Annotated in this window: 82 protein-coding genes and 2 pseudogenes (2 of these 84 running past the window's edge); 31 read left to right on the top strand and 53 right to left on the bottom strand. The window is 62.5% G+C overall.

Going from position 1 to position 115,343, the window contains the following annotated elements; translation table 11 throughout:
- From ACP7E3_RS15330 to ACP7E3_RS15215, 24 genes are all read right to left on the bottom strand, one after another.
- Positions 1-528 carry the beginning of an OmpA family protein gene (locus tag ACP7E3_RS15330; protein WP_426123599.1) on the bottom strand. It extends 585 nt beyond the left edge of the window, so only the first 528 of its 1,113 coding nucleotides appear in the window; the start codon lies at positions 526-528; the stop codon falls past the left edge of the window.
- Positions 529-551: 23 nt separating this feature from the next.
- Entirely contained in the window at positions 552-992 is a 441-nt protein-coding gene (tssE, locus tag ACP7E3_RS15325) for a type VI secretion system baseplate subunit TssE (RefSeq protein WP_057004701.1), read from the bottom strand.
- A gap of 3 nt (positions 993-995) precedes the next feature.
- Positions 996-1,532 (bottom strand): type VI secretion system lipoprotein TssJ, encoded by a 537-nt coding sequence (gene tssJ, locus ACP7E3_RS15320; protein ID WP_046383722.1) that lies wholly within the window; start codon positions 1,530-1,532, stop codon positions 996-998.
- Complete coding sequence (tssG, locus tag ACP7E3_RS15315; RefSeq protein ID WP_017846583.1) at positions 1,513-2,610, bottom strand: type VI secretion system baseplate subunit TssG; 1,098 nt, start codon at positions 2,608-2,610, stop codon at positions 1,513-1,515. Before tssG ends, tssJ begins: the two co-directional genes overlap by 20 nt.
- The gene (gene tssF, locus ACP7E3_RS15310) at positions 2,574-4,343 is read right to left on the bottom strand and encodes a type VI secretion system baseplate subunit TssF (RefSeq protein WP_057004703.1); all 1,770 of its coding nucleotides are present in this window, start codon (positions 4,341-4,343) and stop codon (positions 2,574-2,576) included. The genes tssG and tssF overlap by 37 nt, the downstream gene beginning before the upstream one ends.
- 24 nt (positions 4,344-4,367) lie before the next feature.
- Positions 4,368-5,954, bottom strand: coding sequence for a type VI secretion system protein TssA (tssA, locus tag ACP7E3_RS15305; RefSeq protein ID WP_426123596.1), 1,587 nt, complete (start codon positions 5,952-5,954; stop codon positions 4,368-4,370).
- Positions 5,951-6,730, bottom strand: a complete 780-nt coding sequence (locus ACP7E3_RS15300; RefSeq protein ID WP_126589146.1) for a sterol desaturase family protein — start codon at positions 6,728-6,730, stop codon at positions 5,951-5,953. Before ACP7E3_RS15300 ends, tssA begins: the two co-directional genes overlap by 4 nt.
- A gap of 73 nt (positions 6,731-6,803) precedes the next feature.
- The gene (locus tag ACP7E3_RS15295) at positions 6,804-10,142 is read right to left on the bottom strand and encodes an ImcF-related family protein (RefSeq protein WP_426123595.1); all 3,339 of its coding nucleotides are present in this window, start codon (positions 10,140-10,142) and stop codon (positions 6,804-6,806) included.
- A complete protein-coding gene (locus ACP7E3_RS15290) occupies positions 10,139-11,299 on the bottom strand; it encodes a hypothetical protein (protein ID WP_426123594.1) in 1,161 nt (386 codons plus the stop codon). Before ACP7E3_RS15290 ends, ACP7E3_RS15295 begins: the two co-directional genes overlap by 4 nt.
- A 2-nt stretch (positions 11,300-11,301) precedes the next feature.
- The gene (locus ACP7E3_RS15285; protein ID WP_232566534.1) at positions 11,302-11,655 is read right to left on the bottom strand and encodes a PAAR domain-containing protein; all 354 of its coding nucleotides are present in this window, start codon (positions 11,653-11,655) and stop codon (positions 11,302-11,304) included.
- Positions 11,656-11,711: 56 nt separating this feature from the next.
- Positions 11,712-12,077 (bottom strand): YceK/YidQ family lipoprotein, encoded by a 366-nt coding sequence (locus tag ACP7E3_RS15280; RefSeq protein ID WP_158243629.1) that lies wholly within the window; start codon positions 12,075-12,077, stop codon positions 11,712-11,714.
- A gap of 116 nt (positions 12,078-12,193) precedes the next feature.
- Positions 12,194-12,976: a hypothetical protein gene (locus ACP7E3_RS15275; protein ID WP_426123727.1), complete on the bottom strand. Its 783-nt coding sequence runs from the start codon at positions 12,974-12,976 to the stop codon at positions 12,194-12,196.
- Between the two features lie 32 nt (positions 12,977-13,008).
- Positions 13,009-13,788, bottom strand: coding sequence for a hypothetical protein (locus ACP7E3_RS15270; RefSeq protein ID WP_232566533.1), 780 nt, complete (start codon positions 13,786-13,788; stop codon positions 13,009-13,011).
- A gap of 227 nt (positions 13,789-14,015) precedes the next feature.
- Positions 14,016-16,109 (bottom strand): lipase family protein, encoded by a 2,094-nt coding sequence (locus ACP7E3_RS15265; RefSeq protein ID WP_126589742.1) that lies wholly within the window; start codon positions 16,107-16,109, stop codon positions 14,016-14,018.
- On the bottom strand, positions 16,106-16,654 hold the full coding sequence (locus ACP7E3_RS15260) for a hypothetical protein (protein WP_126589741.1): 549 nt from the start codon (positions 16,652-16,654) through the stop codon (positions 16,106-16,108). The genes ACP7E3_RS15265 and ACP7E3_RS15260 overlap by 4 nt, the downstream gene beginning before the upstream one ends.
- Positions 16,655-16,667: 13 nt before the next feature.
- Entirely contained in the window at positions 16,668-20,012 is a 3,345-nt protein-coding gene (locus ACP7E3_RS15255) for a type VI secretion system Vgr family protein (protein ID WP_426123591.1), read from the bottom strand.
- Positions 20,009-22,663 carry a type VI secretion system ATPase TssH gene (gene tssH, locus ACP7E3_RS15250; protein ID WP_426123589.1) on the bottom strand — a complete coding sequence of 885 codons (2,655 nt, stop codon included), beginning with the start codon at positions 22,661-22,663 and terminating at the stop codon, positions 20,009-20,011. The genes ACP7E3_RS15255 and tssH overlap by 4 nt, the downstream gene beginning before the upstream one ends.
- Before the next feature lie 155 nt (positions 22,664-22,818).
- A complete protein-coding gene (locus ACP7E3_RS15245; protein ID WP_046383733.1) occupies positions 22,819-23,310 on the bottom strand; it encodes an Hcp family type VI secretion system effector in 492 nt (163 codons plus the stop codon).
- Between the two features lie 24 nt (positions 23,311-23,334).
- Positions 23,335-25,053 carry an OmpA family protein gene (locus tag ACP7E3_RS15240; RefSeq protein ID WP_426123586.1) on the bottom strand — a complete coding sequence of 573 codons (1,719 nt, stop codon included), beginning with the start codon at positions 25,051-25,053 and terminating at the stop codon, positions 23,335-23,337.
- A gap of 6 nt (positions 25,054-25,059) precedes the next feature.
- On the bottom strand, positions 25,060-25,743 hold the full coding sequence (tssL, locus tag ACP7E3_RS15235) for a type VI secretion system protein TssL, short form (RefSeq protein WP_426123584.1): 684 nt from the start codon (positions 25,741-25,743) through the stop codon (positions 25,060-25,062).
- Positions 25,740-27,095, bottom strand: coding sequence for a type VI secretion system baseplate subunit TssK (gene tssK, locus ACP7E3_RS15230; RefSeq protein WP_057004772.1), 1,356 nt, complete (start codon positions 27,093-27,095; stop codon positions 25,740-25,742). Before tssK ends, tssL begins: the two co-directional genes overlap by 4 nt.
- 23 nt (positions 27,096-27,118) lie before the next feature.
- The gene (gene tssC, locus ACP7E3_RS15225; protein WP_104903369.1) at positions 27,119-28,657 is read right to left on the bottom strand and encodes a type VI secretion system contractile sheath large subunit; all 1,539 of its coding nucleotides are present in this window, start codon (positions 28,655-28,657) and stop codon (positions 27,119-27,121) included.
- 33 nt (positions 28,658-28,690) lie between these two features.
- On the bottom strand, positions 28,691-29,194 hold the full coding sequence (gene tssB, locus ACP7E3_RS15220; protein WP_046383738.1) for a type VI secretion system contractile sheath small subunit: 504 nt from the start codon (positions 29,192-29,194) through the stop codon (positions 28,691-28,693).
- Positions 29,195-29,668: 474 nt separating this feature from the next.
- Positions 29,669-31,297: a twin-arginine translocation signal domain-containing protein gene (locus tag ACP7E3_RS15215; protein WP_426123580.1), complete on the bottom strand. Its 1,629-nt coding sequence runs from the start codon at positions 31,295-31,297 to the stop codon at positions 29,669-29,671.
- A gap of 142 nt (positions 31,298-31,439) precedes the next feature.
- Here ACP7E3_RS15215 and pvdM point away from each other — a divergent pair, with 142 nt between their 5' ends.
- Entirely contained in the window at positions 31,440-32,804 is a 1,365-nt protein-coding gene (gene pvdM, locus ACP7E3_RS15210; protein ID WP_426123578.1) for a pyoverdine-tailoring dipeptidase-like protein PvdM, read from the top strand.
- 76 nt (positions 32,805-32,880) lie between these two features.
- The gene (locus ACP7E3_RS15205) at positions 32,881-33,747 is read left to right on the top strand and encodes a formylglycine-generating enzyme family protein (protein ID WP_186354611.1); all 867 of its coding nucleotides are present in this window, start codon (positions 32,881-32,883) and stop codon (positions 33,745-33,747) included.
- Between the two features lie 235 nt (positions 33,748-33,982).
- On the opposite strand, the gene ACP7E3_RS15200 is transcribed toward ACP7E3_RS15205, so the two are convergent.
- A complete protein-coding gene (locus tag ACP7E3_RS15200; RefSeq protein WP_261754276.1) occupies positions 33,983-34,810 on the bottom strand; it encodes a N(5)-hydroxyornithine transformylase PvdF in 828 nt (275 codons plus the stop codon).
- Between the two features lie 199 nt (positions 34,811-35,009).
- Between ACP7E3_RS15200 and ACP7E3_RS15195 the strand changes: the two genes are divergently transcribed.
- Both ACP7E3_RS15195 and ACP7E3_RS15190 read left to right on the top strand, forming a co-directional pair.
- Positions 35,010-36,662, top strand: a complete 1,653-nt coding sequence (locus tag ACP7E3_RS15195) for a cyclic peptide export ABC transporter (protein WP_426123576.1) — start codon at positions 35,010-35,012, stop codon at positions 36,660-36,662.
- 109 nt (positions 36,663-36,771) lie between these two features.
- Positions 36,772-39,204 carry a TonB-dependent siderophore receptor gene (locus ACP7E3_RS15190; protein WP_199918507.1) on the top strand — a complete coding sequence of 811 codons (2,433 nt, stop codon included), beginning with the start codon at positions 36,772-36,774 and terminating at the stop codon, positions 39,202-39,204.
- 164 nt (positions 39,205-39,368) lie between these two features.
- On the opposite strand, the gene ACP7E3_RS15185 is transcribed toward ACP7E3_RS15190, so the two are convergent.
- Positions 39,369-49,856, bottom strand: a complete 10,488-nt coding sequence (locus ACP7E3_RS15185; RefSeq protein ID WP_426123573.1) for an amino acid adenylation domain-containing protein — start codon at positions 49,854-49,856, stop codon at positions 39,369-39,371.
- Positions 49,857-49,859: 3 nt separating this feature from the next.
- Positions 49,860-63,893, bottom strand: a complete 14,034-nt coding sequence (locus ACP7E3_RS15180; protein WP_426123571.1) for a non-ribosomal peptide synthase/polyketide synthase — start codon at positions 63,891-63,893, stop codon at positions 49,860-49,862.
- Between the two features lie 234 nt (positions 63,894-64,127).
- Here ACP7E3_RS15180 and ACP7E3_RS15175 point away from each other — a divergent pair.
- Positions 64,128-64,295, top strand: a pseudogene (locus ACP7E3_RS15175) (type II toxin-antitoxin system HicB family antitoxin); the annotation flags it as partial.
- A gap of 24 nt (positions 64,296-64,319) precedes the next feature.
- On the opposite strand, the gene ACP7E3_RS15170 reads toward ACP7E3_RS15175, so the two are convergent.
- From ACP7E3_RS15170 to fmdA, 6 genes are all read right to left on the bottom strand, one after another.
- Positions 64,320-65,492, bottom strand: coding sequence for an MFS transporter (locus tag ACP7E3_RS15170; RefSeq protein ID WP_046383747.1), 1,173 nt, complete (start codon positions 65,490-65,492; stop codon positions 64,320-64,322).
- Between the two features lie 40 nt (positions 65,493-65,532).
- Positions 65,533-66,888, bottom strand: coding sequence for an MATE family efflux transporter (locus ACP7E3_RS15165; RefSeq protein ID WP_108526441.1), 1,356 nt, complete (start codon positions 66,886-66,888; stop codon positions 65,533-65,535).
- Between the two features lie 25 nt (positions 66,889-66,913).
- A complete protein-coding gene (locus ACP7E3_RS15160; protein ID WP_057004783.1) occupies positions 66,914-67,486 on the bottom strand; it encodes a DUF2239 family protein in 573 nt (190 codons plus the stop codon).
- Between the two features lie 96 nt (positions 67,487-67,582).
- Positions 67,583-68,626: an aliphatic amidase gene (locus ACP7E3_RS15155; RefSeq protein WP_426123568.1), complete on the bottom strand. Its 1,044-nt coding sequence runs from the start codon at positions 68,624-68,626 to the stop codon at positions 67,583-67,585.
- 15 nt (positions 68,627-68,641) lie between these two features.
- Positions 68,642-68,989 carry an FmdB family zinc ribbon protein gene (locus ACP7E3_RS15150; RefSeq protein WP_046383751.1) on the bottom strand — a complete coding sequence of 116 codons (348 nt, stop codon included), beginning with the start codon at positions 68,987-68,989 and terminating at the stop codon, positions 68,642-68,644.
- 2 nt (positions 68,990-68,991) lie between these two features.
- Positions 68,992-70,221, bottom strand: a complete 1,230-nt coding sequence (gene fmdA, locus ACP7E3_RS15145; RefSeq protein WP_046383752.1) for a formamidase — start codon at positions 70,219-70,221, stop codon at positions 68,992-68,994.
- Between the two features lie 152 nt (positions 70,222-70,373).
- Between fmdA and ACP7E3_RS15140 the strand changes: the two genes are divergently transcribed.
- Positions 70,374-70,601 carry a hypothetical protein gene (locus ACP7E3_RS15140; protein WP_426123565.1) on the top strand — a complete coding sequence of 76 codons (228 nt, stop codon included), beginning with the start codon at positions 70,374-70,376 and terminating at the stop codon, positions 70,599-70,601.
- Positions 70,602-71,369: 768 nt separating this feature from the next.
- Here the strand turns inward: ACP7E3_RS15140 and urtE are convergent.
- The 5 genes from urtE to urtA form a co-directional block, all read right to left on the bottom strand.
- Positions 71,370-72,059 (bottom strand): urea ABC transporter ATP-binding subunit UrtE, encoded by a 690-nt coding sequence (gene urtE / locus ACP7E3_RS15135; RefSeq protein WP_046383753.1) that lies wholly within the window; start codon positions 72,057-72,059, stop codon positions 71,370-71,372.
- Positions 72,060-72,069: 10 nt separating this feature from the next.
- The gene (urtD, locus tag ACP7E3_RS15130) at positions 72,070-72,828 is read right to left on the bottom strand and encodes an urea ABC transporter ATP-binding protein UrtD (RefSeq protein ID WP_046383754.1); all 759 of its coding nucleotides are present in this window, start codon (positions 72,826-72,828) and stop codon (positions 72,070-72,072) included.
- The gene (gene urtC, locus ACP7E3_RS15125) at positions 72,825-73,985 is read right to left on the bottom strand and encodes an urea ABC transporter permease subunit UrtC (protein WP_169865601.1); all 1,161 of its coding nucleotides are present in this window, start codon (positions 73,983-73,985) and stop codon (positions 72,825-72,827) included. Before urtC ends, urtD begins: the two co-directional genes overlap by 4 nt.
- Positions 73,986-73,995: 10 nt before the next feature.
- The gene (gene urtB, locus ACP7E3_RS15120; RefSeq protein ID WP_010564283.1) at positions 73,996-74,913 is read right to left on the bottom strand and encodes an urea ABC transporter permease subunit UrtB; all 918 of its coding nucleotides are present in this window, start codon (positions 74,911-74,913) and stop codon (positions 73,996-73,998) included.
- Positions 74,914-75,082: 169 nt separating this feature from the next.
- Complete coding sequence (urtA, locus tag ACP7E3_RS15115; protein ID WP_024074866.1) at positions 75,083-76,291, bottom strand: urea ABC transporter substrate-binding protein; 1,209 nt, start codon at positions 76,289-76,291, stop codon at positions 75,083-75,085.
- Positions 76,292-76,603: 312 nt separating this feature from the next.
- Here urtA and ACP7E3_RS15110 point away from each other — a divergent pair, with 312 nt between their 5' ends.
- Entirely contained in the window at positions 76,604-79,981 is a 3,378-nt protein-coding gene (locus tag ACP7E3_RS15110) for an ATP-binding protein (RefSeq protein WP_177029931.1), read from the top strand.
- Positions 79,962-80,660, top strand: coding sequence for a response regulator (locus tag ACP7E3_RS15105; RefSeq protein ID WP_079443614.1), 699 nt, complete (start codon positions 79,962-79,964; stop codon positions 80,658-80,660). Before ACP7E3_RS15110 ends, ACP7E3_RS15105 begins: the two co-directional genes overlap by 20 nt.
- On the opposite strand, the gene ACP7E3_RS15100 is transcribed toward ACP7E3_RS15105, so the two are convergent.
- Together ACP7E3_RS15100 and ACP7E3_RS15095 are read right to left on the bottom strand one after the other, a co-directional pair.
- Complete coding sequence (locus tag ACP7E3_RS15100; protein WP_102617898.1) at positions 80,657-81,769, bottom strand: HD domain-containing phosphohydrolase; 1,113 nt, start codon at positions 81,767-81,769, stop codon at positions 80,657-80,659. The two genes, ACP7E3_RS15105 and ACP7E3_RS15100, sit on opposite strands and share 4 nt — an antisense overlap.
- Positions 81,759-84,620: an ATP-binding protein gene (locus ACP7E3_RS15095; RefSeq protein WP_318533472.1), complete on the bottom strand. Its 2,862-nt coding sequence runs from the start codon at positions 84,618-84,620 to the stop codon at positions 81,759-81,761. Before ACP7E3_RS15095 ends, ACP7E3_RS15100 begins: the two co-directional genes overlap by 11 nt.
- Positions 84,621-85,016: 396 nt before the next feature.
- On the opposite strand from ACP7E3_RS15095, the gene ACP7E3_RS15090 reads away from it, so the two are divergent.
- Positions 85,017-85,895, top strand: a complete 879-nt coding sequence (locus ACP7E3_RS15090) for a GGDEF domain-containing protein (RefSeq protein ID WP_046383760.1) — start codon at positions 85,017-85,019, stop codon at positions 85,893-85,895.
- Positions 85,896-86,313: 418 nt separating this feature from the next.
- Here the strand turns inward: ACP7E3_RS15090 and ACP7E3_RS15085 are convergent, their stop codons facing one another.
- Positions 86,314-87,144 carry an IclR family transcriptional regulator gene (locus ACP7E3_RS15085; RefSeq protein WP_046383761.1) on the bottom strand — a complete coding sequence of 277 codons (831 nt, stop codon included), beginning with the start codon at positions 87,142-87,144 and terminating at the stop codon, positions 86,314-86,316.
- 242 nt (positions 87,145-87,386) lie between these two features.
- Here ACP7E3_RS15085 and ACP7E3_RS15080 point away from each other — a divergent pair, with 242 nt between their 5' ends.
- From ACP7E3_RS15080 to ACP7E3_RS15050, 7 genes are read left to right on the top strand one after another with little or no spacing between them, the layout of a single operon-like run.
- Complete coding sequence (locus tag ACP7E3_RS15080) at positions 87,387-88,415, top strand: ABC transporter ATP-binding protein (protein WP_426123560.1); 1,029 nt, start codon at positions 87,387-87,389, stop codon at positions 88,413-88,415.
- Positions 88,412-89,257, top strand: a complete 846-nt coding sequence (locus ACP7E3_RS15075) for an ABC transporter permease (protein ID WP_046383763.1) — start codon at positions 88,412-88,414, stop codon at positions 89,255-89,257. The genes ACP7E3_RS15080 and ACP7E3_RS15075 overlap by 4 nt, the downstream gene beginning before the upstream one ends.
- 4 nt (positions 89,258-89,261) lie before the next feature.
- Entirely contained in the window at positions 89,262-90,056 is a 795-nt protein-coding gene (locus ACP7E3_RS15070; RefSeq protein WP_057004791.1) for an ABC transporter permease, read from the top strand.
- A complete protein-coding gene (locus ACP7E3_RS15065) occupies positions 90,056-90,346 on the top strand; it encodes a (2Fe-2S)-binding protein (RefSeq protein WP_046383765.1) in 291 nt (96 codons plus the stop codon). The genes ACP7E3_RS15070 and ACP7E3_RS15065 overlap by 1 nt, the downstream gene beginning before the upstream one ends.
- Entirely contained in the window at positions 90,343-91,686 is a 1,344-nt protein-coding gene (locus tag ACP7E3_RS15060) for an FAD-dependent oxidoreductase (protein WP_426123557.1), read from the top strand. The genes ACP7E3_RS15065 and ACP7E3_RS15060 overlap by 4 nt, the downstream gene beginning before the upstream one ends.
- On the top strand, positions 91,683-92,780 hold the full coding sequence (locus tag ACP7E3_RS15055; RefSeq protein ID WP_046383767.1) for an NAD(P)/FAD-dependent oxidoreductase: 1,098 nt from the start codon (positions 91,683-91,685) through the stop codon (positions 92,778-92,780). Before ACP7E3_RS15060 ends, ACP7E3_RS15055 begins: the two co-directional genes overlap by 4 nt.
- A gap of 14 nt (positions 92,781-92,794) precedes the next feature.
- A complete protein-coding gene (locus ACP7E3_RS15050; protein ID WP_177029936.1) occupies positions 92,795-93,826 on the top strand; it encodes an ABC transporter substrate-binding protein in 1,032 nt (343 codons plus the stop codon).
- Positions 93,827-93,849: 23 nt separating this feature from the next.
- Here the strand turns inward: ACP7E3_RS15050 and nadE are convergent, their stop codons facing one another.
- The 3 genes from nadE to ACP7E3_RS15035 are packed head-to-tail and all read right to left on the bottom strand — an operon-like array spanning position 93,850 to position 96,543.
- Positions 93,850-94,665, bottom strand: a complete 816-nt coding sequence (gene nadE / locus ACP7E3_RS15045; RefSeq protein ID WP_079443606.1) for an ammonia-dependent NAD(+) synthetase — start codon at positions 94,663-94,665, stop codon at positions 93,850-93,852.
- 1 nt (position 94,666) lies between these two features.
- Positions 94,667-95,884: a nicotinate phosphoribosyltransferase gene (gene pncB, locus ACP7E3_RS15040; protein WP_426123554.1), complete on the bottom strand. Its 1,218-nt coding sequence runs from the start codon at positions 95,882-95,884 to the stop codon at positions 94,667-94,669.
- A gap of 11 nt (positions 95,885-95,895) precedes the next feature.
- Positions 95,896-96,543 (bottom strand): nicotinamidase, encoded by a 648-nt coding sequence (locus ACP7E3_RS15035; RefSeq protein ID WP_426123552.1) that lies wholly within the window; start codon positions 96,541-96,543, stop codon positions 95,896-95,898.
- 145 nt (positions 96,544-96,688) lie between these two features.
- Here ACP7E3_RS15035 and ACP7E3_RS15030 point away from each other — a divergent pair, with 145 nt between their 5' ends.
- Positions 96,689-97,381, top strand: a complete 693-nt coding sequence (locus tag ACP7E3_RS15030) for an NUDIX hydrolase (RefSeq protein WP_104903392.1) — start codon at positions 96,689-96,691, stop codon at positions 97,379-97,381.
- A 95-nt stretch (positions 97,382-97,476) separates the two neighbouring features.
- Here ACP7E3_RS15030 and hemN read toward each other — a convergent pair whose 3' ends face one another.
- The 6 genes from hemN to ACP7E3_RS15000 all read right to left on the bottom strand — a co-directional run bounded on the left by hemN (position 97,477) and on the right by ACP7E3_RS15000 (position 103,330).
- Positions 97,477-98,862, bottom strand: a complete 1,386-nt coding sequence (gene hemN / locus ACP7E3_RS15025) for an oxygen-independent coproporphyrinogen III oxidase (protein ID WP_046383783.1) — start codon at positions 98,860-98,862, stop codon at positions 97,477-97,479.
- The gene (locus ACP7E3_RS15020) at positions 98,859-100,169 is read right to left on the bottom strand and encodes a coproporphyrinogen III oxidase (protein ID WP_046488404.1); all 1,311 of its coding nucleotides are present in this window, start codon (positions 100,167-100,169) and stop codon (positions 98,859-98,861) included. Before ACP7E3_RS15020 ends, hemN begins: the two co-directional genes overlap by 4 nt.
- 90 nt (positions 100,170-100,259) lie before the next feature.
- Positions 100,260-100,703 carry a CopD family copper resistance protein gene (locus tag ACP7E3_RS15015; RefSeq protein WP_046383785.1) on the bottom strand — a complete coding sequence of 148 codons (444 nt, stop codon included), beginning with the start codon at positions 100,701-100,703 and terminating at the stop codon, positions 100,260-100,262.
- A 95-nt stretch (positions 100,704-100,798) separates the two neighbouring features.
- On the bottom strand, positions 100,799-102,115 hold the full coding sequence (locus ACP7E3_RS15010) for an OprD family porin (RefSeq protein WP_108526473.1): 1,317 nt from the start codon (positions 102,113-102,115) through the stop codon (positions 100,799-100,801).
- A gap of 223 nt (positions 102,116-102,338) precedes the next feature.
- On the bottom strand, positions 102,339-102,884 hold the full coding sequence (locus ACP7E3_RS15005; protein ID WP_057004800.1) for a putative natural product biosynthesis protein: 546 nt from the start codon (positions 102,882-102,884) through the stop codon (positions 102,339-102,341).
- A 62-nt stretch (positions 102,885-102,946) separates the two neighbouring features.
- On the bottom strand, positions 102,947-103,330 hold the full coding sequence (locus ACP7E3_RS15000) for a DUF2946 domain-containing protein (protein ID WP_046383788.1): 384 nt from the start codon (positions 103,328-103,330) through the stop codon (positions 102,947-102,949).
- Positions 103,331-103,511: 181 nt separating this feature from the next.
- On the opposite strand from ACP7E3_RS15000, the gene ACP7E3_RS14995 reads away from it, so the two are divergent.
- Positions 103,512-104,117, top strand: coding sequence for an SCO family protein (locus ACP7E3_RS14995; protein ID WP_046383789.1), 606 nt, complete (start codon positions 103,512-103,514; stop codon positions 104,115-104,117).
- On the top strand, positions 104,117-104,584 hold the full coding sequence (locus tag ACP7E3_RS14990) for a copper chaperone PCu(A)C (RefSeq protein ID WP_046383790.1): 468 nt from the start codon (positions 104,117-104,119) through the stop codon (positions 104,582-104,584). Before ACP7E3_RS14995 ends, ACP7E3_RS14990 begins: the two co-directional genes overlap by 1 nt.
- A gap of 15 nt (positions 104,585-104,599) precedes the next feature.
- Here the strand turns inward: ACP7E3_RS14990 and ACP7E3_RS14985 are convergent, their stop codons facing one another.
- Complete coding sequence (locus ACP7E3_RS14985) at positions 104,600-104,929, bottom strand: DHCW motif cupin fold protein (RefSeq protein WP_046383791.1); 330 nt, start codon at positions 104,927-104,929, stop codon at positions 104,600-104,602.
- Between the two features lie 18 nt (positions 104,930-104,947).
- Positions 104,948-105,187, bottom strand: a pseudogene (locus ACP7E3_RS14980) (GNAT family N-acetyltransferase); the annotation flags it as partial.
- An 88-nt stretch (positions 105,188-105,275) separates the two neighbouring features.
- On the opposite strand from ACP7E3_RS14980, the gene ACP7E3_RS14975 reads away from it, so the two are divergent.
- The 5 genes from ACP7E3_RS14975 to ACP7E3_RS14955 all read left to right on the top strand — a co-directional run bounded on the left by ACP7E3_RS14975 (position 105,276) and on the right by ACP7E3_RS14955 (position 109,393).
- A complete protein-coding gene (locus tag ACP7E3_RS14975; protein ID WP_411220350.1) occupies positions 105,276-106,607 on the top strand; it encodes a flavin-containing monooxygenase in 1,332 nt (443 codons plus the stop codon).
- Between the two features lie 22 nt (positions 106,608-106,629).
- Positions 106,630-107,040, top strand: coding sequence for a RidA family protein (locus ACP7E3_RS14970; protein ID WP_046383793.1), 411 nt, complete (start codon positions 106,630-106,632; stop codon positions 107,038-107,040).
- Between the two features lie 10 nt (positions 107,041-107,050).
- Positions 107,051-107,728, top strand: coding sequence for a DUF1028 domain-containing protein (locus ACP7E3_RS14965; RefSeq protein ID WP_046488416.1), 678 nt, complete (start codon positions 107,051-107,053; stop codon positions 107,726-107,728).
- Positions 107,725-108,867 (top strand): acetylornithine deacetylase, encoded by a 1,143-nt coding sequence (argE, locus tag ACP7E3_RS14960; protein WP_126589009.1) that lies wholly within the window; start codon positions 107,725-107,727, stop codon positions 108,865-108,867. Before ACP7E3_RS14965 ends, argE begins: the two co-directional genes overlap by 4 nt.
- A 133-nt stretch (positions 108,868-109,000) precedes the next feature.
- Positions 109,001-109,393 carry a hypothetical protein gene (locus tag ACP7E3_RS14955; protein ID WP_126589010.1) on the top strand — a complete coding sequence of 131 codons (393 nt, stop codon included), beginning with the start codon at positions 109,001-109,003 and terminating at the stop codon, positions 109,391-109,393.
- A gap of 83 nt (positions 109,394-109,476) precedes the next feature.
- Here ACP7E3_RS14955 and ACP7E3_RS14950 read toward each other — a convergent pair whose 3' ends face one another.
- Positions 109,477-110,388: a LysR substrate-binding domain-containing protein gene (locus ACP7E3_RS14950; RefSeq protein WP_046383797.1), complete on the bottom strand. Its 912-nt coding sequence runs from the start codon at positions 110,386-110,388 to the stop codon at positions 109,477-109,479.
- Positions 110,389-110,604: 216 nt separating this feature from the next.
- On the opposite strand from ACP7E3_RS14950, the gene ACP7E3_RS14945 reads away from it, so the two are divergent.
- The 7 genes from ACP7E3_RS14945 to ACP7E3_RS14915 form a co-directional block, all read left to right on the top strand.
- Positions 110,605-112,020 (top strand): purine-cytosine permease family protein, encoded by a 1,416-nt coding sequence (locus tag ACP7E3_RS14945; protein WP_046488423.1) that lies wholly within the window; start codon positions 110,605-110,607, stop codon positions 112,018-112,020.
- 288 nt (positions 112,021-112,308) lie between these two features.
- The gene (locus ACP7E3_RS14940) at positions 112,309-112,602 is read left to right on the top strand and encodes a hypothetical protein (protein ID WP_046383799.1); all 294 of its coding nucleotides are present in this window, start codon (positions 112,309-112,311) and stop codon (positions 112,600-112,602) included.
- 303 nt (positions 112,603-112,905) lie between these two features.
- Positions 112,906-113,397 carry a GNAT family N-acetyltransferase gene (locus ACP7E3_RS14935; protein WP_046383800.1) on the top strand — a complete coding sequence of 164 codons (492 nt, stop codon included), beginning with the start codon at positions 112,906-112,908 and terminating at the stop codon, positions 113,395-113,397.
- Between the two features lie 70 nt (positions 113,398-113,467).
- A complete protein-coding gene (locus ACP7E3_RS14930; protein ID WP_046383801.1) occupies positions 113,468-113,707 on the top strand; it encodes a hypothetical protein in 240 nt (79 codons plus the stop codon).
- Between the two features lie 74 nt (positions 113,708-113,781).
- The gene (locus ACP7E3_RS14925) at positions 113,782-114,207 is read left to right on the top strand and encodes a GNAT family N-acetyltransferase (protein WP_046383802.1); all 426 of its coding nucleotides are present in this window, start codon (positions 113,782-113,784) and stop codon (positions 114,205-114,207) included.
- A gap of 209 nt (positions 114,208-114,416) precedes the next feature.
- The gene (locus ACP7E3_RS14920; protein ID WP_046488431.1) at positions 114,417-114,938 is read left to right on the top strand and encodes a sigma-70 family RNA polymerase sigma factor; all 522 of its coding nucleotides are present in this window, start codon (positions 114,417-114,419) and stop codon (positions 114,936-114,938) included.
- A protein-coding gene (locus ACP7E3_RS14915; RefSeq protein WP_261754266.1) for a FecR domain-containing protein crosses the window boundary here: on the top strand, positions 114,935-115,343 show its 5' end (the start). 542 nt of this gene lie beyond the right edge of the window; only the first 409 of its 951 coding nucleotides appear in the window; it begins with the start codon at positions 114,935-114,937; its stop codon lies off the right edge, out of view. Before ACP7E3_RS14920 ends, ACP7E3_RS14915 begins: the two co-directional genes overlap by 4 nt.

Raw genomic sequence — 115,343 nt, 5'->3', positions numbered from 1 at the left:
CGGCGCGGGGCTTTGCTCCAGGCGCTGGATCAAGCCGCCGACCTGATAGCGCAGGGCGTGCAGCGGTTGTAGAGGGTGGTCTAGATGAGCCCGCAAACGCACCTGCAAACGGGCCAACTCAAGGTCCAATTGAACCAGCGCGGGCACGCCGTGGGCGGTCATCGCCCGGCTGCGCAGCAACAGTTGCAGTTGCTCGAACAACCATCCCAGCAAGTCCACGCGCGCCGACGCCATCGGCGGCCACAGGCGCACCCACTCACCGCCCAGCGCCTCGATCAACGCCACACCTTGGGTGATGCCCTCGACCCCATGACGCTGGCCGCGAGCCAAGGTGTAAAAGCACGCGCTGTGCAACTCTGCGCCGTTTTGCTGGAACAGCGCAAGGCAGCCTTGCTCGACCTTGGCCCAGTCCACATCCGGGCAGGCGGGATGGCTGAGCTTGGCCAATTCCTCGCGCAAAGCGATGAACTCACTGAAGCCGCGCGGATCACCGCCGACTTGAATACGCATCTCAAACAACGCCGTCATCGGGTTTCCCTTGCGTTATCGGTTCAAGGCTTCGACAGGTAATGCTGTCGCTTCAAGTGACGCACCAGCACCCGGCCTTCGGGTGTCAAGCGGGTGCCGAAGGTCACGTGCTGCCCATCCTTCAATTGCATGTCCAGGGCGTACTCCAGATGCCCCGGCAGCACCTGGGGCAGCAGCTCGATGGTGATCGCCGCCAGACGCGGCTCGTACTTGAGCAACGTGTCGGTCATGACGCCGATCAGGCCTTGGGCCGTGGCGGGCAACCCTTGCAGGATCAGGCCCATGTCCGGCAGCCCGTAATCCGGCAGATGGCTGAGCGCGCCCGCTCGGCTGCTGAGGATGCGCTGCAGGTTGTCCAGCACCGAGAGGGTGTGCTGGTCCGCCTCGCAGACCCGCTGCAGGTCCAGTTCACCGGCGAAATTCTGCAACAGGCGTTCGTAGAGCGAAGGGGTGTACTCGGTCATGGCTCAATCCTTCGTCAATGGGCGCAGGATCAAGCGGTTATCGCCCAGTTCGATCACCCGTGCGCGATCCGGGTCGAGGTCGTCACGCGTCAATGTCAGGCGCCAGCTGTTCTGCCGGGTATCGGGGTCGCGAAACAACGCCACCAACGTGACAAACTGCGCGTCCTTGTCCATCGGCACGTTCAGCTGAGCGCCTTCTTCGGGCTTTACCACCACCGAGTGTTTGTCCAGTAACGCACGCGCGAGCAAGCGCTCGTCATCGCCCAGCAGGCCTTCGTAGGTCGCCAGCTCCACCGCCTTGCTGTCGCGCAATTGGTAAACCCGCACCAGGGTCGGCACCGACAACGCACGCATGTCCGTGGCATCGGTGTTCAGCGCCGTGCGCGCGCTGAAATCCAGATGCAGGGTGTTGACCTGCTTGTAGAAGATCGCCTTGGCGGTGGATGCCGTGCCATCCGCCACGGTCTGGGCCAACCCACAACCGCCGAGCGGTAGCGTGAAAGCCGCCAGCAGCACAAGATTAAAAACGGTACGCGACATGCTGTGTCTCCCTGTTGCGCGGGTTAATCGAAAGGCCTTGGTAGCGCCCCAGGTTGATCGTGAGGGTCTCGTGTTCCGTCGTGCGCCAGGCGCTGTCTCCCAAGCCCAGTACACCGGTCATGCCGAGCCGGAGGGTGGCCAGCCCCAACACCGGCGCAGGCAGGCTGTGCAACGGCAGCGACAAGCGCAGTTTCGCCGTGCAACGCCACCCCAGGTAAACGCGCAACAGCACCCGCAGGTCGCGGTGTAGCTGGCCGTCGGGGAGCCAGCCACGGGCTTCCTGCGCGTGCTCGGTATAGAGCGTCAGAGCGAACTGGCTGTTGGCGTCGCGGCCGATACGCCCCAGCGGCGTGCCCTGGGCCAGGCTCACCGGACGTTGCCGGGAGAGGCTGGCCGGCGCCGCCAACGTAATGTTCTGCGGCCAATGCGGAGTCACCTGCACCTGGGTGTCGGGGGCGAGCAATTTGACCAGTGCGACGATGCCTTGTGCATTCCGCGTGGGCAGGCGCATCACGCTGAGCAAGGCCAGAAAACGCGAGACCGGCGTGGCGACCTGTTGCGCGGTGCCGGGAATGCCCAGGCCGATCAGGCCCAGCAGGCATTGCGAGGTGGCATCGGTGCCGCCCGCTTCGAACGTCGCCGGGTAGGAGTACTTGCGCCAGATCCGGTAGAACTGGGTGAAGATCCGGTGATTGAACATATCCAGGAAGGCTTCCAGCGCTTCATGCCCCTCCCGACGCTGCGCGATGTCATCCAGGTACACGGTCGGCATCGGCGAATCGACCCCGTACAACCCAAGCAAGCGCGTGCGTACCGTCGCCGCTCGCTCCGGGTGCGCTTCATCGATTTCAATCGACTTCAACTCGCCGGCCGGAAAGCCCATGCCCGGATCGGGCCGAAAGCGCACGGCGTCATCCGCCGGGTGCGCGGTGCTGCCCAGCGGCGGATGGTCGGGCAAGGCCTGTTCCAGCAACTGGCAAAAACGCTGCAGATTGGCCTCGGCCACCTGCCCCTGTAAGGCATCCAGCAAACCGCTGGCTTTCAGCCGGGAATACGCTGACTGTGATTCTCGTTCCATCGCAGGCACTTTCCAGTAGGTTGCAGGATCAGCGTGAGCTGGGTGTACACATGAATGTCGGCATACAAGGCGAAGAAGCGATTGAGCATCTCGCCGAACAGGCTGATGTCGCCCTCCCCTGAAAAGCCGTTGGCGTCGAGGGTGATCTCGATATCCACGCCGCGTAGCAAAAAGCCTTTCTCGAAACGTTGGACCAAGTGATGACGGACCTCGACGATCGCCGCCAGACGACGACGGTTGAGTTCGCTGCCCGTCCAGTCGTACAAGGCCAATGTGCCGCGCAACACCTCGGCGTTGTCGAGCATCGGCAGGAAGTTCGAGCCCAGGTGGCTCAGCACCCGCCAGTGAAAGCGGTCGCGGTTCGGCGGGTAGCACGGCAAGCTCGGCGCACACAGGTTGCGCACCCGCAAACCGGCCTGGGGGCTTTGCACCAGCGTGTCGAGCACGGTGCTTTGCAGCGCCTTGCGCGGCAATTGGCCGTGGGTGCCGGTCAGTCGCAACGACAGGCTTTCACGCGTGCGCAGGCGGTCGCTGTCGAAGCCCTCGCCGCCGAGGATCAGCCAGGTGTCATGCAAGCCATTGGCGGCGCGCTTGAGGCGCGTATGGAAGTAGCGTTCGGGAGCCTCGTCACGCAGCATGCCGCCTTTGTGGCGAAAGCTGCTGAACGGCACATAGTCCTGGCGCTCGGCGTTTCGCGAGGCGGTCACGCGGTCCACCGAATAGATCTCGGTATGGCCGTCCTGCAAACGCATGGGGCGCAGCAGGTAGTCGCTTTGCAACGGTGCCAGGGTCAGCGGGTCGGCCTCCAGCGCGAACAGGTTGATCACCGGCACCGCATGCAGGCGGATATGCTCGCGGCTCAGGTCGAAATCGGCCGGCCAGGGTTCGCGCAACACCACTTCAAGCTCGAACCAGGCGGCGTCGGGAGCAATCTGCAGGTGCTCCAGGCCACACAGGGTCACGAACATGAATTTTTCGCGGAAACTGAAATACTCCAGCAATAACTGATAACCGCTGAACGCACTGTCGCCCTTGGGCCACAGCCGGTCTTCATCGGCAAACCCCTTGGGTGCAAAATGCCCGGCCACCGGCTGGCGTTCGGTCTGGCCGGGCCAATGCACGAACATCGCCTGCACATTCAGGGTCAGCGCCTGATGCAAAGCACTGGCCAAAGGGCCTTCTGCATTCAGGTACAGCGGCACGCGACTCAGGTCGATCTGGCTCCAGTCGGTCAACGCGCCGCAGGCAAAACGCAGGCGCAACACGGAGCGACCATCCGGGGCGAAGCCGCGCCCGACCGAGGCCAGGGCCAGCGGGCGCAGGGCCAGGTCCTGGGTGGTGGTGTAGCGGCAACGGGTACTTTGGGGCCCGATGGGTTGCGACAGCACTTCAAAGCCCTGCGCGATCAACTCGCTGTGCTTCATCTGCGCCAGTTCCGGCACCAGTTCGACGATCGACAGCGACGGGATGGTGCGCAGGTAGTGTGGCCAGAGCAGGCTGACCAGGCCTTCGGTCAATTCCGGCAGGTCATCGTCGAGTTTTTCCCGCAGGCGGCCCATCAGGAACGCGAAGCCCTCGAACAGGCGCTCCACATAGGGGTCTTGCGCCCCCGGTTTGTCCAGGTTGAGCTGTGCCGCCCGATCCGGGAAGGCCTCCGCGAATTCCTTGCCGGCCTCGCGCAGGTAGCGCATTTCGGCATCGAAATAGCGCAGTGTGAGATTGTCCATGTTCACAGAACGACTCCTGATAGATAAGGGTTAGCCGCACAGCACGGCGGCGCGTACCGGGTCGATGGCGACCAGCGCCGCCAGCAGGGTTTCCATGCGCCGCGCCAGGCTGGGTTTGTCGGCGTCGTTGCGTTGGGCTTTCACGCGCAGCAGCTTGAGCAGGCGCGCCTTGACCTCGAAATGCAGCGCCGGCTCCCAGTCGGCCAGGGCCTGGCGTTGCGCGGTGGCGTCCAGTTCCCCCAGCAGGTGAATGGCCAGGTCGCTCTTGCCATGCTGTTCGGCCACCCGCGCCATCAGCAAGCGCAGCAGCCAGCGCTGGCGCCCGCTGTCGATACCGGGCCGCGTAGCCAGCCACGCCAGCGCGTGATCCACGCCGTCGCTGTCGGCCTGGGCCACGGCCTCACCTTCCAGGGACAAGATGTCCGCATCACTGCTGGCCACGGCCGCCGAGGGTACGGGCAGCCATTGCTGGGGTTGGTTGCCGCTGACGTGCTGGGCAATCCATTCGCGGGTGGTTTCGTCGGCGAACGGGGTGCCGTCACTCCAGCACAGCACCTCCAGGCCCGGCAGGCGCTCGAGGAACATGCCCAGGTCACGTTTGGTGATAGCGGCCCAGCGGTCCTGCGGTGCGGGTTGTTTGCTCAAGGCCTGATACAGGTACCATTGCAGGTCGAGCCAGAAATGGTTCACGCCTTCGGCATACATCCGCTCGACCTGTTCGATCAACTCCGCCCAGTTCTGTTGCAGGTACAAACGCTTGAGCTGTGCCCGATAGTCTGCACGCGGCGGCGCCAGGCGCGTGTTGCCGTTGACCTCCTGAGGCGGCGTCTGATGCACGGTGTCCCAGCGCAAGCTCTTCATCAGTCGGTGAGCGGCCAGCCAGCCCAAGGGTTGCTCGCGCAGGTAGCTCGCCAGGGCCCGGCCGCTGTCCAACAGGTCCCGCCCGGATTTGATCATCGTCGGCGGCGACGCGTTGGCATGCACAGTCGACTCAAGGCTGGCGGTGTGTTGCGGGACCAATGCGTCCATCCCGCCGGACTGCGCCAGTCGCGCCGACAATGCCGCGTACAGCGGCTGCAGATCCGGACGCTGCTCCGGCGCCCACCCACTCAAGCCGCGCTCCAGCCAGGCGAGCGCGGCGGCGGTGCGCTCGGCTTCGGCCTTGACCACTTCCGGGTACAGCGACAGCGTGTCCAACACCTTGCCACTGGCCAACCATTCCAGGGCCATCTTGCGGCTGTTCGGACGGCTGGGCAGCACCGCGTCGGCAAAGCGCTCCACCAGCGCGGCCAACAGACTCAAGCCATCCGCCAAGCCGAGTTCGCCGTCTTTGTGCAAGCGCGCCCACAGGTAGTACGTGGCGACGCGCAAGTCCTTGCAGCGCTGGGTCAGCAGCTTCTGCGCCAGTTGGGCAACCTGCTCGGCATCGGCACCCGACAGTTTGTTGACTTCTTCGCGCATGCGTTGGAAGTCATCGTCGTAGCCGGGGTCGTCGCCGACGGGGGATTCGGTGCTGATGGGGTGTAGCCAGGGTTGCCAGTGGGCGGCGTGTTCGTGTGCGACAGACAGTGCGTCACGCTCCCCAAGGCAGCGGGCGATCAAGGCGCGCAGGCTCATTCGGACCCCTCGCTCACGCCAGCGGGCTGTGTTACACCCTCATGCTTGCCGCGCGTCTGCACACGCTTCTGGAATGGATATAGATGCTGACGCAGAATGCCGTCCGGCAACGGCTCGCCAAACACTCCGTAGCGCGTTGGCCAGTCCTTTGCGGGCAATTTGAATGTTCCAAACACCCTATCGATCAGCGGCAGGTGAATCGCATAGTTTTTGTAGAGGTAGTCTGGATGACGGGCATGGTGCCAATGGTGGTAGCGTGGAAGTACCAATACGTATTCCAGCCAACCACCTTTGATGCACACATTGGCATGAGCCAGCACCGCCCGGACGCCGACCAGCACCACATAGGCATTCAATGCCTGCGCAGAAAAGCCCAGCAACATCAGCGGCATCAGTACGGCGGTGCGCGTCAATAGCACTTCGACAAAGTGGACACGCGAGCCGGCCAGCCAATCCATCGCCGTACTCGAATGGTGTACTGCATGGAAGCGCCATAACCACGGCACCGCATTCTTGGCATACAGCTTTTCCAGCGGAATAAAGACCGCCGCGGAGATGAGGAGCACCAATCCGAGCAGTAGCAGGCTACGCGCCAATTGTTCGTTGTAAACCTTGCGCAGTTCGGTCGTGGTCAGCCACTCGGGAAGCAAAAAACACAACACGGCCAGCAGACTCAACAGCCCGAGCGCAGCGCAGATATAACCGCTGATACGCCCCTCGCCGAATTTGAACGGAGCGTGGCCATGGTCCCGAAGATACGTTTTAATTTTTTGCATTACACATCCTTTGTATCCAATACCTGTTAAGGGTGTTCCTTGGTTACGTCAGCGCGCCGATGGCGGCAGTGATTCACCGGAGTTCGAAACTCCCGTTCTGCGCATAGGGTTCTTCTGCGGCGCCCTCATTGAGAAATATCTGTTGCGGCAACCTGAAATCACGCAGTTTGAGCAACGCCAGCGGCCCCGCATCCAGTTCGGTGCGCAGGTGCCACGTCAGGTTCAGGCCGTCGGGCGCCTTGAGGGCCAGGCGGTAGCGGCTGTTGCCGTCGTCCAATGGCGTGACTTGGGCGTTTTCCAGCAGGCGGATCAGGCCCCAGGTGCCGGGGTAGTCGCCAAATAACCGCTCGCCGGCATGTATGCTGGTCCAGCTGAGGCTCACGCCGGGATAGTCGCTGCGTCCCGGCCAGTTGAAACGCTGCCAGTTTTCTTTCTGGTTGAAGTACTGGTGCCGGTCGCCGTTGAGGATGAAGGTGGTTTGCACCACGTCGCGCACGGGTTTGCCTTGCAGTTCAAAGCTCAGCCCCATGCCGCCGTCGGTGTAGAGCACATCGGCCAGTTCGCTCAGTTGATTGATCGCGCCCAGAAACTGCGGGTTGAAACGCAGGCCCTGGCTGTGGCGCGGATCGGCTACCCAACGGCTACCTTCCTTGCGCAGCACACCGCTCAATTGCTGCTGTAAAAACTGTGCGATGCGCCCGGAGTCCGCGCGGATCATCTGCCCCAACATCGGCAACGACGCATCGCTGGTGGTGGCGGCAAACGGGTAACGGCTGGCGAAGGCGGCGTTCCAATGGCTGACGATCGAGCGCTGCCAGTGGCTGTTGAGGCCCGCGGCGGACGGTTGCAACACGCGTTGCCAGGCCTGTTCCAGCGGCTGCACGAACAGCGTCTGCGCCGCCCCGCCCCACTCCGCGCCCAGGCTGGCGGCCAGCAGGGCACCGTAGGATTGGGTGTCGGTGAGGTCGATGCTGCGGCCTTGAAACACGCTTTGTGCCAGGGCCTGGGTCATTTCCAGCGGGTCGGGCGCGGTGCTGATCTGCTGCAGTTTCAAACGCACCCGTGTCACGCGGGTGAGGAAGGCCGGGAGACTGAGGCCGTCTGTGTTGGACTTGTCCAGCAGCGCCAATAACGGGCCGAAGGTCGCCGCCAGCGGCCCCGTGGCGGCCTGGGCCAACGGCTCGATCGCTGGAGCCTTGTCCGGCCCGATCAACTTTTGCGCAGACTGCACCAGCGAGTCGGCCAGGGCCTGGGGGCGGCTGCCCGCCTGCGTCTGGTAGGCCACGCTGTTCAGCAGCGCGATCAAGGGCGATTGGCGCACGTCGCTCATCAGCGTCAATTGGTCGATTGACTCATCGAGACTCGCGGCCTGCTGCCAGCGCAGGCTGTTGAGCAGATCCTGCCAGGCGCTGGCGTAGTCCTGGAAGTAGCGTTCGGTGAGGCGGGCGCGCAGTTGCTCAGGACTCAGGCGGGTGTCGACATCGGCGGGTTGGTCGCTGAGCACCCAATCGATTTCCTCGCGGCGCGCCTCGGCGATCGCATCGATGGCTTGGCGCACCGAGCCTTCCCAGGCCCGGCGGGTGAACACGCCGGGCACGCTGGCCTCGGTGGTGAACAGGGCCTGGGCGTCGGTGTCGCCGACCAGTTGCGGCAGGCCCAGGGCCGGGTAGTGATGGGCGGCGTCATCGAGCAGTTGTTGGTACAGATTGGCTTCGGCATTGCGTTGACCCAATTGGCCGAGCAGGACCTGCCGGACTTGCGCGACCAGCCGCGCGTCGGTGTCGATGCGCCAAGTGGGATTGGCGGCCAGGTGTTCAGCGTAAAACTGCCACAAAGTGGGGCCCAGGGCTTGCCAGAGGCCCGCGCGGGAAGGCTCGACTTCGCCGAGGGTTTTCACCAGCAGACTGGCGTCGGCTTTTGCCGGACGCGCCATCATCAGGTAGGCCTTGAGCTGGTCGTAGGCAGCACGGGCGCGTTCGGCGCGCTCGGGATTGTCCGGGGCCAGCTTGACCAGGGCCGTGAGCTGCTGGCGTAAAGCGGCGACGGCCGGGTCGCGGATCAGGCGGTTGTTGGCTTCGACGTAGCGCGGCCAAACAGTTTCAAGCAGCGCTGGGTTTTGATTCAGGCCGAAGCGCTGATACCACGGAGCGCCGCCTTGAACGCGATCATCCAGGCGCGCCAATTCGCGGACCAGTTCATGGAGGGCCAGGAGCTGTTCGTCGCCTTGTGATGCGCGTTGCAAGGTCGACAACGAGCTGTGTACCTGGGCGATCTGCGTGCGGTTGCTGATGAATGACAGCAGCAGTCCTGCTCCCCATAACGTCGCCAAACCCAGCACCAGCGCGTAGCCAACTCGCGGCACGCTCCAACCCAGTCGGCGGCCACGGGCGTTATCGCCGAGTACGCCGTGCCACACCGGGGCCACCGACCACGCCTGTTGTTGATCATGCGGCGAGCGCTGTACCGGCAGGCTGAACCACACCCCCCGCAACGGCACGCCACGGGCAAATTCGCCGGCCAGATGCGCCAAGGTGTGACGCCAACGATCAATGCCCTCGCCCTTTAAATCTCGCGACAGACGCAGCAGAAAATCATCCTTCATCACCGCGTTCATCTGCGCCAAACCTGCGCGACGCAAAGGCTCCAGCAAACGATTCAGCGCGGCGTCCAATGCCGCCGCCGAGAAGCGCTCGGGCAACTGACAGCCCACCGGCTGCGCTTTGCGCGTGTCCTGCGCCCATGCACTGCCGCAGACCTGCCAGAGGGATAACGGCAACTGCCAGCGCAAGTCACGGGCAAGGCGCTGCACCTGGCGTACACCTTTGCCCATCGCGACATCGTCGGCGGCCTGGGTTTCGTTCAGCGCCCAGACGACTCCGTCCAACGCACGCCAGCGGCTCAGCCCACGCCAGCGCTCAGGGAATGATTGATCCAGCGCGGCCTGCGCACTACCGCCCCACAGCAGGACGGTGCCTTGGCCTTCGAGCCATTGGTGAGCGGCCAGGGTGGGGGCGATGGCTTCGATTTCGGTGGGTTCGCCGATGATGAGCAGCAGGCGGGTTTTGTGGCGCCAGAAGAGGCCGTAGTGCTCGCGTAGGTGCTCGCGCACTTCTAAGAGGTGAGTAGTCGGTGAGTGAGGCAAAACTATCTGTGAGTCCGCCGGGGGATAGACCTTACCCACACGTCCCTGCTCGCGGTGGTTTTGACGTTTGAGATGCGCTAACCACCGTGGTGCCAGAACACCGCCCATTGCGATGGCGATGATCAGTAGAAAAACCAACAGTTTGTGGTGATTCTCAGCTAGCCCGATCTGATCGCCAAAACGCCAGATCACCCAGCCCAGAGCGGCTACCAGCATAATGACCCAAACTGCTGCCCCCGCACGGCGCCATGAATTACTCCAAACTTTCATGCCAACTCTCCCGTGACAACAGTGCTCATCCAGTGCTGCGATTCTTCTCGTGCCAATACCAACAAAGGCTCGCGCTGATGCCGGACAATTTCTACACACAGCGCAGCTACTAGCCAGTGACCGAACGGGCCAGATAGCCCGCACAGACTTTCCTGAATCCACCGCTGCTCCACGTTGAGCGAAGCACCATGGGCGCCTGCTACAGCAAGCATTTTTCCGGTCAGTGGCTGCCAGTCGGCGGCGTCGGCCAACATGCCGGTTGCCCGGCAAGCGCTCACTTGGGTTTGCAGAAACAACGGTAATTCGCTGTCCAGTACATCGATATCCAATGGCATTGGCCGCAACAAACCAGCGGTGATCGGTAGCTCCAAGGCGATTGCCAGGCTGTCCGGGCATAGCAGCAAGGCGGCAAGCCCGTCGGAGTAAGAGTCTTCACCGTGAACCTGAAGCACCAGGATCAAGTCGATGACTGCGGTGGCGGCCTTCAATGTTTCATTGATCCACCGGTACGACAATTCACTAATCAATGTGACCGTTACGGGTAGCGGCAGCCTCATCGTGATGACCAAGCTCTGCTGCCAGGCATCGCGCAAGGCTTCGTATTCGCGGGGATCGGCATCGCTCAGCAGGGTGACCCGTAGTTCCCGCCCCGTCGGCAACGCATGCAGTGCCGGCACCAATGCCTGAATCAACATCTGCAGTCCGGCTTGAGTACGTTCCGGCCCTACAGGCAAAGCCGCAATACGCCGCGCTTGCCCTGTGCGGGGAAGCAAATCAAAGGAACCCTGAGTTAATACACTCGCAGACACCTGATCAGGCAGCAGCACACAACTGGCAGACACTGCCAAGTAGCGCTGCGCCCAAGCCTGCCAGGAACGCTGCACACTTTGCGCCTCCTCCTCCAGAAACTGGCAATGGCTCAACGCAGTCCCATAGGCATAGGCACGCGCAGCGAACGCCAGGATCCAGACCACCAATGGCGAAGCGGACAATGCCCAAATGTTGAGCGTACTCAGTAACGGCATCCGTTCGGAGGTATGCAGCAAAAACAGCAGCACGCAGACCAGTACCGCTATGAGTGCAGCCAATAGCCAACGACCCGGCACAGGCGGTTTTGGAGCTTCCACTACATGAGGTGCCTGACGATCCCAGCCCATGACTAACCCACCCCGCAATCGAGAGCGCTGGAAATCACCTGGCAATCGCACTCGCAGCGGCAGCCGTTGATCACCATCGCCCGATCCCCCTCAGACCAGTCCGGGCAGCCATCGACAATCCGGTTGACGCCATGCCCCAGCAGCGGGCAACGAACCTCGTCTCCGACCAGTGCTACTCGCTTGCCATTTACGATCATCGTGGATGAGGCTGATATCACTTCTCCACCGTGGGTGGTTTTATCACCCAATAAAACAAATCCCTGGGACATAAATAAAACAATCCAAAACTCGCCCATTGAAAAACAGGCTTCCATAAAAACGATCAGAACATTCGTTAGAGAAATGATCTCGACCAATAAAAACTACTCCCCCCCAAAAACGCACGACCTTTTAGCTGGCCAGCGCCCAAGCGCTACGTAAACTTTCGCGGACAATTCAGCTCACCGCTGTCAGCATCTAATGCATTCCCAAGAGTCAACGTGTCGAGAACAAAAGAAAAAGGTAAGTCGATAATAGCTAACGGAATAATCAGTCCATTACTCCCCTTGATCAGTGTCCAATCAGTCGCCGCATGAAAATCCAGCTGAACGCCTTGATAAGGGCAAGCCGGGCCATTCATAACTGCCGCCCCTATCGCCGCACAGCCCGAATGCAGTCCGGCAAAAAGTCCTAAAACCCCGAACTTTAAGCGCTTCACACAACCACAGCCCAGACTAACCTCGGCAATATTTTTAAAGCGAGACTGGCCAGCACCCGCAATTAAATTCAAATAAATCATCGCAACCACCCAATACAAATACATGACTAGGTTTTATCTAAGACTCACGTCATCCGACATCCGGAATAAAACATTAAGAGTTAACGGTAAGGCCTGAACAGAAGGAAACATGCGATTCATCGAACCTTCTCCGCAGTCAGGCGAATGGATTGCAGCTTCTTGAAGCTTGGGTCACGACCATCAGCCACCACGCTGCCATCGGGGTAGGTGTAGCGGGTATAGTTACCCTCCTTTTTCACCTTCGGCCCCACTGAATAAAGCACGTAGTCGGCATGCAGCACGGGCTCGAACACCACCTGCCGGGCATTTTTGGCGCGGTAATACAAATAAATCTCACCCTCGCCGAATAACCTAGCGAGTTTTTCGTGTCCGCCAAGGAAGTGTTCGCTAACCCTGGGGTAGTAGTCCTTCCTGATCAGCAGATCGCCGCTGACTTCTATCGTCGGCTGAAAAGCAGAACGTCGTTGTGGCAGATGCTGATCGAACATCACGATCACCCCGCCCCCAGGGCCCGCTTTAACATTCTCGCCAAAGTGCGTTGTATTGGCGTAGGTAACGCCAAAAGTCACATTGCTCAGTTGCCACTGGCATCGGCTACCACCATTGATGGGCAACTTGGCCTCATACAGGTCGCTCTGCCCCTGCTGTTGCGGTTGAACCATAGTGGACAAGTAACCATCCTCTTCATAAGTGGTCCAGTCTGGCCCGGAGCGTTTGATCGGGCATTTCTCCGAGCGGTACATCACCTGCATGGGTTCCGCCGCGAGGTTCTGCGGGACCTTCACCACGATGCTGACCTGCTCTCCACCCGGTGGCGGTGCCAAGGTCTGGTTCTGGGCGCAACCGCTGAGGTTGAGCGGCAACAACAAAGCAGCGCTTGTTTGGGTGACGCGCTGCATATGCACGGAGGCATGTCCCATCCATAGCGCTGTCATTGTGATTGCCCCAGACGAATGGATTGCAGCTTCTTGAAGTTTGGGTCACTGCCACCAACCACAACACTGCCGTCAGAATAGGTGAAGATGTTGCGATTACCCTCTTTTTTCACCTTCGGCCCTACCGAATAAACGACGTAGTCAGCATGTAGCAGAGGCTCGAAAACCACCTTTCGCGTTGTTGGAGCTCGATAATACGAATACATTTCACCCTGTCCGACTATCCAAGCGAGCTTTTCATGTCGGCCCAGAAACTGTTCGTTTACCCAAGGGTAGTAATCCTTACGGATCAGCAAGTCGCCACTGACTTCTATCGTCGGCCCAAAAGCAGAACGTTGTTGTGGCAGATGCTGATCGAACATCACGATCACCCCGCCCCCTGGGCCCGCTTTAACATTCTCGCCAAAGTGCGTTGTATTGGCGTAGGTAACGCCAAAAGTCACATTGCTCAGTTGCCACTGGCATCGGCTACCACCATTGATGGGCAACTTGGCCTCATACAGGTCGCTCTGCCCCTGCTGTTGCGGTTGAACCATAGTGGATAAGTAACCATCCTCTTCATAAGTGGTCCAGTCTGGCCCGGAGCGTTTGATCGAGCATTTTTCCGAGCGGTACATCACCTGCATGGGTTCCGCCGCGAGGCTCTGCGGGACCTTCACCACGATGCTGACCTGCTCTCCACCCGGTGGCGGTGCCAAGGTCTGGTTCTGGGCGCAACCGTTTAGGCTGAGCAACAGCAACAAAGCGCCGCTCATGGGGCTTAGGCGAGCATTCATAGGCTGTGTTCCTCCGTGATCGCTGGCAGTGCGTCGGGAAACTCGACGGTTATCGCATCTGGGTAACGGGAGGGAATGGGTTGGCTGTCCCCCCCAATTTCCTCGACTACGTGATAGTTCACGTGTTGCACTGGCCCCTGCGCAGGGTGGATCAGAATGTTCATGGTTTTATGTCTTCCCTTATGGCTAGTGTGTTGGGTGGGCTGTTGCGCCCCGGATGCGTAGATTCAGGCCTGGGTGATCTCGATCATCACGCCAAATTCGCGCTCGCGGCAGAAGCGCTGCAGGGCTTCAGGACCGCCTTCCAGGTCTTGAGTCATGCGCAAGGCCATGGGTAACAACTTCTGCAAGGCAAGGAACTGCTCGTTGCGGTGTTTTTCCGCTTCGGGGACGCCCACCCCATGCATCTGCGTCTCGAACTTCGCCCGTTGCGCCTTGCGCTCCAGTGGCCGGTCGGGATCGCTCAACTCCAGCAACTGGTTGTGCAAGAAGGGTAAGTAGGCAGCGACCATCGAGTGATCCATCGGGTTACTGCGGAGAGTGCTGCGTTCAGGATTGGTGTGTGACGGAAAGAACCGAGTCAGACTTTCCCGGCTCATCGAGCGAATGAGGGTCTTCTGCTCTTCACGGGCGAAGCGGCTGAACTCATCGTTCAGACTGGGCACCAGATAGAGGCGGGTTCGGTGTGGCAAACGCTTAAGAATGGTGGTGTGGTAAGGCGCGCCCAGGCCTTCTCTACTCCGCTCGGCGGGGTTATTTGAGGCCCGTGACTCCACATGCTGGTCGGCACGGTAGAACATGGCGATTTGGCCGTGATGCCAGTAGGGGTCGCCAAAGCGCACCAGTTTGCCGGCCACCAGTTCACCCACGGACCATATATAGCCCAGGTCGTGGCCCAGCGGCCCCAGGGCATCGTAAAGCCAGTTATCCAGTTCCGCCTCGGGTGGCACGCTGGTGATGGTGTCGGCGTCGTTGACATGGCGAAAGTGGGTCACCGTGTCAAGGCGCACCAACGCCTTGGCTGTGAAGGTACGGGGCATGCCGTAGGTGTAGAGCAGAGGATTGCGATCTTTCAGCTCTGCGGAGTGGATCAGTGCCAATGCGCCACCCAAGCTATGGCCGCAAATAAATAACGCCCTCTCCTCCAACGCATCCTTCATGTCATTGAAATCTTTTGGAAATAACTTCTTAGCCACCTCAAATGCGTTCAAAAACCCATAATGCACACTGCCGACATCAGTCAAAGGCGTACACGCAGACTTCAAGTCACAGCCGCTGCCATCGGCCGGCATCGGGCGGTACAGCACATCCGTCAGCCAGTCCTTGGGTTCCTGTGTCCCGCGCCAGGCCACAACCACTTGTGTCTGGTTGATGCAATAGAACAACTGGGTGTTTTCGATGATGAGCCGCGGAATCTCGGAGGCACCCGACGGTCGCTTGGCCTCCAGCGAATCCAGCATAACCGCCGTGGTGTAGCGTTGGTTGAAGGGGACGTCTACCACCAGTGCTGGCAGACGCGTCCCTCCAGAGTCAATCATCACCGGCGTGCGCGACAGGTCCAGGCACTGACGTAAAAAGAACTCCTCCACCGAGCCTGAGACGGTACTGGGATCGGTGCCCGGTCGTTGCTTCAAGATGTTCTGGGCGACAATGCTGTAGGACAGGTTAGCCATCAGCCCAAGGTTATAGGCATTGGCCATGCTGTATTCGGGTTGGTGATGCAGCACCAACGACCAGGCGCGGAAGGGGCAAACTTCCAACACGTGGCGGTGATTCAGCGCTTCGTACTCAACGGTGAAACCGCTGAATGCTGTGTCCGGGAAGTGAAAGGCCGGAGGCCGCTTCGGGTCCTCCAAAGGCGGATCAAGGGTCGGTAATCGGTCGCATAACTGACCGATACGCAGGTAGTGGTAGCGGTGACCTGCCGCGAGTGCCTGCTTCTCGACGGGCGAGAAACCCGAACGCTGCGGGCCATACAATGGGGTGCAGTTGCCGATTACAGGCCGATGCGGTTCGGCACGCAGGGCACGCAAGCGACGGGTTAGCAGCAACTCGGCAAAAGGATCGGCCTGCACCTTCAGGGTGATGGGGATGGGGTGCAGCCCCTCGATACGAATCACGCCCTGAGCATCGCTGAGCCCGGAGCATTCGGGGAAGCACCTCTGTCGGATGGCGTCGTTGATCGCCTGATAAGGCATATTCGCCAGGGGGGCCCCCTGCTCGTCCACCAACTGGAATTCAATCCAATGCTGTTTCTGTTTACCGCCAGTAAACTCCTTGCGCGAATTGAGCGTATCCGTGCGGTGCAAGGAATCATTCATTTATCAACATCTCCTGTGCCATCCTGACTCGATGGATCAGTGTTACGGTTGCCACCGCACGAAGGAATGATCTGGCTTCCATCGGCCAGCCGGATGTACTGAAGATATTCCATGACTCCGGTCGCGGTTTTATTGACACAGAAGACGGCGTCGTAACTATCAGTAGAGCGATATGCATTACGCAGACTGAATATATAAGTTTGATTAACTTCAAGCAGCAGAGGGCGGGCTTTGATTTTGTAGTTGTCGTACTCGTACCCCTCAGGCACGGTGCCTAAAACGATACAGGCACCTGGACTCAGCTCCAATGGTTTAAATCCCGGCAAAAGGGACGCCCCCCAAGTAGGAGGGTTTCGTGTATAGCTTTCTGTTAATGATACGCGGCTCACTGCAAAGACGCCCTTAGCATTGCTAGGCACGCAAATAGCCGGTTTACCATTAACCGAAACCACATCCCCAGCCTCTCTGCGGCCATATGATGCAGCGTAAACACTTTCGACTACTAACCATGGCAAGCTGAGCGTTAAAAACAGTGCAAATTTCATACGACCCTCCTTTTCAACTTGGAAGATGTTTTTTGTCGGCTGGTTTTTTAAGAAACGACTCGAGTGTCGACGCAAGAAGCGCTGGACTTTTGGTGAAGTTGCGCTCATTCCACACACCGTGCGGATTACCCACCACACAAATCAAATAGTAATCCGAGATGATTTCACCTTGCTGCTCCATGTTGTAGTCCGACAAGACGCTCTGTTCTGTCAGAGCATAGCGATAAGCAGGTGCGCCACGACTTGTAACCACCAACCCCATTCGCTTTACCGGATAACCCAACTGGTACTGCCATACATGGGTCATCTCATGTATAAATAGCGCTTTATCTCGATCATCATCAGTAGCGGAAAAATCATTCCTATAGTACCCAGTACTTGAAGGGTAATACATATTACCGTTAGGAGTTGCAGCCGTATTCTGCCGCCCCACGAACCCCCACCACCCAGCGTGATGCACCTCAACTTTTGTGTAATCAATAGCATCCTTAAAGATTGTTCCTGCCATGGCAATTTCCCCAAGCGTCAAAGAGCGCTTCTTGCCTCTAGGTAGAGAAACCTCCTTTATCGAGCTACCTATTGCTACCTCGTTAGTTGATACATCACTTGACGTAAGATCAATGACCATTGGGGTTTTAATGCTTTCCGCAGCGCAGCAGAAAGCCCCGAAATCCTCCGTAAGAAAAAGTTCTATTTGCGTGATCCGTGTCGGCTCCTGAGTTTCGAAGCGCTGGGTAAAACCCTGCGCACCTGTCACCCCCTCAAATACATGTCCATCTGCCAGAGTGACCGAATATTTAAAGTTACTTACAAGCTCGCCATCAGGCCCGATCAAGCGAAGCTGTTCGTCATAGCGTGTTACTGATTCTGGTAATTCAATTTTCAGGTCTCCGGGCAATAAGGTATGAACGCTCATCGTCTGCCCATGCTTATCGGTCACTCCATTGAATACCTCACCTTGTTGGGTGGTTATCCGGTAGCGACTAAATGGCAGTGGTGTCTCCGTGTCGTCTTTCAAGGTATAGCCGCCGGAGTAACCCGCTGGCAACAGTGACGCCGGTGTATTGAGGCTGGCGCTGCCAAACTTTTGCACATGGTTAGCTTTTAGATAAATATTGCCTGGCGCCCCTAGCTCTATATCACCGCCCTTTAAACGGATATAGGCACCGCCACAGTTGAGCACCAGTTCTTGCGGGGCGTTGATTTCTATACGACCTTCCAGGCTTTCGATCTTAACGTCGGTCTTTGCCAAAGCATGGAGGTAACTGCCTTGAGCGTGCAGTTCAACTTTGCCTTGGGCCGCCTTGAATTGCAGGTCAGCACTTTGCGCAAGCACGCTGACGCCACCCTCGGCGGCTGCGGTGATATCGTGTCCGGCGCTGATGTCGGCGTTGTGCGCGGCGATGATACCCACGCTCTCTCCTCCGGAAGACAGACACACGGCTTTAGGACTCATTACGCCGATACCCGCCGGGGCATGCAGCAGTAATCCCGATTGCGCCAACCCTATGAGTGACTGAACCAAATCCAGTTGGCTCTCAATATCGCTAGGCTGCACTCCAACACTACGAGCTGCCTGCGCCAGAGAGCGCGCCAGCGATAGCGCGCTTTTCAGTTGCTCAATGGCAGCCACCATGTCGAGTTGTTCACCCCGAGCCTGGCCTTGGTCATCCGCACTGATAAACAAACCTTTCCCCCCACGAATCGCGCCCCAACTATCCGTGCGCAACTCAAACCCTTCCCCACGCTTTTGTTTCGCGGCATCCACCAAATGCCCCAGGTTCAGCTGGCTCTTACCTCCATACTCAGTACTGACCTTGATATGCTCCCGCCCCCGCGTGTCATCCATCCGCAGCTTGTTGTTCGCCGGGGTACGCAGCACGTTGCGTTTGTAGTTACGCAAGGTCACATGATCGACATGCTGGCTATCGTGCAACGCGTGCGCGATGTAGGGCCGGTCTGGGTCGCCTTGTTCAAAGGCGATGGCCACTTCGGTGCCGGGAATCAACGGCAGGTGCAGGCCGTGGGTATCTCCGGCGTAGGGGCGGGCCAGGCGTAGCCATAGGCTTTCTTCGCCGGGTTTCCAGGTGTCGCGGTCGAACAGGAAGTTGACCTTGTAGCGCCCTTCGAGGTCGATGTGGCCGTAGGGGTCGTTGGCCTGTGGGCTGGTGACGCGGGCCGGGACGGTGCCGGCGATTTGGGGTTTGGGCTGCAGTGCGGGGCGAAAGCACACGGTGTCTGAATAGGGTATGGCCTGGAAGGTCGCGACCAAGCTGCTATCGCGGGCGGCGGTGGTGGTCAGGCCGGTGATCACCGCGCCCGGTGTGAAGGCTTCGGGCGCGCCGCCGGAGATGTGCAGCACCTGCCCCGGCGCCAACGTGGCGCTGCTGGTGATGCCGCTGAGTTGGGTCTGGGCGTTGAGGTAACGCTCGTGGCGCAGGCGTGCGTAGAAGTAGCCGCTTTCACTGAGCAGGTCTTCGTCCTGATCCAGCCGGTCGCCGAGGGTCGTGTAGGGCTCGGCGTAGTGGTAGGCCTCGCCGTAGGTGCCACTGGCGCCGCGGCTCTGGTCGATCTCGCCACTCAGGTGGGCGCCGGCGTCGCGGGGGTGGTAGGCGCGGATATGCACCTGTTGTTCGACCACCCGGTGGTTCGATTGCAGGTGCCACACCGCGTCCTGCCCGCTGCTGCCCAGCCCGGATTGCGGGCGATACGGCAGCGCGATGTCGAACTGGTAGAGGCGCTGATCGTCGCAGAACTCGACCACATCGATACCCAGGCGTTCGTCGCTGGTGAAGCGGTACCAGATGCCGACGTCGGCGAGCAGGCGGTCGATGAAGGCCAGGTCGCTCTCGCCGTATTGCATGACCTGCTCGCGCCTGGGGTAGTCGCGTTTCAGGCTGAACAGAAAGTCCTGGCCTTCAAAGTCGTGGCGGCTGCGCAGGATGCTTTCGACGATCTGCGGCACGGATTGATGCAGGTAGATGCGAAATTGTCTGCCTTGGCCGAGCAGGGCCAGGCGCGGCTGCAGAGTGATTTCATAACGGGCCTGGTCGTTCGAGCCGGATTGGCGCTTGAAGCCGGTGACCACGCCGTGCAGGCTGCGCAGCGGTTTGACCGCGGGCGCGCTGAAGCCTGAGGCCGGTGGTTTTTGCGGGGCGGCGTGCAGGCTGAAACGGGCGTCCTGGCCAAGCAGGGTTTCGGCGGCGAGGTCACGTTCGGTGCTGGTGAATTCCACACGATAGGTGAAGGGTTGACTCAGGTGTTCGTGGCCTTCAAAGGCCAACACGTCGAGACGGGCTTCGATGTTGCGCACACTCAAGGTGTGCCGGCTGTGGTCGAAGAAAGCCTGCACGTTCACACCTCCAGGGCGACGGCCTGCGCCGTGTCTTGAACATCGCTGAAATGCAGACTGATCCCTTCATCCTCGCTATAGCCCAAGCTCACGCCGTGGGTGCGCAGTTGCGCCGCTCGACGCGCCAACAGTTGTTGACTGAGGACCGGCAGGATCTGCTCGTTAAGCAAGCTGTCGATGTTGCGTGCGCCCGAATCCGGTAGCAGGCAGGCAGCAACCAAGGCGTCGTTCAGGGTGTCGTCAATCCGGCAATCCAGGCCGTAATGACGCTGCAGGCGCTTGGCGACCTGGGCCAGCTTGATCGCAACAATGCATTTGAGTGCGTCGGCTCGCAGCGGGCGATAGATCAGGGTTTGAAAGCGCGCCAGCAACGCTGGCTGAAAGTGTTCGCGCAGGATCGGACGCAGTCGTTCATGCAGCACGCTGTCCGGTATCTCCGGGTGTTCCTGCACGCTGGTGTGCAGTAGATCGCTGCCGAGGTTGGAGGTCATCAGAATGACCGTGTTACGGAAGTCGATCTCGCGCCCTTCGCCATCGCGCATAAACCCACGATCGAAGACTTGGTAGAACAGGTTAAGCACATCGCGATGCGCCTTTTCCACCTCGTCGAGCAACACAACGCTGTAGGGCCGCTGGCGCACGGCTTCGGTCAATACACCGCCCCGGCCGTAGCCGACGTAGCCGGGTGGCGAGCCTTTGAGTTGACTGACTGTGTGGGCTTCCTGGTACTCGGAAAAGTTGAGGGTGATCAGTGATTTTTCGCCGCCGAACAGGCTGTCGGCCAAGGCCAGCGCCGTTTCGGTCTTGCCTACGCCGCTGGTGCCGACCAGCAGGAACACGCCCAACGGCGCCTTCTCATCGGTGAGCCCGGTTTTGGCCGCACGCAGGCGCTGAGCCAAGGCACTCAAGGCCGGAGCCTGGCCGATCACGCGCGCTTGCAATTGCTGTTCGAGCAGCAGCAGATTGGCCTGCTCGTCCTTGAGTAAGCTGCCCAGCGGCACGCCGGTCCAGTCGGCGATGACTTGCGCCACGCTACGTGCGTCGACATCCAAAGACAGCAGTGGCTGGCTGCCTTGAATGTCACTCAACTGCCGTTGCAACTGTGCACAGGTATCCCGCTGCGGTGGCTGCGCCTGGCGCGCAGCAATCAGTTGTTGGGCCAGATCGAGTTCTTGGCGGTATTGCTGTTCCAGATCGGCGTGTTGACGTTGCAGATCGGCGTGTTGCGCGGCAATCGTCGCCAGACGCTCATCCACGCTGTGGCCGCCAAGCCGCTGATCCTGCTCCAGCGCTCGGCCCTCCAGTTCCAGGGCCACTTGCAGGGCACTCAGACGGCGCAACGCCTGCGGTTCGCAGTCCAGGCTCATGCACACCCGGGCGCTGGCGGTGTCCAGCAGGTCGACGGCTTTGTCCGGCAACTGGCGCCCCGTCAGGTAGCGCCTCGACAGGCTGACCGCCGCCTGCACTGCCGCATCCTGGATGTGCACACCGTGATGGCTGGCGTAGCGCGCCTTGAGTCCGCGTAACATCAGGCAAGCGTTCGCGTCGTCCGGTTCCTCGACCTTGACCATTTGAAAGCGTCTTTCCAAAGCGGCATCACGCTCGAAATACTGCTTGTATTCACTCCAGGTGGTCGCGGCGATGGTGCGCAACTCGCCACGGGCCAGAGCGGGCTTGAGCAGGTTGGCCGCATCGGCGCCGCCGGCCTGGTTGCCGGCCCCGACCAGGGTATGGGCCTCATCGATAAACAACAGCACCGGTTGTTCGCACTGCTGTACGGCGTCGATCACGTTTTTCAGGCGTTGTTCGAACTCGCCCTTGACGCCAGCGCCGGCTTGCAACAATCCCAGGTCAAGGGTACGCACACTGACTGTTTTGAGACTGTCCGGCACCTTGCCTTGGGCAATGCTCAACGCCAGGCCTTCGACCAGCGCCGTTTTGCCGACACCAGGCTCGCCCACCAGGATCGGATTGTTTTTGCGCCGACGGCTGAGGATGTCAATGACCTGACGGATTTCATCATCGCGGCCGAACACCGGGTCGATCTTCCCTTGCGCGGCCTTGGCGGTCAGGTCCTGGGTGAACCTGTCCAGCAGCGCCGCTAACGCATCGTCTTTCGACACGCTAGCCGGGAGTATGGCGAGTTCACTTGAAGGCCCCACGGTCACTGACGTCTGCACCGCGGGGCGCTCTTCGGAGGTTTGGTCCAGCAGCACCTGCAGCCGCTGCAACTGCGCCTCACTGAGACTGAGCAAAGGCCATACGGCTTCGCACGCCAGCAGGTTGGGCGTCTCCATCAACGCGCTCAGCAGATGTACGGAACGCAGGCTGTCGTTGTGCTCGTCCAATGAGGCACGCAACCAGGCATTTTTGATCAGTTGCTGCAATGGCGCCGACAGCTGCGGCTTGCTCTGCACGCTACGCGGCAGACGATCGATGTGCTCCAGCAAGCCATACCACAACGTCTCCATATTCCACTCATAGCGACGTGCGATCACGGTCAGGTCGCCTTCACCTTGCCCCAGCAACTTGAGTAGCCAGTGTTCGACGGTGATCTGCGCGTGGGCACGGCTTTGGCACAGCGTGGCCGCTGCACTCAACGCCTGGGCGCAGTAAGGGTTGAGACGACGAAGCAAGCGCGTGGAATTCTGGGCCATACGGCTACATCCTTGTTCGGTGATGGTGGTACGTGATCGTTAACACCAGCCACGGGTTGGAAACTCGATGTGTTTGGCTGAACGCCCGCGAACGGACGCTCAACCCAGCACACCGGGAGCCAGCAGGCAAAGACCCACCTGCTGCTCCGGGCGTATCAAGCGCTTTGGCGTTCATTCCACGAATCGGAGTGGATGATGTTGCCGTCCTTGTAGGTCCAGGTGACCTTCTCGTAACGCAACTCCACCTGCTCGAGGTGGTTGTGCTTCTCTTTGCTGGGGTCTTTGACGTCGTGCATTTTCGGCGCGACTTTCACGACCTTGACCTCTTCGAGTTTGGTGATGAAGTACTCGACCTCCTGCCCCGCATCATCGATGCGGTACCACTTGAACTCGGCACTCTTGAGGGTTTGCCCGGTGGTGACCGCCTTGTAGAGATAGGGGCTGGAGGCATCGATTTCCTTGGAAAACAGAAACGGGGTATGAACCCGCGTACCGGTCAATTTCCCGGTGTTGTTGTCGGTGGGGATGTACAGACTGTGATCCTGGGCAACCACCTCGATGCTGCCCTCGCGTTGTTGCACGTTCACCGAACCCTTGATAGTTGCGCCGCCGTCGTCTTGCAGCCAGAGGTAAACGGGAATTGCCATGTGAAGCTCCTTTTTCTCGTAGATTTAAATGTCGCGGAATGCGACCGGGGGTTGCCTGTCCGGGCTTGCAACGGGAAGCGCGCAGGCCCCCGCCTCAGGTACCAGACGGATATCAACGCGGCGGTTGGCTGCACGCCCCGCCTCGGTGTCGTTACCGGCAATCGGCTGGCTGGCGCCGAAACCCTGCACGGCAAAGCAGCTGTCGGGAATGCCGCCCATGCGTTGCATCCAGTCATGCACGGCAGCGGCGCGGGCGCGGGACAGTCGAAGGTTGTTCTCGGGGTCGCCAGTGGCATCGGTATGCCCCGAGATCACGATCAGCCAGCCGGGCTGGGCCTTGATATCGACCAGCGCATTGATCAGGATCTTGGCTGAATCCGCCTTAAGCTGGGCACTGCCGCTGGCGAACAGCGACAGGCTGTCCAACCGCACCGGGCTGGCAGCCCGCGCAGGCGATGCGGCCGGTGGCGGCTCAACGTGAGCAGCCAGTACCGCCAGCAGCGCAGCGCGCAGGCGTTCGCCGCGATACAGGCCCAGGCCGAATGCCGGGGGCGCACCGTGCCGGTAGTACGCGTCCAGACGCTGGGCGTCCTGGCGCAGCACGCCCACGGCACTTTCACGCCAAAGAAACTCGCGCTGATTACGCTGGGTCGGTTGCGGGATCGCCGAATAACGTCGCAGGTCATCACTGACTTGGCGCAGCAACAGGGCGTTCTGCCACGCCGAACTGGCAAGTGCGACAACACCGGCGACAGCGAACAACCACAGCGCAACAACGCTCGCGCGTTGCACCGGGGAACGCAGCGGGCCGAGCGGCAGCAGGTTGAGCAAAGGGTCCGGGAACGGCAACACAGCATCGGCCACAACCGCCCTGTGATCCGCCAGCGCCACTTTGCTGCGTAACCATTGCTGCCACAGGTTCCCCTTCACGGCATGCGCCAATGCCGGCCCCCACGTAACTGCGCAGATCGCCACCAGGCCAGAAGCGCTACGCATGACAAGGTGCGGCAGTACCGCTTCGTGAAGCCAGGCCACAGCGCTGTTCAGTTGAATGCTGGCGTGCATCCGAGCGGCCTGCCTGAGCGAGTCAGCGGGTTGCTGTTGCCAGTCATCCAGGCTGACGCAAGCACCCGCATCACACACACGGACCTCGGCCTGCCCGCTGCCCCAACAGAACCAGGGTGCCTCGTCCTGCAGGGTTTGCAGGTAGCTCACCAGCAACAGCGGCAGCGCAACCCCGCGTTTGCGGGCCAAGGCCAGTTGATGACTGAAGGCGCGCATCTGACCGGCGAGTACCGCCCCATCACTGTGCGCGCCGGGGCTGACGCTGAACATCACGCCCAGTTGCCCGGCCCAGCCAGGACGCAAGGCCAGAAGGTGATCGGTGATAGCCGGCAGTTGCTCAAGGCTCGGTACGCGCACGTAGCACCCTTGCTCGGTCACCCGCAGGGCCAACTGCCCGGCGGCAACCCCGCCGAACAGCCCATCCAGGCCATCACCGCAGACCAGCACCACCGGCTGACGAAACCCCGCAGCGGGCAGCACCATGCCCTCGGCCAACCTCACCGACCCACGCTGCCGCTCGGCGCGCAGGCGCAGCGATACCCAGGCCCACGTCACACAGCACACCGCGATCAGCACGCCGAGCACACGCGCCCACATCGCCAGCGGAATGATGAGCAGCAACGCGAGGACGAGGACACCGGCCCACAGGTAAAGGATGCGATGCAGATTGAAGGTCATCCGCACTTACCCCTGATCAGGCAAGAGCGAGGCAATTGCATCGCTCAGCAGATGATCCAATCCCCACCACGTCGCAACCAGCAACAGGGCCACTGTCAGCAGATGAATCAAGGGCGAGCGCAGCCAGCCAAAACCCGCGCTGAGTTCGCCACCGACCACCTGCGTCGGCATGTGTTGGCTGACCTTGAACGGCGCCACCTGTGCGTTGAGAGCAACCAATAGTTGCTCGCGTCCGGGGTCGCTCAAATCACGATAGCGCCCGCGAAAACCCAACATCAATACGCGCTGAAATACCGTCAACACATGCCGGTCCGGCGCGGGTTCGCTCAACACGTCACGCATGGCCTCGTACAGAAACTCACCGGCCTGATGACGATTGAAGAACTTGGCCTGCAACGGTTCGCTGGCCCAGGCGGCGCGGGCATCTGCGTCGGCGCAGGTCAGCACCGTTTCGTCGAGTAGCGCGCATTGAGCATGACTGATATGGTCGATGTTGCGCTGACTCAGGCCCGCCCGTTCAAGGTGCTGCCGAGCTTGCTCAACCTGTTCGATACAAAGCTGGCCCAACTCCCGACCAGGTTGCACCGAGGCGCCCTGGCGCAACTCGACCACCAATAGGTAGGTGTCCTGTAACAGCGCGTCGATATCCACCGCTGCTGCGGCTTGCTCGTTGGAAGGCGTCGGTTTCATGAGCGCAGCACCGCAAACAGTTCCAGCTTGACGTCGACCAAGCTGCTGGGAACGTAGAAAGCACAGACCCCTTCGTCCAGCACCGCCTGCCCCTTGGAATGCCCGAGATCCAGTGCGAAGTACTGATTTTCCAGGCGCAATGGAATCGCCGCCGGCACATGGCTGAGGGACTGCAACGGCACCCCGTCGAGCGCCGCGTTGATCAGATAATCGACCTCATCCGGCGTACCGATCTTGCACAGGCGCGGGAACTGGTCCTGCACCTGCGCCGCCGGTAGCCGACTGCGCACCGACAGATAGAAATCGGCCCCCTCACGCTCGCGCAAACGCGGGTCATTCAGCGTGACTTGCCAACGATTGGCCCCCTGCACCTCCAGGCTCAAAGCAATGACCCGCGACGGCAGACTGGCCTCCAACAACAGCGACAGGGTGTGCATCAGCGGCGGGAATACCGCCTCCAACGAGGTGTGCCGATAAGCGGGGATTTTGTCTACGTCGTGTTCCAGCGAAAACGTGAGCAGGCCACCGGCGAGCTTGATCAGTTGCTGGTAGACCTGCTCGGGGTGGCGCGCGGGAAACTCCCGAAGATCGGCCAATACCGGCTGGTAGGTATTCAAGGCATTGAGCAGCCAGAACAGCGACACGTCGGCGACGGCAAAGTCGGCCATGCGCTGATTGCTTTCCCGCCGCATGCCCATGAGCCGTTGCCGCTTGGCGGACAATTGCGTCAACAGGTTGTCCAGCTGGTTCAGCAACCCCGGGTGCGCGGCGAAGCTCAGCAACGGCGGCACATAGCCCGGGTCGAGGCTCCAGGCGCCCTGCCCGTCGCGCACCAGGCGCGCGAGCGGACACGTCATGTAGTCCGCATTATCGTCGCGCTGCAGGCGCAGGCTCAGTGCATGCTCCAGCACGCCTATCGACTGCACCTCATCGGCATACATATCCTGTACGTCGCGCCAAGACTGGCGATAGCGTGTGGGCCGATCGGCCCTGCCACCGTCGAACAGGCAGTTGTCGCCATTCGCCTGTTCCAGGGGCAAGGCCAAGTGCAATAACGCGTCCTGATCTTCGTCGGCCAGCAACTGCGCCAGCTCCAAGGCCGGAGGCAGGCGGTCGACCTGCTCGGTGTCGATCCAGGTGCCATCGGGCATGCGGACCCGCAACTGAGTCGCCTTGAGCTTACCCAGCCGTAATGCATCCAGGTCGAACCCTACCGCCTGGACACCCCAGGGGTGCGCCAGGGCCAGGTGCGCGAGTTGTTCGTTGGTCCAAGCCTCCCAGCGCGCCTGTTGCTGGAATTGTTGCGGCGACAGCAACGCCCCGGCGGCCCACAGAGGGCGATCGATATTCATGGCATCGTTTCCCTACGACTGAATCAGGCTTTGGCCTTGGGCATCTGCGAAACCAGTGACAAGTTCACGTCCATACCCTCGACCTGGAAGTGCGGCACGGCATACAACTTGACGCGGAAGAAACCGGGGTTGTCCTCGATGTCTTCCACCGTGACCTTCGCCTCCCGCAGCGGGTGTGAGGCCTGCAAGTCATCGCCCGGATCAGTCATCTCGGTGACCAGCCCGCCGATCCACTTGTTCAACTCCAGCTCCAGCAAACGCCGGTCCTTGGTGGTGCCAATGTTTTCGCGCTGGATCAGCTTCAGATAGTGAGCAATGCGTGACAGCAGAAAAATGTAAGGCAGGCGTGCGTTGATTCGACTGTTCGCGGTGGCGTCGGCTGTGTCGTACAGCGCCGGCTTTTGCGCGGAGTTGGCCGAGAAGAAACACGCATAGTCGCGGTTCTTGTAGTACGAGAGCGGAATGAAACCGAGGTTGGCGAACTCGAACTCACGGGTTTCCGGAATCATCACTTCGGAAGGAATCTTGACCTGATTGCCGGTGCCCAAGTCATACAAATGGATAGGCAGTTCAGTGACCGCACCACCCGACTGCGGCCCACGTATCTGCACGCACCAACCGTTGCTGATGAAGCTTTTGACCATGTTCGCGGCAAAGGCAAACGATGCGTTGGTCCACAGGTACTTGTGGTGATCCGGCCCTTTGACATTCTCGACGTAATTGAAGCTGCGCACAGGAACGGTGTCGGGCCCGTAGGGCAAGCGCCCCAGGACGCGCGGCATGGTCAGGCCGATGTAACGCGCGTCGTCACTGTCACGGAATGACTTCCACTTGATGTATTCGGCACGATCAAAATAGTTGCCGATGTCCTTGATCGCGGCCACCTCCTCCATGGTTTCCTTGCCGAAGAACGCTGGGCCTACAGCCCCCACAAACGGCATGTGGGCGGCGGCGGCGACTTTGGAAATATTGCGCAGCAGCGCGATGTCCTGAGGCCTGCGATCGAATTCGTAGTTTGAAATAGCCGCCGCAATCGGCTCGCCCCCCGGGGTGTCGTACTCCTGCGTGTAGGTATGCAGGTACAAGCCGCTCTGGGCAATTTCAGGCGCGTCCTCGAAGTCTTGCACCAGGTGGTCCTTGCTGACATCCAATAGTTCTATGCGAACGTTCTGACGGAAATCCGTCTGATCAATCAGCGATTTCACACCGCGCCAGGTTGACTCGACGCGCTGGAAGTCCGGATGGTGCATGACCGCATCGAGTTGACGGCCAATCTGCCGGTCCAACGAAGCAATATGCTCATCCAACAGGACTTTATCCAAACGCTCGATTTTTTGCGGCGATTGCTTAAGCAACTTTAAAAACACACTGACCGCTGCCGTCACCCGCTCATCGGCGGACACCTCGGACAGCGCATCCGAGTTCTGAAAGATATCAATACCGACCAATTCAGCAACAGGACTTAAATTAATCTTGTTAAACAGCGCAGCATAAACACCCGCAGACTCTTCAGACAACACTGTGGCGCCGCGCGCTTGCACGTTGGAATGCTCTAAGGACATGATTTAACTTCCCTTTTAAATTACCGCTATGAATTAACGCTCTTCTTCAGGCGCCAAGGCAGCCAACTCAGCGCGCAGTTCGTCACTGAGCGCGTCATCCTTGAGGATGCGCTCCAACTCATGGCGGAAGGTCACGTTGTCCAGCAGATTCGATTTGAGATCACGCAACAGGTTGCGCATCGCCAATAACGCACGCAGTTGTGGAATCTGCCGTGCGACCTGCTCAGGCTCGAAGTCCTTCATGCACCGGAAACTCAGTTCGACAGCGGTGTCGGACGCATCGTCGTCCAAGGTGTTGTCGACAGCCAGCTTCAGACCCGGCGAGAACTCGCCCAGGACGCTGTCAAAGTTGTTCTTATTGATATCAACCTTGCCGCGCTCGGAGAGCGGACGCTGTTCTTTACCGTTACTGTAGTCACCCAGCACCATCAGTTTCAAAGGTAACTCAACCTTTTTCTGCGCACCACCGGTATGCAGGTCGAGCTTGATATTAACCCTGGCCTTGGGCACTTCATTTTGAAAGCTGCTTAGCGTCATCGTTTCATTCCGTGAGTTATCCAACAGCATTGATCTGCGGTCAGATGGAAATTAAAACCGGAATCCAATCAACTTAAATTCCCTTTCCGGAAACCAAAGCGCTACATGGCACATGGCGTCCGCTTGCTCACTAGAATGAAGTATCACTGCCGGAACTTACCAGCCCCCGGATCACGGACGGGAACTTTCCATTGCGCATCAGGGATATTTCCCACAAAGCACAAAGATTATCTTTCTTGCAAAGATTATTGAAGATTTAAACCACAGACAGGGATCCAGCTGTCGGATATTTCTTAACTGCGCCGGCGCCCAATAAAAGATCAGTAGAAATATACAAACCCATATAAATTTCTTTCAATATCCTCCATTATTTATAGTACTAAAACCTATAAAAAACACCCACGTGCCGACCAGAAGATAAACCATCTCCGTCTCAGCTTTACATCATAAACATTGAACTCCAGCAAAAAACGCCTACACCTCGCGCGCCTTGACCTTCAAATGCCGCGCATACCATGGCCGCTTCTGCACCCGTTTGAACAAACCCTGCAGCGCTTCGTCTTGCGCAGCAAACGTAATTCGCAGGGCGAGCTTCATGATCTCTGGGTCCATCTCCATCGAACGCCCCCTCTGCAAGCCTGGCGTGGTGCTGCAGCCATGGGTATCCGGGCCCAGCCACGGGTCGCCGACTTCAACCCACCGCCCCGGCGCGAACCATGCCACGCCATTGACCTCCAGGCGGCTGACCTGGCCGGGATGGAAGCGCTCATGGGCGCGGAACCAGTCTTCGATGCGGTCGTCGATCCAGCCATGGAAGTGCCAGAACACCGGGTTGACGTGGGAGGAAAACGGATCGCCAAGAAAGTCGTTTTCGGGTGCATACCAACGCGCGGCAAAGTCTGCCGGGTCGCGGGCGAAGGGCACGGGGGCGCCGTTGGAGGGGTCGCGGGGCACCGAGGCCCAGCGCATGTGCAGCCAGTCGTGCAGGCCCAGTTCCATTTCGGAGCCGAGCTGGCCCAGGGTCAATTTGGCCAGGTATCGCGGGTCGCGGTATTGGGATTCCCAGACCTGGAAGTTGCTGTGGTAGGTCTCGGCGGCTTTGATATCGCTGACCCATTGGGTGTAGTCGCCGTCGTCCGGCGCCAGCCAAGTGGGTGGCAGGGCAAAGCCGTCATGGTTGTCGAAGTAGCGCAGGAAGCCCAGGCGATCACGTTCCAGGGCCGGTTGCGGTTCGGGGAAGGCGGACCACGACGGCAAGTCTTGCATCGCACGTGCGGTGCCGAGCATATGCCGATGCATGAAGAAGAAGTCGATGCCCGAGCCGTTGCGATCCTTGAGCTTGCCCCGCGCGTCGCGCTCCTTGCCCCGTGGGCCGGGCTGCCAGCCGATGCCACGCAACGCGTCGCGTTTTTCCTCGGAGAGCTTGTGCCATTGGTCGCGCGTGGCGTGCCACAGTTGGTGGAACAGGCGGTGCTCGGGGGAAATCAGCCAGGCCAGCAGCGAAGGGTTGAGACCGATGCGTTGGCGGGCTTCGGGAAACGGCTGTTTGTGGGCAACAAAGCGATTCTCCGGCGCGGTCAGCGCCAGGGGGCGGTCGAGGTCGAGGATCTGCCCGCTGAGGGTGCCGCTGCCGGCGTTGCCGAAGACGCCCCAGACTTCATCGACGGTCATGCTGAATTCATAGGCCGGCGCGCCGTCGGCTGCATCACGGTCGATCAGCCGCCAATAGAGCTCGGTGCCCTCGCCCGTGAGCAAGTCACCCAACACGCGATAACGGGGTTCGCCATCGCCGCGCAGGTGCTCGGCCGTGTCGAGATAACCACGCAGGCCACGCCCACGCGGCGCGACATCGAGCAGCAACGCCAGGCCCTGCGCGGGCAAACCCTTGAGGCCGGCATCGCGGCCTTCAAGGCGCAGGTTCCACACCCCGCGCAATGTGTTCGCCAGGTGCTGGCCGGCGGTATCGGCAAGATCCACCGTGGCTTCGCCGGGGGTGATGGGGAATTCTTCACGCGTCCACTCGCGATGGGCATATAAGGCCGCCGGCAAGGCGGCACCAGTCAGCGCCAGGCCTGCGATGAACCCACGTCGAGAGATCGTCATTGTCTACCTTAGGAAACAGCGTTATCAGAGCTAGAACGTTTACTCGCGCGGGAAATTTACCGCGCCGTCGCCGAGGCCTAAATTTCCGCGCTCATCGCTCGTTCTTCCCAGATAGCAAAGGCCTCAACTGACTGAGACGGCAATGACAAAACCACGTTCGAAAAAGGCGCTGTTTATCGGCCTGCCACTGGCATTGGTCATCGGCGCCGGGGCCGGTTTCCTGGCCTGGGATCACTGGTTCCGAGGCAATGCCGGCTACCCGCTGGCGGTGATCAAGCAGGCCAATGACCTGCAGGAGCGCCTGTTGTCGTTCGACAGCCATATCACCGTGCCGCTGGATTTCGGCACCGCCGGCAATGAGGCCGACCACGACGGCAGCGGCCAGTTCGACCTGGCCAAGGCGCGTCGCGGGCGATTGTCCGGGGCGGCGCTGACGGTTTTCGGCTGGCCGGAAATCTGGAACGGCGCCAATGCTCCCCACAGGCCCAGCGACGGCTTTGTCGAGGAAGCCCGCCACGAGCAGGAAGTGCGCTACAAAATCATCTCCGGCGTGGTGCGCGACTTCCCCAACGAAGTGGGCATCGCCTACACCCCGGATGACTTCCGGCGCCTGCATGGCGAAGGCAAATTCGCAATCTTTATCAGCATGCTCAACGCCTACCCGCTGGGCAGCGACCTGAACCAACTGGACCTGTGGACAGCACGCGGCATGCGTATGTTCGGCTTCAGCTATATCGGCAATAACGCCTGGTCCGACTCGTCGCGGCCACTGCCATTTTTCAATGACTCCACCGACGCTCTCGACGGCCTCTCGGACATCGGCCAGCAAGCGGTACACCGCCTCAATGACCTGGGGGTGATCATCGATGTGTCGCAAATGTCGACCAAGGCCCTGGAACAGGTTGCGCAGTTGAGCCGCACGCCACTGGTGGCCTCCCACTCGGCGCCACGCGCGGCGGTGGATATCCCGCGCAACCTCAGCGACAAGGAACTGCAACTGATCAAGCGCAGCGGCGGCGTGGTACAGATCGTGGCCTTCTCCGCCTACCTTCGCCCGCTGAGCCAGCCGACCCAGGACAAGCTCAACAGCCTGCGCGCCCGCTTCGACCTGCCCCCCCTGCCCAACCTGGCCGTGGCCCTGATGCCGGGCGACGCAATCATCGCCGCCTGGCCCGAGCACACGTTCGGCGAGTACGCCAGCGCGCTGTACGCCATCCTCGATGACGAACCCAAGGCCACCCTCAAGGACCTGGGCGATGCCATCGACTACACCGTGCGCAAGATCGGCATCGACCATGTCGGCCTGGCGTCGGACTTCAACGACGGCGGCGGTATCGACGGCTGGAACAACGTCGGCGAAATCCGCAACGTCACCGCCGAGCTGATCCAGCGCGGCTACTCCGAAGCCGACATCGCCAAGCTGTGGGGCGGCAACTTTCTGCGGGTGTGGGACCAGGTACAAAAAGCCGCCAAGCCCTTGGCCAACCGCTCATCACCCTCGACGTAAGCCCGTGAGCACAACATGACCGTGCTGAGCCAGCGGTGGCGACGCACGCCCTTTGCCCTTTGAACGAGAGGCCCACATGACGCCATCCGCCCCCCTGACCGCTTTGGCCCTCACCGCCCTGTGCGCAGCGCTGCTGCCCAACCTGGCCGAGGCCGCCACGCCGCAACCCGGCAAAGTATTCAAGGACTGCAAGGACTGCCCGGAAATGGTGGTGCTGCCCGCCGGCACTTTCACCATGGGCACGCCCGACGATGAGGTCGGCCGCGAGCCGGACGAAGGCCCGATGCATGCCGTGACCTTCGCCAAGCCGTTCGCCATGAGCCGCTTCCAGATCACCGCTGGCGAGTGGGACAGCTATATCCGCCAGACCGGGGTCAAGATCGCCGACGGCGACACCCGCCCCGGCCGCGAATGCATCGCCAGCAAGCCGCGCTACCCCCAGAGCCCGCGTCAGCCGGCAGTGTGCATGGACATGGACGACATCAAACACTACGTGGCCTGGCTGTCGAAAAAGACCGGGCAGCCGTACCGCATGGTCAGCGAAGCCCAGCGCGAATACGCCGCGCGCGCCGGCTCCAGCGGGCCCTTCCCGTTTCCGTTCGACGAGGGCAAGGGTTACAGCATTGCCGAACATGCCAACACTTACGGTCCGGCGGATGGCTACAGTTTTTCCTCGCCGGCCGGCAGCTACCCGCCGAACGCATTCGGCATGTACGACATGCACGGCAACGTCTACGAGCGCGTGGCCGACTGCGAACACCCCAACTACATCGGCGCACCGACCGACGGCAGCGCCTGGGTGGAACCGAACTGCGAGAGCTACCAGATCCGTGGCAATGACTGGGGCGAAGCGCCAGTGTTCTCGCGCTCGGGCAATCGCAACAACATCTACCCGCAGACACGCGGGGACTGGATCGGCTTTCGGGTAGTGCGCGACCTGTAACAACAAATCCCCTCACTGCACCCACTGCACCCACTGCATCCGCTGCACCCGCTGCACCCACTGCACCTACTGCACCCGCTGCACCCGCTGCACCCGCTGCACCCGCTGCACCCGCTGCACCCACTGTAGGAGCGAGCTTGCTCGCGAAGCCCCCGAGTACGCCGCGTTTATCCAGGATAAACGCGTTATCGTTGGCGATTTTCGCGGGCAAGCCCGCTCCTACAGGGGGCGTGCGTCAGCTTTGCTGAGCCAACCGTTCCAAACCTTCATGCAACGCCGGAAACAGGCTGTTATTGAAGTTGTTCCAGCGCAATTCGAGGATGGTGTCGTCCGGGGAAATCTCGGTCTTGAGCACGTCGTGGAACACTTCACCGGAGTCGATGCCGTTGTCCACGTAGTGGAACGAGGCACCGGTCAGGTACAGCGGCTCGCACGGCTGCGTCTCCTTGGTCGTCCAATCCACCACCGCCTGGCCACGGGCACCGTACAAGGCGTTCCAGGTGGCGTAGGCGCCCCGGCGCTCGTAGGGCGATTCGATACGGGTAATGCCCGGGTGAATGTTCATGATCCGCCGCGCAAATGGCGCACCCGGGCGCACCAGCTCATCGAGGATCACCAACAGGCCGTCCAGCACCACGATATCGGCCTTCAGCTCCACCAGCGTGTCGTGCAGGCGGCGTTCGAAATCCTGCTTGCCGGCGATGTGTTGCGCGCTGCCACGCGGCAGGCGGCGGTAGGTGGACGGCACGCTCAGCAGCAAATCGTTGACCAGACGCCCCTGCACCCGCAGGTCCGCCGGGTACAGCCACTGGCGGCCCGGCGCATAGGCAAAGCCATAGTCGGCGACCAATTGCCGGTCACGCGGGTTTTGCTCGTCGTCGTCATACACCACGCCCACCAGGTTATAGGCCTCGCCCAGCGACGTATCGTTGAGCGAGCCCACCAGAAACTCCAGCACCGACTTCATGTAGCGCTCGTGGTCCTTATAGGCCACTGGCTGCCCGGCCTTGTCGGCGGCGGCATTTCTCAGGGACCACACATACACCAGGTTTTTTTTCGTCATTGGTTCGCTCTCACTGAATAGATCCGGCACGCGACCCTACGCGTGCGCCTACCCAACAAGAACGAACCAGGCAGCGGGCAATTTATCCGCCACCGCCACCGCCGGGCACGCCGCGCTAAATACTCGCGCCGACGCTTCGTTTGTCATGGGTAAGGGTCTGTGTGCCCAGCCCCCTCCATTCACTTTCCGGGAAGTACCTATGACCGACCCCAAGCGCGGCGCCTTCAGCGGTTTGCTCGCATTGCTCAGGCCCTTTCGCGCCATCGTGAGCGTCTCCGTCGCCCTGGGCATGGCCGGTGGCCTGGCCATCACGCTGCTGCTGGCGACTATCAATAATGCGCTGCACTCCTCCGCCGGGATGACCCAAGGGGTGATTCTGACGTTTGCTGCGCTGTGTGTGCTGGCGCTGGTCAGTTCGATCATTTCCGATATCGGCACCAATTACGTCGGCCAACGGATCATTGCCGCCCTGCGCAAGGACCTCGGCGAAAAGGTGCTGTCGGCGCCGATCGGGCAGATCGAGGGTTATCGCTCCCACCGGCTGATCCCGGTACTGACCCACGACGTCGACACCATCAGCGATTTCTCCTTCGCGTTCACACCGCTGGCCATTGCGGCCACAGTGACCCTGGGTTGCCTGGGCTACCTGGCCTACCTGTCGGTACCGATGTTCCTGATGATGGTGGTCGCCATCGTGATCGGCAGTGCCGTGCAGTTCATCGCCGGCGGCAAAGGCATCCAGGGCTTCGACCTGGCGCGCAGCCACGAGGATGAGCTGCAGCGTTACTACAACGCCATTGCCTCCGGCGCCAAGGAACTGCGCATGCACCGGCCCCGGCGCTTTCGCATGAACACCCAGCGCATTCAGGAAACCGCGGACCGCATCGCCGACATCCAGGTGCGTTCCGTTAACATCTACATCCTTGCCAAGACCTTTGGCTCGATGTTGTTCTTCGTGGTGATCGGCTTGGCCCTGGCGATGCAGGCCTATAACCCCAACCCCGACCCTAGCGTGATCACCGGTTTCGTCCTGGTGCTGCTGTACATGAAAGGCCCGCTGGAACACCTGCTCGGCTACCTGCCGGTGGTGGGCAAGGCGAAGATTGCATTTGGTCGTATCAGTGAGCTGTCACAGCGCTTCTCCTCGCCGGAACCGCACCTGCTGATGGATGACAGCGAAGCCCCGCAACCGGTGGTCAACAGCCTGGAATTGCGCGGTGTGCGCTACAGCCCGCCGGCAGTGGCAGGCAGCGAACCGTTCCACCTGGGGCCGATCGACCTGAACATCGCCCAGGGCGATATCGTGTTCATCGTCGGCGAAAACGGCAGCGGCAAGACCACCCTGATCAAGCTGCTGCTGGGGCTATACCCGCCGCAGGCCGGGGAAATCCTGCTCAATGGCAACGCCGTGAGCGACTCCGAGCGCGACGACTATCGCCAGCTGTTCACCACGGTGTTCGCCGATTACTACCTGTTCGACGACCTGGTCCAGGGCAGCGCCGCCCAGTCACTCGACAGCGCGACAAAATACCTGGAACGCCTGGAGATCGCCCACAAGGTCAGCGTCAAGGATGGCGTGTTCAGCACCACCGATCTGTCCACCGGCCAACGCAAGCGCCTGGCGCTGGTCAACGCCTGGCTGGAAGAACGCCCGGTGCTGGTGTTCGACGAGTGGGCCGCCGACCAGGACCCGGCCTTCCGCCGGATCTTCTATACCGAGTTGCTGCCGGACCTCAAGCGCCTGGGCAAGACCATCATCGTGATCAGTCACGACGACCGCTATTTCGATATCGCCGACCAATTGGTGCGCCTGCGCGCCGGCCAGGTCGTGCACGAACTGACGCCGGCGTGAATTTTCTTTTCCGGTTTCCCGGGATAGGAACGTCTCACTAGTGGTAATGAGAACCAGACTCAATAAACACCTATAATTGCCCACTTAAAACATAGAAGAGAAAACACCCATGCCAGCACGACTCGGTCTCAGCCCACTGAGCAAAGCGCTATCCATGCGTCGGGCCCTGAACGTCAACCTCCTGCCGAACGCCCTGGCCCTGGCCATATCACTGCCGGTGGCCGGCTATGTGCAGGCACAAGAGATCGAGTTGGACATTCCCGCGCAGCCGCTGGGGAGCGCGCTGCAGGCCTTCGGTCATCAGGCCAACATGCAGGTGCTCTACAGCCCGACCGACGTGCAAGGCAAGAACAGCACCGCCGTCAAAGGCAAACTGGACCCGCAACAGGCGATCAATACCCTGCTGTCAGGAACGTCGACCACCCACAGCCTCAACGGCAATTCGCTGACCGTCACCGCCGCCGGTACCTCCGCCGGGCTCGAACTGAGCCCGACCCAGGTGACCGCCAACCAACTGGGCAACGTGACCGAAAACACCGGTTCCTATACCCCAGGCTACATCGCCACCTCGACCCGCCTGGTGCTGACGCCCAAGGAGACGCCGCAGTCGGTGACCGTCATCACCCGCCAGCACATGGACGACTTCGGCCTGAACAACGTTGACGACGTGATGCGCCACACGCCGGGCATCACCGTCTCGGCCTTCGATACCGAGCGCAGCAACTACTACGCCCGTGGTTTCTCCATCAACAACTTCCAGTACGACGGCATTCCGTCCACTGCGCGCAACGTGGCCTATTCGGCGGGTAACACCCTGAGCGACATGGCGATCTATGACCGGGTCGAAGTACTCAAGGGCGCCACCGGCCTGCTCACTGGCGCAGGCTCCCTGGGTGCGACCATCAACCTTGTGCGCAAAAAGCCCACCGCAGAGTTCCAGGGCCACGCCAGCGTGGGTGCCGGCTCCTGGGACAACTACCGCAGCGAACTGGATGTGAGCGGCCCGCTGACCGAAACCGGGAATGTCCGGGGTCGGGCGGTGGCGGCTTACCAGGACAAGCATTCCTTCATGGACCGCTATGAGCGCCAAAGCCCGGTCTACTACGGCATCATGGAATTCGACCTGTCCCCGGACACCATGCTGACCGTGGGTGGCGACTACCAGGACAGCCTGCCAAAAGGCTCGTCCTGGTCCGGCAGCTTCCCGCTGATCGACGCCCAGGGTAATCGCAACAACGTGAAGCGCTCGTTCAACAACGCCGCCGACTGGAGCAGTTGGGAGCAGTACACCCGCACCCTATTCGCCATAGTCGAGCACGACCTCGGCGATGGCTGGGTTACCAAGCTGCAACTGGACCACAAGATCAACGGCTACCACGCGAAGATGGGCTCGATCCAGGGCAGCACTCCCAACCTGGACGGCACTTCGCAGCTGACATCGGGCAAGTACACCGGCGAAACCGTCAGCGACTCCGCCGACCTATATGTGAGCGGCCCGTTCAGTCTGGGTGGCCGCGAGCATGAGTTGGTCCTCGGCGGCTCCATCAGTTCTTCCGAGTGGAACGGCAATGGCTACTGGAACCTCGCCCCCAACCTGGTGAACTTCTACAACTGGCACGGCAACGCGACCGAACCGGATTGGGGCACACCGCAGTCGAAGATCGACGACACCGTGCGCCAGACCGGCGCGTACATGACCACCCGCCTGAACCTCGCCGACGACCTCAAGCTGCTGCTCGGCGGCCGCGTGGTCGACTACACCGTCACCGGCAACAACCCGACCTACAAGGAAACCGGACGGTTCGTGCCGTATGCCGGTGTGGTCTACGACCTGAACGACACGTACTCGGTCTACGCCAGCTACACCGATATCTTCATGCCGCAGGAAAGCTACAACCGCGACCGCAACAACAAGCTGGTCGAGCCGGATGAAGGCCAGAACTGGGAACTGGGCGTCAAGGCAGACTTCCTGGACGGTCGTGTAAACGCCAGCGCCGCCTACTTCGAGATCCACGAAACCAACCGTTCCGTGTCCGACGACGAATACAACAACCGCACGCCGACACCGTCGAACTACGCGTTCAAGGGCACCAAGGCCGTGACCAAGGGTTACGAAGTCGAAATGTCGGGCGAACTGGCACCGGGCTGGCAGCTCCAGGGTGGCTATACCCACAAGGTTGTGCGCGACGACAACGACATCAAGATCTCGACCTTCGAGCCGGAAGATCAGGTCAGCGTCTACACCTCGTACAAGTTCAAGGGCAACCTCGACAAGCTGACCGTCGGCGGCGGCGCTCGCTGGCAGAGTGTTGGCTGGCAGGACATCTACAACAGCCCGAAAGGCGGCTACGAGGAGTTTTCCCAGGAATCCTACTGGCTGGTGGACCTGATGACCCGCTACCAGTTCACCAAGAACGTGTCGGCAACGTTGAACGTCAACAACATCTTCGATAAGACCTACTACACCAACATCGGCTTCTATAACTCTGCCGCCTACGGCGAGCCACGCAACTTCATGCTCAGCACCCGCTGGGACTTCTAAGGCCTGCTCGTAGCCGCCCTGGCGGCTACTGAGGGTTCCAACCCTAACGCCCCGTGCATTCATTGCCCGGGGCGTTTTTGCAAGGACCGGTCGTTGAACCCCACCCCACGAAAAAGCCCCCGGTCACCATCAGTGGCCGGGGGCTTGTTCGTTCAGGCCCGGTGTTACGCCATCGCATCGGCGAAGCTGCGCACGAACGCCGCGTTGTCGATCAACCGATCATGACTGGTCTCGATCAGCACCGAACGTTCAATCCGGGACTGGCCGGCGACCTCCAGCATGCTCGCCTCAATCAACCGATGATGCACACCCGTGCGGCTCAAGGTCGCCCACCAGCAACTGATCGGCGCCTTGATCGCCTTGAAATCGGCATCATGCAGGCGCTGGCCCAGCATGCGGTCGACCTCCCACGAGATTTGCGCCTCATGGCCGCTGAGCAACTCTTCCTTGAGTTCATGGAAGCGCTCACCCAGCACATCCCCGGCCCACTGGTTGAACCCGGCCCATTGCTCATCGTCGCCGTCAACCGTGGCCTGCTGGCCCGACCACTTGGCATGGATCTGCGCCGTGAACTCAGGGAACATCGCGCCCAACAACTCCACGCGCCGGTCATTGGCGGATATTTCGCGTTCATCGACCATCACCGCCGTGTCCCAGAAAGGCTTGACCCACTGGGGTGGCGATGCGTCGATCCAGCCCACGCACTCCACTTCCCGCCCAGCCTGCTCCAGGCCATGGGCAACTTCCATCGCCAGGTTGCCGCCCAGGGACCAGCCCGCCAGACGGAAGGCCCCCTCCGGCTGCGCCGTCAACAATTGCGCGGTGTAGTCCTCGACCATCTCGTGCCAGGCCGGCACTTCACTGCCCTCCTCGGCCAACGCCCGGCAGATCACGCCCATTACCGGCCGCTGCTCGCGCAACGCCAGGGCAATGGCCTTGTAGCAATGCACCGAACCATAGCTGGGGTGAAACAGGTACAACGGTGTGCCACGGGTCTGGCTGTTCAACCTGACGATCAACGAGTTGCCGGCCTGACCATTAACACAGGCCACCTGCCCCGCAACCGTCGGGTTGAGCATCAGCTGACTCACCGAAAGCTCGACGCCGGTAGCCTTGCGGATACGCTCCTTGAGCATCAACACCAGCAACGAGTGCCCGCCCAGCTCGAAGAAGTTGTCCTCCACCCCCACCTGTTCAAGGCCCAGGACCTCGCGCCAGGCGAGCACAACGGTGTGCTCCAGCGGGTTGCTCGGCGCAACGAAGTGCCGCTGATGCACGCTGGCGTCCGGTGCCGGCAGGGCCTTGCGGTCTAACTTGCCGTTGGGGCTCAAGGGCATGCGGTCCAGCACGACCCATTGCGCAGGCACCATGTAGTCGGGCAAATGCGCCAGCAAGTGATGACTCAGGGCATCACGCCAGGCGGCGGCCGGGTCGTGCAACACCAGGTAGCCCACCAGATGCTTGCCATCCTGCACTTGCACCGATGCTTCACGCACCTGCGGATGCTCCAGCAGGCGCGCCTCGATTTCGCCCAGCTCGATCCGCAAACCACGCAACTTGACCTGATGATCCAGGCGCCCCAGGTATTCAATCACGCCATCCATGCGCTGACGGACCCGGTCCCCGGTACGATACAACCGCGCGCCAGGCTGGAACGGGCACGGCACAAAGCGCTCGGCGGTCAGGCCGGAACGGCGATGGTAACTGCGCGCCAGCCCGACCCCGCCCAGGTACAACTCACCGGCAACACCCGCGGCAACCGGCTGCAACTGCGCATCCAGCACATGGGTGCGCAGGTTGGCGATCGGCTGGCCAATCGGCACGCTGTCGCGGTTTTCATCGACACACGTCCAATGGGTCACATCGATGGCCGCCTCGGTCGGGCCGTACAGGTTGAACAGCCCGGCCTTGGGCAGTTTGGCGAACACCTGTTGCTGGGCGTCCACCGGCAGGGCTTCGCCGCTGCAAATGATGCGTTGCAGGCCCTGGCAACTGCCGGCCTGCGAGTCCTGGAGGAACGCCTGCAACATCGAGGGCACGAAGTGCAAAGTGGTGACCTGGTGTCGATTGATCAACGTCACCAGGCGCGACGGCTCCCGATGATCACCCGGAGCCGCCATGACCAACCGTGCGCCGCTCATCAACGGCCAGAAGAACTCCCAGACCGACACGTCAAAACTGAACGGCGTCTTTTGCAGCACCGTATCACTGGCATCCAGTGCATACGCTTGCTGCATCCACAGCAATCGGTTGGTCAATGCACAGTGGCGGTTACCGGCGCCCTTCGGCTGCCCGGTGGAACCGGAGGTGTAGATGACATAAGCGAGGTTTTCGGCCTCGACGGCGACCTCGGGATTGAAGGTGGCAAACCCTGCCAGCCAGCTGTCACCCTGCTCCACCACCAGGCACTGTACGCAGTCACCGATGGGCAACGACGCTACCAGATGCGCCTGCGTCAACAGCAGTTGCACCCCACTGTCCCGCAGCATGTAGGCCAGGCGCTCGCGCGGGTATTCCGGGTCCAGCGGCACATAGGCGCCGCCAGCCTTGAGCACGGCCAGAAGCGCCACCACCATCTCCACCGAGCGCTCCATCGCCACGCCCACCAGCAGGTCTGGCCCGACACCGGCCTGTATCAGGCGGTGCGCCAGGCGGTTGGCACGAGCATTCAGTTGGGCGTAAGTGAGCACTTCGCAATCAAACAGCAATGCCTGGGCATCCGGCGTGCGTTCAGCTTGCGCTTCGATCAACTGCTGCACGCTCTGCTGCAACGGGTAATCCTGCGCCGTGTCGTTCCACTGCTCGACCATCACCTGCTGCTCCAGACGCTCCAGCATCGGCAACTGGGTGACCCGCTGATTCGGATCGCCGAGCATGCCCTGCAACAGGTTCTGCCAATGGCGGGCCATGCGCTTGGGTGTCGCGGCGTCGAACAGATCGGTGGCGTAGGTCAGGGTCGCCCACAGCCCTTCGGCGGTCTCCTGGGTGTCCAGGCTCAAGTCGAACTGCGCGGTCTGCGTGCCCCACTCCAACCCTTCAACCCTCAGGTCGGCAAGCTGCTGGCCACTGTTGGCCAGGCGCGCTTCGCTCTGGTGATTGAACATCACCTGGAACAACGGGTTATGGCTCAGGCTGCGCTCGGGTTGCAGCGCCTCGACCAATTGCTCGAAGGGCAGGTCCTGATGGCTCTGGGCATCCAGGGCCCGCCGCTTGGCCTGCTGCAACAATTGGGTGACGGTCAGTTGAGCATCGATATCGGCCTTGAGCACCTGGGTATTGACGAAGAACCCCACCAGCCGCTCGGTTTCGACCCGGCTGCGGTTGGCGATCGGCACACCGACGCGAATATCCTGCTGGCCGCTGTAACGGTGCAACAGGGTCTGGAACGACGCCAGCAGTACCATGAACAACGTGACCCCCTCACGCTGCGCCAGGGCCTTGAGCCCCTTCACCAGCGCCGGGTCCAGGACGACATCCAGGCTCGCCCCGCGATAGCTCTGCACCGAAGGTCGCGGCCGCTCGGCGGGCAGTTCCAGCACCGGCTGTTCACCGCCCAGCAGCGTTTGCCAGTAAGCCAATTGACGCTCGCGCTCGCCGCCCGCCATCCAGTCGCGCTGCCACTGCGCATAGTCGGCGTATTGAATCGGCAGCGCCGGCAGTTGCAGGTCCTGGCCTTGGCTGTAGGCCGCGTACAGTTGCACCAGCTCGTCGACCATCACCTGCATCGACCAGCCATCGGAGACGATGTGATGCTGCACCAGCACCAGCACGTGTTCGTCGTCAGCCAGGCGCAGCAGGGTCACCCGCAGCAGCGGGCCTTGTTGCAGGTCAAACGGTCGCGCGATCTCGGCTTGCACCAGGCGCTGCACATCCGCTTCGTCGGCATCGGCATGCAGGATCTCCACGGCACCCGCATCCCGGATCATTTGCAGAGCGCGGCCTGCGTCCTGGTACACCTGGGTGCGCAGGCTTTCATGGCGCGCCACCAGCGTTTCGAAACTGCGTTGCAGCGCGGCCTGGTCCAGCCAGCCACGCAGGCGCAGGGTGCTGGGGATATGGTACGCGGCGCTCTGGGGGTCCAGTTGCCAGAGGAACCACTGCCGCTCCTGGGCATAAGACAATGCCAACGGCTGCTGGCGGCTGACGGGCAGAATCGCCGGCGCACTGTCCGTCTCGGCTGCCGAACGCTGCAGCGTCTCGACAAAACCCTGCAACCGCGGGTGTTCAAACAGGGTTCTGAGGGGAACTTCCCGGCCCAGCAACTGGCGCAGACGGGAGATGACCTGCATCGCCAGCAACGAGTGCCCCCCAGATTCAAAGAAGTGGTCGGCCAGGCCAACCCGTTCCAGGCCCAGGATTTCACCCCAGATCGCCGCCACGTCCTGCTCCAGCTCGCTCTGTGGCGCCACATACACCTGCTGCATCTGGCTCACATCAGGACGCGGCAGGCCCTTGCGATCGAGCTTGCCATTGGGGGTGAGCGGCATGCGCTCCAGGAACATCAGGTGCGAGGGCACCATGTAGTCCGGCAGGCGGGTTTTCAGGGCGCGGCGCAGGTTTTCACGGCAGGTGGACTGGGCCACCGCATCGTCCATCAGCACCGGATCCAGTGGCACCACATAGGCCACCAACTGCTTACCGTTCGGGCCTTCCTGGGCCACCACCACGGTTTCGCCGACGCTGTCCTGCTCGCGCAGCCGCGCTTCGATCTCGCCCAGCTCGATACGGAAACCACGGATTTTCACCTGGTGGTCGACACGGCCGAGGTAATCCACCACGCCATCCGGGCGGCCACGGGTCAGGTCGCCGCTGCGGTACACGCGGCTGCCGGGTTTGCCGAACGGGTCGGGGACGAAGCGTTCGGCGGTGAGTGCCGGGCGTTCCAGATAACCGCGCGCCACGCCCTCGCCGCCCAGGTACAGCTCGCCAGCGACGCCGATGGGTTGCAGGTTGAGTTGGGCGTCGAGGATGTAGCCGCTGCGGTTGCCCAACAGCGTGCCGATCGGTGCGTACACGGCGCCGCAGGGATCGCCCTTGCGTGCTTTCCACAGCAACGGCGTGACCACAGTTTCGGTCGGGCCGTAGCCGTTGAACAGATAAGTGGGTTTCAGCGCACGCCAGGCCAGGTCGTAGCTCGCTTGCGCCACCGCGTCACCGCCAAAGCAATACACGCGCACCTTCGGCGGATTACCGTCGCGCTCGGCATGCTCGGCCAACTGTTGCAGGTACACCGGTGGGAACACGGCCATGGTCACGTTGTGACGGTGCATTTGCGCGTAGGTGTATTCCGGCAGCCACAGGCTGTCATCGCGGATCAGCACGCTGGCGCCGTTGATCAGCGGGTGCATCCAGCCTTCGTGGGAGCCGTCGAAAGCGAAGGACATGAAGTGCAATTCGCAATCGGCCGGGCCGGTTTCGTAGCGTTCGCCGGTGGCGATGATATGCGCCACCAGCGGACCATGGGCCACCGCCACGCCCTTGGGCATGCCGGTGGAGCCGGAGGTGTAGATCACGTAGGCGAGGTTGTCGCCGTCGAGATCAACCGACGGCGCAGTGTCGCTGAAGCCGCTCCAGGTTTCGGTGCGGTCGATGGCCAGCGTATCCAGGCCTTCGGCAATCGGCAGTTGCCGCTGCACGGCGGTATGGGTCAACAGCAGCTTGGCGCGGCTGTCCTGCATCATGTACAGCAGGCGATCGCGTGGGTATTCGACGTCCAGCGGCACATACACGCCGCCAGCTTTCAGCACCGCAAGGAACGCCACCATGATCTCCGCACTGCGCGGCATGGCAATCGCCACGCGCACTTCCGGGCCGACGCCACGGGCGATCAACGCGTGGGCCAACTGGTTGGCCTGGCGGTCCAGCGCGCCGTAGGTCAGGGTTTGTGCGTCGAACTTGATCGCGATCGCCTGCGGGTTTTCCCGCGCACGCTCGGCGACCAACTCGTGTACCAGGCGCTGGGCCGGGAAGCCGGCGTCGGATTGATTCCACAACTGCAGGATGTGCCGCTGTTCATCCCCGTCCAGCAGGTTCAACTGGCCGAGGGTCTGCTGCGGATCGGCGACCATCGCCTGCAACAGGTTCTGCCAATGCCGCGCCATACGCTGCACGGTCGAGGCTTCGAACAGGTCCTGGGCATACCCCAATGTGGCCCAGATACCTTCGGTGGATTCTTGAATATCCAGGTCCAGATCAAAATGCGCGGTCCGGCTTTCCCACTCCAGTCCTTCTACCCGCAGCGTCGGCAATTGGTGCTGGACCTGGGCCTGGCCGACGTCGGTCTGGTGGTTGAACATCACTTGGAACAACGGGTTGTGGCTCAGGCTGCGCTCGGGCTGCAAGGCCTCCACCAATTGTTCGAACGGCAAGTCCTGGTGGGCCTGCGCCTCCAGCGCCCGTTGCCGGGTCTGCTGCACCACCTGCGCGACGCTCATCTGCCCGTGAATGTCGGCCTTGAGTACCTGGGTGTTGACGAAAAAGCCGATCAGGCGCTCGGTTTCACTGCGGTTGCGGTTGGCGATCGGCACGCCGACGCGGATGTCTTCCTGGCCGCTGTAGCGGTGCAGCAAGGTCTGGAACGAAGCCAGCAACAGCATGAACAGGGTCACGCCCTGTTGCTGGGCCAGGGCCTTGAGGTCGTGGGCGAGCGCGGGCGCCAGTTCGATCGGCAGGCGTGCGCCACGGTGGCTTTGCACCGCCGGGCGCGGGTGGTCGAACGGCAGCTCCAGCACGCTCTGCTCACCGCCGAGCCGGTCGCGCCAGTAGTTCAGTTGGCGATCCTTCTCGCCCGCCTCCATCCAACGGCGCTGCCACACGGCGTAATCGGCGTACTGGAGCGGCAGCGCCGGCAATACCAGGGTCTGACCCTGGCTGTAAGCCGCGTAGTGCTGCACCAGTTCTTCGACCATCAGTTGCATCGACCAGCCATCGGAGACGATGTGATGCTGCACCAGCACCAGCACATGCTCATCGGCGGCCAGGCGCAGCAGGCAGACACGCAGCAACGGCCCTTGTTGCAGGTCGAAGGGCTGGGCGATCTCGGCTTCTACCCGGGCCTTCAGCGCAGCTTCATCGACATCGGCGCACGCGATGGGCAACGACACCTGCGGTTCAATCACTTGAACCGTGCGCTCGAGCTCCTGGCGCAGGGAGGTGCGCAGGCTTTCATGACGGGCCAGCAAGGCGTCGAAACTGCGCTGCAACGCCGCGCGGTCAAGCTGGCCTTTCAGGCGCAGCGCGCTGGGGATGTGGTACGCCGCACTGTGCGGCTCCAACTGCCAGAGAAACCACTGGCGCTCCTGGGCATACGACAGCGGCAACGGCTGGTCGCGCCCGGCCGGCAGCAGGGCCGGGGCTTTCGGGGCGGCGGGATCGGCGGTCGTCAAGGCAGCGACAAAGCCTGCCAGGCGCGGCTGCTCGAACAGCGTCTTGAGCGGGACTTCCAGGTCCAGGGCCTGGCGAATGCGCGAGACCACTTGCATGGCCAGCAGGGAATGCCCGCCCAGTTCAAAGAAATGATGGGCCAGGCCGACACGCTCGACGCCAAGGATATCGGCCCAGATCGCCGCGATCTGTTGCTGCAGCGGCGTGACCGGTGCCAACCATGCCTGCTGTGCCGAGCCGCCGATGGGTGTCGGCAGGGCCTGGCGGTCGAGCTTGCCGTTGGGGTTCAAGGGCATGCGCTCGAGGAAGATCAGGTGCGCCGGCACCATGTAATCGGGCAGTTGCTCGCGCAAGGTGGCCTTGAGCTGTTCGGCGGCGCTCACCTGCTCCGGCTCGGACAATGGCTGCGTCGCCACCAGATAGGCCACCAACTGATTGTCGGCGGCCAGCACGAAGGCCTCACGGACGGCATCCTGGGCCAGCAGCAGCGCCTCGATTTCACCCAGCTCGATACGGAACCCACGGATCTTCACCTGGTGATCGACGCGGCCGACGTATTCGATCACCCCGTCGGCGCGATAACGCGCCACGTCGCCGGTGCGATAAAGACGCTCGCCCAGGCCGCCGAACGGGTCGGCGACAAAGCGCTCGGCGGTCAGGCCCGGGCGTTGCAGGTAAGCACGCGCCAAGCCGCTGGCACTGGCGATGTAGAGTTCGCCCACGGCGCCGACCGGCAACAGGTTGAGGTCGCCGTCCAGCACATACAACGCCCGCCCCGGCAACGCGCGGCCAATCGGGCTGGCGCTGCCGCCGATCACCCCTTCGTCGGCGCTGCAATCGAGCACGCTGGACACCACCGTGGCCTCGGTGGGCCCGTAGGTGTTGAGCAGCCGCACGTGCCCCAGCCCGGCCCGGCGCCACATCGCCGGGCCGTCCAGGGGCATGGCTTCGCCGCCGATATGCACCTGGCGCAAGGCCCCGTAAGACCGTGGGCCCGCCGCCAGGCAATCGTGCAGGAACAGTTTCCAGTAAGCCGTCGGCAAGTCGGCCAGGGTGATGCCATGATCGATGATCTGCCGGTACAGGTCGGCGCCGTCCCACAACTGCGGGCCGCGCAACACCACGGTGGCGCCCAGGGTCAGCGCCGGGTACAGCTGCTCGACGAAGCCGTCGAAGTTCAAGGTGGCGAACTGCAGCACCCGATCCTGTGGGACCAGGCGCGAATAGTCGGCCGCGATGTCGGCGAACTCACTCAGCGCCGCGTGGCTGATGGCAACGCCCTTGGGTTTGCCGGTGGAGCCCGAGGTGTAGATCACGTAGGCCAGGCTCTGCGGCTCGACGTCGAGCGCCGGAGCGTGTTCGGCATACGGCGCCAACGTCGCGTGGGCCAGGTCGATATCCAGGCAGGTCAACGACCCGGCCAGCGGCAGGCGCTCACGCAGGTGAGACTGAGTCAACACCAGGCGCACGCCACTGTCCTCGAGCATATGCACCAGGCGCTCGCGCGGATACTCAGGGTCAAGCGGCACGTAGGCACCGCCCGCCTTGAGCACCGCCAACAGGCTGACCACCATGGCAAAGGAACGCTCGACGGCGATACCGACCAGGCCGTCCGGGCCGATCCCCTGGTCGATCAGGTAGTGCGCCAGACGATTGGCCTGGCGGTTCAGTTCGCCATAGCTGAGCGTCTGGTCATCCAGGGCCAGCGCCTGGCGTTCAGGATGCTGGCGGGCCTGGGCCTCGAACCGGTGGTGTACGGCTTGTGCGACGGCGACGCTGGCCGGCGCGTTCCAATCCTGGAGCATCGTCTGCTGCTGCGCACGGTCGAGCATCGGCAGCGCGCTAAGACGGCTGCGCGGCGCACTCACCAGCGCCTGGAGCAGGTTTTGCCAATGTTGCGCAAAGCGCTCGATGGTCGCCGCCTCGAACAGGTCGGTGGCGTAGGTCAGCGCGGCCCACAGGCCTTCAGCGGATTCATGGGTGTCCAGGCTCAGGTCGAAATGGGTGGTCTGGTTGTCCCAGTCCAGTTCCGTCACGCGCAGGCCGGGCAGGTGCTGGCCGTCACCGCTGGCCTGGGTGTCGGTCTGGTGGTTGAACATCACCTGGAACAACGGGTTGTGGCTCAGGCTGCGTTCGGGCTGCAACGCCACCACCAACTGTTCGAACGGCAGGTCCTGGTGCGCCTGGGCTTCCAGGGAACGATGCTTGGTCTGCTGCAACAGTTCGGCAAACGTCATCTGCCCGTCGAGATCGGCCTTGAGCACCTGGGTGTTGACGAAAAAGCCAATCAGCCGCTCGGTTTCGACGCGGTTGCGGTTGGCATTCGGTACGCCGATGCGAATATCCGCTTGGCCGCTGTAGCGAAACAGCAGGGTCTGGAACGACGCCAGCAGGAGCATGAACGGCGTCACGCCTTCTTGCTGCGCGAGGCGCTTGAGGCCCGCCACCAGGTCCGCCGGCAGCTGCACCTGCAGGCTCGCGCCGCGATGGCTTTGCTGCGCGGGGCGCGGGTGATCGAGGGGCAATTCCAGCACGGGTTGCTCACCGCCCAGCAGGTCCTGCCAGTACGCCAACTGGCGGGCCCTCTCCCCGGCCTCCATCCAGTTGCGTTGCCACAGCGCGTAGTCGGCGTACTGGATCGGCAGGCCCGGCAGGCTAAGGTCCTGGCCCTGACTGTAGGCGGCATACAACTGCACCAGTTCCTGGACCATCACTTGCATCGACCAGCCATCGGAAACGATGTGGTGCTGCACCATCACCAGCACATGCTCATCTTCCGCCAGTTGCAACAGGGTCACGCGCAACAGCGGCCCTTGTTGCAGATCGAACGGGCGGGCGACCTCGGCTTCGACCCGCGCCATCAGTTGCGCCTCGTGAACAACCTCCTGCCGGATCTCGACACGCGCCTCGGGCTCGATGGTTTGCAACAGTTGCTCACCGTCCTGGATCAGCCGGGTGCGCAGGCTTTCGTGGCGCGCCAGCAGGCTGTCGAAGCTGCGCTGCAACGCCGCCAGGTCCAGGCGCCCCTGCAAGCGCAATGCGCCGGGGATGTGGTAGGTGGCGCTGTCCGGGTCCAACTGCCACAGGAACCACTGGCGCTCCTGGGCATAGGACAGCGGCAGGCGTTGGCCATCCTCGCGGATCGAAGCAATCGGCAGTTGGGCGAAGCTCATGCCACGGCTTTGCAGGCGCTGATAAAACTGCTGGCGCTGTTCCAGCGGCAGGCGAAGAAAGCGCGAAACCAGATCGATATTAGGGTTGGAACGCATGGGTCAAATCGCCTCTAGTTCGCTCAAAAAGTCACGAAGGTCGTCGAAATCTTGCGTGCTGCCGGCGCGGAAGGTGGCAGCGGCCTGCACGTAGGCGCGCAGGGTTTCGGTCTGGAACACTTCCACCAGCGGCACTTCCAGGCCCAGTTCGGCCTGGACCCGCGAGGTGATCTGGATCGCCAGCAACGAGTGGCCGCCGACCTCGAAGAAGTTGTCGTTCAGGCCCACGTGCGGCAGGCGCAGCACCTCGGCCCAGATCGCGGCGATCTGCTGTTCCAGCTCGGTTTCGGGGGCGACGTAGGCCTGTTGCATCAGGCTCGCGTCCGGCTCGGGCAGGCCCTTGCGGTCGAGTTTGCCGTTGGGGGTCAGCGGCATTTGCGCCAGGAACATGAAGTGCGCGGGCACCATGTAATCCGGCAGGCGGGTTTTCAGGGCGCGGCGCAGGGTGTCGCGCCACTCGGCGTGGTTGGCCAGGCTGGCATCTGCCGGCACCACGTAGGCCACCAGTTGCTTGCCGGTCGGGCCTTCCTGAGCCACCACCACGGTTTCGCCGACGTTGTCCTGCTCACGCAGCCGCGCTTCGATCTCGCCCAGTTCGATACGGAAACCGCGGATCTTCACCTGGTGGTCGACACGACCGAGGTAATCCACCACGCCATCCGGGCGGCCACGGGTCAGGTCGCCGCTGCGGTACACGCGGCTGCCGGGTTTGCCGAACGGGTCGGGGACGAAGCGTTCGGCGGTGAGTGCCGGGCGTTCCAGATAACCGCGCGCCACGCCCTCGCCGCCCAGGTACAGCTCGCCAGCGACGCCGATGGGTTGCAGGTTGAGTTGGGCGTCGAGGATGTAGCCGCTGCGGTTGCCCAACAGCGTGCCGATCGGTGCGTACACGGCGCCGCAGGGATCGCCCTTGCGTGCTTTCCACAGCAACGGCGTGACCACGGTTTCGGTCGGGCCGTAGCCGTTGAACAGGTAGGTCGGCTTTAGCGCACGCCAGGCCAGGTCATAGCTCGCTTGCGCCACCGCGTCACCGCCAAAGCAATACACGCGCACCTTCGGCGGATTACCGTCGCGCTCGGCATGCTCGGCCAGTTGTTGCAGGTACACCGGCGGGAACACGGCCATGGTCACGTTGTGACGGTGCATTTGCGCGTAGGTGTATTCCGGCAGCCACAGGCTGTCATCGCGGATCAGCACGCTCGCGCCGTTGATCAGCGGGTGCATCCAGCCTTCGTGGGAGCCGTCGAAAGCGAAGGACATGAAGTGCAATTCGCAATCGGCCGGGCCGGTTTCGTAGCGTTCGCCGGTGGCGATGATATGCGCCACCAGCGGACCGTGGGCCACCGCCACGCCCTTGGGCATGCCGGTGGAGCCGGAGGTGTAGATCACGTAGGCGAGGTTGTCGCCGTCGAGATCAACCGACGGCGCAGTGTCGCTGAAGCCGCTCCAGGCTTCGGTGCGGTCGATGGCCAGCGTATCCAGGCCTTCGGCAATCGGCAGTTGCTGCTGCACGGCGGTATGGGTCAACAGCAGCTTGGCGCGGCTGTCCTGCATCATGTACAGCAGGCGATCACGCGGGTATTCGACGTCCAGCGGCACATACACGCCGCCAGCTTTCAGCACCGCAAGGAACGCCACCATGATCTCCGCACTGCGCGGCATGGCAATCGCCACGCGCACTTCCGGGCCGACACCCCGGGCGATCAACGCGTGGGCCAACTGGTTGGCCTGGCGGTCCAGCTCGCCGTAAGTCAGGGTTTGCGTGTCGAACTTGATCGCGATCGCCTGCGGGTTTTCCCGCGCACGCTCGGCGACCAATTCATGTACCAGGCGCTGGGCCGGGAAGCCGGCGTCGGATTGATTCCACAACTGCAGGATGTGCCGCTGTTCATCCCCGTCCAGCAGGTTCAACTGGCCGAGGGTCTGCTGCGGATCGGCGACCATCGCCTGCAACAGGTTCTGCCAGTGGCCGGCCATGCGTGCGATGGTCGCCGGGGCGAACAGGTCGGTGGCGTAGCTCAGGGACGCACGCAACAGCGTCTGGCTTTCCTCGACGTCCAGCGCCAGGTCGAACTGGGCGACGCCTTCATCCCAACTCAGGACCTCGACGTCAAGCTCGGTGAGGCGCTGCCAATGGCTATCGACCGACGTCACGCGGTGGTTGAACAACACCTGGAACAGCGGGCTCAGGCTCAGGCTGCGCTCGGGCTGCAAGGCCTCCACCAACTGCTCGAACGGCAGGTCCTGATGGGCCTGGGCCTCAAGGGAGCGTTGACGCGTCTGGTGCAGCAAGTGCTCGACGCTCATCTGCCCGTGGATATCGGCCTTGAGCACCTGGGTGTTGACGAAGAAGCCGATCAGCCCTTCGGTTTCCAGGCGATTGCGGTTGGCAATCGGCACGCCGACGCGCACGTCCTCCTGACCGCTGTAGCGGTGCAGCAAGGCCTGGTACGACGCCAGCAACACCATCGGCAACGTCACCCCGGTGCGCTGCGCCAGGCTGCGCAAACCGGCGAGCAACGGCGCCGCCAGCTCAATACCCAGGCGCGCGCCACGGTGGCTTTGCAGCGCTGGGCGCGGGTAGTCGACCGGCAATTCCAGCACCGGTTGCACACCGCCCAGTTGCTCACGCCAGTAAGCCAGTTGACGCGCGGTCTCGCCGGCCTCCATCCATTGACGCTGCCACAGGGCGTAGTCGGCGTACTGGATCGGCAAGGCCGGCAGGTGCGGCGTGGTTCCCTGGCTGAACGCGGCGTAGAGCTGCACCAGTTCTTCGACCATCAGTTGCATCGACCAGCCATCCGAGACGATATGGTGCTGCACCAGCACCAGCACGTGGTCATCCTCAGCCAGGCGCAGCAACGTGACCCGCAGCAACGGCCCGCGCAGCAGGTCGAACGGACGCGCGACCTCGGCAGCGACCTGCGCCTTGAGCCCGGCTTCGTCGCTGTCGGCCTGGTCGACGTCGATCAGGCCCGATTCTTCAATCACTTGCCGTGTGCCGCTGGCGTCCTGATACAGATGGGTGCGCAGGCTTTCGTGGCGCGCCAGCAAGGTGTCGAAACTGCGTTGCAGCGCCGCCAGGTCCAGCGTGCCTTTCAGGCGCAGGGCGCTGGGGATGTGGTACGCGGCGCTGTGCGGATCGAGTTGCCAGAGGAACCATTGGCGTTCCTGGGCATAGGACAGTGGCAACGGTTGGGTGCGGTCGGCCTTGAGCATCGCCGGTGCGACCACGCCCTCCTCGCCCAGCGCCGCGACGAAGTCACCCAGCGCCGGGTGTTCGAACAGGGTCTTGAGCGCCACTTCCAGCGCCAGCGCCTGGCGGACCCGCGACACCACGCGGGTGGCCAGCAGCGAATGCCCGCCCAGCTCGAAGAAGTGGTCGTCAAGGCCGACCTGAGGTACGCCCAGCACCTCGGCCCAGATCGCCGCCACCTGCTGTTGGCGCAGTGTGACGGGGGCGACATGGCCTTTGAGCAACAGGCTGGCGTCCACGCTGGGCAGAGCCTTGCGGTCGAGCTTGCCGTTGGGGGTCAAGGGCAGGCTGTCGAGGCACATCAGGTACGCCGGCACCATGTAGTCCGGCAAACGCTCGCGCAAGGCAGCTTGGTAGACCTGCGGCGTCTGTGGGGCGGAGGTCACCAGATAGGCAATCAAGCGGTCGTTGTCGGCCAGCACCACGGCTTCGCGCACGCCGGGGTGTTCGCGCAGGCAGGCTTCGATTTCGCCCAGTTCGATACGGAAACCGCGCACCTTGACCTGCTGATCGACCCGGCCGATGTACTCCACCACGCCGTGGTCGCGGTAGCGCGCCAGGTCACCGGTACGGTACAGGCGTTCGCCCGGTGCGCCATAAGGGTTGGGCACGAAGCGTTCGGCGGTGAGCGCCGGCCGTGCGTGGTAACCGCGCGCCAGGCCGACACCGCCGATCAGCAGCTCACCGGCCGCGCCCAACGGGCATGGGCTGAGCCCGGCGTTGAGGATGAACAACGCGGTATTGGCAATCGGCCGCCCGACAAAAGGCTGCGGCGCCAACAGGCGATGGGCCGCCGACCAGATGGTGGTTTCCGTGGGGCCATACAGGTTCCACACCGGGCCTTGCAGATCGAGCAGACGCTGGGCCAGGTCGGCCGGCAGCGCTTCGCCGCCGCACAGTGCCTTGATGCCATGCAGCCGCTCGGCACGCGGGCTGTCCAGCAGCATGCGCCAGGTTGACGGCGTGGCTTGCAGCACGTTGGCGCGCTGGTGGTGCGCCAGGTCGATAATCGCCTCCGGGTCGAGGGCCAGGGCCTGGTCGCTCAGCAGCACCGTGGCGCCAACCGTCAGCGGCACGTACAGCTCCAGGGCGAAGATGTCGAACGAGAACGTGGTCAGCGACAGCACTCGCGCCTCCCGGCCGATGTCCAGGCTGGCGGCCATGCCGCAGGTGAAACTGCACAGCCCGCGGTGGCGCACCATCACGCCCTTGGGCTGGCCGGTGGAGCCGGAGGTGTAGATCACGTAGGCCAGGTGTTCCGGACTGACGTCCACTTGCGGGTTGTGTTCGCCAGCGTCGCTGTCATCGACCAGCAGCACGTGCAGACCTTGCGGTTGCGCCAGTCGGCCGATCAGCGCTGGCTGGGTCAGCAGCACCCGGGCGCGGCTGTCTTCGAGCATGAACGCCAGGCGCTCCGCCGGGAACTGCGGGTCGAGCGGCACATAGGCGCCACCGGCCTTGAGGGTCGCCAGCAGGCCGACCGCCATGTCCAGGGAACGCTCCACATGCACCGCCACCAGCACGTCCGGGCCGACACCCGCCGCGATCAGGCGATGGGCCAGGCGATTGGCGCGGCGGTTGAGTTCGGCATAACTCAAGGCGTCGTCGTTGAATTGCACAGCGATGGCGTCGGGCTGGGCCAGGGCCTGCGCTTCGAACAGCTGATGCACACAGCGCTCGCGGGGGTAATCAAAGGCCGTGTGGTTCCACGCTTCGAGCATCTGCCGCCACTGCGATGCGCTGAGCAGCGCCAGCTCATCCAGGGGTTGGGAGGCATCGCGCACCACGGCGCGCAGCAGGTTCTGCCAATGCTCGGCCAAGCGCTCGACGGTCGCCGGTTCGAACAGGTCGGTGGCGTAGGTCAACGCAGCCCAGAGGCCATCGGCCGACTCCTCGGTTTCCAGGTTGAGGTCGAACTGGGTGCTGTGGCCGGTCCAATCCACCGGTTGCAGGTCCAGGCCAGGCAACTGCAACGGGCGGGCGCGCAGGTTGTCCTGATGATTGAACATCACTTGGAACAACGGGTTATGGCTGAGGCTGCGCTCCGGTTGCAGCGCTTCCACCAGTTGTTCGAAGGGCAAGTCCTGATGGGCCTGGGCCTCCACCGCACGTTGCTTGACCTGGGCCAGCAAGCGGTCGAAGCCCATCTGCCCATGCAACTCGGCCTGCAGTACCTGGGTGTTGACGAAGAAGCCGATCAGCCGCTCGGTTTCCAGGCGATTGCGGTTGGCGATCGGCACCCCGACACGGATCGCGGACTGGCCGCTGTAGCGAAACAGCAAGGTCTGGAACGCGGCGAGCAGCAGCATGAACAGGGTCACGTCCTGACGCTGGGCGAGGGCCTTGAGTTCGGCGACCAGCGCGGCGTCCAGATGCAGTTGTCGGCGCGCGCCGCGATGGCTTTGCAGCGCCGGACGCGGGTGGTCCAGGGGCAGCTCCAGCAGCGGATGTTCGCTGCCCAGGCGGGCGCACCAATAATCGAGTTGGCGCTGTTTCTCCCCGGCGGCCATCCACTCGCGTTGCCACAGGGCATAGTCGGCATAGTGCAGCGGCAACGCCGGCAACGGCGCCTGGCCCTGATACAGGGCCAGCAGTTCGTCGACCATCACCTGCATCGACCCACCATCGGAGATGATGTGGTGCTGGGTGATTACCAGCACGTGGTGCTCCGCTTCGACGTGCAGCAACGTGACGCGCATCAGCGGGCCGTTGACCAGGTCTAACGGGCGCTGGATCTCCTGCGCCACCGTTGCTTCGATCGCGGCTGCAGCGATGTGCTGATGCGCCAGTGCAATCGCCAGGTGGGGGTGGATCACCTGCCAGGTCTGCTCGCCCTCCTCCACGAAGGTGGTGCGCAGCGGTTCATGGCGCTGCACCAGGGCGTGGAAAGCGTGTTCCAGCGCAGCGATATCCAACGGGCCGCGCAGGTGCAGTGCGGCGGGGACGTGATAGGCGGCGCTGGTCGGGTCCAGTTGCCAGAGGAACCATTGGCGCTCCTGGGCGAACGACAACGCCAACGGCCGGTCACGCCCCGCCGCCTGCAGCGTCGGTGCCGTGTCGCCCTGCACGCCGGCGCACGCGGCCGCGAAGGCCTCCAGCGTCGGCTGCTCGAACAGCGCGCGCAACGGCACTTCCAGCTTGAGGTCATGGCGCACGCGGGAGATCACCTGGGTGGCCAGCAACGAATGGCCGCCGCGCTCGAAGAAATGGTCATCGAGCCCCACGCGCTCGACCTGCAACACCGCTTGCCAGATCGCTGCCAACCGGATCGCCAGCGGGCTGTGCGGGGCGCGGTGGGCCTGTCGGGGCTGGTTCAGGTCCGGTGCCGGCAGTGCGCGGCGGTCCAGCTTGCCGTTGTTGTTCAACGGCAAGGCATCGAGCACCACCCACTGCGCCGGCACCATGTAGTCGGGCAACGCACGGTGCAAGGTCGCCGCCAGCGCCTGGGTGTCCAGGCGCTGGCCCTGGGTCGGCACCACGTAGGCCACCAATTGCGCACCCACGGCGCCCGGCTGCGCGATGACTGCCGCCTCACGCACCTGCGGCAAGCCTTGCAGGCTGGCCTCGATTTCGCCGATTTCGATACGGAAACCGCGAATCTTCACCTGATGATCGATGCGCCCGACGTACTCCAACGCACCGGCCTGGTTGTAACGGGCCAGGTCGCCACTGCGGTAGAGCCGCGCCCCCGGCACGGCGGAAAACGGGTCCGGCAGGAAGCGCTCGGCCGTCAGCGCCGGGCGGTCGAAATAACGCTGGGCCAGGCCGTACTCGGCACCGATGCACAGCTCGCCGACGCCCTCGGTGGCCAACAGCTCGAACGCACTGTCGAGCACATACAGCGAACGGCCTTCGATGGCCTGGCCGATGGGCACGCCGAACGCGTCACTGGCATCCAGCAACTGGCAGTCATGCACGCTGGACACCACCGTGGCCTCGGTCGGCCCATAGGTGTTGACCAGCCGCACGTGGCCCAGGCCGGCGGCGTGCCAGGCGCGCAGGCCTTCCACCGACATGGCTTCGCCGCCCACATGCACCTGGCGCAAATTGCCCAGGGCGCGGTGTTCGACCGCACATTCCTTGGCCAGCAGGTACCAGTACGCCGCCGGCAAGTCAGCGAGGGTCACGCCCTGCTCGACGATTTCCCGCGCCAGTTGCCCGGCGTCCCACAGTTCATCGCCACGCATGATCAACGCAGCGCCTATACACAGCGGCGGGTAGCACTGCTCGACAAAGCCGTCGAAGCTGAACGTGGCGAACTGCAGTACACGGTCCGCTGCACACAGCCGGCTGTAGACCGCGGCGCTGTCGCAGAACTGGCCGAGGGCGGCGTGATCGATGGCCACGCCCTTGGGTTGGCCGGTGGAGCCGGAGGTGTAGATCACGTAGGCCAGGTCGGCGGCGCCCACGTGGCTGGGCGGATTGGCGCGCGGGTAAGCGGCCAACTCAGCGCCGGATGCGCTGAAGTCCACACGGATCAGACCTTGCGGCAGCGGCAGGTCGGCGAGCAGCCCGGTTTCGCTGAGCAGCAGGTCCACACGACTGTCCGCCAGCATGTAGGCCAGGCGTTCGTTGGGGTATTTCGGGTCCAGCGGCACATAGGCGGCGCCGCTTTTAAGTACCGCCAGCAGACTGACGATCAACTGCGGGCCACGTCGGCAGGCCAGGCCCACGCGCTGCCCAGGCCCCACGCCCAGCGCCAGCAGGCGATGGGCCAGGCGGTTGGCGTGGTCGTTGAGCTGGGCATAGCTCAAGCGCGCTTCGCCGGCCTGCACCGCCAGCGCATCCGGGGTGGCGGTGGCCTGGGCGGCAATGCGTTGATGCACGTGCAGCTCACGTAGGGCCGCGCCGGGTGCCCGGCCCAGGGCGAGCATGTCGCGCTGCGTGGTGGGGTCGAGCAGGCGCAAGTTGCCGAGCGGCGCCTGCGCATCGACGAGCAGTTGCACCAGCAGGTGCTGCAGGTTGGCGCTCAATCGCGCGACCTGATCGGCACTGAAACGCGCGCGGTCGTAGCTCCATTCCAGGCGCAGGTTCGCCCCCAGCTCAATCCCCAGGGTCAGCGGGTAGTGGGTGCGTTCATGGTTGTGCAGGCGGCCAAAGGTCAGGCCTGCGGGCGCGCCCTGTTTCAGGGCTTCGGCCACCGGGAAGTTTTCGAACACCAGCAAGGTGTCGAACAACGCGCCCTGCTGGCCCGCCCAGCCCTGGATGTCGTAGAGCGGCACATGTTCGTGATCGCGCAGGCTCAGGTTCAGCGCTTGCAGCTCGCTGAGCCAGCACGCGGCCGATTGGGCCGGCGCGGCCAGGCTGACGAGCGGCAAGGTGTTGATAAACAGGCCCAGTTGCTGCTCGATCCCCGGCAGCGGCGCCGAACGCCCGGCGACGGTGGCACCGAACGCCACGCAATCCTGGCCGGTGTAGCGCTGCAGCAACAGGCTCCACGCCCCTTGCAGCAAGGTGTTGAGGGTGATTTTCTGGCGGCGGGCAAACTCGCCGAGCGCTTGGGTGAAGTCGCTGTCGAGCACCACCTGATGGTCGGCCATCCCTGTGGCGTGGGCCGGCACGCGCAGCGCCTCCGCCAGCAAGGTGGGCGCTTGCAACGGCGCCAGCGTGGCTTTCCAGAAGGCTTCGCCCGACCCTTGTTGTTGCAGCCAACCCAGATAATCGCGGAACTGTCCCTGCGGTGCCGGCACGGTATGGCCGGCATAGTGGGCGATGACTTCGCCCAGCAATTGGGCGTTGCTCCAGCCATCCATCAGGATGTGGTGGCTGGTGAAAATCAACTGCCAGGTCGCGCCGGCACCGCGTACCAGCAACAGGCGAAACAGCGGCGCCGCGTCGAGCGCGAAGCCCTTGTCGCGCTCGGCTGCGGCGAGGGCCTCGACGTCGGCATCGGGGTCTTCGATGACTTGCAACGGCAAGTCGACCTGCCGCTGGATCAACTGATGGGCACTGTCCAGGCCCAGCCAGTGGAAGCTGCTGCGCAGGATGTCATGCCGCTGCAGCGCGGCCTGCCAGGCGCGACCGAACGCCAAAAGATCGAGGCCGCCGATGTCCAGGCGCAACTGGTTGATATAGGCCTGGGCCTCGGGCTCGTACAGGCTGTGGAACAGCATGCCCTGCTGCATCGGCGACAGCGGGTAGAGATCGGCAATGGCCGGTCCCGCGACGGGCAGCCCATCCAACTGGCGCTGGGTCAGACGCGCCAACGGGAAGTCCGACGGGGTGACCTGCCCTGCCGGCGTGGCACAACAATGCACGATCAGGGCCTTGAGTTCCGCCGCATAGTCATCCGCCAGGCGCTGGATCGTCGACGCCTCGAACATCTCACGGCTGAAGCCCCACTGCAGGGTCAATTCCCCACCGTACACCTGCCCTTCCAGCGTCAACCAGTTGGCCAGCGGCGCTTCGGGGTCCTGGGCCTGGCCGCTGCCGCCAGTGGCGGGTACGAACAGTGCCGATTCGTTGAACTGGCGATCGAACTGGCCCAGGTAGTTGAAGGTAATGCGCGGCGCGGCAAGGCTTGATAGGGCTTCGCGGGCGTCCGGTGTGCCGAGGTAACGCAACAGGCCGTAGCCGATGCCTTTATCGGGCACGCCCCGCAGTTGCTCCTTGACCGACTTGATCGCATCCGCCAACCCGCCCTCGGCCTGCAGGCGCAGCGGGAACAGGCTGGTGAACCAACCGACGGTACGGCTCAGGTCGACATTGTCGAACAGGTCTTCACGGCCATGGCCTTCCAGCTGGATCAGCGCAGCCGTCTGGCCGCTCCACCGGCAGATCACCCGCACCAATGCGCTCAGCAGCAGGTCGTTGACCTGGGTGCGATAGGCGGCCGGGGCGTCTTGCAGCAGTTGACGGGTGTGTTCGGCGTCAAGGCGGATTTCCAGCTTGGCGCCCAGGCGATTTTGCAGGCCGCCTTGCGGGTTGTCGCAAGGCAAATCGGCGTCGGCCGTCTGCGCCTGCCAGTACGCCAGTTGCGCGTTGAGGGTCTGTGCATGGGCCTGCAACTGCCGGGCCCACACTTGGTAGGCGCAGGTCTTGGCCGGCAGCGGCGCAGCGCCGTAGGCCTGTTGCAGGTCTTCGAGCAGGATGCGCCAGGACACGCCGTCCACCACCAGGTGATGGACCACCAGCAACAGGCGCTGGGTGCCGTCGGCCATGCTCACCAGAACGGCGCGCAGCAGCGGGCCTTGTTCAAGATCGAGGCTGCGCTGGGCCGCCTCGCAGAGTGCGGCCAGTTCTGTGTCGTCGCTGGCGTGGGATTGCCACAATCCGGGCGCGGCGATCGGCGCGGCATGGGTTTGCTGCCAGCCTTCGGCCTGCTCGACAAAACGCAGGCGCAAAGCGTCGTGATGATTGATCACCTGGGTCAAGGCCGCGTCGAGACGCGCAGGCTCCAGGGCTTCACGCGGGATCAACAGCAACGACTGGTTCCAATGTTCGCGCACCGGGATGGCCTGGGCGAAGAAGCTCTGCTGCACCGGGGTCAGCATCACCTCACCGCTGACCGGGCCCTGGTCGATGCTCGCGGCCTGCTCGAAGGTCGCCACCAACGCCAGGCTGCGCACGCTCTGGTACTGGAACAGGTCGCGCGGGCTGAGGCGAATGCCTGCCTGGCGCGCGCGGCTGACCACTTGGATGGAGATGATCGAATCGCCGCCCAGCTCGAAAAAATTGTCGTCCAGGCCGACCTGCGGGATGCCGAGCACATCGCCCCAGATTGCGGCCAGCGCCTGCTGCACGGGGCTTTGCGGGGCGCTATAGGCCTGCTGCGCGGCGGCGTCCGGCACTGGCAGCGCTTTGCGATCCAGCTTGCCATTGGCGGTCACCGGCAATTGATCCAGGTGCAGCATATGGGTCGGCACCATGTACTCCGGCAGGCTGCCGAGCAGCCACGCCTTGAGGTCGGTGGGCGCTTCGCCTTCCAACACCAGGTAGGCCACCAAGTGCTTGCCGCCCTGCACCAGCACCACCGCCTCACGCACGCCGGGATGCTGCAGCAGGCGCGTCTCGATTTCGCCCAGTTCGATGCGCAGACCGCGCAGTTTGACCTGATGATCGAGACGGCCGAGGTACTCGATCACGCCGTCGGCCCGCTGGCGCACGCGGTCGCCAGTGCGGTACACACGTGCGCCGTCAGCGAACGGGCTGGGCACGAAACGCTCGGCGGTCAGGGCCGCACGCCGGTGGTAACTGCGCGCCAGGCCGCTGCCGCCCAGGTAGAGCTCGCCGGAGACGCCGGCCGGCACCGGGTTGAGCTGGGCGTCGAGCACGTAGGTGTGGAGGTTGGCGATCGGGCGGCCGATGGGCACGCTGTCGGCGCCTTCATCGACACAGCTCCAGTGGGTCACGTCGATGGCCGCTTCGGTCGGGCCATAGAGGTTGAACAGAGCGGCCCGTGGCAGTTTGGCGAACACTTGGCTCTGCGCATCCAACGGCAAGGCCTCGCCGCTGCAGACGATGCGCTTGAGGCCAGTGCAGGCCTGCACGCCCGGCTCATGGATAAACGCCTGGAGCATCGACGGCACGAAATGCACGGTGGTGATTGCGTGTCGGCCAATGGTCGCAATCAGGCGCGCCGGCTCGCGGTGTTCGCCAGGGGCCGCGACCACCAGGCGCGCACCAGTCATCAACGGCCAGAAGAACTCCCACACCGACACGTCGAAGCTGAACGGGGTTTTCTGCAGCACCGCATCGCTGGCCTCCAGCGTGTAGGCCTGTTGCATCCAGCACAGGCGGTTGACCAGCGCACGATGGCTGTTGCCGGCGCCCTTGGGTTGGCCGGTGGAGCCGGAGGTGTAGATCACATACGCGAGGTTCAGCCCGTGAATCGCCACGGCGGGCGCTTCGCAGCTGTAGCCGTCGAGCCACAGCGCGGGCGCGTCCAGGGCAATCACCTGGACAGCCACGACCGGCAGCGACGGCAGCAGGCTTTGCTGGCTGAGCAGCAGCTGGATGCCGCTGTCTTCGATCATGTAGGCCAGGCGTTCCGGAGGATATTCGGGGTCGAGCGGGACATAGGCAGCGCCGGCTTTGAGAATCCCCAGCAGGCCGACCACCATTTCGATCGAGCGCTCAATGCAAAGACCCACCAAGGCATCGGGGCCAACCCCCTGCTCGCGCAAGGCATGGGCCAACTGGTTGACGCGGGCGTCGAGCTGGGCGTAGGTCAGCGTGGTCGCACCGAACACCAGCGCCGGCGCCTCCGGCGTGGCGCGCACCTGGTCTTCGATCAACTGATGAATGCCGCGCTCGCTCGGATAGGCCTGCGCGGTCTGGTTCCAGGCGCTCACCAGGACCTGCTGCTCATCGGCGGCGAGCATCGGCAACTCACCGACGCGCTGCTCGCCATCGGCGACCATGGCCTGCAACAGGCTGATCCAGTGCCGTGCCATGCGTGCGATGGATGGCGCGTCGAACAGGTCGTTGGCGTAGGTCAGCGCGGCATGCAGGGTGCCGGACTGTTCGTAGGTGTCGAGGGTCAGGTCGAACTGGGTGGTGCGGCCCTGCCACTCCACCGCGGCCAGTTCCAGGCCGGAGGCCGTGCGGATCGAGGCGATGTCGGCCACCACCGGCTGGTGGTTGTACATCACCTGGAACAACGGCGTATGGCTCAGGCTGCGCTCGACGTTCAGCGCTTCCACCAGGCGTTCGAAGGGCAAGTCCTGATGGGCCTGGGCGCCCAGGGCATGCTCCTTGATGGCATGCAGCAGCTCGCTGACGCGGGTTTGCCCGGTCAGTTCGGTGCGCAGCACTTGGGTGTTGACGAAGAAACCGATCAGCCCTTCGACTTCGGTCCGGTTGCGGTTGGCGATCGGCACGCCGACGCGGATGTCGCCCTGGCCGGTGTAGCGATGCAGCAGCACATTGAACGCACCGAGCAGCAGCATGAACAGCGTGACGTTGTGTGTTTGCGCACAGCTGCGCAGTTGCGCGGCCAGATCCGGATCGATCGCGAAGGTGTGGCGCGTGCCCCTGTAGCTGGGCATGGCCGGGCGTGGGCGGTCGCTGGGCAACTCCAGAACCGGATGCTCATCACCCAGCCGCGCTTGCCAGTATTCCAGCTGACGCGCCTGCTCCCCCGCTTCCAGCCAGCGGCGTTGCCACAGGGCATAGTCGCTGTACTGGATCGGCAGCGCCGGCAGTTGCGGCGCCTCGTTGCGCTCATGCGCGTCGTAGAAACGGATGAACTCGTCGATCAAGACGTTCATCGACCAGCCATCGGAGACGATGTGGTGCAGGGTCAGCAGCAGCACGTGTTCCTGCTCGTCGAGTTTCAACAGCTGCACGCGCAGCAGCGGACCGTGCTCCAGATCGAACGGCAGCAGGGACTGGCGGGTGGCCGCGGCGTTGACGGCCTGCTCGCGTTCGGCGGGGGCCAGGTCGCTCAGGTCGTGCTGCTCGATCGCCAGCGCCGGCTGTGCCGCCACCTGCGCCAGGCGCTCGTCGGCCTGGCGCTGGAACACCGTGCGCAGGGTTTCATGACGCTCGACCAGGCTGGCGAACGCCTGCTGCATCGCGCCAAGGTTCAGCGCGCCCTTGAGCCGCACGGCGCCCGGCAGGTTGTAGGCGCCGCTGGCCGGGTCCAACTGCCAGAGAAACCACATGCGTTGCTGTGCGTAGGACAGCGCATCGCGGTCCTCCACATCCACCCCGGCAGGAATCGGAAACCGCGAAAAATCCACCCCTTCCTTCTGCAACGCCTGGAGGAACAGCTGGCGTTTTTCCAGGGGCAACCCGATAAACCGGCGAGCAAGTTTCAAGGAGTCTTCAGCATTCATTTCTTGGAGTCCGGAGCAATAGGCGGGAAGCACAAAGGCACGTCGTCCCTATAAAACGAACCGGAGAGGGAAAAATTAGCGGGGGGATGAGAGGCTGTTGACTGCGAGGAATGCGGGCTGCCGGGAAATGCCCTACACGAAACCCGTATGCAACTGATACTTCTTGAAGCGCTTCGGGCCTAGGTTAAACGGCGCCAGATCCTAAGAACCATTACGCACAGGAGCAGCGGCTCAATGAATCGCCGACTTAAATACAAAGGTCATACCGGCTCAATAGAAACCAGCGTCGAAGACAACTGCCTGTTTGGGAGGCTTTTGAACATCGACTCACTGGTCAGTTATGAAGGGCAAACCGAAGCGGAACTGGAGGCCGCCTTTCGCCAGGCGGTGGATGACCTCCTCAGCGGTGAGTGCACCGCTCATCCGTCACCCTAACCGCCGATACCCCAACACCGCCGAACCCAACACCACCGCCCCCGCCGCCAGCGCCACCCAGAACCCGCTGGCCGCGCCGAAGTGGTCGATCATCCAGCCGGAGCTGGCGGCGCCGATGGCCACGCCGATGCTCAGGCCGGTGATCAGCCAGGTCATGCCTTCGGTCAAGCGGCTCGGTGGCACGATCCGCTCCACCAGGGCCATGGACACGATCAGGGTCGGGGCGAAGAACAGCCCGGAAATGAAGATCGCCACGGCCAGGCCGGGGATGTTGGTGACCAGCAGCAACGGCAAGGTGGTCAGCGCCGTGGCGACACCACAGCACAGGAACTGCCGGGGCAACGGCGCCTTGAGTTTCAACGTACCGAACGCCAACCCCGCCAGGCACGAACCGATGGCATACACCGACAACACAATGCTCGCCGCCGCCGGTTGGCCCTGGTGCTGGGCGAAAGCGACGCTGACCACATCCACCACCCCGACAATCACGCCCATGGCCAGCAGCAGGATCATCAGGATCAACACCGAGGGCGAAGCGATCAGCCAGCGCCCGTGATGATCATGGCGCTCATGCACGGGCGGCTCGGTCTGGCGTTGCATCACGAACACCGTGACACCGACCGCCAACAGCAACGCCGCCAGCAAAGGCCCGGCCTCGGGAAACAGCACCACGCACAACCCCACCGAAATCGGCGGGCCGATGATAAAGCACACCTCATCGAGCACCGACTCCAGGGCAAACGCGGTCTGGAGCTTGGGCTGGCCGCGGTACAGCTCGGTCCAGCGCGCCCGGACCATGGCTGACATGTTGGGCATGCAACCGGCCAGCGCGGCGAACACGAACAACGCCCAGTTCGGCGCCTGCAAACGCGTACACAGCAACAGCAACAACAACGCACCGCCGCCGATCAGCGCGGCGATCGGCAGTACCCTGCCCTGGCTGTAGCGGTCAACCAGCCGCGATACCTGCGGCGCGCAAAATGCCGTAGCCAAGGCAAACACCGCCGCCACCGAGCCGGCCAGGCCGTAGCCGCCATGCACCTGCGAGAGCATGGTGATCAAGCCGATGCCGGTCATGGAGATGGGCATGCGCGCGAGCATACCGGCCAGTACGAACGCCCGGGCGCCGGGCGCCTGGAACAACTCGGCGTAGGGGTTTGCCATGATTGAAACGCCTTCTTTCCTTGATTTTCGCAACCTTTTATCACACCAACCGTGTGATCGGCTTGTGCCGCCACACCATCCGGTAGTACGCCGTCTGCAACGCCAGCATCGCCAGGTATGTCACCGGAAATGCCATCCACACCCCTTCCAGGCCGTACCGCGCATTGAGCAGGTAGGCCACCGGCAATTCCACGCCGAGCACACAGAAGATCGAAATCGCCACCGGGATCAGCACCACGCCGCTGGCGCGCATGATCCCGCCTATCACGGCCTGGAAGCCGAACACCAGGATGCTCCACAGCATGATATGCAGCAGGTGTTCGGCCTTGATCCGCGCGGCGTCGTCGGTGATGAACAGGCCGAGCAACCAGGGCGACAACAGGTAGCCGAGCAGGATCAGGCCGCCGGTCAGGCAGGTATTGATCAGCAACCCGGTGCGCAGGATCGGCCCGATCCGTTCCAGGCGCCCGGCACCGATGGCCTGGGCGCCGAGGATCGACGCGGTGATGGCAATCGACAGTGCCGGAAACTGCACGTAGTTGACGATCTGCGTCACCGCGCCATAGGCCGCCGTTGCCTGGGAACCGTGGTGGTTGACCAAGGCCAGGATGACCAATTCGGATAATGACAGCACCACCATCTGTAGCCCGGTGGGCAGCCCGATGCGCAGGACTTTGCCGAGAATCACCCGGTCCAGCCGCAAGGCCGCGAGCAATGCGCGGTCCGGCGCCATCACGTGGTTTTTATGCCGCAGGCGCAGCACCAGAAACAGCATCGCCGCGGCGTTGCCCACCAGGCCGGCATACACCGCACTCTGAATGCCCATGGGCGGCAGGCCGATCCAGCCGCGGATCAGCGCCGGCGTCAGCAGCAGACCGACGAATGTCGAGACCATCAGCGCCAGCAGCGGCGAAATCGTGTCGCTGACGCCGCGCAGCAACTGGGTATAGAGGATAAACACCAACAACAGCGGCATGATCAGCATCATCACCTGGGCATAACCTACCGCGTCATCCAGCACATCCAGCGGCGTGCCCAGCGCCAGTAACGCCGGACGCGCAAACAGGCTGCCAAGCACCGCTGCCACCAAACCCACCAGCGCGCCAAGGGTCAGGGTGGCGCCGGTGATCGCCTTGACCATCGAGGTTTCCCGGGCTCCCCAGGCCTGGCCGATCAACACCGAGGCCCCCGCCCCCAGGCCGATCACCAGGGCGATAAAGAAAAACACGATGGGGAACATCCCCGACACCGCCGCCAACGCCTGGGTACCGAGCATTTGCCCGACATAGATGCCATTGAGCGTGCCGGAAAAGCTCTGCAGAAAGTTCGACAGCACCATCGGTGCGAGGAAGATCAGGTAGATCTGCCACAGCGGGCGTTGTTGGGTCACTTCCATGGTAGTTCGAGTCCCTGGATGATGATCAGGCAGTGAAAGCGTTGCGCGACAGCCAGGCCAGGTACGTCTGCACGTCCACCGGCCAGAGCGCGATCTTGTTGGAAAAGTCTGCGGCGTTGTGGGCAAACAGCGCCCGCGAAGCCTCTTCGAAACCCGGCAGGTCACCGCCGATGGCGCTCATGAAGCGATAGCTGGCCTCTTTGGCCTGGCGCATTTGATCACGACTGGCATGGGCATTGCGCGCTTCATCCACCAAGCGCCGCAACGCGGCCGACGCACCGCCACGCTGCTGGCTCAACCACTCCCAATGGCGCGGTAGCAAAGTCACTTCGCGGGCGACCACGCCCAGCTTGGGGCGCCCGACCGCAGGGGACGTCGGCGGCTCATCTGGTGCCTCTGCGGGCGCGGGCAGCTCGGGTGCATAACCCGGGGGCCAAGGGTAATCGACCTGGGTGCCGGTGGCATCGTCGAATACCAGGAAGCTGCCGGCCGGCAGATCAAGGTCTGCCAACGCCTGGGCAACGTGGGCATAGGGACCGTCCGCCACACGTCGGTGGTGAACGAAAGCGGTGCAACGAGGGGGATGTTGAGAATCCATGATTTATACCCGGGTAGTATTTGTTTTACCCGGGTTATATTAGAGGGGAATTTTCAGACTGCAAGTCTTATTGCGCAGAACTACCCAGCGTATGCGTTACCTCGCGGTTTTTCGGTGGCCGTCATGGGGCAATTGCCCGACCGGGCAGGCGGCGACGCCCACGGTGCCGCGGGTGATTTTCTCCACGTTCTCCTGGGCTTTTTGCGCATCGAGCACCCAGGTGCGGTAGAACTCGAACGGGCAATCGGCCACGCCTTTGTCGCCATCGCCCGAAGCATGCATACCGGTGTAGCCGCGGTGCAGCAGCTTGAACAGGTGGTTCTGCGACTGGTCATTGGCGCGCGCATCGCGGATCTGCGACACCGATAGCTGGGCGTACTGGATGCCCATCTCCTCTTCGCCGCATTCGCCTAGCGTGCGCCCGTCAAAACCGATGATCGCCGAGTGACCGAAGTACGAATACACGCCATCGAACCCGGCGGCGTTGGCCACCGCCACGTAGCAGTTATTGGCCCAGGCCATGCTCTTGGACATCAGCACCTGCTGCTCCTTGGCCGGGTACATATAGCCCTGGCAGCGCACGATCAACTCGGCGCCCTTCATCGCGCAATCGCGCCAGATCTCCGGATAGTTGCCGTCATCGCAGATGATCAGGCTGATCTGCATGCCTTTGGGCCCATCGCAGACGTAGGTGCGGTCGCCCGGGTACCAGCCTTCGATGGGGCACCAGGGAATGCACTTGCGATAACGCTGCACGATCTCGCCGAGGTTATTGATCAGCACCAGGGTGTTATAGGGCGCCTTGTGCGGATGCTCTTCGTGGCGTTCGCCGGTCAGGGAAAACACGCCCCAGGTGTTGGCCTGGCGACACGCGGCGGAGAAGATCGCGGTTTCTTCGCCGGGGATGCTTGCGGCGGTGGCCATCATCTCGTCGTGGTCGTACATGATGCCCATGGTGCTGTATTCCGGGAACACCACCAGGTCCATGCCCGGCAGGCCCTGCTTCATGCCGAGGATCATCTCGGCAATCTTCTTCGCGTTCTCGATGACCTCGGCCTTGTTGTGCAGGCGCGGCATCTTGTAGTTCACCACCGCGACACCGACGGTGTCCGGGCTGCTGGAAATATCGCCATGACGCATTGCAATGCTCCTGGTCTAGTGACTGATCATCCACGGCCGTGGACCGGTCTTGGTCTTGAGGCCCAGCGGGTTGGCCTTGCTCGGCAGCACCTTTTTGCTGGTGCCGCAGCAACTGCAACCGGCCGGATGGCGACGGTTTTCCTGGTACTCGCCGACCGTTTGCGGTGCGTTGGCGCTGCGCTCGTTGCCGGCGATGGCCTTGCGCTGGTTGGTCGACAGCAACTGCAAGGCCGGGGCCGACACCTGCAACGGCCCTCCCGGCCCGGCGCAGTACGGGCACTGGCTGGGTTCGTTGCGCTGGGCGATCGGCCGCAACATCGTGAACGTGCCGCACGCCTCGCAGGCGTATTCGTAGGTCGGCATGGCTACAGGTCCGGTGCGATGGGCAGGTCGACGCTGCCGTCGAGGAACTTGGTGGGGCCGTTGGCGTTGGGGTTGATGTCGAACTCGAAGATTTCCGTAGGCAGCCACAAGGTCGCGCACGCATTCGGAATATCCACCACACCGCTGATATGCCCTTGTACCGGTGCCGAGCCGAGCAGCGCATAGCCCTGGGCCGGTGAGTAGCCGAACTTGGTCAGGTAGTTGATCGCATTCAGGCACGCCTGGCGGTAGGCGATGTTGACGTCCAGGTAGTGCTGCTGGCCCTGCTCGTCGACCGAGATGCCTTCGAAGATCAGGTAATTCTTGTAGTTCGGCGTGATCGGGCTCGGCTTGAACACCGGGTTCTTGATCCCGTACTTGGCCATGCCGCCCTTGATCAGCTCGACCTTCATATGCACCCAGCCGGCCATTTCGATGGCGCCGCAAAAGGTGATTTCGCCGTCGCCCTGGCTGAAGTGCAAGTCGCCCACCGACAGCCCGGCGCCCTTGACATAGACCGGGAAGAAGATCTTCGAGCCGCGGGACAAATCCTTGATATCGCAGTTACCGCCATGCTCACGCGGCGGCACGGTGCGCGCGCCGGTGGCGGCGGCATCGTCGCGGGCCTGGCCCTTGAGCTTGCCCATGTGCGCGGTGGCGGCCAGCGGCGCGTTGGCCAGTGGCGGGACACGGGTCGGGTTGGTGTCGATCAGTTCCTGTTCGCGACGGTTCCAGTCGGCGAGCATCACCGGGTCCGGCAGGCAGCCGATCAGGCCAGGGTGGATCAGGCCGGCGAAGTTCACCCCTGGAATGTGCCGCGAGCTGGTGAACATGCCCTTGAAATCCCAGATCGCCTTTTGCGCACTGGGGAAGTGATCGGTGAGAAAGCCACCGCCGTTCTGCCGCGAGAAAAAGCCGTTGAAGCCCCACTGCGAATCGGCCTTGGCGCCGATGTCGAGCAGGTCCACCACCAGCAAATCGCCCGGCTCGGCGCCGTGTACACCCACCGGGCCGGACAGGTAATGCACGGTGGACAGGTCCACATCGCGCACGTCGCTGGCGTCGTCGTTGTTCTTGATCGCGCCGGCGGTCCAGTCGTAGGTTTCGAGGATGAAGTCATCGCCCGGCTTGACCCAGCAGGCCATCGGGATATCCGGGTGCCAACGGTTGTGGATCTGCTCGTTTTCGGTGACGGGTTGGTTGAGGTCGACTTTGATCAGCGTTTCGGTCATGGACTGGCTCCTGGACGGATGGCTTGTGGCGTTGAAACCAGTCTCGTGGAGCGAGGTAAAACGGGAAATACGTTGGATGACGTATGGCTCTGCCAGAGAGTGAAACCCAAACAAAAATGTAGGAGCTGGCTTGCCCGCGAAGGTCGCTAACGATGACGCGCGTCGCCAGGATGAACGCGGTGCCTGAACGTTTTTCGCCGGCAGGTTCGCAGGTGCGCTTTTCTGTAGGAGCTGGCTTGCCAGCGAAGGTCGTTAACGATGACGCGCATCGCCAGGATGAACGCGGCGCCTGGACATTTTTCGCCGGCAAGCCGGCTCCTACAGGTGGGTTCGCAGCCTTGCTTTTCTGTAGGAGCTGGCTTGCCAGCGAAGGTCGTTAACGATGACGCGCATCGCCAGGATGAACCCGGCGCCTGGGCGTTTTTCGCCGGCAAGCCGGCTCCTACAGGTGGGTTCGCAGCTGTGCGTTTCTGTAGGAGCTGGCTTGCCAGCGAAGGTCGTTAACGATGACGCGCATCGCCAGGATGAACCCGGCGCCTGGGCGTTTTTCGCCGGCAGGTTCGCAGGTGTGCTTTTCTGTAGGAGCTGGCTTGCCAGCGAAGGTCGTTAACGATGACGCACGTCGCCAGGATGAACGCGGCGCCTGGGCGTTTTTCGCCGGCAAGCCGGCTCCTACAGGTGGGTTCGCAGCCCTGCGTTTCTGTAGGAGCTGGCTTGCCAGCGAAGGTCGTTAACGATGACGCGCATCGCCAGGATGAACGCGGCGCCTGGACATTTTTCGCCGGCAGGTTCGCAGGTGTGCTTTTCTGTAGGAGCTGGCTTGCCAGCGAAGGTCGTTAACAATGACGCGCATCGCCAGGATGAACCCGGCGCCTGGGCGTTTTTCGCCGGCAAGCCGGCTCCTACAGGTGGATTCGCAGGTGTGCTTTTCTGTAGGAGCTGGCTTGCCAGCGAAGGTCGTTAACGATGACGCGCGGCGCCAGAATGAACGCAGCGCCTGGGCGTTTTTCGCCGGCAGGTTCGCAGATGCGCTTTTCTGTAGGAGCTGGCTTGCCAGCGAAGGTCGTTAACAATGACGCGCGTCGCCAGGATGAACGCGGCGCCTGGACGTTTTTCGCCGGCAAGCCGGCTCCTACAATCGGTCGCGGCTAGACGGACAAGTAGCGGCTGATGGTTGCCTCGTCCACCCGGTCCCGGGTTTCTTCGATCACGAAGCGGCCCTTTTCGATCACCAAAAAGCGGTCGGCGATTTCCAGGGTGAACGACAGCACCTGCTCCGAGACCACGATGGTCAGGTCCCTTAAGTTGCGAATCTCCTTCAGCGTGCGTGCGATGTCCTTGATGATCGACGGCTGGATGCCCTCCGTCGGTTCATCCAGCAGCAGCACCTTGGGGTTGGTCGCCAGCGCCCGCGCAATCGCCAACTGTTGCTGTTGCCCGCCGGACAGGTTGCCGCCCTTGCGCGACTGCATGTCGTAGAGCACCGGGAACAGCGCGTACAAGTCCTCCGGCACCTTGCCCCGCGCCGAGGCCGGCAGGCCGGTCTGGATGTTTTCCAGCACCGTCATGCTCGGAAAGATCATACGGCCCTGGGGGACGTAGGCAATCCCGCGCTCAACCCGCTCATGGGTTTCCAGCGCGGACACATCGTGCCCGTCCACGCTGACCTGGCCTTTCCACTGCGGCAGGATGCCCATCAAGCTCTTGAACAACGTGGTCTTGCCCATGCCGTTGCGGCCCATCACCGCGACGATCTCGCGCTTGGCCACGTTCAGGTCCAGGTCGTGGAGGATCTGGCTCTGCCCGTAGCCGCAGGACAACTGGTCGATCTTGAACATGCCGGACTCCTCAGTGGCCCAAATACACTTCGATGACTTTCGGATTACTTTGCACCGACTCCATGCTGCCCTCGGCGAGTACCTTGCCCTGGTGCAGCACCGTGACCTTGTGGGCGATGCTTTTGACAAACTCCATGTCGTGCTCGATCACCAGCACCGAGCGGCCCTGGCTGATGCGCTTGAGCAGCTCGGCGGTTTGCGCGCGTTCGTTGACGCTCATGCCGGCCACCGGTTCGTCGAGCATCAGCAGCTCGGGGTCCTGCATCAACAGCATGCCGATCTCCAGCCACTGCTTTTGCCCGTGGGACAGCAAGTCCGCCTGTTGTTGCAGCAAATCGCCAAGGAAAATCTCCCGCGCTACCTCTTCCACCCGTGCGATCACCTGGGCATTGCGCTTGAAAAACAGCGCACCCCAGACCTTGCGGCCCGCCGGGTAAGACATCTCGAGGTTCTCGAACACCGTGAGGTTTTCGTAGATCGACGGGTTCTGGAACTTGCGCCCGACCCCGGCGCGCACGATGTTGTATTCGCGCATCGTGGTCAGTTCCTGCCCGTCGAACTGGATGCTGCCGCTGGTGGCGCGGGTCTTGCCGCAGATCAGGTCGAGCACCGTGGTCTTGCCGGCACCGTTGGGGCCGATGACCACGCGCACTTCGTTGCGGTCGATATACAGGTTGAGGTTGTCGACCGCCTTGAAGCCGTCGAATGACACGGTAAGACCTTCGATGGCCAGCACCGGTTTGTTCATTTCAAAGCCGACGGCGGTCATGGCTGGGTCTCCAGGATTTTGCTTTCAGTCTTGGGCTTGACCACCGGCGCCACGGCTTGCACCGGTGGTTGACGGCGCAGCAGCCGGGCCAATGCCTGCCGACCATGGCTGTCCCACAAGCCGGCCAGGCCATTGGGGAAGTACATGACCACGGCGATGAACAGCCCGCCCATCAGGTACAGCCACAGCTCGGGAAAGGACTCGGAAAAGTAGGTCTTGCCATAGTTCACCAGCAGCGCGCCATACACCGCGCCGAGCAGCGACATGCGCCCGCCCACGGCGGCAAAGATCACCATCTCGATCGACGGCACGATGCCCACGAACGACGGCGACATAAAGCCCACCTGCAACGCGAACATGGCCCCGCCAATCGCCGAGAACGCCGCGGCCACGCAGAACACAAAGATCTTGAAGCTGGCCACGTCATACCCGGAAAAGCGCACGCGTTCTTCCTTGTCGCGCATCGCCATCAACAACCGGCCAAGCTTGGACGCGAGGATGAAGCGGCCGATGAAGATGCAGCCGAACAGCAACCCGGCGTTGATGAAGTAGAGGATCAGCTTCGCGCTGTCGGTGCGCAGGTCCCAGCCGAGCAGGGTCTTGAGGTCGGTGATGCCATTGACGCCGCCGGTCAGCCCTTGCTGGCCGACGATCAATACCGTGAGGATCAGCGCAATCGCCTGGGTCACGATGGAGAAATACACATCGCCCACGCGCCGCTTGAACAAGGCCATGCCGATAATGAATGCGAGCAGCACCGGCACCGCAATCACCGCCACCAGGGTAAAGCTGAAACTGTGAAACGGTTGCCACAACCAGGGCAGTTCGGTGATCTGGTTCCAATCCATGAAGTCCGGGATGCCCGGCGTGGACTGGATCTTGGTGCTTTCCGGGTCGGACGCTTCCAGCTTGAGGAACATCGCCATGCAGTAGCCGCCGACGCCGAAGAACACGCCCTGCCCCAGGCTGAGAATGCCGCCATAGCCCCAGCACAGCACCAGCCCCACCGCGACAAACGCGTAGGTCAGGTACTTGCCGACCATGTTCAGGCGAAACGCATCCAGGGTCAGGGGGAACACCACGAGAATCAGCAGCGCCAGCAGCGCGATGCCGATCAGGTTTTGCTGGCCGCCCAGCAGCTTGTCTAAAGCCTTCATCTGCTCGCCTCTACTTGCGCACTTTGATGGAGAACAACCCTTGCGGGCGCAGCATCAGGATCAGAATCACCGAGGACAAGGTCAGCACCTTGGCCATCGAGCCACTGAGGAAAAACTCCGACAGCGATTGCGTCTGGGCGATCACGAACGCCGAGGCAATGGTGCCGAACAGGCTTTGCGCGCCGCCGAACACCACCACCAGAAAGGTGTCGACGATGTACTGCGAACCCGCCGTCGGCCCGGTGGAACCGATGGTGGTGAACGCCGCACCGGCCACCCCGGCCACGCCGCAACCGAGGGCGAAGGTCATGCGGTCGACCTTGCGCGTATTGATGCCCACCGCGCGGCTCATCAGGCGATTCTGCACCGTCGCACGCACCTGCAGGCCCCAACGCGAGCGGTACAGCATCAGGAAGATCGCCGCCGTCAGCAGCACGGTCAGGGCCATCATGAACAGGCCGTTACGCGGGATTTCAATCGCGTCGGTGAAGTTCACCGAGCCCATCAGCCAGGCCGGCGGCTCGGCGCTGACCTCCCGAGCGCCGAACACCGAGCGGAAGGTTTGCTGCATCACCAGGGACAGGCCCCAGGTTGCCAGCAAGGTATCCAGCGGCCGCTTGTACAAGCGGCTGATCATCGCCCATTCCACCAACCAGCCCACCGCGCCGGCAACGAGGAACGACAAGGCAATGGCGAAGAAGAAGTAATAGGGTTGAAAACTCGGCGCAAAGTGCGCGGTGAGGCTGGAACACACGTAGGTGGTGTAGGCGCCGATGGTCAGGAATTCTCCGTGGGCCATGTTGATCACGCCCATCTGGCCGAAAATGATCGCCAGCCCCAACGCCATCAGCAACAGCACGCAGAACACGGACAAGCCGTTGAACCCCTGCATCGCCGCGATGGCTCCAAATTCCGATAGCCATTCCATGATGATGGTCTCCTGAGAGCGGGAGGTGATAGTTGGAATGCGATGTGCTTTTGCTCTATGTGGGAGGGGGCTTGCCCCCGATAGCGGTGGTTCAGTTATAGAAATGTCGACTGACACTCCGCCATCGGGGGCAAGCCCCCTCCCACATTTGAATCGGTGTGCTTGAAGCTTATTGGTAACCCTTTGGAAACGGATTCGGTTCGATCAGATCCGACTCGTAGATCACCTTGAACTGGCCGTTGGGCTGCACTTCACCGATGCGCGACTTGCTCCACAGGTGGTGGTTCTCGTGAATCTTCACGTAGCCTTCGGGCGCGGTTTTCAGTTCGATACCCGGGGAGGCGGCGACGACTTTATCCACGTCGAAACTGCCGGCCTTCTCCACCGCCGCTTTCCACAGCCATGGGCCGAGGTAAGCCGCCTGGGTCACATCGCCGATCACCGCATCCTTGCCGTACTTGGCCTTGAAGGCTTCGACGAAGGCTTTGTTGTTCGGGTTGTCCAGGCTCTGGAAGTACTTCATCGAGGCATAGAAGCCGGCCATGTTTTCGCCGCCGATGCCGAGCAGTTCGTCTTCGGTCACCGACAGGGTCAACAGGGTTTGCTTGGACGCATTCACGCCCGCCGCGTTGAGCTGTTTGTAGAACGCCACGTTGGAACCGCCCACCACGGCGGCGAAGACCACGTCAGGCTTTTTCAGCTTGACCTTGTTGATCAGCGAACCGAACTGGGTGTTGCCCAGCGGGTAGTAGTCTTCGCCGACCACGGTGCCGTGCAGTACGTTTTCAATGTGCTTGCGCGCGATCTTCATCGACGTGCGCGGCCAGATGTAATCGGAGCCGACCAGGTAGAAAGTCTTGGCGCCTTTGGTCTTGGCGATCCAATCCAGGCTGGCGAGGATCTGTTGGGTGGCTTCCTGCCCGGTGTAGATCACGTTTTTCGACTGTTCCAGGCCTTCGTAGAAGGTCGGGTAGTAGAGCAGGCCGTTTTCTTTCTCGAAGATCGGCAGCACGGCTTTACGCGAGGCCGAGGTCCAGCAGCCGAACACGGCGGCGACTTTGTCGTTGACCAACAGCTTCTTGGCCTTTTCGGCGAAGGTCGGCCAGTCGGAGGCGCCGTCCTCCTGGATCACTTTGATCTGGCGTCCCAGAATCCCGCCCGAGGCGTTGATTTGCTCGATGGCCAGGCGTTCGGCCTGGATCGAGCCGGTCTCGGAGATAGCCATGGTGCCGGTGGCCGAGTGCAACTGGCCGACGGTGACTTCGGTCGGCGTCACGGCCAGGCCTTCGTTGTCGGCCAGCACGCCCTGGCTGAACAGCGCGGCCGCCAGCAACGACAGGGCCAACAACGGTTTGGAGCGGATCAATCGTGGTTCCATGGGGCGACTCCTCTGCAATGAGGGCTCCAGCATGGCGGCAGCGGGCCAGCGCGGGTATACGCAGCCTGACGTAACGCAGTACGTCATTTGACGTATGCCGTTGCGCACCAATGCAGGGCAGGATCGCGTCCGCCCAGCCACCGCTGACCCATGTGGGAGGGAGCTTGCTCCCGATGGCGGTGGGTCAGTCAACTGATTGGCGACTGACACAGCGTCATCGGGAGCAAGCTCCCTCCCACATTTGGCTCCCAGCGCAGTCGAGGGCATGGAACTTGCTCACTCCCTTCGTCCACTCTGCGGAGCCTCACCATCGTGCAATCCCCTCCCGGCACCCAGCGCATCGTCAAGATCCGCCGCGACTACAACTCTTGGGTCGCCGACGAGACCATGGAAGACTATGCCCTGCGCTACACCCCCAAATCCTTTCGCAAGTGGTCGGAGCTGCGCATCGCCAACACCGCCCTGGGCGCGGTGTCGTTCCTGGCGCTGGAGGCGATCGGCGGCGTCTTGGTGCTGAGTTACGGCTTCACCAACACCTTCTGGGCGATCCTGGCCATCAGCCTGGTGATCTTCCTCACCGGCCTACCCATCAGCTATTACGCCGCCCGCTATGGCGTGGACATGGACTTGCTGACCCGTGGCGCCGGCTTCGGCTATATCGGTTCAACCATCACCTCGCTGATCTACGCCAGCTTCACCTTCCTGTTCTTCGCCCTGGAAGCGGCGATCATGGCGCTGGCACTGGAGTTGTATTTTCATATCCCGCTGGCCTTCGCCTATGTGATCTGCTCGCTGCTGGTGATTCCGCTGGTGGCCTACGGCGTCACGCTGATCAGTCGCCTGCAACTGTGGACCCAACCGCTGTGGCTGTTTTTGCTGGTGTTGCCCTATGGCTTCGTGTGGTGGAAAAACCCCGACGCGTTCAGCGACTGGACCAGCTTTGTCGGGCGCAGCGGCGACGGCGGCGGTTTCAACCTGCTGGCGTTCTGCGCCGCCTGTACCGTGGCGCTGTCGCTGGTGACGCAGATCGGCGAGCAAGTGGACTACCTGCGCTTTCTCCCGGAAAAGACCGCCGCCAACCGCAAGCGCTGGTGGGCCGCCCTGCTCTGCTCCGGCCCCGGCTGGATTATCCCCGGCGCGTTGAAGATGTTTGGCGGCGCGTTCCTGGCGTTCCTTGCCCTGCAACATGAAATCCCCATGGAACGCGCCGCCGAGCCGACCCAGATGTACCTGGTCGCCTTCCGTTATGTGTTCAGCTCGCCGGAGTGGGCCCTCGGCGCCATGGTGCTGTTCGTGTTCATCTCGCAGATGAAGATCAACCTGACCAACGCCTACGCCGGCTCCCTGGCCTGGTCGAACTTCTTCGCCCGCGTCACCCACAGTCACCCCGGGCGCGTGGTGTGGCTGGTGTTCAACGTGGCCATTGCGTTGATGCTGATGGAGCTGGGCGTGTTCGACGTGATCGATCAGGTGCTGGGGCTGTACGCGAATATTGCGATTGCCTGGATCGGGACATTGGTCGCCGACCTGGTGATCAACAAGCCCCTGGGACTGTCGCCCAAACACATCGAGTTCAAGCGCGCGCACCTCTACGACATCAATCCGGTGGGTGTCGGCTCGATGCTGATTGCCTCGCTGCTGTCGATCCTCGCTCACTTCGGCCTGTTTGGCGCCCTGGCCCAGGCCGCGCCGCCCTTCGTCGCCCTCGGCACGGCGCTGGTGATGGCGCCGCTGTTGGCCTGGATGACCCAGGGCAAGTACTACATCGCGCGCACCAGCGACGCCCAATTGATTCACCCGGTGGCACCCGCCACCCATGCGGTCTGCGGGCTGTGCAGCAACCCGTTCGAGACGGCGGACATGGCGTTCTGCCCGGCCTACAGCACGCCCATCTGTTCGTTGTGTTGCTCATTGGATGCGCGCTGCGGCGACCGTTGCAAACCCCATGCGCGGCTGGTCAGCCAGTTTGAAGGCGTGCTGCGCCGGTTGCTGCCCAACAGCCTGATGCCGCGCCTGCATACGCGGCTGGCCCATTACCTGGGGCTGTTATCGGTGCTGGTGCTGCTGCTCGCCGGCGCCCTGGCCTTGATCTACGTGCAGGCGGCCCAGGGTTTGCCGCATTCCGAGACCTTGTACCAGGCGTTCTTCAAGGCCTTCCTGACCCTGTCGGTGCTGGCCGCCGTGCTCGCCTGGTGGGTGGTGCTGACCCGCGAAAGCCGCCGCGTCGCCCAGCAGGAATCCGACCGCCAGACCCTGCTGCTGATGCAGGAAATCGACGCCCACAGCCTCACCGACCAGGCCCTGCAACAGGCCAAGGAAGCCTCGGAAGCCGCCAACGCCGCCAAGAGCCGCTACGTCACCGGGCTGTCCCACGAGCTGCGCACACCGCTGAACAGCATCCTCGGTTTCACCCAGATCCTGCAGCGCGACAGCGCCATGCCCGAGCAGCACCAGGACGCACTGGCGACCATCCTGCGCAGCGGCTCGCACTTGCTGTCATTGATCGACGGCCTGCTCGACGTGGCCAAGATCGAGGCCGGCAAATTGCGCCTGGAACTCACCGAAATCCCCTTCCCCGAACTGATCCACGACCTGGAGCAGATGTTCACCCCCCAAGCCCAGGACAAGGGCCTGCGCTTTCGCCTGGACTGCGTCGGCAAGATCCCCGCAGTGGTGCGCGGTGATGAAAAACGCGTGCGCCAGATCCTGATCAACCTGCTCGGCAATGCGGTGAACTTCACCGACAGCGGCGAAGTGTGCCTGCGGGTCAGCTACATGCGCGAGACCGCCAACTTTGAAATCATCGACACTGGCATCGGCATCGACCCCGGGCAGATCGAGCGGATCTTCCAGCCGTTCGAGCGCGGCGACCTGATGCGCCAGGACAAAGGCGTAGGCCTGGGGCTGACCATCACGCGCATGCTCACCGCGCTGATGGGCGGCGAACTACGCGTTACCAGCGAGCTGGACAAGGGCACCTGTTTCCAGGTGCGCCTGTTCCTGTCCCAGGTGCGCGCGCCGCAGGCGGTGGTGCATGTGGAACACGACATCATCGGCTACCAGGGCGCACGCCGGCGCATTCTGGTGGTGGACGACCATGTGGACCACCGCAAGGTGCTCAGCGGCATGCTCACACCTCTGGGCTTTGAGGTGATCCAGGCGAGCAACGGCCAGGATGCGATTCGCCAGGTCGCGCTGCTAGCGCCGGACCTGATCCTGATGGACCTGTCGATGCCGACCCTGGACGGCCTGGAAACCAGCCGGCTGATCCGCCGCAATGCACTGTCCACCGCGCCGATCATCGTGATCTCGGCCAACGCCTTTACCGACGACCGCGAACGCAGCATCGCCGCCGCCTGCAACGACTACCTGGCCAAGCCGGTGCGTACCCCGGAGCTGCTCGGACGCCTGCAACAACACCTCGGCCTGCAATGGCTGCGGCGCACCAAAACCTTCGTCGCGCCGCCACCGCCCAGCGTGCTGCCGAGCGCCGACGACCTCGCCGTGCTCGCCGAACTCAGCGCGATCGGCTACGTGCGGGGCCTGCACGAAAAACTCGACACGATCCTCGAACGCCGCCCGGACGCCGCACCGTTCATCAGCAAAGTGCGCGGGTTGCTCAAGGGTTTCCGCCTGGATGAACTCAACCGAACCCTCAAGGAGGCCGAAGATGAATGTACTCACCCGTAGCACTGAACCCGGCGTGGTACTGATCGTCGACGACACCCCGGACAACCTGGCCATGCTCTCCGACGCCCTCGACGACGCCGGCTACATGGTGCTGGTGGCGCTCGACGGGCTCAGCGCGCTGAACCGCGTGCAACGCCGGCGCCCGGACCTGATCCTGCTGGACGCGATGATGCCGGGCCTGGACGGTTTCGAGACCTGCCGCCGGCTCAAGGCGTTACCTGCCAGCGCGGACATCCCGGTGGTGTTCATGACCGGGCTGACCGACAGCAAGCATGTGGTGCAAGGCTTTGAAGTGGGCGGCAGCGACTACGTGACCAAGCCGATCCAGACCGACGAGGTGCTGGCGCGCGTGGCGGCGCATTTACGCACCTCGCGCATCCTGCTGTCGGCGCGGGCGGCGACGCAACCGAGTGTGTTGACCCTGGAGGATGAGCCGGCGCACAAGCTGTTGTCGGCACGCTTTCAACTGACCGAGCGCGAGGTCGAGGTGCTGCGCTGGGTGGCGTGCGGCAAGACCAATCGGGACATCGGCGATATCTTGGGGCTGAGCCCGCGGACGGTGAACAAGCACCTGGAACATGTGTATGTGAAGTTGGGGGTGGAGACGCGCACGGCGGCGACGTCGGTGGCCTTGGCCGCGATGAGCCCGAGCCGGGCGCCCATGTTGGCGACGTTTTAATGTGGGAGCTGGCCAGTGCCCGCATCGGCTTGTCGTTGCTTGTGTACGCCAGCCAGTTCGGCGTCATCCTCGATGAGTTGTTCAACCGGGCCGAAACAGCGGCGCATCACCGTCACCAGCTCCGGATCAAAATGCACGCCCGATTGTTCAAGAATATAGGCCTGCGCCCGCTCAGGGCTCCAGGCCCGCTTATAGGGACGTTCCATACGCAACGCATCATAGACATCACACAACGCGACAATCCTTGCCGACAGCGGAATGTCCTTTCCGGCAAGCCCTTGCGGATAGCCGCTGCCGTCCCATTTTTCATGGTGACCGTAGGCAATGTCCGCGGCCATATCGGTCAGGTCCGTGGCGTGTGCATCTTGCAGGATTGCATGGCCGATGCGCGGATGCTCCATCATCTGCTGGCGTTCCGGCACGGTTAATGGGCCTTCCTTGTGCAAGATCCGATCAGGAATGCCGATTTTCCCCAAGTCATGCATCGGCGCCGCCAATCGAATCAGCTCGCACCACCTCTGCGGCATACCGATTGCTTCGGCCATCAAGGCCGCGGTTTCGCCAATGCGCAATACATGGGCGCCCGTTTCATCATCGCGATAGCAGGCCGCGCGACTCAATGCGCGGATCATGGCGCAATAACTTTCCTGCAACTGAGCGGTGCGCTCAAACACCCTTTGCTCCAACTCGCTGTTCAGGTCTTGCAGTTGGCGGGTGGCATGGGACAAGCGCAGAGCGTTGCGTATGCGCAATAGCAGCTCAGGCAAATCCAACGGTTTGGTCAGATAATCGTTGGCCCCCAGTTCAAGGCCGAGACGGCGGCTTTGCGGCTCGCTCAATGCCGTCAAGATAATCACGGGAGACCTTGAGCGATTGCGATCGCTGAGTTGGCGCAGAATCTCAAACCCATCGGGCGCGGGCATATCCAGATCCAATAGCAGCAGATCCCACGGTTGCTCTTTGAGCCAAACCAGCCCGCTGGCCGAGTCGGCGAAACTCAAGACGTTGCGCAAACCAAAGGCTTTCAGGCTGGACTCCAGCAAGCGCAGGTTCGCAGCCACATCATCGATAATCACAATTCGGGTATCGGCGGGGATATCACTGAACATTCGGTTTCTCCACTTGCATCATCGCGCGTATGAGTTCGCGTAGCTCATTGGGTTCCAGCGGTTGTTTAAGCACTGCTTGAAACTCACACCCCAACGTCGCGAGCAGGTGTGGTGATGTACACAGCAGAATAAGAAGGATTTGATCGCCACCTGGCAAACGTCGTAACCGCGACAGCGCATCGGTCAAGTCATTTCCCAGTAAGTCACAGTCAATCAGCATGACGTCCGGCGCCGTGTCGCGCCGTACCTGCTCCAGACACTGCGCAAGCGTTCCGTGGCGCAGGTCCACCATGCCCGTCAACGTGTCTTCAAGACAGCGCAGCGTCTCGTCGTCCTGCCCCACGAAACACAGCGAGAGCAAGCGCTTGTGGACCTTGGGTGCCGCGATGCCTTGGGGCAGATCGACCCAAAAGCGACTGCCGACACCCGTTTCGCTGATGAGCCCCATGCTGCCGTTCATCAACGTGGCGAGTTCTCGGCACAACGCAAGGCCGATACCGGTGCCTTGGATCGCGGTGTTTTCCTGGCCCAAACGCTGGAACGGCTCGAACAGCGCGCCTTGCAGGGCTGCGGAAATACCTGCGCCACCATCTTCGACAAACACCCGCACGCGCCCCTTGCCATGGAGTTCAGCCCCCATGAACAAGCGAGCGTGAGGGCGGTTGTACTTGATGGCGTTGGACAGCAGGTTCAGCAGGATCTGGCGCAGGCGCCTGGCATCGGCCAGCACACTCAGCGCGGGGCTCGTCGACTGCAACTCAAGGTCAAGACCCGCAGCCTTGGCCTGGGAACGGACCATTTCGGCACATTCGCGCATCAGTCCGTCGACCTCCAGGACACGCATCTGCAAGCGCGGCGCCTCCGCCTGCAGGCTCGACCAGTCGAGCAAATCGTCGACCAGGTGAGCCAGGTGCTGGCTGGCGCCCAGGATCTCATCAAGGGATTTGGCCTCCTCCTGCCCATCGGCCACTTGCAGGCGCAATAACTGGGCGAATCCATGAATCGAATTCAGCGGTGTGCGTAATTCGTGGCTCATGCTGGAGATAAAACGCGACTTCGCCTTGCTCGCCCCTTGCGCTTCAAGGGTACGGCGACGCAGATCCTCTTCAACCTGTTTAAGCGTGTCGATATCGACAAACGTACCTGCGGATAAACGCATGCGCGCATCGAGAGACTCGATCAGGCGTCCACGGCACAAAAACCAGATCGGCGAGCCATCGGGCCGCAATAAACGTAACTCCAGGTCGATCACCGATGCGGCGCCGGTGCGCAACGCGTTGAGCGCCCGATCAAGCGCCTGCACATCTTCGGGGTCGACGTGATCGTAAAAACAGAAGCGCTCCAGTTGGCACGCCGGCACCCCGAAACGGGTGCAGAACGCTTCGCTCAACGACAGGCGATCAGTATCCAGGCGGTATTCCCAGAGCCCGGCGGTGATGCTTTCAACGACAAGATTGAGGCGGTTCTGCGCCGCGTTGCGCCGTGCTTCACTGGATGACAGTTGGGCGCCCATTGACAGCACGTTGCCCGCCATTTCATCCAGCTCACGAATGCTCGAACGCGCGCGCTGCGGGAGCCACTGGCCGTGACCAATTTGCTGCAGCATGTCTCTGATATCGCGGATCGGCCGCCGCAGGCTATGGCTCAATTTGCGCGCACGAATCCACATGTAACTGAAGAATGCGAGGTAAAACATCACCAGGCCGGCAATCATCAAATAGCCGATGTTGCGGTAATGGAGCGCCAAGCTGTTCGTGGCCGCCATGACGTCTTCTTCATCGGCGACCGCCAGCAATCGCCAGCCCGCCGGCTTCACTTCGGCCCATGCGACCAGATGGGTGCGCCCGTTGAGCACGACTTCGGCGCTGCCACGACTATTGCGCGCGACAGCGGCCGCCAACTCCCGAGGGTCCACCGCGTCGATCAGATTTGAACCCGCAAGGTTGACCGCGCCTTCATTCGTGGCCTTCGACCCCGAACCACTCCAGTTGCCTTTTTCAAAGTCATGTTCGGCTTCGGGCGGTAACACCATGATCTTCATGTCCGCGCCGACGAGCATCAAGTACCCGCCCCACGGCACCTTAAGCGTGGAAATTTCTTTCAGCAGATCGCCCACGGTGATATCCAGCCCGACCACGCCTTCGAGAAAGTTGCGCTCATAAACAGGCGCAATCGCGGACATCATCAAGCCATGACCCGCCGGGTCGAGGTAGACGTCAGTCCAGCGAACCCCTCGCTGCGGGTTATGTTCGGCATCGGCCAGATAATAAAAGTTATAACCGGGTATCTGCATATCATGCGGATATTGTTCATCGGCACGAATCCACGGATAAATCCGGTTGTAACTGTCCCACGTATTGAAATAGACACTGGCGACCATCGGTTCATGATCTTTGATCGCACGCATCAATGGGTCGAGGCTGGACAACCTCTGCACTTTACCCAGGTTCTGTTGCGCGACAGGTGTGACCGACGAGTAGAACGACGCCGCTCCGCCCAGGTCTTTTCCGCTGTAAAGAGCCCCATCAGCAGAAGTGCTTAATGTTTCACTCAAGGGTGTTGAAGCGGCACGCAGTGAGTTAGCCGTCATATCCGCAAATAGCTGAGTGACATCGGCGATGTGGGTTAATTGATCTTGAATGATTCGGGTGTTCTGGTCGGCAGTTGCGCCAAGGCTTTCAATTGCACTGCGTTCCAAATAATCGAGTTGCGATACACGGATCGCCTGATTGGTCAGCAGGTAACAAGCAATCAGAATCGTCTCCACCAGGACCAACGGGATTAATGCACTCTGCATGAACGCCCGCCAGATCCACTGACGCAAGCCTATTTGAGAAGAGCTTTCATTCACTACCAGCACTCCTGCAAATGGCATCAGCCTGTTATTTGAATAGTGGCAATACGATGTCAAAAAAACGATAGCTCATCCGGTGAAGCGTTTCCATACTTTTTATGAGGGCAATCATTGAAAATGACTGGAGCGCTGTACTGCGCGCCGCAAGCGAAATGGAAGAATCAAGCGCGGCGGTCAATCGTCTGCTGACTGGGCTTGGCTCGCATCAAGGCGGATAAATCCAGGGCAAACAGCTTCCGCGTTTAGGCAGACACCATCGCACCAAGCAAGAGTGGCATGAGGTCGTATTCGCCTGGCATACGTGCTCCCATACTTGCCGGTAAGATTACTCGCCGCAGGCCTTATCGATCAGGCTATGATCGCGCTCTATGAATCGGATATGCCCCATGACTTATGGCCGTTGACCTACAAGCGCTCTACCCCAAACTGATCCATCTGATGTTGGATACAGTGTTTGTGGTTGATAGAGACGACCACATTGTTTTTGTGAGTGATGCCTGTGAGGCCCTGCTGGGTTACCGTCCTGACGAGCTGAACGGCACCCCTATCACCCGCTATATGCATCCTGAAGACCTGGCTAGCACACGGGACTCGATTGCCCGCGTCATGAATGGTCAATTCCACTTCGATTTCCGCAACCGTTACATCCGTAAGGATGGAGGCGTCGTGTACATCCTGTGGGCGGCATTCTGGTCGGAAGAGGTTGGTGCAAGGATTGGAGTCGCACGCAACGTGACGGCTTTGACTCAGGCCGAGGAGGAGTTACGTTTCCTCGCGCATCATGATCCGCTGACAAAACTAACCAACCGCTCGATTTTCAGTGATCGACTGAAATCTGCCCTGCACGTCGCGCACCGTCACAATAGTCAGTTGGCTTTGCTGTTTCTGGATATCAATGACTTCAAGAGTATCAATGACGTCCATGGCCACGCCGCGGGGGATCGTATTCTTTGCATGATTGCCCGACGTCTAGAAAGCTGCATACGTGAGACGGATACCGTGGCCCGGATGGGCGGCGATGAATTTACGGTGCTGTTGACCGATATCCAGTCGAGAGACGCCATTTCCAAGAAGTTAGAACAGATTCACAACGTCATGGCTGCGCCACTACCGCCTGAATTCGGCGCACTCAAGATGCCGTCGTGCAGTATCGGCGTTGCCTATTATCCCGAGGACGGCAAGGATGCCGACACACTGCTCACCTACTCGGATAATGAAATGTACCGGATGAAAAGGCATCGTTTTTTAGACAATAAAGAGCCCGGTACATAAATCAAACTCAAGAAGTGCGTCCGCCCGGCCAAGTCATCCAGCGGACGGCGCAAAACCAAGACACGGTATTCACTTACGTGGTCACCCGCCCATCAGATGAGAAATCGTCGAGGGCAGTTGAGTGGTTGGATCAATCCGAGGCAGGTGCGGGTTCTTGCTTCGGTTGGCTCTTGCTGAGAACGAACCACACCGCTAAACAAATAAGCCCGCCGCCGTAAAAAAGTTGTTGCAGTAGTTAAGGGGAAAAGGCCAGTTATACGGAAGCCATGGTGGACGCCTCTAAGTCTGGAGTCTCACCGTAAGGGTGTTCGAAATGTACCCGCACTCCGATTCTTGCTGCCGAAAACGGATGTGCGTCAAGGGGCTTGGACGCTACGCTCTGGAGCTGGCGCGCTGCAGGTCTCGGTATCTGGATGACTTACCCACCAAAGGTCTGTGAGGGCCGGCGCAGTGTCGGATCAAACGGATTGATCCGGGGCCCGATCGCCGCCGCTTCGCGCTTGAGCAACTCCACCACCATCGGCAAGCGACTCGGCCCCAATCGGTCGCTGATGGTCGCCACGCTCAATGCTGCCACCGCATGGCCGTCCCGGTTCAGGATCGGCACCGCCAATCCCGCCATGCCTTCCAGCACACCGGTATTGCGCGCCGCATAACCCAGATTGCGCACGTTCTCCACTTCCGAACGCAACAGCACCTCGTCATACAGGTGAAAATCCTTGAGCCTTGGCAAGTTGTAGCGGATCACCGTCTCGCGCTCTTCCTCCGGTAAAAAGGCCAGGATCGCCAGGCTACCCTGCCCCACGCCCAATGCCACGCGCCCGCCGATATCACCCGTGAAAGTACGAATCGGGTACGGGCCTTCGCTGCGGTCCAGGCAGATCGCATCAAAGCCGCTGCGCGCCAGCAAAAACAATGAATCCCCCAGGGACGCACTGAGGCGCAGCATGCTCGGCCTTACCAGGTCGCGCAGGTTGCCGGTCTTGCCCGCGTTCGCCGCCAGAGCGAAGAACTCCAGGCTCAGGCGATAGCGTTTGCTGCGCGCGTCCTGCTCGACCATACCTTCATCCATCAGGCTGCGCAGCAGGCGGTGGGTGGTGGGTTGGGACAGGCCGACCTGTTGTGCGAGCTGAGTCACGCGTTCGCCGCCGTCGGGCACGCCGCCCAAGGTACGCAGCAATGCGAACAAGCGAGACACGCCGCCCGCACCCACTTCCTTGGTATTTTCATTCCGCTCAGTAGAATTCATAGCGTGTTATCTCATCAATAATTCTTGTCAGTGAATAAAACTGAAAAAAACACTCCATTCAGTGAAATTCTATCTTTCGCCCATCCTAGTCTTCGTCCTAATCTGCGTCCACAGGGGCGAAATGAACAACAACCGGCAGCCGACTCAAGATCGAGCGCCAACGCACCCGCAACACCCTTTTCGCATCTGCCCAAAACAAAAAAGCGCGTTTCGACGCGACTCAAAAAAGGTGGAACGCAGACATGGCATTTCTCCAACTCAACGCCTTGAGCAAACGCTACGGCGCCGTCGACGCGGTGGTCGCCACTGACCTTGCGGTGGAAAAAGGCGAGTTCGTTTCCCTGCTCGGCCCCTCGGGCTGCGGCAAGACCACCACCCTGCAAATGATCGCCGGCTTCGTCGACGTGAGCGCTGGGCAGATCCTGCTCGACGGTCGCGACATCACCCGCGCCAAGCCCGCCAGCCGTGGCCTGGGCGTGGTGTTCCAAAGCTATGCGCTGTTCCCGCACATGACCGTGCGCGACAACATCGCCTTCGGCCTGAAGATGCGCAAAGTGCCGGCCGCCGAGATCGCCGCCAAGGTCAAGACCGTGCTGGAGCTGGTGCGCCTGGCCCCCCACGCCGACCGTTACCCCCGGGAATTGTCCGGCGGCCAGCGCCAACGCGTGGCCCTGGCGCGCGCGCTGGTGATTGAGCCGCCGGTATTGTTGCTGGATGAGCCGCTGTCCAACCTCGACGCGAACCTGCGCGAAGAGATGCAGTTTGAAATCCGCCGCATCCAGCACGCGGTGGGCATCACCACCCTGATGGTCACTCATGACCAGGCCGAGGCGCTGTCCATCAGCGACCGTGTGGTGGTGATGCAGGCCGGGCGCGTGACGCAGATCGACGTGCCCTACAAGCTGTATGAACACCCGCGGACGCGCTTTATCTCGGACTTCGTCGGCAAGGCTAACCTGCTGGCCGGCGATTACGACGCACGCGGCATCCCGCAGGTGCGCCACGCCGCGGGTGACGGCGAACTGGTCTTGAGCCTGCGCCCGGAAAAAATCCAGCTGGTGGGCGCAAGCGAAGGTCGCCTGCAAGGCCAGGTGCTCGACCGCTATTTCTTCGGCAGCCAGTGGCTGTACCGAATCCATACCGCGCTGGGCGAAATCACCGTGGTGCGCAGCAACGACGGCAGCGCACCGCTGAGTTGCGGCGCGGCAGTCGGCCTGGACTGGCAAGCCGAGTTGCTGCGGGTGCTGACGGCGGATGAGGTGCACCCATGAGTCGCGGCTATCTACTCTCGCTGCCGGCGTTGCTGCTGTTCGCCGGGCTGCTGATTCTGCCGCTGGGCCTGACCCTGGTGCTGTCGTTCAACGTGTTCGACTACCAAGTGGGGGTGAAGGCCGATGAGTGGACCTTGGCTCATTACCTGGCGTTGTTCAGCGACGCGTACTTCTACGAAATCTTCTGGCGCACCTTCTGGATCAGCGCGCTAGTGACGCTGCTCTGCGTGGTGATTGGCGTGCCCGAAGCCTACATCCTCAGCCGCATGGGTACGCCGTGGCGCTCGATCTTCCTGATCCTGATCCTCACGCCGTTGTTGATTTCGGTGGTGGTGCGAGCGTTCGGCTGGAGCCTGCTGCTCGGCGCCGACGGGCTGGTCAACCAGGTGATCCAGGCATTGGGCGGGCGCCCGGTGAAGCTGTTGTACACGCCGTTCGCGGTGATCATTGCGCTGGTACACGTGATGCTGCCGTTCATGATCATTCCAGTGTGGACCTCCCTGCAAAAGCTCGACCCCTCGGCGGAACAGGCGGCTTTGTCGCTGGGCGCGAGCCAGGCCACGGTGATGCGCAAGATCGTGTTGCCCCAGGTAATGCCGGGCGTGCTGTCCGGCACCCTGATCGTGTTCGGCCTGGCCGCCAGCTCCTTTGCGATCCCCGGCCTGCTCGGTGGGCGGCGCCTGAAAATGGTCGCCACCGTGGTGTACGACCAGTACCTCTCGGAACTCAACTGGCCCATGGGCGCGACCATCGCGGTGGTCCTGCTGTTGGTCAATCTGCTGATCATGCTGAGCTGGAACCGCATGGTCGAAGGCCGCTACAAAAAATCCCTGGGGGTTTAAGCGCATGTCCAGAAACGGTCCTTTGGCCCTTGGCTTCCACGGCCTGGTGGTGATGTTCATGATGGCGCCGCTGGTGGTGGTGTGCCTGGTGGCCTTCACCCCGGAAAATACCTTGAGCCTGCCCACGTCGGGCTTCTCCCTGCGCTGGTTTCGCGCGGTGTTCGAGCGTGCCGACTTTATCCAGGCGTTCTACAACAGCCTGATCCTGGCATTTACCGCTGCAACCCTGGCGACGCTGATTGCAGTGCCGGCGGCGCTTGCAATCAGCCGGTATCAGTTCCCGGGACGTAACTTCTTCAGTGCGTTGTTCCTGTCGCCGATCATCATCCCGCACCTGGTGTTGGGGGTGGCGATGCTGCGGTTGTTCGCCTTGATGGGCGTCAACGGCAGCTTCACCTGGCTGATGCTGGCGCACGTGGTGATCATCACGCCCTATGTGCTGCGCCTGGTATTGGCAGCAGCGATCGGGATCGATCGCAGTGCCGAGCAGGCGGCCGAATCGCTCGGTGCCGGACGCTTCACGCTGTTTCGCCTGGTGACGTTGCCGATGATCCTGCCCGGCGTGGCCGGCGGCTGGTTGCTGGCTTTCATCAACAGTTTCGACGAAGTGACCTTATCGATCTTCGTCAGCTCGCCGGCCACGCAAACCTTGCCGGTGCGTATGTACGTGTACGCCACCGAATCCATCGACCCGATGATGGCGGCAGTGTCGGCGCTGGTGATTGCCCTCACGGCGGCGGCCATGATTGTGCTCGACCGGGTCTACGGCCTGGATCGCGTGCTGGTGGGAAAACACTGATGGCCTTGTTCAAACGATTGACCGAAACCGCACGCCCTGCCCTGGCGTTTACCCTCGACGGGCAACCGGCCACAGGCTTGCTCGGCGACACCCTGCTGACGGCGGTACTGACCTGCGCCGAGCACCTGCGCGGCAGCGATTTCAGTGCCGAACGCCGCGCCGGGTTTTGCTTGATGGGCGCCTGCCAGGACTGCTGGGTGCGCCTGGCGGACGGACAACGCGTGCGCGCCTGTTCGACCCTGCTGGAAGAAGGCCAGGCGATCAGCCGCGACCCGGGGCGCCAGTTATGAAGCCGGTGGTGATCGTGGGCGCAGGCCCGGCAGGAATCAGTGCCGCGCGCACCCTGTTCGACCACGGCGTAACGCCTTGCCTGGTGGACGAAAGCCTGCGCGGCGGCGGGCAAATCTATCGCCGCCAACCCCCAGGCTTCCAACGCACCGCCAGGCAAATATACGGATTCGAGGCGGGTAAGGCCGAGGCCGTGCATCGCACCCTGGATGAACTGGCGCCGCTGATCGACTACCGGCCCGAAACCCTGGTGTGGAATGCCGAGGATCGGCGCCTGGACCTGTTGAACAACGGTCACGCAGCCAGTGTCGAGTATTCGCGGATCATCGTCGCCACCGGCGCCACCGACCGTATCCTGCCGGTGCCGGGCTGGACCTTGCCCGGTGTCTACAGCCTGGGTGCGGCGCAAATCGCTTTGAAGTACCAAGGTTGCGCCATCGGCGAACGCGTGGCGTTTTGTGGCAGCGGGCCGTTGCTGTATCTGGTGGCGTATCAATACGCCAAGGCCGGCGCCAATGTGGTCGCCGTGCTCGACAGCGCGCCGTTCAGCGCCCAATGCCGCGCCTTGCCGGCGCTGCTCGGACAACCGGCGACCTTGGCCAAGGGCTTGTATTACCGCGCCTGGCTCACGGCCCATGGCGTTCCCGTGCATCAGGGCGTGACGCTGCAGCAGATCGACGGTGAACAACGGGTCAGCGGCATACGTTGGCGCAAGCACACCCTGGCCTGCGACGCTGTGGCCTTCGCCCATGCGCTGCGCAGCGAAACGCAGTTGGCAGACCTGCTCGGTTGTGAATTTGCCTGGAATGCCTTGAACCGTGCGTGGTTGCCGCAACGGGACGGTGCCGGGCGCAGCAGCGTCGACGGTGTGTACCTGGCGGGCGACGGTGCCGGGATCATGGGTGCCGATGCCGCGCAGATGGCCGGTGAGCGGGCGGCGTTGGCGGTGCTGGAAGATGCAGGCGTCGCGATCGATCATCAGCGCCCGGCCCTGCTTGAGCGGCAATTGGCGCGCATCCAGCGCTTTCGCCAGGGCCTGGAGACTGCGTTTCCCTTCCCGGCAGACTGGGCCGCGCAGGCGCCGGACGACTTGATGCTGTGTCGCTGTGAAGAAGTCCGGGTTGGCGATATCCGCACCGTGGTGGACGAAGGTCATTGGGAAATCAATCGGGTCAAGGCCCATTGCCGGGTGGGCATGGGCCGCTGCCAGGGGCGCATGTGCGGGCTGGCGGCGGCTGAAATCGTCGCCGAGCGCAGCGGTCGCGGAATAGAAGACGTCGGGCGTTTGCGCGGCCAGGCCCCGATCAAGCCGCTGCCGTTTGGCGTGGAGGTGCAGCCATGATCGACGTCATCGTCCTCGGCGGCGGGATTGTCGGTGCGTCGGCGGCCTTGATGCTGGCGCACAAAGGTCAGCGTGTGGCCTTGGTGGAACGGGACTTCTGCGGCTCGCACTCCAGTGGCGTGAACTATGGCGGCGTGCGGCGCCAGGGACGGCCGTTGCATCAGCTGCCGTTGTCGCAGCGCGCCCATCAGTTGTGGGCCGACCTGCCCGGCTTGATCGGTATCGATGGCGAATACGTGCGCTCCGGGCATTTGAAACTGGCGCGCAGTCATGGGGATTTTGCCGCGTTGCAGGCGTATGCCGAACACACGCAGGGCTTTGACCTGGGCTTGCAGTTGCTCGATTACGCCGAACTGCGCGCACGTTTTCCGTGGGTCGGGGATATCGCAGTGGGTGCGTCGTTATGCCCCGAAGATGGCCATGCCAACCCGCGCCTGGTATCCCCCGCCTTCGCCCGTGCCGCGCAACGCCTTGGCGCGTGTGTCTACGAGCAGGCCGAGGTGATCCGCATCGAACATGACAGCCGCCAGTTCCAGGTGGATTGCGCCAACGGCCTGCATCTGCAGGCGCCATGGCTGCTCAATTGCGCCGGCGCCTGGGCAGGGACCGTCGCCGCGCAATTCGGCGAGCCGGTCCCCATGACGTCTGCGCACCCGGCCATGCTGGTCACCGAGCCGCTGCCCGTGGTGATGAACGTCAGCACCGGCGTCGAAGGCGGCGGGATTTATGCGCGCCAGGTGGCCCGGGGCAATTGCATCCTCGGCGGCGGTCGCGGTTTTGCGCTTGGCCCCCGGCAGGCGCGGCCCGGGCAAGCGGCGGTGCTGGAGATTCTGCGCCATGCCGGCGAGCTGTACCCGTTTCTCAAGGGTGCCCAGGCGATTCGCACCTGGAGCGGCACCGAAGGTTACCTACCCGATCATGAACCGGTGATCGGCCCCAGCAGCACCCAGCCTGGCCTGCTCCACGGTTTCGGCTTTGCCGGCGCCGGGTTCCAGCTGGGCCCGGCGGTCGGTGAAGCCCTGGCAGAGATCGTCTGCACAGGGGCCAGCCGGCAACCCATCGAAGCGTTTTCCATCCGTCGTTTCCAAGCCTGAGAGGAAAAACATCCATGAATACTCGTATTGCGCTGTCCTGCTTGTCCCTCGCTCTGCTCGCCTCCACCGCCCATGCGGCCCCGACGCTGTACCTGGGCATGAACGGCGGCACCATGGAACGGGTGTATGCCGACAAGGTGCTGCCCGCGTTCGAAAAGGCCAATAACGTCAAGGTGGTGATCGTGCCCGGCACGTCGTCGGACATCCTCGCCAAGGTCCAGGCCAACAAAGACCACCCGCAGATGCATGTGATGTTCCTCGACGACGGCATCATGTACCGCGCCATCTCCATGGGCCTGTGCGACAAACTGGCGCCGAGCCCGACCCTGGAGCAGATCCCGGCCAAGGCGAAAATCAAGGACCAAGCCGTGGCTGTGACCCTCGGCGTCACCGGCCTGGGCTACAACGCCAGGCTGTTCAAAGAGAAAGGCTGGGCTGCACCGACCTCATGGATGGACCTGGCCGACCCGCGCTTCAAGGACAAAGTGGTGTTCCAGTCCTTGGCCTCATCGACCTTCGGCCTGCACGGCTTCCTGATGTTCAACCGCCTCCAGGGTGGCTCCGAGACCAACGTGGAACCGGGCTTCAAGGCCTGGCCCAAAACCGTCGGCCCCAACGTGCTGGAGTACATCGCCAGCTCCGCGAAAATCTCCGAGATGGTGCAAACCGACGAAGCGGCGATCTTCCCCCTCACCCCGACCCAGGTCGCCACCCAGAAACTGCTCGGCGTGCCGATGGAATACGCGCAACCCAAGGAAGGCGCCGTGGTGCTGAACGTGGCCGAATGCGTGATCGCACGCAACGACCAACCGGAACTGGCGCAGAAACTCGCGGCCTTCCTGCTGACCGCCGAAGCCCAGGCGCCGGCGCTGGAGGAAGGTGATCAGATCCCGTCAAACCCGACCACGCCCACCAGCGACAAGACCCGCGCCCGAGTGGAGGCGATGCAGGGTTATTTGCAGACGGCGATTTCGATTGATTGGGACCAGGTGAACCAGGCGCGGCCAGAGTGGAATGCGCGGTGGAGTCGGTCGATTGAGCGGTAGCGTTTCATCCGCCTGCTCGGCGCCTACCGAGGTGCGATGGGTAGCGCGCGTTTGTGGGCGGTCTTCAGATAGGCTTGCTCCACAATCGTTCGCACCCGTTCGCCCACCGGCTCACCCATCAGGTAGGCGTCGATCTCTTCATAAGTGCAGCCGTATGCCTGCTCATCCAGCTTGCCCGGTGCCAGCTCTTCGAGGTCGGCGGTAGGTTGTTTGTGCACAAGATTCGCCGGGGCACCGAGGGCATCAGCCAGCAGGCGCACCTGGGTCTTGGTCAGGCCCGACAACGGGGCCAGGTCGCACGCGCCGTCCCCGAACTTGGTGAAAAACCCCATCAATGCTTCGGCGCCGTGGTCGGTGCCGACCACCAGGCCGTTGTGCAGGTTGGCCATCGCGTACTGCGCGATCATGCGGGTGCGGGCCTTGACGTTGCCTTTGATGAAGTCGACCTGGGCGGCGCTGGCTTCGGTGGCGGTGAGGCAGGCCATCAGGCCGTCGACGCTGGCGGCGATGTTGAGGGTGTCGATGTGGTCGGGGGTGATGAAGGCCAGGGAGGCCTGGGCGTCGCTTTCGTCGGCCTGGGTTTTGTAGGGCAAGCGCAGGGCGATAAAGCCTGCGGCGTAGTCTTCGCTGCGCAGTTGCTCTACCGCCAGTTGGCAGAGGCGCCCGGCCGTCAGCGAATCGACGCCGCCGCTGATGCCCAGCACCAGAGCCTTGCAACCGGAATGGCGCAGGGTGGTTTTGATGAAGTCGATACGCCGTTGGATTTCCCGGGGCGCTCCCCCCTTGACCAACGAGCGGTTGATATTCAGTTCCAGGGCAATACGGTCCTGGGTTTGCATGTCACACCTCCACGCTGCCGACGTTGAATACTTGCGTTGCGTACCGCAAAAACGAAGCGTCTTCGCAGACATTCTTGATCGGGTCATCCGAGAATTTCACCACCGGCTCACCGTGTACCCGCACCAGCTTCATCACGATGCTCAGCGGCTCGACGCCTTCCACATCGCAGGCCAGGCTGGTGCCCATGCCGAAGCCGAACCTGGCCTTGCCGCGCACGTGGCGCAGGATCGGCAGGCATTTCTCGAAGTTCAGGCCGTCAGAGAACATCAGGTCCTTGGTCATCGGGTCGATACCCAGTTGCTTGTAGCGGGCCAGGACTTTATCGGCCCAGACGATAGGGTCGCCGGAGTCCTGGCGCAGGCCGTCGTAGAGCTTGGCGAAGTACAGGTCGAAGTCCTTCAGGAAGAAGTCAGTGCTGATGCAGTCGGTCAGGGCGATACCCAGGCGGCCGCGGTATTCACGTACCCAGTTTTCCAGGGCGGCGTTCTGGCTTTCGCGCAGGCGGCCCAGTTGCTGGTGCACCATCAACCATTGGTGGGCCATGGTGCCGATCAGCGGCAGGTCGAACGCGTAGGCCAGGTGCGCGTTGCTGGTGCCGACGAACTGGCCGGGGAAGTCGCGGCGCATGATGTCCACCACTTCGCGCTGGGCCTTGAACGACAGGCGCCGGCGCGTGGAAAAGTCGGAGACGCGCAGGTCGGCAAGTTCGTCGCGGCTGAGTTTTTTCTCCAGCCAGTCGAATTTCTGGTAGAGCTTGCGGGTGACGTCCTCCAGGCTCACATCGGGGTATTTGTCACGGTTGCGCAGCTCGCTGACCAGCGCCAATACCGGCTGTTCGAACATGATGCAGTGCAACATCGGGCCGACGACGCGGATGTTCAGTTGGCCGTCGACTTCGCTGACGTGGATATAGCGCAGGTTGAAGCGGAACAGGCCGAGGAAGCGCTCGTAATCCGGCGTGAGGTATTCGCGAAAGCGTGGGTTGAACAGAAAGCGCAGCTCGCCTTCGCGCATCTGCAGGCCGGCGAGTTTTTCCAGTTCATCGCGCAGTTGCGGGATCAAGTGGCCCAGTTTTTCCTTGGAACGGACGATGAAGTTGTACTCGACGTCGACATTCGGATGCTGGTGCAACACAGCCTGCATCATGGTGAAGGTGTAGTAGTCGGTGTCGAGCAAACCCTGGATCACCGGGGTTTCGTAGTCGTAGGCACTTTCCATGGCGTATCTCCTTAACGCGTGGCCATCGCGGCCAGTTCTTCGCGGGTGCGGCTGATGCCGGCACCGGCCTTGAGCAACTCGTTGACGGCCTGTACGCCGCCCTCCTGCGTAATACCGCGGCACGCCGGCAGGTGCAGCACCACTTCCAGGCCGGCCTTGAGCAGTTGCAACGCGGTGGTCTTGACGCAGTAGTCGAGGGCCAGGCCGCCGACAATCACGCGGCTTACGCCCTGGGCCTTGAGGTACTCGATCACGCCCGTGGACAGCTTGTCGTGCAGGTCGTGGTAGCAGGCGCCGTAAGGGTGCAGGTCGGGTTCGACACCTTTCCAGATGAAGTAATCGTAGTCATACGGGGTGGGCAGTTCGTCGAGCAGGGTGAAGCCCTCGGTGCCCGGCACGCAGTGGCTGACCCAGGTGACATCGGCGTGAGCCAGGCCGGTGGGTTGCAGCATCTCGCTGTGTTGCTTGACCACCCACGGCGCATGCGGAGTGTGGGCGTCCTTGCTGCCGACGCGGTAGCCCGCGAGGCTGGCCATGTAGTTGAGTTCGGCACCGATGAGGTCCCCTTCGGCCACTGGCAATTCGTTGGGGAACAGCGGCGTAAAGCTCTTCTGGGCGTCGACGTCGAATGAAGCGATGGCATGTTTCGAGAGGGTCATGGCGGGTCTCCTGTGGCCTGAAAACAAAAGTACACGTCATGTACTTTCATTGCAAGAAAGATTTGTTTATCTAGGCTTTAGTCAGTACATGACATATTTGTTCGATCCGTTAGACTGTGCCCCCCGCTGTTTAGAAGGACTGCACATGCCACTTAGCGCCTACCTCCACACCGTCGACCTGTGCGTGCTGTTCTACTGCCGCGCGGCAGGAGAACTGAAGCTGCTGCTGAACAAGCGCGACGCCGAACCCTTCGCCGGGCATTGGGCCCTGCCGGGTGTGGTGGTGAATGGCGACGTGCAGGACCTGAGCCTCACGGATGCCGTGGAGCGCCTGCGCGCGAGTGATAAAGTCGGCCTCGACCTGGTGTGGAGCGAGCAAGTGGGTACGGTGGGCGACGCGTTCCGCGACCCGCGTTGCTGGTCGTCGTCCACTTTCTACCTGGCGATCATCGCGGATGAGGTGACGCTGGGCGAGCATCAAGGCTGGTTTTCGCTGGATGCGGTAGCCGACGGCCGCATCAAGTTGCCGTTCGATCACAACACCATCGTGGCCGCCGTGCAGGAGCGGTTACTGTCCAAGTCGCTGTACAGCAGCTTGCCGCTGATGTTCCTGGGCCAGGAATTCAGCGCGCCGGAAGCGACGGCGATCTTCTCACTGGTGCTCGCGCGGCCGGTGTTGAAGACCAGCATTCGCCAGCGTTTGCTGAAGCTGACTGAGCAGGGGTATTTGCGGGAAACGGGGCGCAAGAAACAAGGCGAAGGCGGCAGGCCCCAGGCGACGATGGAGAACTTGAAGCCTGGGAAGATTTATTTCTTCGATCGCAGTTTTGCCGACTAGCCCAGTATTCAAAAACAACCACGATCAAATGTGGGACCGCGCTGCGGGCGGACATGGCGATCAACAGCTCCCACAGCGGATACAGGCCTCTTCGCTTAAACCGTGCGGGAAAACTGGCCTTTGTGCGCGCCGCCCAGGTAGGCGTCAAAGGCCATCGCCACGCTGCGCACCATCAGTTGGCCCTTGGGCAACAGTTGCAGCGCATCGGCCTGGATCAGCAATAACCCGTCCGCCACCTGCTCGTCCAATTGCAGCAGTGCCTCGGCGAAATAGTCGTTGAAGCGCACGCCATGGGTGGCCTCGATCTGTGGGAAGTCGACTCGACCATCACACATCAGGCCATTGATCACCTCGCGGCGCAGTACGTCATCCGGGTTGAGCCGATAGCCGCGCTGCACCGGCAGCATCCCCGCGTCGAGTCGGGCGTAGTACTGGGACAGTTCCTTGACGCTCTGGCTGTAGCTGTCACCGACTTTGCCGATGGCCGACACGCCGAGGCCGATCAGGTCGCAGTCGGCATGGGTCGAATAGCCCTGGAAGTTGCGCTGCAAGGTGCCGTTGGCACGGGCCAGCGCCAGCTCGTCGTCGGGCAAGGCGAAGTGGTCCATGCCGATGTAGACGTAACCGGCCTCGGTCAGGCGGCGGATGGTCAGTTCCAGCAGTTCCAGCTTGCGCGCCGGCGGCGGCATGTCTTCGGGGCGGATCATGCGCTGGGCACGGATCTGGCTCGGCAGGTGCGCGTAGCTGTAGGCCGCCACCCGATCAGGGCGCAGGGCGATCAGCTTGCTCAAGGTCACGTCGAAGCTGTCCACGGTTTGCAGCGGCAGGCCATAGATCAAGTCGACGCTCACCGACTTGAAGCGCGCCTCACGCGCCGCGGCCACCAGTTGCAGGATCTGCGCTTCGCTTTGCACGCGATTGACCGCCGCCTGCACGTCGGGGTCGAAGTCCTGCACGCCGAAGCTCAGGCGATTGAAGCCCAGGCCGCGCAACGTGTTGATCCGCTCAACGCTGATGGTGCGCGGGTCGACCTCGATGGAGAACTCATGGGCGTCGCTGTCATCCAGGGTGAAGTGTTCGGCCAGGCAGGCCATCAGCTCGGCCAATTGCGCGTCGTCCAGATAGGTCGGCGTACCGCCGCCCAGGTGCAACTGGGTCAGGCGCCGGGAACGCTCGAACAGCGCCGCCTGCATCTGGATCTCACGCTTGAGATACGCCAGGTACTCCACGGCCCGATGGGTCTTGCGGGTGATGATCTTGTGGCAACCGCAGTAATAGCAAAGGCTCTGGCAAAACGGGATGTGGATGTACACCGACAACGCCTTGGGCGCGGCCACCTCATGGCTGGCGCGGACCGCCTGGTGATAGTCATCCAGGGCAAAGGCGCTGTTGAACTGCGGCGCGGTCGGGTACGAGGTATAGCGTGGCCCCGGTCGGTCGTATTTGTGGACCAGGGCACGGTCGAATTCAAAAGCACTCATGTGTCGATCACCTCGTCGTTGGCGCTGACCGGGGTGGCGAGCACGGCACGTTCAAACAATGCGCAAATACCGTCCACCTGCGGCAGGCCGGCGGGCAGCAACCAGATGAACGTCGGGGACAGCTCGATCAGACCGTCGCGGTGCAGCGCTTCCAGCAACGGCCAGAGGTAGGCGAAATAGCGTGCGAACACCAGGCCGTAGCGCCGTTCCACCGCCTGCACATCCAGCTCCAGGTCACAAGCCAGGCGTTCGGCCACGTGCAGGCGCACCGGGTCAGAGGTTTCGCGGAACCAGCCCCGGCATGTGGCGAGCTGACCATTGCCCAATTGCTCACGGTACTCGCGGGCATCGGCCGTGTTCTGCGCGCACAACGTGTCGATCTGGCTGATGGCGCCCACGCCGAAACCGATGTGGTCGCAGTAACCGTGCAGGGTGAAGCCTTCGCAGTTACGGCTCAGGCGCCCGCGTTCCTGGGCTTGCTTGAGGTCGTCGTCGGCACGGGCGAACTGCCCCAGGCCGATGTAGTGATAGCCCGCCGCGGCCAGGAGCTGGAAGCAAATACGGCGCATCGCGCTCTTATCCGCCTCGCTGCTGAACGCCTGGGGTTGTTGGGATTGATAGCGCACAGGCGCATGGGCGTAATCGAATACCTGCAAGCGATCCGGCTCCAGGGCGATCAGGCTGGCCAGTTTCAGCTCGATACTGGCCGGGGTCTGCCAGGCATGGCCGTAGCCGAGGTCGATGTTCACCGAGCGAAACCCGAAGGTGCGGGCCGCATCCACCAGCGATTCGATCGGCGCCGGGTCCTGATACCGCGCCTGGCACAGCGGCCCCTCGCGGTTGGCGTCCGGCACGCCGATGCTTGCATGGTTGAAGCCTTGTTCGCGCAGCAGGCCCATGGTGGCCCAGTCCGTGTGCCCGGGGTCGAGGTCGACGCAGTAGTCACCCCGGTCGTGGTCGAGAAAATTGAAGCGCTCGTGCAACTGCGCCATCAACTGCTGCACCTGGGCGAACGCCGGTGTGGTGCCGCGCAGGTGAAAGTGATCGACCGGCTGGCGGCCGCCGAGTTGGCAGCCGATCAGTTGGATTTCCTGGGTGAGGCTGTGCAAATACTCAGCGCCAACGTCGCCCGCCGGCCAGTGCAGGTTCAATGCCAGGGGCCGCTGGCACTGGCGGCTGTTGCGCAAGGCGCGCAACAGGTCAAGGGAGCCGACACCGGCATGGAAGCGACGGGTGTCCGTTTGGCAAGCCAAGTCCAACACGCCTTGATCGTGACGAAAGCGAGCGGGATGAAGAAGGGTACGCATGACGGACTCCGGTTCGGGCGGCGGTGGTGCATTGTCCGGTGCGCTTGGGCCACACGCCTTGATGTGCATCAAGGTCGCTGCCCCGCCCGTCTACCAGTTCAGGTAAAACATGCCCTTGGCCAGCAGCACAATGGCGACCATGTGCGCGAACAGGCTCAGATGCACCCAGCGGACATAACGCGCACTCACCGAGCCCCAGCGCATGCGCGCCATGGTCAGCAGAAAATGCAAGAGCACGCTGGCCGCCAGGATCAGCTTGAGGGTCAGCAAGGTGCCGAAAGCCGAGGCCGACGGCGCAGCCAGCACCGGCAGGTAACGCAGCCAGACCATGCCCAGGCCGGCGCCGAACAGTACCAGCAACACCCACGGCATCAATACCCGGGCACGCTGGCCGACGCCCTGCTCCACCAACACCATCACCCGCGCCGGCAATTGCCGGTGCAGGTGCCCCAGGATCAGCACCTCGAAAAACACCGTGCCGATGAAGATCAGCGCGGCGAACAGGTGGGCCACTAAAAACACGGGGTAAAGCATGGTGGCCTCTCAAGGGGACCGGCCGTTGGGACTTCAGTGTGCGGCCTGGCGCAACGCGAGGCCTTGATACCGATCAAGCGTTGCGAGAGTGCGGCTTACAGCAGTGGGATGCTGTAGCTGACGATCAGTCGCGTCTCGTCCTTGTCGGCCGAGTCGTTACCGCGCCACACCGCACCGCGCCAGGTCAGGCCCAGGCCCTTGAACGTGCCCGAGGGGATCACGTAATCGACACGCAGGTCGCGCTCCCACTCGCTGTTGTCGCGACCTGCCGTCTGGATGTGGCTGCCGCGGATGTAGGTCACGCTCGAGCGCAGGCCCGGAAGGCCAAGGCTGCTGAAGTCGTAGGCGTAGCTGCCTACCGTGGCCTGTTCCCCGGCATTGACGAACTTCAGCGACTGGGAGTTGGTGATCAGGTACAGCGAACGACCCTGCCCCTGGTTGATATGCGGAAAGTCACTTTCACCGGTGGTCTTCTGATAACCGAGGCTCAGCGAATGCCCGTACAGGCCGTAGGTGAACAGCGCACTCCACAGACGGTTGTCGACCTTGCCGGCGTTGACGCCCGCGCCGTAATACCCCGAGCTGACATAGCCTTCGCCACGCCCGGCGGCGCTGGCGTTCTTGCCGTCGGCGGTGCTGTAGAAATAGCGCAGGTCAGTCTTGAACTGCCCCACCGGCAACTGCCAGTTGTGGATCAGGCCCAAGAAGTGCTGCTGGTAAAAGTTCTCCAGGTTGGCGTAGTAGTACTGCAGTTGCAGTTGCTTGCTGACGGCGTAATCCACCCCACCGTAGTAGAACTGGTTGCTGGACTTGCCCTTGACCGGATCATTCGCACCGGCAATGGACATGCCCTGGCCGTTACTGGAGTTACGGTCCAGTACCTGCTCGATTTTACCGGCGATCAGGTTGAAGCCCTGCAGGTCCTTGGAGTCCACTTGATAGCCACGGAACGTCTGCGGCAACAGCCGGCCGTCTTCAGTCGTCAGCACGGGCAGCTTGGGCATCAGCGTGCCGGCTTTGAGCTGGGTCTGGGAGATACGCATCTTGCCGGTGGCGCCGGTCTTGCTGAAGTCGTTGGCGGCCTTGCCATCGGACAACGGGAAAACACTGCCGGGGGTGTTGTCTTCACCAGCCTTGCCCGCGCGCCCCGAGGCGTCCAGGCGCAGGCCGTACATGGCTTGCAGGTCCAGACCAAAACCGACCAGTCCCTCGGTGAAACCGGACTGGTAGTTGAACATGAACGCCTGGCCCCACTCCTTATCCGTAGGGGCTTTGGCGTTACGGGTGTCCTGGTTGTAGTAGAAATTGCGCAGGTCGAGGGTGGCTTTGCTGTCGTCGATAAAACCCGACGCAGCCACCTGCTGCGCGGCGCCCAGGGAGACGGCGAGCGCCATGCAAGTCTTGTGGTTCATGAAGGCTCCTGAAAGTAATTGAGGCGACCCGTCACAGCCCAACCCTGTTCTTTGTCAGTCGGGTGGTGCTGCATCTAACGGGTGCGCGCACGGTATAGCGTTGGGCGGCCGGGAAATAGTCGCTAAAACCGTCATTCAGTTTTTCACTTTTTGTAACAATCGCCGGAGCCCGCGAGCCTCGCCGGGGCGTGCAAGCCTTCACGGGGTGCCGGCGGCGGGCACTTCACGGCACCGGCAACCAAGCGCTGAAACCGCCACGCCGGGTCAACGGGCACCAGGCGAAGTCCCAGGCGGGAGGCGGCAACGGCGGCTGTTCATCAAGCGCAAACGCGCTGCCCTTCCAATCGAAGACTTCCGAACCCTGCCAGGCCAGGACCACACCCTGGGCCTGGCTGTCATCGGTGTCGACCCACCGCGCCGCCGCCGCGGCCATGAACGCGTCGATCGGTTCATCGTCGATCTGCGCGCGGTACGGCGAGCCCAGCAGCCAGCGACCGATGTTCAGGTGCCAGGTCCAGTCCTGCGCCAGCTGGTTGTGGTAGGCCCAGGTCATGAAACTGCGAAACAGGTTCAAGCCCTCGGGCGGGTCGAGCTTGAGCAGCGCCGGGCAGATGTCGAACAAGGTGTGCCAATAGGGCAACAGGCGCGCATCCAGATGCACGAAACTACGCGAATTGCTCGGGTATTCCGGCCGCGCCGGCTCCGTGTGCAGGCGGCGCGCCGCCTTGCTGACCAGGCGGCTGGCGCCGGCAGGCAATAGAGGCTTCATAAAACGCACTCACAGTCGTGACGATAAAACGCCTCCTGATCACAGGAAGCCCAAGGCACACGTCAGAATGCGGGGGATGCGCGGGGGTTGGCCGAGGGCCAGGAATAACGCGGCGGCGCCTTGTTGCGCCGTTCATGGGCCGGTCGTGGGGTCTGGCCGAGGCCCAGCAGCCAGGCCAGGCCGATCAGGAACACGATGGCCACGCTCGCGGCAGCGCACAGCGGGCAGGCAAAGTAGTTCGAGATATCGCTGGAAGCCGGGCTAGCCAACCCTTTGTCGGAAAGTGGCGCCTGGTCGCTGTCCACCGAACAGAACGCGCCACCGACACCATTGAGCTGCTGGCCGAGCATCTGGCCATGGCCCAAACCGCACACGAACAGGTTCAGCAGGACACAGAAGTACAGGGTCCAGGCGATCAGCGAACGGTCCGAGCGGCGCAGTTTCATGGCGGCGACTCTACCATCGAAGCCCCGCAGGGATGAAGCGCGGCGCGCCCCTGTGGCAGAACGTCGCAGATTACGCGCATCGGCCAGGGTTGGTAGACTTGGCGCCCTCCGCGTTTACTCCTTTTCAACGCCTGGCGTATAGATCCAGAGCAAGGCAGGCGCTTCACAGGATGCACAGTTGATGAGTACGTTATTCACCCGCCGCAAGGTCCTGACCGGCATGGGCCTGTTGGGTCTGGGCCTGCTGGCCGGTTGTGACAACAGCCCCAAGTTGAATTTCAAGTACGGCAAGGACTTGAGCGACAAGATCATGGGCCGCACCTTCAAGCTCAAGAATACCCAGGGTGAAACCGTCACCTTGAGTTCGTACCGTGGCCTGATGCCGGTGGTGTTTTTCGGCTTCACCCAGTGCCCGGCCGTGTGCCCGACCACCCTCGCCCGCGCCGCCCAGGCCAAGAAACTGATGGGCCGCGACGGCGAGATCATGCAGGTGATCTTTATCACCCTCGACCCCGAGCGCGACACGCCAGAGATCCTCGACCGCTACGTCAAGGCCTTCGACCCCAGCTTCGAAGCGCTGTACGGCACCCCGGAAGAGATCGCCGTGGCCGCCAAGGAATTCGGGATCTTTTATGAAAAGGTCCCCGCCGGCGACACCTACACCCTGTCCCACACCGCCACCAGTTTCGTGTTCGACACCCGCGGCAACCTGCGCCTGGGCCTGTCGGCATCCCTTAACGCTAAAGAGTGTGCAGAAGACCTGCTCACCGTCATGGAGGTCTGCTAATGACTGCCGTTCAACACCTCAAGCGCACCCTGATCGGCCTGTCCCTGCTGGGCCTCGCCGCGCACGCCAGCGCCCAGGTCCAGGTCAGCGACGCGTGGGTGCGCGCCACGGTGCCGGGCCAGCCATCCAGTGGCGCGTTCATGACCGTGACGGCCGACAGCGACAGCAAACTGCTGCGCGTCGCCTCGCCGGTGGCCAAGGACGTGCAGATCCATGAAATGAGCATGAAGGACGACGTGATGCGAATGGGCCCGGTGGACTCGATCACCCTGCCCGCAGGCACCCCGGTCAAGCTCGACCCGGACGGTTATCACGTGATGCTGATGGGCCTGACCGGGCAGATCAAGGAAGGCGACCAGGTGCCGCTGACCTTGACCGTGGAAAACGCCAAGGGCGAGCGGCAGACCGTCGAGGTCAAGGCCGCTGCCCGTGGGTTGGATGGCATGGCCCCTGGCAAGATGCATTGATGGGCTGGCGCCGGTTCAATCCACGATGAACAGCTTGGCGCCAACCCGCGTCGAGGAGCGATGCCCTTCCATGTTGTTTCCCACCTGATAACTCATCCCGGCCGTCAGCGTGAATTGGCGGCCATCTTCCAGTTCCGTGTGCAGCTCGCCTTCGAGGCACAGCAGCACATGCCCACGCCAGCACCAGTGATCGGCCAGGTAGCCGGGGGTGTATTCGACCATGCGTACACGGGTGGTGCCGAAGTGGCCAGTGCGCCACCAGGCACTGCCGGTGATGCCTGGATGAAGCTCGGGTTCGAGGGTGGACCAGTCGGTGATGCCAAACGGGACAGCAGTGAGTTCCATGGTGGGCTCGGTCGTCAGTTAACGTGAACCGACCCTAACCACCTGGAGTGCTGCGCGACAGACACAGATCGCCGGCTTTTTTGGGATACACGCCCACTGCAACCCCGACGGCGAGTGGTGAATCGCCTCATCGTGCCCCACCTACCCGCACCGCCGGTAACGGGTGGCCGCATTCAACCTCGCATCCAGCACCAACTCCTCGATCCTGAGCGTCCTCGCCAGCGCTTCGAGGTGATCCAGCATCGCCTTGCCATCGCCTGCCGAGGCCCTTTGCATCCGATATTTATGCTCACTTCCCAGCTTAATAATATTTTATTAAAAACCGCCCGCCCCCTACCTTGAAGTCATGCCCAAGCTGAATCCAACTGCATTACGCAAGGACAGACACATGACGCAAGCAATCACCCAAACAGACACCCTGGTGGTAGGCGCCGGCCAGGCCGGCGTGGCCATGAGCGAGCATTTGAGCAAGCACGGCGTGCCGCACCTGGTGCTGGAACGCAGCCGGATCGCCGAGCGCTGGCGCAGCGGCCGCTGGGATTCGTTGGTGGCCAACGGGCCGGCCTGGCACGACCGCTTTCCCGGCCTCGCCTTCGAAGGGCTCGCCCCGGATGCCTTCGCGCCGAAAGAGCGCGTGGCGGATTACTTCGAAGCCTATGCACGCCAGTTCAATGCGCCGATCCGCACCGGCGTGGAAGTCACCTCGGTGCTGCGCAATGTCGGCCGCCCCGGTTTTACCGTACACACCAGCGACGGCGTGATCGAAGCCAACCGCGTGGTGGCGGCGACCGGGCCGTTCCAGACGCCGGTGATCCCGGCGATCGCGCCGACAGATACAGCGCTGCATCAGATCCATTCCGCCGACTATCGCAACCCCGGCCAACTGCCCCAAGGCGCGGTGCTGGTGGTGGGCGCCGGCTCGTCGGGGGTGCAGATCGCCGATGAACTGCAGCGCAGCGGCCGTCAGGTTTACTTGTCGGTCGGCGCCCACGACCGCCCGCCGCGCGCCTATCGCCAGCGTGATTTCTGCTGGTGGCTCGGTGTGCTGGGCGAATGGGACCAGGCCGCGATCAAGCCCGGCCGCGAACACGTGACCATTGCCGTGAGCGGCGCCCACGGCGGCAAGACCATCGACTTCCGCGAGTTGGCCCTGCGCGGCATGACCCTGGTCGGGCCCACCGAGTCTTTCCATGGCGGCGTGGCCACCTTCCAACCCACCCTGCTGGAGAACCTCGCACGCGGCGACGAAAACTACCTGGCCCTGCTGGACGCGGCGGATGCGTATATCGAACGCAACGGCCTCGACCTGCCCGTGGAGCCCGAAGCCCGGCGCATCTTCGCCGATGCCGAGTGCGTGAAACAGCCGATCCTGCAACTGGACCTGGCCCGCGCCGGCATCACCTCGATCATCTGGGCCACCGGCTTTGCCGTGGATTACGGCTGGCTGAAGGTCGATGCGTTCGACGCCGCCGGCAAGCCGCAGCACCAGCGCGGCGTGTCCAGCGAGGCCGGCATCTACTTCCTCGGTTTGCCCTGGCAGTCGCGCCGTGGCTCGTCGTTTATCTGGGGCGTGTGGCATGACGCCAAATACCTCGCCGACCATATCGCCACCCAGCGTCAGTACCTCGAATATCGCGTCGCGGCCCCGCTCGTGCGCCCGTCCCCTGTCAGCGCCTGATCATCTTTCCCGGAGTTTTTTGATGCCTACCCACACGCGCATCCGCATGTTCAACACCAAACAAACCTACCCCAACCAGAGCCTGGACAATGACCTGTGCCAGGCCGTGCGCGCCGGCAACACCGTGTATGTGCGCGGCCAGGTCGGCAGCGATTTCGACGGCAACCTGGTGGGCCTCGGCGACCCGCGTGCCCAGGCCGAGCAGGCCATGCGCAACGTCAAGCAACTGCTGGAAGAAGCCGGCAGCGACCTCAGCCATATCGTCAAGACCACCACCTACCTGATCGACCCGCGCTACCGCGAGCCGGTGTACCAGGAAGTCGGCAAATGGCTCAAGGGCGTGTTCCCGATTTCCACCGGGCTGGTGGTATCGGCCCTGGGCCAGCCGCAGTGGCTGATGGAAATCGATGTGATCGCCGTGATTCCCGAGTAAGGAGCCGTACATGACCTTTTCAATCGTCGGCCGTTGCGCCGACACCGGCCAACTGGGCATCGCCATCAGCTCTTCGAGCATCGCCGTCGGCGCACGCTGCCCCTGGCTGCGGCCGGGTGTCGGTGCAGTCGCGACCCAGAACATCACGCTGCCGGCCCTCGGCCCGGACGTGCTCGACCTGCTGCAACAAGGCCTGGCCCCCGCCGCCGCAATCGACCAGGCGCTGACCCGCAACGGCTACAGCCAATACCGCCAACTGACCGCGATCGATCACCTGGGCCGCAGCGTGCATTTCAGCGGCAGCCAAACCCTCGGCAAGCACCACGCGGTGTCGGGCGAACAGTGCGTCGCGGCCGGCAATATGCTCGCCGACCGCGCAGTGATCGAGGCGATGGTCCAGGCCTTCGAGCAAGGCGAAGGCCAACTGGCCGAGCGACTCTTGGCCGCGATGCATGCCGCCATCGCCGCCGGTGGCGAAGCCGGCCCGGTGCATTCGGCCGCGTTGCAGGTGGTGGGCGAGCTGACCTGGCCGATCATCGACCTGCGGGTGGATTGGGCCGACGCCAACCCGATCGGCCAACTGCACACGCTGTGGGATGCCTATCGCCCACAAGTGCAGGCCTACATCGACCGCGCCCTGGCCCCCGACCACGCGCCCGGCTATGGCGTCGCCGGGGACGAGCGATGAGCCGCAGCCGCGCATTGCTGCAGACGCTGGTGGGGTTCGATACCACCAGCCGCGAGTCCAACCTGCAGTTGATCGCCTTTGTGCGCGATTACCTGGCGAGTCACGGCGTGGCCAGCGAACTGATCTACAACGAGGCCCGCACCAAGGCCAACCTGTTTGCCAGCATCGGCCCGGTGGAGGTGCCCGGGATTGTGCTGTCCGGGCATACCGATGTCGTGCCGGTGGATGGGCAGCCGTGGAGCGTGCCGCCGTTTGAACTGACCGAACGCGACGGCCGGCTGTTCGGCCGGGGCACTGCGGACATGAAGGGCTACATCGCCTGTGTGCTGGCCCTGGTGCCAGCGCTGGTCGCGGCGACGCTGCGCCGGCCGGTGCATATCGCCCTCTCCTACGACGAAGAAGTCGGTTGCCTGGGCGTGCGCTCGTTGCTCAGCGTGCTGGCACAACGGCCGGTGAAGCCGATGCTGTGCATCATCGGTGAACCGACCGAACTCAAACCGGTGCTCGGCCATAAAGGCAAGCTGGCGATGCGCTGCGATGTGCATGGCGCGGCCTGTCATTCGGCGTATGCGCCCCATGGCGTGAATGCGATCGAGCATGCCGCCGAATTGATCGGCGAACTGGGACGCATCGGCCAACGGCTGCGCGATAAGCAGGATGCGCGCTTTGATCCGCCGTTCAGTACGGTGCAAACCGGGGTGATTGGCGGGGGCAAGGCGTTGAACATCGTGCCCGCCGACTGCCGGTTTGATTTTGAGGTCCGCGCGCTGCCGGGCCAGGCCCCCCAAGCGGTGGCGGATGAATTGCGCGCCTACGCCGAGCAGCAGGTATTGCCGCGCATGCAGGCGGTGAGCGCGCAGAGTGCGATTCGCTTTACCGAGCTGTCGGCGTATCCGGGGCTGATGACCGATCAGCAGAGCGAGGCGGCCGAGTTGATCGCGGCATTTTGCGGCTCGCGGGCGTTCGGCACGGTAGCGTTCGGCACCGAGGGCGGGTTGTTCGACGCGGTGGGCATTCCCACGGTGGTGTGCGGGCCCGGCAGCATGGACCAGGGGCATAAGCCGGACGAGTTTGTGAGTGTGGCGCAGTTGGCACAGTGCGATCAGATGTTGCACAGCATGCTGAACGCGCTGCGTTGACAGCCCTCGGCTGTGCCGGCGACATACCCTGCATCAATCGCTACCCGCAGCTGATGGAACCGTACTTGAAGGCGGCCCACATAGGAAAACGGCTAATAGCCGTTTTCACTTCAACAGCCTTTGAGTATTGACCATGATAGGAATTCCACCGCACTCGCCGTTGAACAACCCGCTCAACGCTGCGCCGCCTGAAGAGTTGCGTCAGCGCCCCGAAGCGGGTGTACCTGACAGGGAAAGCATACGCATGGCCGTAAGAGAAGAGGATGCATACCGCACGCTAGATGCCTTTTTTGACGTGGCAGAAGCTAACGGCATCAAGGATCTGAACCCGAGCCACGGCAGGCCCTACCTCGATAACAACTTGAACCCGCCGGGCAACGTGGTGCCGCTGTCCGTCCACTTCCGCCCGGACCGTCCGGATGACACTTACAGCCCGGGGCACTTGAAGGCGGTCAACAACTTCGGCACACAACTCGACGCACGGTTGAAGCAACTGAACATCCGGAATGTCGGGCCCGAGGAGTAATCCCAGCGCCGATCAGAGTTGACGCCTGCGTGACCCAGGACAGCCGGGCCGATGCGTTGTTGGCCCAGGCTTGAGCGCGCCGATCAGGCGAGCAAACGCGCCAGTTCCTCGCGGCAGTAATCGACGAACAACTGCACCGGCTTGGTCAACGGTGCGCGGCGCAACCACACGGCCGACAAGCCCGAGCCGGTGACGGTTTCTGCCAGCGGCAGGCACACGACTTTCTGGCCGTCATAGGTGTACTCGGTAAACGGCCTGGTCACCAGGATCGAAAAGCCAAACCCGCGCCCCACCATGCCCCGCACCATCTCGATCGACGGCGAGCTGAACACGATGTTCGGCGTCAAGCCGCGCTCTTCAAAGATGCTCACGAAGTACGTGCGGCTCGGCAGTACATCCAGCAGGATCATCGGCTCCAGCACCAGGTCCGCCAGCGACACCTTGGCCTGCTGCGCAAAGCGGTGATCGGCCGGCAACAGCGCATACGGCTGCTGCGGCGGCATCAACGGCGTGGTCTCGATGGTCGCGCCCAGGTCATGCTCGAACAGCATCGCCACGTCGATACTGCCGGCCGTCAGCGCCTGCACCAACTCCTGCTGCTCGCCATCGCGCATGCGGATTTCCACCCCCGGCCAGCGCGCCTTGAAACCGGCGATCAAACGCGGCAAGTACAGCGGCGCGACGGTTTCGAAGCAGCCGATATCGATCTGCCCCGCCACCACGTCATTGTCGGCCAGGGCGTTCTGCTCGAACTCGTGGGCCACCCGCAGCAGCTCCAGCGCCTTGCGATAAAAGCGCGCGCCGCTGGGGGTGAGCGACACGCCCTGGGCATGATGGCGGATAAACAACTGCACGCCAAAGCTGTCTTCCAGTTGCTTGATCGCGGTGGACACCGACGGTTGCGCGATATACAGCTTGCGCGACGCCTCGGCGACGCTGCCGCACTCGGCCGTGGTGACGAAATATCTGAGCTGGCGCAGGTTATAGGCAGCCATCGGGCCCTCCGCAAATGTGGGACTTCGCCCCAGGACACAAGCGGGCAACATACCGGAGCGCGTGGCCACGCGAGATACTTTTTTTAAGGTCTATAGCAACAAACTTACTAATTTACCTCCCCGCCCCCATTGCAGATGATCGCTCCAACAACAAAGCGCCGCTGAGCGGCGCACAGCGAAGTACGTCAACGTACTCACCTTGCCTTGGAGCTCGTCATGGTTACCACTGCAACATCCAGCGCCCCGCTTATCGAAAAACACACGATTGGATACGTGCCCCCGGAAGATCGCCACGGAAAGGTAAGAGACCTGTTCACCCTGTGGTTCGGCGGCAACATCGCGCCGTTGCCGATCGTCACGGGTGCGCTGGGCGTGCAACTGTTCCACCTCAACCTGATCTGGGGCATTGTCGCCATCCTCGTCGGCCACCTGGTCGGCGGCGTGCTGATGGCATTGCACTCGGCCCAGGGCCCGCAGATGGGCATCCCGCAAATGATCCAGAGCCGCGCACAATTCGGCTCCCTCGGCGCGTTGCTGGTGGTGGTGATCGCCGGGGTGATGTACATCGGCTTCTTCGCCTCCAACATCGTGCTGGCCGGTAAATCCCTGCACGGCGTGGTCGACAGCGTGCCCGTGCCGGTGGGCATCGTGATCGGCGCCATCGGTTCCGGGATCATCGGCATCATCGGCTACCGTTTCATCCACGTACTCAACCGCATCGGCACCTGGGTACTGGGCGCGGGGATCGTGCTGGGTTTCGGCTACATCTTCAGCCATATACAGACCAGCGACTTTCTGACCCGCGGCAGCTTCAACCTCTCCGGCTGGCTGGCCACCGTGTCCCTGGCGGCGCTGTGGCAGATCGCGTTCGCGCCCTACGTCTCCGACTATTCGCGCTACCTGCCGGCCGACGTACCCGTCGCGTCGACCTTCTGGACCACCTACCTGGGCTCGGCGCTGGGCTCGAGCCTGTCGTTCATCTTCGGCGCCGTCGCGGTGCTCGCCACCCCGGTGGGCATGGACACCATGGACGCGGTCAAACTCGCCACCGGCGCCATCGGCCCGCTGATGCTGGTGCTGTTCTTGCTCAGCGTGATCAGCCACAACGCCCTCAACCTGTACGGTGCGGTGCTGTCGATCATCACCCTGGTGCAGACCTTCGCCTACCGCTGGATCCCCACCGCGAAAAGCCGCGCCGTGATCTCGATCATCGTACTCGCGGCCTGTTCGGTGGCCGCGGTATTCGCCTCGAAAGACTTTATCGGCCACTTCGTCGACATGGTCCTGGTGCTGCTGGTGGTACTGGTGCCGTGGACGGCGATCAACCTGATCGACTTCTACGCGATCCATAAAGGCAAGTACGACATTGCATCGATCTTCCGCGTGGACGGCGGGATCTACGGGCGCTACAACCCCCAGGCGCTGCTGGCCTATGCGGTGGGGATCGCGGTGCAGATTCCGTTCATGAACACACCGCTGTACGTGGGGCCGATTTCGCAGCACATCAACGGCGCGGATTTGTCGTGGGTGGTGGGGTTGGTGGTGACGTCGCCGTTGTATTTCTGGTTGGCGAGTCGGGACAGTGCGTATAAGCGGCGGATGGCGGAGGGGACGCTGGTGGGTGGAGTTTGAAACAGCCTGTCGGTTGCGCCTCGATTAACCGCACCTTATAGTTCGCCCCGTCGCTGGCATTGGTCGGCGACAGGGTTTCGCAGCCCTACACAATAGAATCAACCTGCACAGTCATCAGACCCTCAGGCGGTGTCCGTCTGCGCCTCGTTTATGGCGGCTGTGCGTGGGAGACCTTCGGGTCTGCCGGGGGTGATTCTTCCTGGTCTGCGAACCCGCGCACAGTTGCCACCCAATCTGTTTCGCAGCAGCAAGGTGGTGATTCTTTTTACCCAAATAGAATCGAACCTCATGACCAATCAAAATCCGCCCCGCCGCTTCACCCCCATGTCCCAAACCGCAACCGACTACCCGGTCCTGCTGATCGACAGCGACGCCCCGCTCAGCGAGTTGCACGCCTGCGCCAGCGAGCGCCTCAATGCCGCGCTCGCCTACCTGCACCTGATGGCCTGTTCCAAAGTGTCCGACTATGCCGAGCACGACATCAATACCGTCGCCAACACCGCCCGGATCATGGTCCAGGATGTGGCGGATGTGTTTACGGTGATGGAGCGGCGTGGGTTTGATTCGCCTGCGGTGAGTTGATGTGATGTAAGTGCTGAGGAAACCCGCTTTGGCGGGTTTTCTGGTTTCTGGTGAACTGGAAGTTGGCGAGTGAAGTGGATTTGATGGCGTTTGTCCCGCCGCCATCGCAGCCTCGCTGGGGCTCGACAGCTCCCACCGTTGACCGAGACCGGCCTCCAGAAGTGGGTCGGTCATCAAGCCCCGTCACTTGGCCCCGCTAAACCTCGCTGGCCGAACATCCTGTGTCGACCCAGAGGCCACAATGGCGGCGCTATTGACACCCCGCTATCATGTGGCCTTTCACTTACCCCCCGAGGAAACCGCATGCCCGCCCTCTCCTTTCGCAACGCCCTCCCCAGCGACGCCGCCCATTGCTTCGACATTGAAACCAGCGCCTACGAAGGCGACGAAGCCGCGACCCTGGAAAAGATCGCCACGCGCATTGCCCAATACCCGCAAGGCTTTTTGATCCTGGAGGCAGATGGCGAGGTGGTGGGCTTCATCAACAGCGGCTGCGCCCACAAGGTGGTGATGTCGGATGAGGCGTTCAAGGAGTTGGTCGGCCATGCGGCCGAGGCGCCGAATGTGGTGATCATGTCGGTGGTGGTCGCCCCGGCGCACCAGGGCAAGGGCTATTCCACCGCGTTGATGCGCGAGTTTGTGCAGCGCATGCGCGCGCTGGGCAAGCAGACGATTCACTTGATGTGCAAGGACCGCCATGTGGCGCTGTACACACGCCTGGGCTACCGCTACGTGCAGCCGTCGGCGTCGGACCATGGAGGGATGGCGTGGCACGAGATGGTAATGGCCTTTTAATAGCCACCCTGGGAACTTATCCCTGTTACAGCGCCCAACAAGGCACCACGAATTGACTCGGACTGCTTTGATGTCCAGGGCACGTATCAGCCGCTTGTTGACCTCCTCTTTGATCGCAGCCCCGTTGATGGCCATGGTGCCGGTTGCATTCGGTGCCACTGCGCAGGACATCGAGCACCTCCGAAACTTATCCGTCGACCAGTTCCGCCGGGAGGCCAAGCAACGCGCCGAGGAGCAGGCGCGCCAGGAAGCCAGGGAAAAGCAGTTGCAGGAAGAGGAGGTACGCGCTTTATTGGTCGAAAAACCCTGATCACGCCCACACTCAATCGTATAAAGAACTGTCTAGACGCTTGTCGGACAACGGGCCACAAGGAATCCAGCGCGATGCAGCCTCCTCTCATTGAAATCAGCGACCAGCCCAACCCCGACGCCGAACGCATCCTCGGCAACGGCCTGGCGGCGTTCAACGAACAAGCCACCGGCTACCATGACCGGCGCCCGCTGAGCGTGCTGGTCAAAGACCCGCACACCCAGCAGGTGCTCGGCGGCATCACCGGCCGGAGCGCATTCGGCATGGCCTTCCTCGACCTCTTCCACTTGCCCGAGACCCTGCGCGGTTCCGGCATCGGCAGCCGATTGCTGCGCGCCTTCGAAGACGAAGCCCGACGCCGCGGCTGTCGCAATGCCGTGCTCTACACCATCAGCTTCCAGGCACCGGGGTTCTATGAGAAGAACGGCTGGGTGCGGTTTGGCGAAATCGCCTGTGAACCCGAGGGCAACAGCCGGGTGTTTCTGTCGAAACAGCTGTGAGATTCAGGCGTTCACTCGTTGGAGATCAACGTGCCGCTACCGACGAGTGAATAGATGATGGCCTGGGTATCCAGGTTCTTGATGCCCGAGCTGATTTCTTCAATCCATCGATACGGCCTCCCAAAAGCAAACCAATATCATTTGCGCACAACCCGACGCTTTGGTTTAATCGCGACCAATTCTTATTTACGCCAAAGCCTTTGCGCTGGATGGACAGTGTGTCGACCTCCTTCACCCACCTCTATGGCACCCACCACAGCTGGCTGCTCGGCCTGCTGCGGCGGCGCCTGAACGACCGCTGGGATGCCGCCGACCTGGCCCACGACACGTTTATCCGCATCCTCGGCCGCCCGTTGGCCGAAACCGATCACGTCGGCCAACGCTCGTACCTGGCCACCATCGCCCGTGGCCTGTGCATCGACCACTGGCGCCGCCGCCAACTGGAACGCGCCTGGCTGCAAACCCTGGCCGAACGCCCGGAAGCGCGGCAGCCGTCGCCGGAGCAACGGGCGATCATCGTCGAAACCCTCTACGAAGTGGACACGATGCTCGCGCGCCTGCCGAAGAAGGTCAGCGAGGCCTTTTTACTCGCGCACTTGCACGGTCTGCCCTACAAGCAGATCGCCGTACAGCTTGGCGTGTGCGAGCGCATGGTCAAGAAGTACATGGCCCAGGCCCTGCTGCACTGCGCGATTCTGGAAGCCGAACTCGACGGGATGCTGGTGCAATGAGCCGCCCCGGCCAGCTCAGCCACGCCAGCCTGGAGCAGGCTGCGCACTGGTACGTGCGCCTGCAGGCCCCAGGCGGTGCGCTCGAACAGTTGCGCTGGCAAACCTGGGTCGCGCAAAGCCCCGAGCACCTGGCGGCCTGGCAGTACGTGCAGCGCGTCAGCCAGCGTTTTGCGCCGTTGCTGGAGCAACCCCATGGCGCCAGCCGGGCCTTGCGCAGCTCGCGGCGCCAGACGCTCAAGACCCTGCTGGTGCTGGGTGTCGGCTCGACACTGGCCTGGGGCACCTGGCGCCACAGCCCCCTGCCCCGCCTGGCAAGCGGCTGGAGTGCCGACTATGCGACTGCCAACGGCGAGACCCGCGACGCGCTGCTGGCCGATGGCAGCCACGTGTGGCTGAACGCACTGA

The organism is Pseudomonas sp. PSPC2-3 (assembly GCF_049898265.1).
GTDB classification, from domain to species: domain Bacteria; phylum Pseudomonadota; class Gammaproteobacteria; order Pseudomonadales; family Pseudomonadaceae; genus Aquipseudomonas; species Aquipseudomonas veronii.
The sequence above is the reverse complement of the archived record's forward strand: the minus strand, read 5'-3'. Positions and strand labels throughout refer to the sequence as shown.

What these genes read in the sequence shown, in the direction of transcription:
- tssE (WP_057004701.1), bottom strand. Translation starts at nt 992, where the DNA reads ATGACCGAGTACACCCCTTCGCTCTACGAACGCCTGTTGCAGAATTTC.
- tssJ (WP_046383722.1), bottom strand. Translation starts at nt 1,532, where the DNA reads ATGTCGCGTACCGTTTTTAATCTTGTGCTGCTGGCGGCTTTCACGCTA.
- tssG (WP_017846583.1), bottom strand. Translation starts at nt 2,610, where the DNA reads ATGGAACGAGAATCACAGTCAGCGTATTCCCGGCTGAAAGCCAGCGGT.
- tssA (WP_426123596.1), bottom strand. Translation starts at nt 5,954, where the DNA reads ATGAGCCTGCGCGCCTTGATCGCCCGCTGCCTTGGGGAGCGTGACGCA.
- ACP7E3_RS15300 (WP_126589146.1), bottom strand. Translation starts at nt 6,730, where the DNA reads ATGCAAAAAATTAAAACGTATCTTCGGGACCATGGCCACGCTCCGTTC.
- ACP7E3_RS15295 (WP_426123595.1), bottom strand. Translation starts at nt 10,142, where the DNA reads ATGAAAGTTTGGAGTAATTCATGGCGCCGTGCGGGGGCAGCAGTTTGG.
- ACP7E3_RS15290 (WP_426123594.1), bottom strand. Translation starts at nt 11,299, where the DNA reads ATGGGCTGGGATCGTCAGGCACCTCATGTAGTGGAAGCTCCAAAACCG.
- ACP7E3_RS15280 (WP_158243629.1), bottom strand. Translation starts at nt 12,077, where the DNA reads ATGATTTATTTGAATTTAATTGCGGGTGCTGGCCAGTCTCGCTTTAAA.
- ACP7E3_RS15275 (WP_426123727.1), bottom strand. Translation starts at nt 12,976, where the DNA reads ATGCAGCGCGTCACCCAAACAAGCGCTGCTTTGTTGTTGCCGCTCAAC.
- ACP7E3_RS15270 (WP_232566533.1), bottom strand. Translation starts at nt 13,788, where the DNA reads ATGAATGCTCGCCTAAGCCCCATGAGCGGCGCTTTGTTGCTGTTGCTC.
- ACP7E3_RS15265 (WP_126589742.1), bottom strand. Translation starts at nt 16,109, where the DNA reads ATGAATGATTCCTTGCACCGCACGGATACGCTCAATTCGCGCAAGGAG.
- ACP7E3_RS15260 (WP_126589741.1), bottom strand. Translation starts at nt 16,654, where the DNA reads ATGAAATTTGCACTGTTTTTAACGCTCAGCTTGCCATGGTTAGTAGTC.
- tssH (WP_426123589.1), bottom strand. Translation starts at nt 22,663, where the DNA reads ATGGCCCAGAATTCCACGCGCTTGCTTCGTCGTCTCAACCCTTACTGC.
- ACP7E3_RS15245 (WP_046383733.1), bottom strand. Translation starts at nt 23,310, where the DNA reads ATGGCAATTCCCGTTTACCTCTGGCTGCAAGACGACGGCGGCGCAACT.
- ACP7E3_RS15240 (WP_426123586.1), bottom strand. Translation starts at nt 25,053, where the DNA reads ATGACCTTCAATCTGCATCGCATCCTTTACCTGTGGGCCGGTGTCCTC.
- tssL (WP_426123584.1), bottom strand. Translation starts at nt 25,743, where the DNA reads ATGAAACCGACGCCTTCCAACGAGCAAGCCGCAGCAGCGGTGGATATC.
- tssK (WP_057004772.1), bottom strand. Translation starts at nt 27,095, where the DNA reads ATGAATATCGATCGCCCTCTGTGGGCCGCCGGGGCGTTGCTGTCGCCG.
- tssC (WP_104903369.1), bottom strand. Translation starts at nt 28,657, where the DNA reads ATGTCCTTAGAGCATTCCAACGTGCAAGCGCGCGGCGCCACAGTGTTG.
- tssB (WP_046383738.1), bottom strand. Translation starts at nt 29,194, where the DNA reads ATGACGCTAAGCAGCTTTCAAAATGAAGTGCCCAAGGCCAGGGTTAAT.
- ACP7E3_RS15215 (WP_426123580.1), bottom strand. Translation starts at nt 31,297, where the DNA reads ATGACGATCTCTCGACGTGGGTTCATCGCAGGCCTGGCGCTGACTGGT.
- pvdM (WP_426123578.1), top strand. Translation starts at nt 31,440, where the DNA reads ATGACAAAACCACGTTCGAAAAAGGCGCTGTTTATCGGCCTGCCACTG.
- ACP7E3_RS15205 (WP_186354611.1), top strand. Translation starts at nt 32,881, where the DNA reads ATGACGCCATCCGCCCCCCTGACCGCTTTGGCCCTCACCGCCCTGTGC.
- ACP7E3_RS15200 (WP_261754276.1), bottom strand. Translation starts at nt 34,810, where the DNA reads ATGACGAAAAAAAACCTGGTGTATGTGTGGTCCCTGAGAAATGCCGCC.
- ACP7E3_RS15195 (WP_426123576.1), top strand. Translation starts at nt 35,010, where the DNA reads ATGACCGACCCCAAGCGCGGCGCCTTCAGCGGTTTGCTCGCATTGCTC.
- ACP7E3_RS15190 (WP_199918507.1), top strand. Translation starts at nt 36,772, where the DNA reads ATGCCAGCACGACTCGGTCTCAGCCCACTGAGCAAAGCGCTATCCATG.
- ACP7E3_RS15185 (WP_426123573.1), bottom strand. Translation starts at nt 49,856, where the DNA reads ATGCGTTCCAACCCTAATATCGATCTGGTTTCGCGCTTTCTTCGCCTG.
- ACP7E3_RS15180 (WP_426123571.1), bottom strand. Translation starts at nt 63,893, where the DNA reads ATGAATGCTGAAGACTCCTTGAAACTTGCTCGCCGGTTTATCGGGTTG.
- ACP7E3_RS15170 (WP_046383747.1), bottom strand. Translation starts at nt 65,492, where the DNA reads ATGGCAAACCCCTACGCCGAGTTGTTCCAGGCGCCCGGCGCCCGGGCG.
- ACP7E3_RS15165 (WP_108526441.1), bottom strand. Translation starts at nt 66,888, where the DNA reads ATGGAAGTGACCCAACAACGCCCGCTGTGGCAGATCTACCTGATCTTC.
- ACP7E3_RS15160 (WP_057004783.1), bottom strand. Translation starts at nt 67,486, where the DNA reads ATGGATTCTCAACATCCCCCTCGTTGCACCGCTTTCGTTCACCACCGA.
- ACP7E3_RS15155 (WP_426123568.1), bottom strand. Translation starts at nt 68,626, where the DNA reads ATGCGTCATGGCGATATTTCCAGCAGCCCGGACACCGTCGGTGTCGCG.
- ACP7E3_RS15150 (WP_046383751.1), bottom strand. Translation starts at nt 68,989, where the DNA reads ATGCCGACCTACGAATACGCCTGCGAGGCGTGCGGCACGTTCACGATG.
- fmdA (WP_046383752.1), bottom strand. Translation starts at nt 70,221, where the DNA reads ATGACCGAAACGCTGATCAAAGTCGACCTCAACCAACCCGTCACCGAA.
- ACP7E3_RS15140 (WP_426123565.1), top strand. Translation starts at nt 70,374, where the DNA reads ATGACGCGCGTCGCCAGGATGAACGCGGTGCCTGAACGTTTTTCGCCG.
- urtE (WP_046383753.1), bottom strand. Translation starts at nt 72,059, where the DNA reads ATGTTCAAGATCGACCAGTTGTCCTGCGGCTACGGGCAGAGCCAGATC.
- urtD (WP_046383754.1), bottom strand. Translation starts at nt 72,828, where the DNA reads ATGACCGCCGTCGGCTTTGAAATGAACAAACCGGTGCTGGCCATCGAA.
- urtC (WP_169865601.1), bottom strand. Translation starts at nt 73,985, where the DNA reads ATGAAGGCTTTAGACAAGCTGCTGGGCGGCCAGCAAAACCTGATCGGC.
- urtB (WP_010564283.1), bottom strand. Translation starts at nt 74,913, where the DNA reads ATGGAATGGCTATCGGAATTTGGAGCCATCGCGGCGATGCAGGGGTTC.
- urtA (WP_024074866.1), bottom strand. Translation starts at nt 76,291, where the DNA reads ATGGAACCACGATTGATCCGCTCCAAACCGTTGTTGGCCCTGTCGTTG.
- ACP7E3_RS15105 (WP_079443614.1), top strand. Translation starts at nt 79,962, where the DNA reads ATGAATGTACTCACCCGTAGCACTGAACCCGGCGTGGTACTGATCGTC.
- ACP7E3_RS15100 (WP_102617898.1), bottom strand. Translation starts at nt 81,769, where the DNA reads ATGTTCAGTGATATCCCCGCCGATACCCGAATTGTGATTATCGATGAT.
- ACP7E3_RS15090 (WP_046383760.1), top strand. Translation starts at nt 85,017, where the DNA reads ATGGCCGTTGACCTACAAGCGCTCTACCCCAAACTGATCCATCTGATG.
- ACP7E3_RS15085 (WP_046383761.1), bottom strand. Translation starts at nt 87,144, where the DNA reads ATGAATTCTACTGAGCGGAATGAAAATACCAAGGAAGTGGGTGCGGGC.
- ACP7E3_RS15080 (WP_426123560.1), top strand. Translation starts at nt 87,387, where the DNA reads ATGGCATTTCTCCAACTCAACGCCTTGAGCAAACGCTACGGCGCCGTC.
- ACP7E3_RS15075 (WP_046383763.1), top strand. Translation starts at nt 88,412, where the DNA reads ATGAGTCGCGGCTATCTACTCTCGCTGCCGGCGTTGCTGCTGTTCGCC.
- ACP7E3_RS15070 (WP_057004791.1), top strand. Translation starts at nt 89,262, where the DNA reads ATGTCCAGAAACGGTCCTTTGGCCCTTGGCTTCCACGGCCTGGTGGTG.
- ACP7E3_RS15065 (WP_046383765.1), top strand. Translation starts at nt 90,056, where the DNA reads ATGGCCTTGTTCAAACGATTGACCGAAACCGCACGCCCTGCCCTGGCG.
- ACP7E3_RS15060 (WP_426123557.1), top strand. Translation starts at nt 90,343, where the DNA reads ATGAAGCCGGTGGTGATCGTGGGCGCAGGCCCGGCAGGAATCAGTGCC.
- ACP7E3_RS15055 (WP_046383767.1), top strand. Translation starts at nt 91,683, where the DNA reads ATGATCGACGTCATCGTCCTCGGCGGCGGGATTGTCGGTGCGTCGGCG.
- ACP7E3_RS15050 (WP_177029936.1), top strand. Translation starts at nt 92,795, where the DNA reads ATGAATACTCGTATTGCGCTGTCCTGCTTGTCCCTCGCTCTGCTCGCC.
- nadE (WP_079443606.1), bottom strand. Translation starts at nt 94,665, where the DNA reads ATGCAAACCCAGGACCGTATTGCCCTGGAACTGAATATCAACCGCTCG.
- pncB (WP_426123554.1), bottom strand. Translation starts at nt 95,884, where the DNA reads ATGGAAAGTGCCTACGACTACGAAACCCCGGTGATCCAGGGTTTGCTC.
- ACP7E3_RS15035 (WP_426123552.1), bottom strand. Translation starts at nt 96,543, where the DNA reads ATGACCCTCTCGAAACATGCCATCGCTTCATTCGACGTCGACGCCCAG.
- ACP7E3_RS15030 (WP_104903392.1), top strand. Translation starts at nt 96,689, where the DNA reads ATGCCACTTAGCGCCTACCTCCACACCGTCGACCTGTGCGTGCTGTTC.
- hemN (WP_046383783.1), bottom strand. Translation starts at nt 98,862, where the DNA reads ATGAGTGCTTTTGAATTCGACCGTGCCCTGGTCCACAAATACGACCGA.
- ACP7E3_RS15020 (WP_046488404.1), bottom strand. Translation starts at nt 100,169, where the DNA reads ATGCGTACCCTTCTTCATCCCGCTCGCTTTCGTCACGATCAAGGCGTG.
- ACP7E3_RS15015 (WP_046383785.1), bottom strand. Translation starts at nt 100,703, where the DNA reads ATGCTTTACCCCGTGTTTTTAGTGGCCCACCTGTTCGCCGCGCTGATC.
- ACP7E3_RS15010 (WP_108526473.1), bottom strand. Translation starts at nt 102,115, where the DNA reads ATGAACCACAAGACTTGCATGGCGCTCGCCGTCTCCCTGGGCGCCGCG.
- ACP7E3_RS15005 (WP_057004800.1), bottom strand. Translation starts at nt 102,884, where the DNA reads ATGAAGCCTCTATTGCCTGCCGGCGCCAGCCGCCTGGTCAGCAAGGCG.
- ACP7E3_RS15000 (WP_046383788.1), bottom strand. Translation starts at nt 103,330, where the DNA reads ATGAAACTGCGCCGCTCGGACCGTTCGCTGATCGCCTGGACCCTGTAC.
- ACP7E3_RS14995 (WP_046383789.1), top strand. Translation starts at nt 103,512, where the DNA reads ATGAGTACGTTATTCACCCGCCGCAAGGTCCTGACCGGCATGGGCCTG.
- ACP7E3_RS14990 (WP_046383790.1), top strand. Translation starts at nt 104,117, where the DNA reads ATGACTGCCGTTCAACACCTCAAGCGCACCCTGATCGGCCTGTCCCTG.
- ACP7E3_RS14985 (WP_046383791.1), bottom strand. Translation starts at nt 104,929, where the DNA reads ATGGAACTCACTGCTGTCCCGTTTGGCATCACCGACTGGTCCACCCTC.
- ACP7E3_RS14975 (WP_411220350.1), top strand. Translation starts at nt 105,276, where the DNA reads ATGCCCAAGCTGAATCCAACTGCATTACGCAAGGACAGACACATGACG.
- ACP7E3_RS14970 (WP_046383793.1), top strand. Translation starts at nt 106,630, where the DNA reads ATGCCTACCCACACGCGCATCCGCATGTTCAACACCAAACAAACCTAC.
- ACP7E3_RS14965 (WP_046488416.1), top strand. Translation starts at nt 107,051, where the DNA reads ATGACCTTTTCAATCGTCGGCCGTTGCGCCGACACCGGCCAACTGGGC.
- argE (WP_126589009.1), top strand. Translation starts at nt 107,725, where the DNA reads ATGAGCCGCAGCCGCGCATTGCTGCAGACGCTGGTGGGGTTCGATACC.
- ACP7E3_RS14955 (WP_126589010.1), top strand. Translation starts at nt 109,001, where the DNA reads ATGATAGGAATTCCACCGCACTCGCCGTTGAACAACCCGCTCAACGCT.
- ACP7E3_RS14950 (WP_046383797.1), bottom strand. Translation starts at nt 110,388, where the DNA reads ATGGCTGCCTATAACCTGCGCCAGCTCAGATATTTCGTCACCACGGCC.
- ACP7E3_RS14945 (WP_046488423.1), top strand. Translation starts at nt 110,605, where the DNA reads ATGGTTACCACTGCAACATCCAGCGCCCCGCTTATCGAAAAACACACG.
- ACP7E3_RS14940 (WP_046383799.1), top strand. Translation starts at nt 112,309, where the DNA reads ATGACCAATCAAAATCCGCCCCGCCGCTTCACCCCCATGTCCCAAACC.
- ACP7E3_RS14935 (WP_046383800.1), top strand. Translation starts at nt 112,906, where the DNA reads ATGCCCGCCCTCTCCTTTCGCAACGCCCTCCCCAGCGACGCCGCCCAT.
- ACP7E3_RS14930 (WP_046383801.1), top strand. Translation starts at nt 113,468, where the DNA reads ATGTCCAGGGCACGTATCAGCCGCTTGTTGACCTCCTCTTTGATCGCA.
- ACP7E3_RS14925 (WP_046383802.1), top strand. Translation starts at nt 113,782, where the DNA reads ATGCAGCCTCCTCTCATTGAAATCAGCGACCAGCCCAACCCCGACGCC.
- ACP7E3_RS14920 (WP_046488431.1), top strand. Translation starts at nt 114,417, where the DNA reads ATGGACAGTGTGTCGACCTCCTTCACCCACCTCTATGGCACCCACCAC.